The following is a 115343-nucleotide window of genomic DNA, read 5'->3' as shown; positions in this document are numbered from 1 at the left end:
TCTAACTCAAATTTTGAAACATCAAACTGATTTAGAAATTGATTATAAATGAAAGCAAAAACGAAATAGAATAAAACGAACTTTATTAAAAAAGTAAAAAAGGGTTTGTATTGAATAAATATGTTTTTCAAGTTGCTTTTTTTTCAAAAATATACATTTTAATTGAATGTAAATAACTTTTAAAACATTCAATACATTTATAAAATATAGTTAAAATAAAATCAATAAGTTTTTTGATGTGAATTCTATTAAATACTTTTGTAAAAAAAGAAAATGAACTTTGAAGCTTTAAAACCATCTATTGTCGAATTCGTTGAAAACGACTCCTTAACAAAAGATGAAAAATTAAAAAATATTTGCCAATACTTACAAGACAACATATCCTATTATAATTGGGTTGGCTTTTATTTTGCAAATCATGATACTAAAACCTTACATCTTGGACCTTATGTTGGTGCAGAAACAGATCATACTGTAATTCCTTTTGGGAAAGGAATCTGTGGACAAGTAGCTGAATCTAACGCTAATTTTGTAGTACCGGATGTTGCAGCTCAAGATAATTATATAGCTTGTAGTTTTACTGTAAAATCAGAAATTGTTGTTCCATTATTTGTTGACGGAAAAAACATTGGACAAATTGATATTGATTCACATGTAATTGACCCTTTCACAGAAGCAGACGAGCGTTTTTTAGAGTTTGTAAATGAGGAAGTTGCAAAATTATTTTAAAGCAACGAAAATAATTCATAACTCATAATTCATAATTCATAATTATGTTTATCTTTGCACCCGAATTACTACCATATAATTCATACATAATAATCATTTAAAGCAATATTAGCATGTACTTAACTAAAGAAGTAAAAGCAGAAATCTTCGCTAAACACGGAGGAAAAGCAGAAAACACAGGATCTGCAGAAGGACAAATCGCGTTATTCACACACAGAATTTCACATTTAACAGAACACTTGAAAAAAAATCGTCATGATTATAACACAGAGCGTTCACTAGTTCTTTTGGTAGGAAAAAGAAGAAGTCTTCTTGATTACTTAATTAAGAAAGACATTTTGAGATATCGTGAGATTATCAAAGAATTAAACATCAGAAAATAAATTATACTAGGGGCTTTGTGCCCCTTTTATTTTACGTTTTATATTAGAAAAAGTTTGGTTTTTCATTGGGTTTCATACAACTACACACACAACTACAACACAACTTACCCATTGTTTAATTAAGAATTAAAAAATTATGATTCCACAATTATTTGTAGAAACTATCGATTTAGGTGATGGAAGAAACATCACAATCGAAACAGGACGTTTAGCTAAACAAGCTGACGGTTCTGTAGTAATTAGAATTGGAAAAACTGTTATTTTAGGTACAGTTGTTTCTTCTAGAAAAGCAAGCCCAGGCATTGACTTTTTACCTTTAACAGTAGATTATCGCGAGAAATTTGCTGCTGCAGGTCGTTTTCCTGGAGGTTTCTTTAAAAGAGAAGCAAGACCAAGTGATAGCGAAGTATTAACAATGAGATTAGTTGACCGTGTTTTACGTCCACTTTTCCCAGATGATTACCATGCAGAAGTGCAAGTTATGATTCAGTTAATGTCTTACGATGAAGACGTTATGCCAGATGCATTAGCAGGTTTAGCAGCATCAGCAGCTCTTGCTTTATCTGACATTCCTTTTGAAACTTTAATTTCTGAAGCTAGAGTTGGAAGAATTGATGGTAAATTCATCATCAATCCAAGTCGTGCACAATTAGAATTATCAGATATTGATATGATGATTGGAGCTTCTATGGATTCTATCGCAATGGTAGAAGGAGAAATGAAAGAAATTTCAGAAGCTGAAATGCTTGAAGCAATTAAATTTGCTCATGAGCACATCAAAAACCAAATTTCTGCTCAACTACGTTTACAAGCTGCTTTTGGAAAAAAAGAAGTTCGTACATACGAAGGAGAAAGAGAAGACGAAGCTATTTACGCTAAAGTAAAAGAAGCATCTTACGATAAAATTTACGCCATTGCAAGTAAAGGTTCTGCAAAACATGAACGTTCGGTTGCATTTGACGAGGTTAAAGAAGAAGTTAAAGCTTTATTCACAGAAGAAGAATTGGCAGAAAATGGAGATTTAGTTTCTAAATATTTCAAAAAAACCAATAAAGAAGCTGTTCGTAATGTAACTTTAGATTTAGGAACACGTTTAGACGGAAGAAAAACTACAGAAATCAGACCAATTTGGTGTGAAGTAGATTACTTACCTTCTGTTCATGGTTCTGCATTGTTTACACGTGGAGAAACGCAAGCTTTGGCAACTGCAACTTTAGGAACTTCTAGAGAGGCAAACCAAATTGATTCGCCTTCACAACAAGGAGAAGAAAAATTCTATTTACATTATAATTTCCCACCATTTTCAACTGGAGAAGCTCGTCCTTTAAGAGGAACTTCAAGAAGAGAAGTTGGTCACGGAAACTTAGCACAACGTGCTTTAAAAAATATGATTCCTGCTGATTGTCCTTACACAATACGTGTTGTTTCAGAAGTTTTAGAATCTAACGGTTCTTCTTCTATGGCAACAGTTTGTGCTGGAACATTATCATTAATGGATGCTGGAGTTCAAATGATTCGTCCTGTTTCTGGTATTGCAATGGGATTAATTACTGATGGAGATCGTTATGCTGTTTTATCTGATATTTTAGGTGATGAAGATCATTTAGGAGATATGGATTTCAAAGTAACTGGAACTTCAGAAGGAATTACAGCATGTCAAATGGACATCAAAATTGACGGATTAAAATACGAAATCATGGAAGCTGCATTAGCTCAAGCTCGTGACGGACGTTTACATATCTTAGGAAAATTAACGGAAACATTATCTCAACCAAGAGTAGATGTGAAAGCGCATTCTCCAAAAATTATTACAAGAAGAATTCCTAATGCTTTTATTGGAGCATTAATTGGACCTGGTGGAAAAGTGATTCAAGAATTACAAAAAACTACGGGTTGTACAATTGTTATCAATGAAGACCCACTTACGGAAGAAGGAATTGTTGAAATTTTAGGAACTGACCCAGCTGGAATTGCTGCTGTTATGGCGAAGATTGATTCAATCATCTTCAAACCAACAGTTGGAGAAGCTTATGAAGTAAAAGTAATTAAAATGTTAGATTTTGGAGCAGTTGTAGAATATACTGACGCACCAGGAAACGAAGTTTTATTACACGTATCTGAATTAGCTTGGGAAAGAACTGAAAACGTTACTGATGTAGTAAACATGGGTGATGTATTCATGGTAAAATACTTCGGTGTTGATCCAAAAACAAGAAAAGAGAAAGTTTCAAGAAAAGCTTTATTACCTAGACCTCCTAGAGAAGAAAGACCAATTGAGAAAAAAGAATAACAAGCCTCAAGGTTAGTTTTATTATTTAATTCATAAAAAAATCCCGTTTCATTAATTTGAAATGGGATTTTTTTGCGTTTTCGGTAAAATCTTACATTAAATGTTTGTTATGTAAATATTTTTCATACATTTATAAAAAGTTAATTTCATGAAATCTATACAATTAGTCTTATTATTCAGCAGTTTATTTTTAACCTCTTTTTTCGGCTTATTTGCACAAGAAAAAGAAGATTATTTAATAACATATGACAGCATTATAGGCAAAGAAAACTTAGCCATAACAAATGGTTTATTTCATTATAACAATTATAGAGTTAACGACAATAAAGATATTTATTTTATTAATGAAAAATATGTTACTGGCTCATTAAATTACTTAGGGCAAGCATATTATAATTTATCCTTAAAATACGACTCTTACAATGACGAAATAGTTTATAGGTCTTCTGGAAATTCAGAAAAAACAGGAATAAATTTAATAAAATCGAATGTAAATTCTTTTAAAATTCATGGATTAAATTTTGTTAATTTAGATAAGTTAGATAGCGAGAAAAATGACTTTATTAAAGGATTTTATGAAGAAAAAATAAAAAACAACACCTTATCATTTTACATAAAACATTCCAAAAGCAAAAGAGAAGTATTTACAGGTAAAAGTATTTTTGTGGAATTTAGTGATGAAGCTGAGTTTGTTTTACAGAAAGATCAAAAGTTCAACAAAATAAACTCTAAAAAAAGTATTATTAATGTGTTTCCTGATAAAAAGAAAAGCATTAATGAGTATTACAAAAAAAATTCAGAATTAAAAAAGAAAGATAAAACTCTGTTCTTTAATAATTTACTTCAAAATATTAGCCAATAATTTTTATTAAAAATATGAAAAAAATATTAATCCTTTTCTTTTTTGTTCTATCGCAAGTTGTTTTTTCTCAAGTAGAAAAGCCAACTTTCACTGTTGAATTTAAAGATTCTAAAATTTCAGATGTAATTAAATATATTGAATCAGAAACAAAATATAAGTTTTTCTATAACGACGAATGGATTACTGAAAATAACATAATTATATCTAAAAATTATGCAGGTGCTAGTTTAGATGAAATTATAAAAGACACCTTTAGAGAAACAAATTTAAACTTTTTCATAGACAGTAATAAAATCATTCTTACCAAAAACAGCATCATTTATGATAAAATTCCTGAAACAATTACTACTACAACTACAGTAAAAACTGAAACAATTAGCAACAATAATGACCCAGTATTTTATCAACAATATCAAAATAAAAAAAGTAGTTCTATTGTACTGATTGGTAAGGAATCAAAAAATAGTTCCCAAAGTTCGTATGTCTTGTCTGGAATAATAAAAAATGAAAAAACAGGAGAACCAATATCTAATATTGTTGTAAGAACTTCTGACAAATTAAAAAATGCTGTTACTGATGATAATGGAAAATATTCCATTAGCGTACCTGCTGGTTTAAATGAAATAGAAATTGTTTCTTTAAATTATTTAGGCGAATTTAAAAAAGTAATGATGTATAACCATGGAAATTTGAATTTTTCAGTAACCGAAAAAATCAACCAACTTGATGAAATTGTACTGACTGGAAAAGAAAAACAAAACATCAACAGTGTAACTAGTGGTGTTACAACCATTACATCTGAAGAAATCAAAAATGTTCCAATGGTTCTTGGTGAAAGAGACATCTTAAAAGTTGCTACAATAATTCCAGGAATTAAAAGTGTTGGAGAAGGTTCTTCTGGATTTAATGTACGTGGAGGAAAAGAAGATCAGAATTTATTTTTATTAGACGATGCTGTTTTATACAATCCAGCTCACTTTTTTGGTTTTTTCTCATCAATAAATGCATACACTATAAAAAGTGCAGACATTTACAAAGGAAGTATTCCATCTCAATTTGGAGGAAGATTATCTTCTGTATTTGATATTTCGACAAAAAATGGAAATTTAGAAAAACTTACTGGAGAAGGTGGAATTGGCCCAGTAACATCTAACATAACCGTAAGTACACCAGTAGTTAAAAACAAATCTAGCCTTTTAGTTGGTGGAAGAGCAACCTATTCAGGCTGGATATTGCGTTCATTAAAAGATTCTCAACTACAAAACAGCAAAGCTTCTTTTTATGATGGAATTGCAAAATACAATCATATAATAGATGATAAAAACGAACTTGAAACTACTCTTTATTATAGTGATGATGAATTTAGCATATCATCAGATTCAATTTATCATTACAATAATACTTTAGCAACTGTTAAATGGAAGCACAAAGTAAATGATAAAACAAATTTTACGGCAAATCTTTCAAATAGTCAGTACAAATTTGACATTGATTATAATAATGGTTTGTCAAACTCTTTTAAATACGGTTATAAAATTAATGACTCACAATTGCAATTAAAATTCAACACAAACTTAAGTGAAACCCATAAATTTAATTACGGAATTTCAACCAAACATTACAAGTTAGATCCAGGAGAAATTAGACCCTTAGGAGATCAGTCTTTAATAATAGCTAAAAGAGTAGATAGAGAAAAAGCATTAGAATCTGGCATTTTTATTAATGATCAAATTAAAGTTAATGACCGATTTACTGTTAATGTTGGAGCAAGATATTCTTATTTTGTATCTTTAGGTGAATCTAGTCAAAATGTTTATGAAAATGGCCTTCCAATTAGTGAAGCTACAATTGTAGAAACAAAGACATATAAAAACAATGAAACCATAAAAACTTATGGTGGATTTGAGCCACGTATTTCTGCTCGCTTCAAACTTACAGAAGACATGTCTATTAAAGGTGGTTATGACAAAACATACCAATATTTACATCTTTTATCTAGCAACACAACACAATCTCCTTTAGACACTTGGAAAACCTCTGATTTAAATGTAAAACCACAATCAGCATCTCAATATTCACTAGGATTTTATAAAAATTTTAAAGACAATATATATGAAGTAAGTGTTGAAGGGTATTATAAAAAACTAAACAATATTCTAGATTACAAAGTTGGTGCAGAATTAGTATTAAACACAAATGTAGAAACAGAATTATTACAAGGAAAAGGAAAGGCTTATGGTGTAGAGTTTTTGCTTAAAAAACAATCTGGAAGGCTAAACGGATGGATTGGTTATACGTATTCTAGAACTTTTATAAAACTAGACGGACAATTTAATGAGCAAAAAGTAAACAATGGTGAATATTTTGCTGCTAATTATGACAAACCTCATGATTTTAGTGCCATTTTAAACTATAGATTTACTAAACGTTATAGTTTTTCTGCTAATTTTATTTATCAAACAGGTAGACCAATTACATATCCTGTTGGAACATACCAATATGGAAACGCAAATTATACTTTGTATAGTGATAGAAATAAATTTAGAATTCCAGATTATTATAGAATGGATATTGGTTTAAATATTGAAGGAAATCATAAATTAAAAAAATTAGCCCATAGTTTTTGGAACATATCTATTTATAATGTTTTAGGAAGGAACAATCCGTATTCTGTCTTTTTTGTAACGGATGAAGGAAAAATCAAAGCATACAAAACATCTATATTCGCAATTCCAATTCCAACTATTACTTATAATTTTAAATTTTAAGAAATGAAGAAATTTGTAGCTTACATAACATTAGGTCTTTTTACAATTTTTATAAGTTGTACAGAACCTTATGCCATTCAAAATAATACTTTTGAGGATGTATTAGTTATAGAAGCTACTGTTACAAACGAATTAAAAAAACAAGAAATAAAAATTACTCGAACTTTTCAATTAGAAGAAAAAGATCCAATTTTTGAAACTAATGCAACGGTCTATATTACAGACGATTTAGGAAATCAATTTAATTTTGAAGAAGAAGACGGAAAATATATTTCTGAATTTGAATTTCATGCAATTCCAAGTAGACAATATCAATTATTTGTAAATACGAGTAATGGAAAAGAATATACATCGACTAGAGAAAAATTAACCACTGAATCTAATCCAATTAGTATAGCTGCAAATTTAAAAACACAATTTGGTGTAGATGGTGTTGAAATAACTGTAAATTCATTTGACCCAACACACAGCTCAAATTATTATAGATTTACTTATGAAGAAACCTATAAAATAGTAACCCCATATTGGACAACCGATCAATTAAATTTATATTACAACACAATGACTTATAATGTAACTGATTGGATAACACAAAAGAGTTTTGATAGTTCCGTTTGCTATAATACTGAATATTCTAAAGAGATAATTCAAGAAAACACATCAGGTATTTCTGAAGACAAAATCACAAACAAACCCATTAGATTTATTCCTAAAAACAACTCTATTATAGCTTATCGATATAGTATTTTAGTAAAACAATACATTCAAAGTTTAGAGGCTTACACTTTTTACAAAAAATTAAATGACTTGTCTAGCACAAATAGTACGTTATCTCCAGTTCAAACTGGTTATATTAATGGCAACATCAAAAACACAGCTATTAACTCAGAAAGAGTAATGGGCTTCTTTGAAGTTTCAAATGTATCTAGTAAAAGAATATTTTTTAACTATAATGACTTCTTTGAAGGAGAATCTGAACAAAATTATCCTTTTGAATGTCCAACTACTTTATATTATAAATTTTATTCAATAACAAATTGCGAACCAGACCCTCCTGAAAAAGTTACACACCCTTATTGTGAATTTGGAAAATATAAGCTATACAAAGATTATCAGTATAACTCAGTAATATTTTATACCTTTTTAGAAGGGTATTATTACACAACCCGTCCCATTTGCGGAGAATGCAATAGATTGTGGTCAACAGAAGTACCAACTTTCTGGGAGTAAAACATAAATTATGAAAAAAACACTATATATACTAGTCATCTTAGTTACAACTTTAAGTTGTACAGAACCTTATGCCATTCAAAATAATACTTTTGAAGATGTATTAGTTATTGAAGCAACGGTAACAAACGAACTTAAAAAACAAGAAATAAAAATTACTCGAACTTTTCAATTAGAAGAAAAAGAGCCAACTTTTGAAACTAACGCAACAGTTTATATTACAGACGATTTAGGAAATCAATATAATTTTGAAGAAGAAAACGGAAAATATATTTCTGAATTCGAATTTCAGGCTTTTCCAGAAAGACAATACCAACTTTTTGTTAATACAAGTAATGGTAAACAATATAATTCAACACGAGAAAAACTTACTACTCATTCTCCAATAACAGAAATAAATGCTAATCGAGTAAACTTATTTGGAGTTGAAGGAATTGAAATAACAACTAATTCTTTTGACCCTACAAAAACGTCAAATTATTATCGTTTTGAATATGAAGAAACCTATAAGATTGTTACTCCATATTGGACATCTGATAGTTTAAATTTTAATTATAACACAACTACATTTGATGTTGCTATTACTACTACAACAAAAAGCTATGATAGTTCTATTTGTTATAACACAGTAAATTCTAATGAAATTCTCCTTAAAAACAATACAGCAGTTTCTGAAGATAGAATTGAAAATTTTCCGGTCCGATTCATTCCTCAAAAAAACACAATAATTGCCTATCGCTACAGTATATTGGTTAAACAATATATTCAAAACTTAGAAGCCTATACTTTTTATAAAACATTAAAAGATTTTTCTGGAACAAATAGTGTCTTATCACCAAATCAACCCGGATTTATAAATGGTAATATTAAAAATAGTGACAACAATGCTGAAAGAGTAATTGGTTTTTTTGATATCTCTACTATTTCAAGCAAAAGATTATTTTTTAATTATAATGATTTCTTTGATGGAGAAGCAGAACCAAATTATCCCTTTGACTGTCCAATTGAACAGTATTATGCTTTTTATCCAGTTGTAGACTGCGAAAAAACACCTCCTCCAAAAACTACACCACCATATTGCAGATGGGGAAAATATGCTTTATTTAAACATTATCAGTATAATTTACAAATTTATTTTGAATTTTTAGACGGCAATTATTTAACAACAAGACCAATTTGCGGAGAATGCAATAGATTATGGTCAACAGAAGTCCCTCCTTTTTGGGAATAAAATTTAAATTATGAAAAAAATAGTATTACTATTACTAGTTATTACAGCTGTAAGTTGCACAGAACCTTATGCCCTTCAAACAAATACATTTGAGGATGTAATTGTTATTGAAGCAACTATTACTAACGAACTAAAAAAACAAGAAATAAAAATAAGCAGAACCTTTCAATTAGAAGAAAAGGAACCTCAACTTGAAACAAATGCAACTGTTTACATTACTGATGATTTAGGAAATCAATACAACTTTAATGAAACAAACGGAAAATATATTTCTGAATTTGAATTTCAAGCAATTTCTGAAAGGCAATACCAACTTTTCGTAAAAACAAGTAATGGTAAACAATACATCTCAACTAGAGAAAAACTTACAACAATAAACAACTTAAGTTCAGTTGAGGCTACTGTTAAGAATAAGTTTGGCGTTAATGGTGTTGACATAACAGCCAATAGTTATGATCCAACTGGGACTTCTAAATACTATAGATATGAATATGAAGAAACTTATAAAATTATCGTTCCATATTGGTCTGCAGATAGTTTGAAAGTCATTCAAACCTTTTCTGGGAATACTTTTGCTCAAACGCTAAGAAATGGTGAATCTAAAACATGTTTCAAAACTGAATTGTCTAATGAAATAACACTAGTAAACACAACTCTTTTAGCTGAGGACAAAATAGAAGATTACTCCATTCGATTTATTAATCAAGAAAACTATAGTATCGCAAACAGATATAGCATACTAGTGAGACAGTATGTTCAAAATTTATCATCTTATACTTTTTATAATACTTTAAAAAAGATTTCAGCTTCAGGAAATGTTTTATCACCCAGTCAGCCGGGTTTCGTTAATGGAAATATTATAGAGAACGGAAACCCTAATGAAAAAATTATTGGCTTTTTCGATGTTTCTTCTGTTTCTGAAAAAAGAATATTTTTTAATTATGAAGACCTTTTTCCTGGAGAACCAAAGCCAAATTACCCATATGATTGTGAAGTCCTAACATATGACAAAACAAAGCTTGGAACAGTTTCTGAAACCCCAATTGATGGATATAAATACCTCCTATTATTAACACAAAGTGGACAAATCATACTTTATCAAAATGAAGACCCTATATTCAAGATGGTTTTACCTGAATGCGGTGATTGCAGAACTTTAGGCTCTAATGTAGTTCCAAGTTTTTGGCAATAAAATTTAAATTATGAAAAAAATAGTGTTTTTATTTTTCTTTATGATTGCGACAATTAGTTGTACAGAACCTTATGCCCTGCAGACAAACACGTTTGAAGACGTTATTGTTATTGAAGCAACTATTACAAATGAACTAAAAAAACAAGAAATAAAAATCACTAGAACATTTCAATATGAAGAGAGAGAACCGAGCATTGAAACTAACGCGACTGTTTATGTAATTGACGATTTAGGCAATCAATTCAATTTTACAGAAACTAATGGAAAATACATATCAGAATTTGATTTTCAAGCTTTTTCTGATAGAGAATATCAACTTTTCATAATTACTAGCAATGGAAAACAATATACTTCAACAAGAGAAAAACTTACAACAGTTAATAATTTAACTTCAATAGAAGCAACTGTTAAAAACAAATTTGGAGTAAATGGTGTAGACATTACGGCTAATAGTTTTGACCCAACTAATTCATCAAAATATTACAGATATGAATATGAAGAAACATATCGTTTTTCAGTTCCATATTGGGCATCAGATAGTTTAATTATTAATACAGATCCAGAAGTACCGTTAGAGTTCTTTAAAGCGTCAAGAAGTAGTCCCTCTAAAACTTGTTTTAAAACCGATAAGTCGACTGAAATAATATTAGAAAACACAACTGTTTATGGAGAAGATATAGTCAATGATTTTTCTGTACGATTCATAAGTCAAGATAATTTTATAATTGCGGATAGATATAGTATTTTAATTAAACAATATGTTCAAAATTTAGCTTCTCATACTTTTTACAATACATTAAAAAAAACATCGTCAAGTGGTAGTGTATTAACACCAACTCAGCCAGGATTTTTTAGTGGGAATATCTCTTCTATCGAAAACAAAAATGAAAAAGTAATTGGTTTTTTTGATGTTTCAACAATATCTGAAAAAAGAATATTTTTTAACTTTGATGATCTGTTTCCTGGAGCAAAAAAACCGGACTATTTTATTGATTGTGAGAGTATATTGTTTGACACAAGTCCAACTAATATTGCATGGAATAATTTGGATAGAATGAAGGATAGAATGTCACCAAATAAGATAATAATATTGTACATAGACGACGACCCTCTTTATTACATGGTAAAACCAGAATGTGGAGATTGTAGAGAAGTTGGTTCAAATGTAGCACCTGCTTTTTGGCAATAAAAAAAATAAAAAAAATATAAATGAAAAAAATAATTCTTCTTGCTTTACTTTCTATTTGTTCTGTAAATAGCTGGACACAAACGAACATAAACTCAAAAGATGCAAATACTTTTGATTCTTCGGTAAATGAATCAATTTATTTACATATAAACAATCCAACTATACTTGTTGGTGAATCAATATTTTACAAGCTATACTGTTTAAATTCTATTAATCATACTTATAGTACAATAAGCAAAATTGCCTACGTAGAAATTTTTGACGCTACCGGAACTAGTATTTCTAAACAAAAACTTCTTTTAAAAGATGGTGTTGCCCAAGGTGATATTTTCATTGCAACTTCTGCAAATTCTGGAGCATACAAACTAATTGCATACACAAATTGGATGATGAATTTTTCAAAATCTAATATGTTTGAAACTGATATTACTATCATAAATCCATTTCAAAGTAAGATTTTAATTCCTCAATTTAGCACTACTCCATTAGTTAAAAACGAAAACAATCTTCAAATCAATTTAAATAAGAAAAATTATAACTTAAGAGAAGAAGTAAAATTATCCGTAACTTCTAAAATCAACAAAGGAGATTACTCCATATCAGTTAGAAAAGTAAATGATTCTACTGAAAAGACGACAATTAGTTCTGTAAAATTTTTGTCTACTATAAAAGATACTAAAAGTTTAAATCTAAATGTTAATTCATTACCAGAAGTAAGAGGTGAAGTAATTTCTGGAAAAATAACTTCGGTTGATGCTAATAATACCATTGAAAACAAAACCATCTCATTATCAATTCCTGGAAAATCATTTGAATTCAAACTAACAAACACAAATAATAAGGGAGAATTTATATTTATTTTAGATGAATTACCCAACAGAGCAAAAGTTATACTTCAAGTTGTTGATGACAGTAGAAAAAATTATACTATTGAAGTAACAAATCAAGTAATAGATTATTCAAAATTCCAATTCCAGCCAACGCAAGAAGCTTCAAGTGAATTAAAAAAAACAATTGAAAAACGTTCAATAGCGAATCAAATTGAAAATGCTTACTTTTCTATAAAAAAAGACACAATAAAAGACGAACCAAGTAACAAGCCTTTTTATTTTCCGCTTGAAAAAACAATTTCATTAGATGATTATACTAGATTTTCTAGTCTAAAAGAAACAATTGTAGAAATACTTCCTAATACATTTTATAAAGAAAAAGATGGAATCTACACCATAAACTTGAGAGATAAATTATCAAATGGTGTTGATAGTGGATATACTTTAATTTTAGTTGATGGTTTATTAATACAAGATGTAAAAGAGCTTTTTGAATATAACACAAAAAACATCGACAAGGTAGATTACATCACTGAAAAATACGTTTATGGCTCAAAGATTTATAATGGTCTTATTAATTTTATAACCAAAGAATTTGACTATGACTTAAAAGAAACTGGAGATTTTATTTTAAAAACCGAAATACAAAGACCTTTAATTACAAAATACTATTACAAACAAAATTATTCAGATGTTTCAAAATTTGAAAGAGTTCCAGATTATAGATATCAATTACTTTGGAATCCAAGTATAGATTTGGAAAATGACAAAGAAATATCTTTTTTTACTTCTGATATAAAAGGAACGTTTGAAGTAAATATTGAAGGTTTTTCAGAAAATGGCAAACCAGTTTCTAGTTTAGAATATTTTGAAGTAAAATAAAAACTTCTTCATTAATAGAAAAGGTCAATTTCAAATAAAAGAAATTGACCTTTTTATTTTTATTTTAATTACTTTTATCAAAATTGTTACTTTCGATCAAAATCTTATACTTCACAGAACATAAATTATACTATGCAAAAAAACCTACAAAACTTAAAAGCCAATTTTGGAACTTTACCCGTTTTTTTAACAGCTATTTCTACAATACTTGGAGCAGTTATGTTCTTACGTTTTGGTTATGCCGTTGGAGAAGTTGGATTTGCAGGTACTCTGTTAATTATATTTGTTGCTCACATGGTAACTATACCAACAGCCATGGCTTTGGCAGAAATTGCCACCAACCAAAAAGTTGAAGGTGGTGGTGAATATTTTATTATCTCACGTTCATTTGGTGTAAACATTGGAGCTTCTATCGGTATTGCATTATACCTTTCTCAAGCTATTAGTGTAGCCTTCTACATCATTGCATTTGCCGAATCTTTTGAAGCAATTAAGCCTTGGGTAGAATCTGAATTTGGATATACAATTTATGATAATAGATTATTTAGTGTTCCTGCTTTATTATTATTAATCGGTCTTATGGTTACAAAAGGTGCTGATTTAGGTATGAAAGCATTATATGTTGTTGTAGCTATATTATTTGTTTCATTAGTAATGTTCTTTTTCGGAACTACAGATTACTCAACCACATTCGACAGTTCGTTATTATTCAAAAATGTAGATTCAAAAGTTGGAATATTTGCTGTTTTTGCTATTATATTTCCAGCTTTTACAGGTATGACAGCTGGTGTAGGTTTATCCGGAGATTTAAAAGACCCAAAAAAATCTATTCCAATGGGTACTTTAGCAGCAACTATTATTGGAATGGTAATTTATGTTTTTATCGCTTTAAAACTTTCTTACTCTGCTTCACCAGACGATTTAATCAACGACCAATTAGTAATGAGTAAAATTGCTTATTGGGGACCAATTATTCCTTTAGGATTAGCTGCAGCAACGATTTCGTCTGCACTAGGATCATTCATGGTTGCTCCAAGAACTTTACAAGCTATTGGTAGCGATGATGTTTTTCCAAGAGATTCTGTAAACAAATGGGTTGCCAAAGGAACACCAAATAAGAACGAACCAAGAAACGCTACAATTCTAACCAGTGTAATTGCATTGATTTTTGTTATGATGGGTGATGTAAATGCCGTTGCCGAAGTAATTTCGATGTTTTTTATGGTAACATACGGTTCTTTATGCTTAATATCATTTATGCAACATTTTGCAGCGGATCCAGCTTATCGTCCTTCGTTTAAATCGAAATGGTACTTGTCTTTAATGGGTGCGATTTTGTGTGTATACTTAATGTTTAAAATCAATACGGTTTATGCTATTGCCTCTATTTTATTGATGGTTGGAATTTACTTCTACATCACACACAAAAATGAATCAAAAAAAGGAATGGCTAATATATTTCAAGGAGTAATTCATCAATTTAGTAGAAACTTGCAAGTATTTCTTCAAAAAACGGACAAAGAAAAATCTGATGATTATTGGCGTCCAGGTGTTTTATGTTTATCTAAAGATTCTTTTGAACGATTGACAGCCTTTGAAATGATGAAATGGATTTCTGACCGATATGGTTTTGGAACTTATATTCATTATGAAAAAGATTATTTTTCTAAACATTCTAAAGAAGTGGCTGATGAAAAATTAGAAAAACTAATTAAAATAGCGAACAATACTAATTCAAATGTATTTTTAGAAACAATAATTTCTCCTTCTAATACAAATGCAATTGTTCAAGCTATTCAACAACCGGGAATTTCTGGACATTCAAACAATATGATGATGTTCGAATTTAAAAAAGGAACAACGGAATGGTTAGAAGATGTAATTGACAACTATAAACTTATACAAAGTGCAAATTATGATTTATGCATTTTGGCTAGTTCTGATAAAGGATTTGGGTATAAAAACGAGATTCATGTTTGGATTAAGAAAGAAGATTACGAAAATGCCAATTTAATGATTCTTCTTTCTTACATAATTTTAGGCCACAAAGACTGGAAAGGTGCTGAAATTAAAATATTCGCAGCCGTAAACAAAGAAAATATTGACGAAGAAAAAGCAAATTTAATAGAATTAACATCTTCTGGAAGATTGCCAATTTCTTCTAAAAACATAATTGTTATTCCAATTGACGAAACAGTAGACAAAATTGAATTAATAAATGAAACTTCAAAATATGCTGATTTGACTATTTTAGGTTTTCACGAAAGTTCTATCAAATCAAAAGGAATTGAAGCTTTTAATTTATACGATAAACTTGGAACTATTTTATTTGTCAATACTTTAAAAGGAAAACAGATTAAATAATAAATCAGTTAGTATTGAATTGAAATAAAAAAAGCCTCATTCGTTAAAATGAGGCTTTTTTAACAGAGTAAAATTACTACTCTTCTTCGTCTTCTGTAAGCTGACATTCTCCTTCAAATTCTGAAGCTACTAATTCATCTTTATCTAACCAATATTCAGAAGTTATGAATGTAAAATTATGAGCGTCTTTTTTATTTAATTCCCATAAAATATCTTCAGCTTGTTCAAAGGATTCTTCTGTATTCATTTGATCAGAAAACAATCTTTTGATTACATTTCTATCTGAAATTCCGTTGTTAAAAGATTTTAAAACGATCTCTTTTGTAATCTCATCTTCAAAACCATCTAAAGAAGTAATTGAAAAATCTACAACTGTTGCTTTACAATTCAAGAATTTTCCGTTGTAAGCTTTAAACAACAACTGATTAACGCTATATAAATGATAATGCAAATCTATTTCTGGATATTCTTCACACACTTTATCAATCAACATATCATTTGATATTTGTGCAATTTGACCTTCGTTTAAATTTTCAGAAAGTTTGTAGGCTAAAACAATTTCTGCAGCTTCATTAGGTTCAAAATCTGCAATGGCCATAAAAAGCATTTCTCTTAAATTTTCAGGCTTAATAGTGTTTGCATCTGGAAAATTAAATAACTGTAAAAGATTAACATAATCTTGATTTGTCCAGTAATTTTCAATTTCTTCAACTGTTGTTGCTTTATTTAATATAATATTGAATTTCATTTTTTTTGTTTTATTTTAAGGGTTTTTATTCTTTAAATTTAGGATAATATAACGATTTATATTTAACTTAAAAACCGCAGTTTGCAAAATTAACACAGAATTAACTGCAAAAACTTTATAAAATGCGGTGAAATAAAATTAAACTTTGAAGTAATTCTAATTATTTTTTTTAATTGAGTCTTTTACAATTGTTGCTTTTTGAATGGTTTTATCAACTTTTGCTGTATCACTTTTAATAATTTCCGTAGTAACGTTACCAGTTTCTGTATCAAGAGTTACTTTTCTAGTTATCTTAACAGGTTCTATGTTTTGTTTTTCAATTGTTGTCTTTTTAGTTGAAGTAGTATTTTTTTCTAGCAACTTTTTTTCTAAGATTTCTATTCTTTTATTCAATAACTCTATTTCGTTAGAACTACTTTTTTCTTTTGAAAGTGGATCAGTTTTATCTAAAATTTTGTCAATAAGCATTTCTAATTCTTCTGGAGACATTTTTATTAACTCTTTAGGCTGACTTGCATCAACTTTAGTAGCTTTGACTTCTTTTATAATTACTTTTTGAACTTCTAAAGTATCTTTTACATCAGTAACTACTACTGTTGTTTTTGAAATATTTTCTACTTTTTTAATTTCTTCAATAGCGTTAACCGTTTCCTTTTTCTGTTTTAAAACTTCAACAGCTTTTGCAACATCATTATTGGCTTTTGCAATTTCTAATTCTATCTGCAAAGAATCTAGTTTAGTTTGATAACCTTTCTTTAATTCGGTTAACAATTTATCATTTTCCTCTTTTTGAAGAGCTGTTTTTTTAGTATATTTTTTTTGACTTTCTTCATCTTGTATTACTAAAGCATCATTAACTTGATCGTTATAAACATCATTCGGGCTTTTAGATTTTTTACCAAAAGTCAATTTTAAACCTGCATTATACATAATATGCGTTTGTAATTTATCTGGAGAAGACAAATCTTCTACATTACTACCAGAAGTAACCATTCCTCTTGCACCACCAGTAATCAAAATATTTTTACTCAACGGAATATTTAATCCTAAACCAGCAGAAGCAAATTCTTGACTATCAAAGTTAAATCCGTTTTTACCTTCATAATCTTTAAGTGTATTTAAATATCCACCACCTAAAATTAAATAAGGTGTAACACCGTTTCCATCATTTAATCTTGCTCTAAACTCTAATCCGTACATAGAAAATCTATCTAAATTAATAGAAATTTGATCATCTTGAGTAGGTCTAAAGAAAAAAGCCCTAACTCCAGTATATTGATTAAAATCTAAACCAACATAACCTCCAATTAAATAAGTATCTCTAAAATTAGATTTATCATCAAAAGCAATATAGTTTATACTTGGTTCAAAAATTATTTGTAACCCTTTAAAACCACCTTTAAACTTGTTAAGGTATGCTTTGTCTAGTTCTGTTAACGTTCCAGGTTTCCTTCCTCCTAAGTATAACTGTAACCCAGCATTTGCTGACCAATTATACAATCTTTCCGTTGAAAAATCACTGTCAGAAACTCCTAACGCAGTTTTATTTCCATCAGTTAATAAATTTTTTCCAGAATTAAAGTTAAAAGCGGTGTTTTTACCTTCTAGTGTAAATACAATTCTATCAGTTATCTTGGTTTTAATTCCGATTGCTGCATTAGCATAAACTTGATCAAAATCTGTATTGTTATCTAATTCAATATTCTGAATTCCAGTTCCAATTGTAATATAGGGACTTAATCTTCCATTTCCAATATTAGCTTTAATTTCTCCACCCCAACGTGTTAACTTTAAATCTTGTGCTACAAACATATCTTCTGAAAAACCTGCAATTCCAAAATCATTAAAATTTGTTTTTAAATTTAAAGATTGAGCATAAATAGCTCTTAATTCAATGTATTCACCAAAACCAAAACCAAGCTTTCCTCCTACTAAAGCTCCATCATTTAATCCTGATTTATTATCCCAGAAAGTGTAGTCTGCAAATGGTGACACTGTAAAACTTATGTCTTTTACTTGTGAATTTGCGACATTGCAAAAGATTAATAAATATAATAAAGTTAACTTGATTTTCATTTTTTGTTTTTATTTAATTAATATGTAATTACTTTTCTTGAATCATCAATAACAGCATTAATAATTGCAGCATTTATTGAGTAATAAGTTTTAAATTATTTATTACAATAGCTGCATTTAGAATTCTAAGTTGTTGAATAAGATTAGGATTTTTAATTTCTTTATGTTCTTCTGAAAAAAAAAATACAATTCTATTTAAAATTTGAAATCATTGGCATAGTAAGAAATAATCGTAAGCCAAAATCTACTTTAGAATTAAACAATTCCGTTCTGATAAGATACAAAAAAACATTGACAATTAGTAAACAGTATTAAAAAAAATTATTTTATTATATTTTTTTGATTATATTGTTGGAATACGAATTATTAAAAAAATCAAAGTTTATTTTAATAAAACAGCACTTTTTTAATTACAATGTGTCTAAAAATTATTTATTATGAAATTTAAAAATATAATCAGCTTAATAATTCTTTTTTGTTCTTTTTTGGGAAATAGTCAATCAAAAGTAACAGAAGGAGAAATACTAATTTCAGAAGAAAATCTAATTAATTTAATTCAGAAAATCAGAGACAAGAGAGATGCTAATTACTTGTTATCGCAAAAAACTAATATTGTAACTACTATAAAATCGGAAGTAGATTTAACGGAAGTAAATTCAAAACTTATAGCTTTGGAATCTGAATTAAAGTATTTAACAAAAATACTTGAATCAAAAAGCATTTCTAAAGAAACAAGTACAGAATTTTATATTATTGAAAATCCAGAAAAAGAAATTCAAATTAAGGAAAAAATAGTTAACAGAACTGATACTGTTTATAGACCTTCTGAAACTATCTACAAGACGCAAGAAGTTTACAAAAATCCAACTGAAATTTATAAATCTGAAAAGGCCCTTGTTGTAAGAGACAACGATAAAAGTCCTAAAATAGCTAAAAATAAAGAACCAATAAATACTAAAACTACAATTGCACCTGTAGTTGCAAATAGTAGCGACTCAAAAGATTCTTATGTTAAAGCGATAGAACGATTAGAAAGAAAAATAGACTCGCTATTTGCAACAAATAAAGCTATTAAGGAAATAGTTTATGTAAACAACAATCAAAAACCTAATGAGCTAAACACTAAAACAGATACGGTTTATATAATGAAAAATAATATTTCTAATTACGATCTATTGAAAAGCAAATTTAGTGATTTTCAAGAAAAAGTATATTTTAATAACAATTCAAGTAAGATAGAAATATTTGAAAATATTGATTCAATAATTTCATTATTAAATTCTAATGAAAATTTAGATTTATACTTAAAAGGCTTTGCAAGCAATAGAGGAAATGCAACATATAATCAGGCATTATCATTTAAAAGAACAGAAGTAATAAAGCGTTATTTGATTTCAAAGGGAATTCATCCTAGCAGGATTTTATCGCAATTTCACGGCATTGATTATGAAAGTATAAACGAAAAAGAAGCTAGACGTGTAGAGTTAAGTTTTATTATTAGAAAATAACCTTGCTTTGCCTTCTAAAATTCTGTTAAACATGCCTTCTATATTATTGAACCTAATTTCAGCTCCTACTTAATACTTTTTCATCACAACAAAATAGAAAATTTTATTCTTAATTAAAAAAAAATATCTTTTTTGTAACTTTTTTGAAACACTTGCGTATAACTACTGTACACAAATAAAAAAGTACTGTAAAAAGAATGAGACAACTAAAAATCACCAAGCAGGTAACGAATCGTGAAACTGCTTCCTTAGACAAATATTTACAAGAAATTGGAAAAGTTGACCTAATTACTGCTGATGAAGAAGTAGAATTAGCACAACGTATAAAAGCTGGTGACCAACGTGCACTAGAAAAACTTACAAAAGCAAATTTACGTTTCGTAGTATCTGTTGCTAAACAATATCAAAACCAAGGATTAACATTACCCGATTTAATTAACGAAGGAAACTTAGGTTTAATTAAAGCAGCTCAACGTTTCGATGAAACGCGTGGATTTAAATTTATATCATATGCGGTTTGGTGGATTCGTCAATCGATCTTACAAGCTTTGGCAGAACAATCTCGTATTGTACGTTTGCCTTTAAATAAAATTGGTTCTATCAACAAAATCAACAAAATGTATGCTTTGTTAGAGCAATCTAATGAAAGACCACCTTCTGCTGAAGAAATTGCAAAAGAACTAGACATGACCGTTAATGATGTAAAAGAGTCAATGAAAAACTCGGGTCGTCATTTATCAATGGATGCACCTCTTGTAGAAGGAGAAGATTCTAACCTTTATGACGTTTTACGTTCAGGTGAATCTCCAAATCCAGATAGAGAATTAATTCACGAATCATTACAAACAGAAATAGAAAGAGCTTTAGAAACATTAACACCAAGAGAAGCTGATGTGGTTCGTTTATATTTTGGTTTAAGCGACCAACACCCAATGACTCTTGAAGAAATTGGTGAGACTTTTGACTTAACGCGTGAGCGTGTTCGTCAAATTAAAGAAAAAGCTATTAGAAGATTAAAACACACTTCAAGAAGTAAAATATTAAAAACTTATTTAGGATAAACCCTAATTACAGCGAACAATAGTCTTAGACTATTCGTTTTTTGATTGATGATTGAAACTCCGGCTGATTACCGGAGTTTTATTTTTTAAGAATAAAACTCCAGTCGATTCGCTAAAGCTCGGGTTTCCGGAGTTTTATTTTTTAGGAATAAACCAGTACAACTTCGGTCTATTCACAAAGTCTTAATGAAAATAAAACAATAATTTAATTCTAGAATATTGAAAATTAGTATCTTTAATTTTTAAAATATCATAAAAATGAAAAAAATTATCGTATTAATTTCTTTGCTTTCTATTATCGCTTGTAAAAAAGAGGAAGCGAATAGCGAACCAGGAATAATGGACGCTATTGAGGGAGTTCAAAATCTTAACAAAGCAACTGATGCTATGAAAGATTATGAAAAAAAGATAGAAGAACTAAAAAAACTAGAGCCCGTTTCAAATGAAGTTTATAAACAAACTTTAAATGAAAGTTTAGGCGATCTAAAGAGAACAAGTTTCAGTGCAGGAAACACTGCAGCAATGGGCTTAAGTTCTGGTGAAGCAGCTTATAGCGATGAATCGGGTAAAACAGTTAAAGTCTCTATTTTTGATGGTGCTGGAGAAATGGGAAGTGCTGTGGTACAAATGACCTATTTAACATTATCAATGGAATCAGAATCCATTCAAAACACAACTACAAAAAAAACAGAAACAGTTGACGGTATAAAATGCTTAACAGAGGATGATACAAATCCTAACAACAAACATTCAAGCATTACGTTTATACACAAAGATCGGTTTAACGTAACTTTAGAAGGTAGTCAAATGGGATTAGACGAATTAAAATCATACATGAAAAAAATTGATTTATCTAAATTAGAATAACTCTTTTTAAAATTAAACAGAATCTACTAAAGCTTCTTTGTTCAATTGCAAAGAAGCTTTTTGTTTTAATTAAACACCGACAAACTTCTAACCTCAAAACTTTTAACCCCATAACCTTTCACCCTTTTAAACTAAAAACTATCTTTGCACAAACAACAACACAACAATGAAATCGTAGATTCACGAATTCTAAAAAAACAACAACTACTAATGAGTAAAAACACTTTAATTGCTCCTTCAGTTCTAGCGGCTGATTTTGCTAACTTACAACGAGACATTGAAATGATAAACAACAGTGAAGCTGATTGGTTTCATATTGATATTATGGACGGTGTTTTTGTACCAAACATTTCCTTTGGAATGCCTGTTTTAGGAGCTATTGCTAAACATGCAAAAAAAACTATCGATGTTCATTTAATGATTGTTGATCCTGATAGATATATCTCAACGTTTAAAAAACTAGGCGCAGATATTTTAACGGTACATTATGAAGCTTGTCCACATTTACACAGAACGCTTCAAGCCATTAAAGCAGAAGGCATGCAGGCTGGAGTTGCTCTAAATCCTCACACTAATGTTTCGTTATTAGAAGATATCATAAAAGACATTGACTTAGTTTGTATCATGAGTGTAAACCCAGGATTTGGAGGACAATCATTTATTGAAAATACCTATAAAAAAATAAAACAATTAAAAGAATTAATCACAAGAAATAACGCTTCAACAAAAATTGAAATTGACGGTGGTGTTACTGATAAAAATGCTAAAAAATTAGTTGACGCTGGAGCTGATGTATTAGTGGCTGGAAGTTATGTTTTTAGTGCTGAAAACCCAACAGCAACAATAGCAGATTTGAAGAAAATCACTCAATAACAAAAAACAAAAAAACGCACAAAAATTAATTTGTGCGCTTTTTATATCAAAATTTAAAATTATTTCTTAATAATTTTTGACTTATATAATACATTTTTTGATTCATCTAATACGGAAACAAAATAGACACCAGAAGCCAAATCTGAAATAGTATAACTATCTGAAACTTTAGAAGATTTTACTTCTTGTCCTTGTAAACTATAAATAGTGATATTTTTTGCCAAACTAATCATGTCATTAGGGATTGTGATAACAAAATCAGATTGAACAGGATTTGGTGAAATTTTAAATTCGTTAGCATCTGCAAATTTATCATTACTTAAAACCACAGAATACTGCACATTAAATGCCAAATCTTGAGGAAAATCTGGAGCTGTAGCAGGATTTCCTGCATCAATTAAACTTGACCAAGTATTAGTTGTAGCAACATTTTGTTTTGCATTCCATCCGGCAATCCCACGAACTCCAGAAATTGTTACAGGTGGAAAAAACAAAGTACCATCGTTTGTTGGATGACCTTGATAAACAACCCAATAAGTTCCTGAAGGTAGAGATGCTGTTAAACTTGCTCTAACTTTCCATAATTTTCTTGTAGTTCCTGTTGCAGTAACTGCTGGAACAGCCGAATTAAAAATTCTATACATTAAAGCGTCATTACTATTAGCCGCATCATAAACATTAGTAGCAGCAGTACCCGCAACAATATTAGATGTTAAAATTGAAGGGTCGTTGTCATAAACAAGCACACGTAATCCGTCAATAGGTGGTGTAGTTCCGGCATAACCCGTTTGATAACAATAGAAATCAAATCCAGTTACATTCCATGACTGTCCAGTTGGAACTGTAAAGTCATCTGCTAATTGAAAACTAGTAGTTCCTGCTGTATTGTAATTACCACTAAACCCAGAATTAGTATTTGACTCTGTAGTATTACCTGTCTCATTTTGACACTCACTCCAAGTATAACCTGTTGGAGCAGCGACTGCACTATTAGAAGTGCTTCCTGTTGATAAAGCACCATTAATATAAGGCTGTGCAATTAACAATTGCAAAGTTGTAGCAAAAAAACCGGCCACAACAAAAAGAGTAGTTTTTTTATTCATAATTATATTTTTAAATTTTAATAAAATTATGAATAAAAACAATACAAAATTCAAAAAATTAACGTTTTGAAGAATAATTTAATATTGTTCAATTAAATACTTTATCAAATCCGTTGTTGTAACGATACCAACCAGTAAATCTCCTTCACAAACAGGTAATGCATGAAACTCTTTGTTCGATAAAATTTCTGCAGCTTCTTTTATAGTGGTTTCTGGAGAAATAGTTACTAGATTTTTAGCCATAACTTGTTCAACAGTAAACATATTATAAACAGTTGCATCAATTACTTCATCTTCATCAACGGCATCAACAAAAGAAATCCTTAACAAATCGGTATAACTCAACATTCCAATTATTTTGCTACCATTAACTACAGGAATATGTCTTATTTTGTTTTTCTTAAATAAAGATTCAGCTTTGGTTAAATCATCTTGCAGATTTAATTTCACTACGTTTTTGGTCATTAAGGTTGACACTTGCACTCTTTGTTTCATAACATTCACATTTTAAAGGATTAATAAAATAAAGTTACCTTTAAATTTACGAAATAAACATGACAATTGTTAGCTTTAAACTTTAAAATCTATTCAGAAAAATTAATCATCGAACGCACTTTTTCATAAAGTTCAGGAAATTCTCTTTTAAATTGAGTGGGAGTTTCAAAAAAATGTTCTAGAATTACAGCAATAAATTCAAACTTATTGGTGTAAGCATAAATTCTAAAATAATTAGACTCAATTAAACGTTTATAATTATTAGGTCTTTTTATTTGCTCCATTATTTCTTGATACGTTACAGCAAAAATGGTTGCCGAAGTATCTTTCTTTAAACTTCCTTGAAAGTGCAACACATGCGAAAATTCATGTAAACCTAAATTAAGGTTGTCATTAGTAATTTCAAAGCCTTGTAAAAAATGGTTCCAAGAAAAAACTATAGCTTTCATTCTTGGATTAAATTCTCCTTTATGGTAATTATCATTACTTTTTGAATAATAAATATCTGGATAAACGATAATCTTATCAATAATAGTAAAGAGATAAGTCCGCATTCCAAAGGTCAACATTATTGCTGTAGAAGCTATTAATATTTTTACTTGATCCGTAATTACTAAACCATCTCTTCCATAAAAAGGATATACTTCAATAAAAGAAGCTACACGGTGTTCAAAATATTTTTTTAATCTTGGACTAAGTTTTTGGTAAAAATCAAACTCACTTTCAAGAATCTTCAATTGTGGTTTGGTCAATTTTTTAGGATAAGGATAAAAGTGAACATAAATAGGCTTTCTAAAGAAAAAAGCATAAGCAGGTTCTACGATTGAACGAAACAAAACAAAGCTTACATACAGCACTAAAAGAAATGTGAAAAAATAAATCAAAGACAATGTTTTTAAAGTAAAACGAATATAGAAAATTGTATAATAATAATCCAACTTATTCATTTTAAAATTTAGTCCTTTTTATTTTTTACATACTTATCTATTATATATGGTGTAACTTCTTTTAAAACTTGCTCTGTTTCTGGATGTTTACCCAGTTGATTAAAAAATTCAGGCTTACCATTTACTTTACAATAAAAAACTATTGGCTTTTTGCCTTTAAAGAAAATAAAATTAGAATCAACTTCTATTTTTTTTAATTTAAATTGATGTTCATCTATTGGGACAACATAATTAAAACTTACAATTCCTTTAACATCACAATCCACTTGCTCATAATGATCCACTTGCCATTGCATACATTGTTTTGTTGGCGAAACTATTTCTTTAGCTGTATAACCAACAGAAAATAATCCTACCGCAGATAATATAGCAATTCCTATTTTCTTCTTTAAACTTGAATTAGATTTATTCACCAAATTTATTGTTTCCTTTTCTAATACAATTATCTCATTTTCATTAAAGTCAATACTATCAGTTTCTAAGTCAGATTTATTAAACTTCAAATAAGGTCTGGGTTGATAATCTACTAAGATTGCAGCAAGATTTATTCCTTCTGTACTTGATAAATCTGTTTCTCCTTTTAAAAAAGTTTCAATAGGCCTAAACTTATCTGTATTTGCCTTTAACTTATTTAAAGCTACATGTTCAAATTCAAATCCAAAAAAAAGTGCAAAAGTCTTTAAATCTTCTTTTGAAGAATTGTTTTTCATACGTTGAATACACAAATCTCTCAATAAAGCTCTAGAAGGATTTAATAAAAAACTGGCAAATTCACCTTTTCTTTCAACTTTGAATTTTTGCTTAACCCCTTCTTTATAATTTAATAAACTGTCTTTTTTTCGATACATATTCGGAATTTTAGGAACTATTAGGAATACTAGGAATCTTAGGAATTCCTTATAAACACTGACACAAAAACCCCATTCCTTTGTCTCAGAATTAGTTCTTGTTCTATTTCGCGATAAGAACAAATGTACAAAACTACTTCTAAAGAAGTGATGCTAATCAGATTAGAATTTTTATTCGGGAAGTATAATTTGACTTTTCTGTTTTAGCGCACTACTTCCCAAAACACATTTTTTTAACAGCATAGCTGAATAACTAAGTATTCGAAAAAGCTCGAACAGCTATGTCTTTGTTTAACCTCAAAATTTTAATAATATGAAAAAATTATATGTATTAGTAGCAATTATATTTACGTCTGTTTTAGGTGTTTCTTGTACGGCAGAAAGTGTAACTGAAGAAATACCAACACAGTATGCAGAAGGAGATACAGGTGGGCAAAATGGAAATCTTCCAACACCTCCACCTCCACCTCCAACAAATCCTTAATTTAAATTGATAATTTAAATAAATTTAATAATTTCGGGAAATGAAATTCACTATGAACCATTTCCCGCTTTTATTTATAATTTTTATTTTAAGTTCTTGTGAAAAAGAAACTAAAACAAATGCACCGAATAGCTTAACTTATACTGACTATATAGAAAAAGCTAATAATAAAGTTTCAACTTTAGAATTAGACAGTGCTTACTTTTACTTCAACCAAGCAAAATTATCTTGTAAGGATAATGAAAAAGAAATGAAAATATATGCCTTACTTGGTATGGCAAATATTCAAAAAACCAATTGTGACTTTGTTGGTTTAGAAGAAACAGCTACAGAAGCCTTTGGTATTGATAACGAAACAAATTATAAAGAATATCTAAATAACTTTTTAGGTATTGCTTATAATGAACAAGCCGATTATGAAAATGCTTTACTTTATTATAATAAAACGCTCGATAATTCAAAAAATGAAACTAATCGACTTACTATTAAAAACAACATTGCGGTAAATTATTTAGATCAAAAAGAATATGTAAAATCAATTGATGTTTTAGAAAAGTTACTAAAAAATGATTCTTTAAAAATTTATCCAAGTGAATACGCTAGAGTAACAGATAATCTTGGATTTGCTTATTTTAAAATCAAAAAAGACTCCTTAGCAAAAGAATATCTTTATGCTAGTTTAAACAAAAGAGACAGTATCAATGATGATTACGATAAAATTGCGTCTTATATACACCTATCAAATTTTTACGAAGAAAACAATCCAGTTTTATCAAAAGAGTTTGCAAATAAAGCGCTGCAATCAGCCACAATTGTCAATAGTCCAGATGACAAGTTAGAAGCACTTGATTTGTTAATAAAAAACGCTACAAACAAAAAGGCCGTTAAACATTTTGCTACTTATTCACACATTAATGATAGCATTACAAAAATAAGACAATCAGCCAAAAACCAATATTCAAAAATAAAATACGATTCTAAAATTACTTTAGAGAAAAACGAGAAATTGAAAGTTGAGAAAGAATTTATTATCTATTTATTTATCGGATTTGGAATTATCGCCCTTTTAATTTATTTCTTAATTCGTTTTAAAAACAAAAACAAACTTCAAAAATCTACTTATGAAGCGGAAACTCGAATTTCAAAAAAGCTTCATGATGAACTAGCCAACGATGTTTACAACACCATGACTTTTGCCGAAACACAAGATTTGTCTGATTTAAACAAAAAGGAACATTTCTTAAATCAAATTGAAAATATTTACAACCGTACAAGAAATATTTCTTTAGAAAATAGTGAAATCGATACGAGCGAAAACTTTAAAGAAAACTTATCCTTATTACTTTCAGGTTTTAATAGTGAAGATACAAACGTAATCATCAAAAATTTTGAAGCCATAAATTGGGCGAAGACTAAAAAAATAACCAAGATTACAGTTTATAGAGTTCTTCAAGAACTGTTGGTTAACATGAAAAAACATAGCCAGAGCAATTTGGTTTTAATTGGTTTTGAAGACAAAGGCAAAACATACGAGATTAATTATTCGGATAATGGTATAGGAAGCAGTAAATCATTAAAATTTAAAAATGGTTTGCAGAATGTGGAAAACCGTATAAAAAACATAAATGGAAGCTTTACTTTTGAAACAGAATCCCAAAAAGGATTTAAAGCTAAAATTGTTTTTCCAAAATAAAACCGTTTATCTATGTTTTCAAAAGTATTAGTAGCAGAAGATTTAGACAGCATTAACATTGCTGTTGCGACAACTTTAGACGAATTGAATATCGTTGAAGTAGACAGTGTAAAATATTGTGATGATGCCTTATTAAAAATCAAAAAAGCGCTAAATGACAACGAACCTTATCAACTATTGATAACCGATTTGTCCTTCATAGAAGACTTTAGACCCAACCAATTAAATTCGGGCGAAGAACTAATAACAGCCGTAAAAAAAATACAACCCAACATAAAAGTGATTGTTTTTTCAGTAGAAGAGAAACCAGTGCGCATCAAATCTCTTTTTGAAAACCAAAACATCAACGCCTTTGTTTTAAAGGGAAGAAACAGTTTACCCGAACTAAAAAAAGCTCTGAAAAAAGTTTTTGAAAGCGACGAAAAATACATTGCCGCAAACCTAGCCTACATTTTTCAAGATAAAATCACACACCAAATTGACGATTACGACATCCAATTAATACAACACTTAGCTTTAGGTGTAGCACAAGATAAAATGGACATTACGTTTAAAAAACTAGGCATTGAACCTAATAGTAAATCTACTATTGAAAAAAGAATAGGCAAATTAAAAGACTATTTTAAAGCAAATAATACAGTACACTTAATTGCAATTGCAAAAGACCTAGGTTTAATATAAACCTTTTACCCATTACCAATTACCTATTACAAAAAAAACGCTCCTTTACGGTTTCCCGTAAAATCAAACGTTTTTGTTGTCTTAAATTTGTCAAAGAATTCAAAAGGGAACATTATGAAACGTTATTACCTAGATCTTATTCCAAAAACAAATCAAGATCATGAACTGCACAATGAATTTTGTCTTTACATGCCCGTTATTATAAATGCACAATATATTGGAGATTTTTCTGAGGACAAAAAAGCCTTAGAAGAAGCTTTAAAGAGTTATCCAAATGCCAATGGATGCAAATATTGTTGCTCTGCAGCTCATATTCATTATGAAGTAGAGTAACTAATACTTAATTGATGGTTTGTTAATTAGGTTGGATTGCAAAAAACTCTAAAGTGACAGGAAGCTTTGGAGTTTTGCAATCCTTTTTTTATTCAAAAAAAATCAACTACAAAAAATTAGCTTAAACTTCAATTACCTAAAACCAATACAACAAACTATTGTTTATGAAAAAAATAGTCAGATTTCTGAGCATCTGTTTTTACCATAGGTTTATCACCATAAAAAACTGTGATGAAGCTAAAAAAAGAAACCTTAAATTCAGTCACAATAATAATCAAAACACAACAAAGACAAATAAAACCATCAGTTTTTGGCACGATGAATATGGCATCCAATATACAATCAATGAACATTATAATACTAAAAGTATTTAAGCGGATAAATAATCTTTTAACGAACTTACGGTTTCCCGTAAGGAATTGAATTTAAAATGGTCAAAGTTTGAAAAGTAATTTAATTACAACAATACGTTTAAACGTCAACAAGAACTTCATGATAACAATTGTCATTTTACTATTCTTACTTGCAATTTACATTGAAAGTTATTATTGTCATGTTTGACTATATTATAAAGAGTTCATCACAAGTATAATTATTCTAGACCTGTAAAAGAAAAAAAAACATTAAAGATTTAAAGAAACAATAAAAAAGAGTTTTATTAAACTTGCACTTTAAATATTTTTTCAACCACTCATTATAATAGCATTTGGAAGAACAATTTGTAATATTGTTGATGGTATTGGTTTACTTTTATCATTAATTAAAATCAATAACAAATGAAATCACTAATAACCTTACTATTCCTAATCAGCATAAACTTTCAAAGCTATGTTGCTACAGATGTTTACATTTGTGATTCAAAAGGGGCTAAAAAATACCACTATTCTAAAACCTGTAGAGGTTTATCTACTTGTAAACATGAGATAGTTAAAACAAGTAAATCTGCCGCTCAAAATCTTGGACTTACTCTTTGTGGATGGGAAGATTAAAAGTATTTTAGCCTAATGAAGAAAATATTTGTCCTCTTTTTCCTGATTATTTATACTAGCCTATTTTCACAAATAAAAGTAATCTCTTGGAATGTTGAAAATTTAGGCAAATCTAAATCAGATTCCACAATAACTTACATTGCTACTACTTTAAAAGATTTTGATGTTGTGGCTTTACAAGAAGTTGTTGCGGGTTATGGTGGCGGACAAGCTGTAGCCAAACTAGCAGACGAACTAAACCGAAAAGGTTCAAAATGGGACTATGTTATAAGTGATCCAACAACTAGTAGTGCTTACAAAACTGAACGATATGCTTTCTTATGGAAAACCAGCAAGGTCAAAAAAATTGGTGAAGCTTGGTTAGAAAAAAAGTACAGTCAAGAAATAGACAGAGAGCCTTATTATTGCACTTTTAAATATAACGAAAAGGCAGTAACCTTAGTTAATTTTCACGCCATTACAAAAAGCAAACAACCAGAAACTGAAATCAAATACTTCAAATTTTTACCTTCAGAATATCCCTTATTAAATTTATTATTTATAGGTGATTTCAATTGTCCACAATCGCATACAGTTTTCAACCCTTTAAAGAAAATGGGATTTGCTTCAGCATTTATAAATCAAAAGACAACTTTAAAAAAAGAATGTAAAAAAGAGATTTGCTTAGCTTCAGAATTTGATAATATTTGGTACAACACAGCCAAAATAAAAGTCACCAAATTTGATGTTATTCATTTTTACAAAGACTTTGAAAGTTTGAAACTAGCTGGAGAAATTTCAGACCACATTCCAATTTGGGTAGAAATTAATTTAAACTAAAAACTGCTTCCAAAACATGAAAGCAGTTCTTAATTTATTTAAAGTTCTTGCAATTATTTCCATCCACCACCTAAAGCGTGATAAATATTTACAACAGCACTCATTTGTTGCATTTTAGTTTCAATTAAGTCAAATTTTGACTCTAAAGCATCACGTTGTGTTAACAATACTTCCATATAATCCGCTCTAGCAGATCTAAAAAGATCGTTAGAAATATCAACAGACATATTTAATGCATCCACTTGTTTTGATTTAAAATCATAGGTTTTAGCCATATTATCAATTTTAGACAATTGGTTAGCAACTTCTATATATGCATTCAAAATAGTTTTTTCATAATTATAAACCGCTTGAATTTGTTTCGCATTAGCAGTATAATAAGTCGCTTTTATGGCATTTCTATTAATAAGTGGTGCTATTAAATCTCCAGTTAAAGAATACAATAAAGATTCAGGAGTTTTAAATAAATACTTAGAATTAAAAGCTTGAAGACCAATTCCAGCTGAAACCCCTAACGAAGGATAAAATCTGGCTTTAGCCACTTTAATATCTAGCTTAGCCGCAACTAATTCCATTTCAGCTTGTTTTACGTCAGGTCTATTATCTAACAATTGTGATGGAATTCCAGCATTAATAAGCATCGGAATAATATCATTAAACGTTTGAGAACTTCTTGCAACATGTTGCGGAAATCTACCTATTAAGAAATTAATTCTGTTTTCAGCTTCCACAATTTGTTGCTGAATACTAAACTGCATACTTTTAGTATTAAACACTTGTGCTTCAAATCTTTTTACAGCAAGTTCAGTAACTCTAGCAGATTCTTTCTGTAGTTTCACAACTTTAAGAGCGTTATTTTGAATTTCAATATTCTGTTTAACAATCTCAAGTTGACTATCTAAGGCTAACAACTCATAATAAGAATGAGCTACTTCCGAAACTAAATTAGTAACTAAGAAATTCTTCCCTTCTACAGAAGCTAAATATCTACTAACTGCTGATTTCTTAGCATTGTGTAATTTGTTCCAGATATCTAATTCCCATGTAGCATAAGCACCAATCATGTAATCTTGCAAAGGCTCGGGAAATTCAACACCAGGTTTAATTTCTGTATTAGCATCATTTGCACCTTGACTAGTATATCGACCTACTTTTTCAACTCCTGCTCCACTTCTAACTCCTAAAAAAGGCAAATATTCTCCTTTTCTAGCTCGAACTTCATTTCTTGAAATTTCTATTTCTTGCAAAGTAATATTCAATTCCTGATTGTTTTGCAGAGCTGTTGTAATTAAAGTATCTAAATATTTATCCGTAAAATAATCTTTCCACTTTAATTGCACAGAATTAAGCGTATCCTTTAAGTCGTTAAAACTCAAAGGAACTTCTTTGCTTTCTGTACGTTGCATTAGATTAGGTGTCTTACAGCCTGTAAAAGTCAAGCCAATAAAGACAAAAGCTATGTATATATATTTATGTTTATTCATGATTATTTTCTTGTTCTTCATTATGTGAAAAGTGATCTATTTGATGTACAAATTCTTCTGTTAAAGAACTATCGTCTTCATCTTTAATTAATTTTCTTCCGTCAGCTAATGAACCAAATATAAAGTATAGACCAGGCACGATTATTACACCGAATATTGTTCCAAACAACATTCCTCCTAATGCTGCAGAACCTAAAGTTCTATTACCAATTGCTCCAGCTCCAGTCGCCAACATTAAAGGAATTAATCCAGCAATAAAAGCAAATGAAGTCATTAAAATAGGTCTAAAACGCACCCTAGCACCTTCAATAGCTGCGTCTAAAATTGACAATCCTTCATGATGTTTTTGAACGGCAAATTCGACAATCAATACAGCATTCTTACCGAGTAATCCGACTAACATTATCAGTCCAATTTGAGCATAAATATCATTTTGAAGTCCCATTAATTTTAACAACAAAAATGATCCAAATACTCCAACAGGTAAAGAAAGAACAACCGCTAAAGGAATAATAAAACTCTCGTATTGCGCTGCTAAAACGAAGTAAACAAATGCTAATACAATCAAGAAAATATAAATAGATTCATTTCCTCTACTCGCTTCATCATAAGAAAGTCCTTCCCAAGCAATATCATATCCTTTTGGCAAAGTTTCTTTAGCCACTTGTTGAACAGCTGCAATAGCTTCTGCAGTAGTATATCCTTTAGCAGGAAGGCCTTGAATAGCTGCAGAATTATACATGTTAAAACGAGTAATTTCATTTGGTCCTTGCGTCTTTTTCAATTTCATAAACGCTGAATAAGGAACCATTTCATCTCTATCGTTTTTGATGTATAGATTCAAAACATCTGAAGGCAACCTTCTAAATTTAGGATCTGACTGAACATATACTTTAAAGAAACGTTCAAACTTAATGAAACCTTGTTCGTATGTACTTCCAATTAAAATATCAAGATTTTCCATGGCTTTCCCGATAGAAACCCCTTTTTGCATAGCTAATTCATTGTCAATTTCTAATTCATATTGAGGATAATTAGCTGCGAAGAAAGAGAACAATCCAGATAATTCTTTACGTTTTTCTAAATTCTCCATGAAGCTTTTGTTGATTTTATCAAAATCTTTGTAATCAACTGTAGTACTTTTATCTAACAAACGCATAGAAAAACCTCCTGAAGATCCAAATCCTGGAATTGCTGGTGGTTCAAAAAATTCAATTTTAGCACCTAAATTTTTGGATTTTTCTTCTAATTCTTCCATGATTTCAGTCACTTTATGCTCTCTATCTGACCATGGTTTTAGGTTGATAAGACAAGTTCCTGCATTTGAACCACGACCTTCCGTCATAATTTCATATCCTGCTAAAGAAGAAACCGATTCCACACCATCTACATCTTCACAAATCTTTTGAAGTCTTTGCGAAACTTGGTTGGTTGTTTCTAAAGTAGAACCCGGTGGCGTTTGAATAATTGCATAAATTGTCCCTTGATCTTCACCAGGAATAAATCCAGAAGGAAGAGTTTTGTTTACTAAAAAGGTTCCTGCACAAAACGCTAATAATATAAAAAATGTTAACCATCTTCTGCTTACTATAGATTTTAATAGCGTAACATATTTGCCTGTAACTTTATCAAATACGCGATTAAAACCATCTAAAGATTTAGTCAATATATTTTGTTTCTTAGGTTTTCCATGATTGTTTTTAAGCAACATAGCACATAAAACAGGTGTCAATGTAAGAGCAATAATTGCAGAAATCACAATAGAACTTGCCATAGTAATAGAGAACTGACGATAAAAAGTTCCTACGGGTCCTGACATAAATGAAATAGGTACGAAAACTGAAACCATTACTGCAGTAATAGCGATAATAGCACCACTAATTTCACTTAAAACTTTCTTAACAGCCATATATGGTGTTATATGTGGAAATTCTTCGAACTTGGCATGCACTGCCTCGACGACGACAATTGCATCATCGACAACAATACCAATGGCTAAAACAAGAGCAAATAGTGTTACAATATTTATTGTAATTCCAAAAAACTGAATCACGAAGAAAGCACCAATCAACGAAACAGGTACAGCCAAAATCGGAATTAAAGTAGAACGCCAATCACCAAGGAAAATAAACACTACTAAAGCTACCAATAAAAAGGCATCTCGTAAAGTATCAATTACTTGTTCAATAGAAGCGTCTAAGAATTTAGAAACGTCATAACTAATTTTATAATCTAATCCTGGAGGAAAGGTTTCTTTCATTTCCTCTAATTTTTCTTTTACCTTATCAATTACTTCATTGGCATTACTTCCATAATTTTGTTTTAATACAATTGAAGCCGAAGGATGACCGTCTAGATTAGAATAAATATCAAAAAACTCACTTCCTAATTCTGCTCGTCCAATATCTTTTAAACGTATACTTTCTCCATTTGAGTTAGCACGAATTATTACATTCTCATATTGTTCAGGCTCACTAAACCTACCTTTATAAGTCAAAACATACTCTAAAGATTGCGCTTGAATTCCCGAACTTTGTCCTAAACGACCAGGTCGCCCCACAATACTTTGTTCTTTTAAAGCATCCATTACTTCTTCCGTAGAAACATTGTAAGCTCTCATTCTATCTGGATTTAACCAAACACGCATGGCATAGGTTCTACTACCTAATATTTGTGATCTTGCTACTCCTTTGATCCTATTAATTTCAGGAAGCATTTTTACGTTAGCATAGTTGTACAGAAATTTTTCATCCATGTCTTTACCTTTAGCGTATAAGTTGACATACATCAACATACTTGGCTGAATAGGTGTGATTACAACTCCTTCACGCTGTACTAATTCGGGCAAAAGTGGCATAACCTGATCGACTCTAGTTTTCACCCTTACTACAGCTTGATTAGGGTCTGTTCCTGGTTCAAAAATAATCCTAAGTGTTGCTTCTCCAGCACTAGTTGCATCAGTGGCCATGTAACGCATATCTTGCACACCATTAATCGCGTTTTCTAAGGTAATAAGCGTTGATTTCACTAATACATCAGCACTTGCTCCAGGATAAGCAATAAATATATTAACAGTTGTTGGTGCAATATCAGGAAACTGCGATGTAGGCAATTTCATGATGGAAAGCGAACCCATAAAAACAATAACAATCGAAATTACTATTGCAAAAACGGGTCTATGTATAAATTTACTAAACATGTTTTATCTTTTTTAAATTATTCAATTATTCTGCATAAAGCTCTAAATGAGACAAAACGGATTCAGGTTTCTCTAACTTGTAGTTTATTTTTTGATTCTCTTTCACAAGACGTAATCCTTCAAGAAGTATTTTATCAGATGTCTTTAAACCACTTTTTATGATGAAAAGATGTTCTAATTCAGCAGCAAGAACAATCTCTCTAGATTTAATCTCATTGTTCTTATCAATTACATAAACATATTTTTTATCAAGTACTTCAAAAGTTGCTTTTTGAGGAATTAACATTGCATTTTCATAAGGTAATGTTACATGAATATTACCCGTTTCACCATGTCTTAAAAGTGCTTTTGGATTTGGAAAAGTAGCTCTAAAAGAAATATTTCCTGTTTCATTATTGAAATCAGCTTCAATAGTTTCTACTATTCCTGGATAATCAAAATATTTATTATTAGCCATTAACAGGCTAACATTTGTTTTAGTTTTATCCGTTTGTTTTGCTTTGAAGTCTAAATATTCTGCTTCAGGTACATTATAATACACCCACATTTTACTATTGTCTGAAAGGTTGGTAAGCAAATCACCTTCATCTACCAAACTTCCTAATTTTACTTGAAATCTATCGATAATTCCATCAAAAGGAGCTCTAATTTCTGTAAATTGCAAATGAACTGAAGCCAATGATAATTCTGCATTAGCCTTATCTAATTTCGCTTTAGCCATGGCTAATTCATTTGGCGCAACAACATCACTATCGGCAAGTCTTTTGGTGTTTTTGTATTCAATTTGTGCAAAATCAGCTTCAGCCTTTGCTTTTTGCATTTCTGCTTTATAAAGGTTTGGCATAATTTGAAACAAGATTTGTCCTTGCTTAACAAATTGACCTTCGTCTACATAAATTTTCTGTAAATATCCTTTTTCAAGAGCTCTTAGTTCAATGTGACGAATTGACTGAATTTGTGCAACATAATCTTTTGTAACAACAGTGTCTTTTACAATTGGGTTTGTTACTAAAAACTCTGTTTTTTCTTCTTTTTCTTTTTCTTCTTTTTTGCAGCTTGTATGCAACAACAATGCACAAACACTCATAAGCATGAGAATTCTTTTCATAGTAAATTTGTTTTAAAACGGTCTGTTTTTTTGATATATAATAAGAAAGTGTATAACAAATGCACGCAAAGAAATATCCATGGGAATTCAACCAATGTGATTAGGAGCATTTTTAAACTATTGAAATAGTAATTTGGTAATTATACTTTACCTAAAGGAAAAGATATCATATTCTAAAGACACAAAATACGATTTGAAACTTATTAGAAAGTTTATTTTCAAAAAACTGATTATGAAAAACACGTTTTTTGATGTTGTTACACAAGTAACCTAATTGTTCTGCATAAAGCACTGAACTAAAAAAAGTACTACTTACAATTTCTCTTTTTTCAGAAATTGATTCTTCTTCTTCAGTTAATTCATTATCCGTTGCGCGGATTTTATTATTTTCTTTTTCAAATGCTGCATGAACTGTTTGAAAGTTTAAAAATAAATTATCATTGCTTATTTCAGAAGTATTCTTTTCAGTTGGATTAAGGTCGTTGTTAGCATCTTTACTATTGGCAAATAAAGAACTCGTCCCTATAAAAAGGATTATATAAAATGAAAATAGATATTTCATAACATTCTTAATCATGCGACAAAATTAAAGCATTCTTTTCATTTAGCCATTTAATATTTGTTTAATAAAGTGTTAAAATTAATGTTGAATTATTTACAGTTGAAACTATTGAACTCCTTTCCAACAAGTAGAAGTTATAAAAAAGGTGTTTTGAAAGTTTTAGAAGGTTTTTAAAAAGAAAATCCAATCAATTAGTATATTTGATTGGATTTATTTCAAGTGACCTCGGCAGGGTTCGAACCTGCAACCAACGGAGCCGAAATCCGTCATTCTATCCAGTTGAACTACGAAGCCTTTTTTTTAGAAAATAAATGAAAGAGAAAAGATTACTCTAATCTCTTTATTCTCAATTAAACTAAAAGTTTTTTAACTACAGTTGAAATTGTTTTTCCATCTGAGTTTCCACCTAATTGTTTTGAAGCCATTCCCATTACTTGACCCATTGATGCCATTCCTGAGAAATTACCATCTGCAATGATTTTAGCTACAGCTGCTTCAACTTCTGCTTCTGACATTTGTGCTGGCAAGAATTTTTCAATTACAGCTATTTGAGCTAATTCTGGTTCAGCTAAATCGTTTCTGTTTTGTTCTGCAAAAATAGCAGCACTGTCTTTACGTTGCTTTACTAATTTTTGTAAAATTTTTATTTCATCTTCTTCGGATAATCCTTCTGCTGAACCTGAAGTTTGTGCTAATAATATTTCTGATTTTACAGCTCTTAATGCTTCTAATGCAACAGTATCTTTTGCTCTCATAGCATCTTTCATACTGTCCATAATTTTTGTTGATAAACTCATTGTGTTTGTTTTTATTTGTTGTAAGTTATATGTTGTTTGTTGTCAGAAAATCTAATATCTGAAAATCCGACATTTAAAAATACCCCAGATTGCAATGAAAAGCCTTTTTGTGGCTTGTTTGATTTTTTCTTGTGAAAAAAGAGCGACTTTATGAAGCTCCTTTTTTTGCTTAGAAAAAACAAATAAGTGCAAAAAGCTTGTAATGAAAAGCTGGAAATAGGTTCTAATTAAAAACTAGAACAAAGGTAATTAAAAAACCCGTATTGTTATTGAAAACGATACGGGTTTTTAGGTTAAGTTTACGGAGCATTAGTCTACGTTGTCATGCAAGAAGGAATTGTTAGAACGCAATTGGGGATCGTCGTTACTATCATTTCCTAGAGACATTCTAGACTTATTATTGTTTAATTCTGGTGACTCTAAATCAACTCCCATTCTTTTGTAGGCAGGTTGTCTTTCGATTTCATCTATACGAGAATTTGTATTGAATTTATAATTGAATTCTTTCATTTTACGTTTGCGTTCTTCTGTACGTAGACGTAAAGTTTCTTCAATAGTTAACTCTGTTAAATCTCTATTTTCTAGACTTGAAATTGACTCTTCTGTTTCTTTAGCTTCAACAGTATTTATTTTAATATCTAATTCTGGATTTATTGGTTCTGAAACCTGTGTTGGTTTAGCAGTCAATAATTCGTTTTCTTTTTCTAAATATTCTTCTAATGAATGTTTAATGATTCCGTTTTTTTCTACTTCTGTAACAGGAATAAATTCAACGTGCTCATTTACTACAATTTCTTTTGCATCATCCGTAAGATTGAAAATAATTTGATTATCATTTACTTCTTTTTTATCTTCAAACATATCTAAAGAAAAAAGTAAATCATCTTCTTTTGCTTTTACAAATTCTGGCTCAACCACTTCGATTTCTCTGATTGGTTTTGGCATTGATGTAATTTCGAAAACTGGTTCTTCTTTAGTTTGTGGAGAAATAATTTCGAAGGTAACTCCAATGTTTTTTATAGCTTCGGTTGTAGCAATTAATTCATTTTCTTGAGCTACAATTGCATTGAATTCTTCTTTAGCTTCTTCTAAAGTGAAAACAATTTTCTCTTCAGCTTCTTCATAAACTACAGTTTCTTCTTGTGACGTTATTGATGAAGTTGACTCAGTTTTAATTGGATTAACAACTTCTGCTTCAACTTCTATATTAAAATTTGTCTTATCAAGTAAATTTTTAACGACTTTTTGTTCGTCATCTAATGAATGGATAATTCTATTTGGTTCTGTGTTTACAATTCCGTGTTGTTGTTCTGCATTGAAACCAGTTGCAATAATTGTTACAGAAACTGCATCTTCTAATGAATCATCTTCACCAACTCCCATAATAATATTAGCGTTGAAACCTGCTTCAGTTTGAATGAAGTCATTGATTTCTCCGATTTCATCAATTGTAATTTCTTGCGAACCTGAAACAATTAGCAGCAATACATTTTTGGCACCTGTAATTTTATTATCATTTAACAATGGCGAATCTAATGCGCTTTTAATAGCGATTTTCGCTCTATCATCTCCAGAAGCTACAGCAGAACCCATAATAGCTGTACCACTATTAGAAAGAACTGTTTTAGCATCTTTAAGGTCAATATTTTGGGTGTAGTGATGTGTAATTACCTCTGCAATTCCTCTTGAAGCAGTTGCTAAAACTTCATCTGCTTTTGAGAATCCAGCTTTGAAACCTAAATTACCATATACTTCTCTTAATTTATTGTTGTTGATTACGATAAGTGAATCCACTTGTTTACGCAATCTTTCGACTCCTTGCAAAGCTTGTTCTTGTCGTACCTTTCCTTCAAATTGAAAAGGAATTGTTACGATACCAACTGTAAGAATATCTCTTTCTTTTGCCAATTGAGCGATAACTGGTGCAGCACCTGTTCCGGTTCCTCCACCCATACCAGCTGTGATGAAAATCATTTTTGTGTTAGTATCTAACATTTTTTCGATTTCATCAATACTTTCAATAGCAGATTGTTGTCCTACTTCTGGATTAGCTCCAGCACCAAGACCTTCTGTAAGGTTTACACCTAATTGTATTTTATTCGGCACAGGACTATTTGCGAGTGCTTGAGAATCTGTATTACAGATAATAAAGTCAACTCCTTTTATGCCTTGCTTAAACATGTGGTTGATTGCGTTGCTTCCACCGCCACCAACACCTATTACCTTAATTACGTTCGATTGATTTTTAGGTAAATCAAATGAAATGTTTCCAAATTCTGATTCGTTGCTCATATTTTTGGGTTTTAATTTTTTCTTATTTTATTCTTTTGCACCAATTTTCATCAAATACTGCAAAATTTCTACTCAGCGTTATCTAAAAATTCTTTAATTTTTTCAATATATTTATCAAAGAATGATCTTTTAACTTTTCCCTCTGTACTCTCTGTGTCGTTATTTGATGTCACCATTTCATTGTCAACAATCTCTTCTTCGACAATTACTTCTGTTTGTTTAACAACTTCTGCTTTTTTCATTTCTACTAATGGTGTAGCGCTTTTAGTATTATTTCTAATACTATTCATTACTAAACCAACAGCTGTTGCGTATAATGGACTAGATATTTCTTCGTCAGAATCTCCAGCTAAATGCTCATTTGGATAACCAATACGAGTGTCCATTCCTGTTATATATTCTACTAATTGTTTGATGTGCTTTAATTCGGCACCACCACCCGTTAAAACTATACCAGCGATCAATTTTTTCTTATTGTCTTCGTGACCATATTCTTTAATCTCAGCATAAACTTGCTCAATAATTTCCACAACTCTAGCGTGAATAATTTTTGATAAATTTTTAAGTGAAATCTCTTTCGGTTCACGTCCTCTTAATCCAGGAATAGAAACAATTTCGTTGTCTTTATTTTCTCCAGGCCAAGCTGAACCAAATTTTACTTTTAGTAATTCTGCCTGTTTTTCGATGATTGAACAACCTTCTTTGATATCTTCCGTAATAACATTTCCTCCGAAAGGAATTACGGCAGTATGACGAATAATTCCGTCTTTAAAAATCGCTAAATCTGTTGTTCCACCACCTATATCTATTAAAGCTACACCAGCTTCTTTTTCTTCTTGACTTAAAACCGCGTCAGCCGAAGCTAATGGCTCTAGGGTTAATCCTGACAAATCTAGTCCAGCACTTTTGATGCATCTTCCTACATTTCTAATTGAAGCAGCTTGACCAACAACCACGTGAAAACTAGATTCAACTCTTGAACCGTACATTCCAACTGGTTCTTTTATTTCGGCTTGACCGTCTATTCTGAATTCTTGAGGCAAAACATGGATAATTTCTTCTCCAGGCAACATGGCCAATTTATGTACTTGACCAATTAATTGATCTATATCTGCATCACCAATTACTTCTTCAGCATTTGGCCTACTGATGTAATCGCTGTGTTGAATACTACGAATATGTTGACCTGCAATTCCAACCACAACATCGTTAATTTTATAGTCTGAATTTGCTTCTGCTTCTTGAACGGCTTGTTGGATAGACTGAATAGTTTGCGTGATATTATTCACCACACCACGATGTACACCCAAACTTTTTGATTTTCCTATTCCTAGAATCTCAAGTTTACCGTATTCGTTTTGGCGACCAATCATTGCAACAATTTTTGTTGTTCCGATGTCTAATCCTACTGCTATGTTATCTTTTCCCATACCCAAATTATTTAGCACAAATTACCTGTTCTGTAAAAATCAAATTGATTGACTTATACCTTTTAATCAATGTATCTTTTGTTGCGTGTTGTAAAAACGCTTTGTAATTTTTGAATTTGGTTTCCATGTTGGCTTCTGTTCCAAAAATCACTTTATAGTCATAATTCCTTACAGAAAAAATAATATTCCCTTTCTGTGTTTTTTTTATATCAACTATATTATGTTTTAGCATTTCGTCATTTTCAATAAAATTAAAAAGACTAACTAGCTGTTTTACTTCCTTAGCACTAATTACACCATAATATACAGGTACTCTTGGTGTGAAATTTTCTGACAAAGGAACTTTATTTCCTTTATCATCTAAATAGTAAGAACCATTTTCGTTAAAAACTCTAATTATAGGTTTTTTCTGTTTTATTTTTGCATTAAGAAATCCATCAATCGAACAAAAAACCTCAGAATTATCTACGTATTTATTGGCATTCAACAAACTTTCTAGCTTGTTCAAATCTACCCTTTCTTTTTTTACTTTGGAAGTACCTTGAAAATTTTGTATTAACAAGTTATTAACCATCGTTTCATTTAAAAACGGATAATCATCTGCATTGAAAGCAATATTTATCTTCTGTATTTTTCGCTCTTGGTTTTTGGTTCCAGAGAAAGAATACAAGAAAATCATTAGCACTACAATGAGAACTAAACGTATATTATTCCAATTCAATTTTTTCACTTAAAGTCATTTTTATTTCTGAAACCATTTCCCCTAAATCACCAGCACCAATAGTTACAAAAACTGTTGCGTTTGATTTAGTTAATTGATCCTTTATTTCTTCTTTTTGAACTAATTTTTTATTGTTATTCTCTATTTTATTTAATAACCAAGTTGAAGTTATGCCTTCTATTGGCAACTCACGAGCTGGATAAATTTCCATTAACAGAACTTCATCAAACTTTGACAAGCTTTTTGCAAAATCATCTGCAAAATCTTTTGTTCTACTAAATAAATGTGGTTGAAAAACGGCACAAACTTTTTGGTTTGGAAACAATTCGCGAACTGCTTGATGCACTGCATTTATTTCTGTTGGGTGATGTGCATAATCGTCTATGTATGTTAATTTCTCTTCCCTAATTTGAAAAGAAAAACGCCTTCTTATTCCTTTAAAAGAAGCTAATGCTTTTTTAATTTTATCCGTTTCAACACCATATCTTTTTGCCATTGACAAAGCCATAAGCGCGTTAGATAAATTATGATGTCCGGGCAATCCAAATTGGATATTTTCGATTAATTCATTTTCAAATTTGGCATCAAATACATAATATCCATTTTCAATTTTTATGTTTTTTGCTATTATTTTAGCATCATCGTCTATTCCGACTGAAACACCATCAAGAACCAAACCATTTGCATAAAACAAATTGGATTTATCTTCAACTTTAGCTGCAAATTCTCTAAAACTTTCTTCAATAGCAGAAGCATCACCATAAATATCTAAATGATCAGCATCCATCGAAGTAATACAAGCAATATTTGGATGAAGATGTAAAAACGAACGGTCAAATTCATCAGCTTCCACTACTGTTATTGTTTTTCCGTTTCCGACAAGATTTGAGTTGTAATTTTCTACAATTCCACCTAAAAATGAGGTTACATCTAAACCACTATCAAATAAAATATGCGCCAAAATACTTGATGTTGTAGTTTTTCCATGCGTTCCTGCAACTGCGAAACAAAAAGTGTCTTTTGTAATTAACCCAAGTACTTCTGCACGTTTTTTAACCGTGTAATTTCTTTCGTTGAAATAATTCCATTCAGAATGTAAAACCGGAACAGCTGGTGTAATAACGACCAACGTATTTTCTACATAATAATCTTTTGGAATTAAATCGATGTTATCTTCAAAATGAACTTCAATACCTTCTTGTTGTAATTCTTTTGTTAGTTGCGTTTGTGTTTTATCATAGCCACTTACATTTTTTCCAATATTTTTAAAATAGCGAGCCAAAGCACTCATTCCGATGCCTCCGATGCCTATGAAATAGATGTTATGTATTTGGTTTATGTTCATATTTTGTTATTCTTTCGTTGGCTAAAACCAAACGGCAATGATTTATAATATAGCCTAATTTAATAGCTTTTCAATCTCCTTAACAATATCTTTTGTAGCGTTTGGTAAGGCTAGCTTTTTTATATTTTGACTTAAAGTCTTTTGTTTTTCTTCATCTGAAATCATTTCTTTAAAAATAGTTTCAAAATCATTATCTAGATTTGATTCTTTGATTAAAATCGCACCGTTTTTATCACAAATTGCATTTGCATTTTTGGTTTGATGATCTTCAGCTACATTTGGTGAAGGAATGAAAATTGTTGGTTTTCCTATGATACATAATTCAGAAACTGATGATGCACCAGAACGTGAAATTATAAAATCTGCTGCTGCATAAACCAAATCCATTCTATCAATAAACGAAACTACTTGAACATTTGCAGCACTAAGATTATGATATTGATCGTGATATAGCTTTCCACATTGCCAAATTACTTGAACATCACACTTTAAAAAAAATTCTAATTCTTGCGCTATTAATTGGTTGATTCTTCTAGCTCCTAAACTTCCACCTAGAACCAATACTGTTTTTTTAGTTTTATCTAAATTGAAATAAGCTATGGCTTCCGTTCTATTTTTGTCAACCGAAATTAAATCTTGACGAACAGGATTGCCGGTTAATTTGGTCTTCTCTTTTGGAAAAAAACGCTCTAAATTTTCATAAGCCACGCAAATTGAACTTGCTTTTTTAGCCAACAACTTATTTGTAATTCCAGGATAAGAATTCTGTTCTTGAACTAATGTTGGAATATTTAAAACAGTAGCCATTTTTAGTACAGCACCAGATGCAAAACCTCCAGTTCCGATTACCACATCTGGTTTAAATTTTTTTAAAATTAAGAATGACTTCCATAAACTAGAACTTAGTTTAAATGGAAACAGTGCGTTTTTTAACGTCAATTTTCGTTGTAAACCTGCAATCCAAAGACCTTTTATTTTATAGCCTGCTTGAGGCACTTTCTGCATTTCCATTTTGTCTTTTGCCCCTACAAACAGGAATTCAGCATCTGGAAATTTATTTTTTAATTCATCGGCAATAGCGATTGCAGGATAGATATGTCCACCTGTCCCACCGCCACTTATTATGAATTTTTTGACACTCATTATTATTGATTTAATATGGGTTCTAAAGGATTTTTACTTGATTCTTTCTTTAACTCTTTTTGTTCATCTTCCCTTTCGTCTTCTAGCTCAATTTCTTTATCTATTATTCTTTGTAAAGCTTCATTTCGTTTTTCAGATTCTTGCAAATCAGCTGCAACTTCTTCGTCCTTTTTACTCACACTTAAGATAACTCCAATGGCTGCACAAGTCATCCAAATAGAAGTTCCCCCACTACTTATTAAAGGCAATGTTTGTCCGGTTACAGGCAACAACTCAACTGCAACACCCATATTGATTAAAGCTTGGAATATAATTGGAAACCCCAAACCTATAATTAACAATTTACCATAAAATGATGAAGCTTTATGTGCACAAACGATAAATCTAAAGAACAACAACATATAAACGAACAATATGCCTAGTCCGCCAATAAGTCCGTATTCTTCTACAATAATTGCATAAATAAAATCAGAAGATGATTGAGGCAAAAAGTTTTTCTGAACACTTTTCCCTGGACCAAGTCCATAAATTCTTCCTGAAGCAATTGCAATTTTTGCTTTATCAATTTGGTAATTATCTTCATCCGTTTTATTGCTTGAGAAACGTTCGATACGACTTTCCCAAGTTTTAACTCGATTTGGCATTGCATCCGGAAATGCTTTTGCCATTACTATAAACAAAGTCAACATCACTATTCCAGCACCAATAATTGCCGCTAGGTATTTTATAGGATATTGTCCAATAAAAACCAACATACAAACCATTGCGAAAATTAAGGCTGTGGTTGAAAAATTAGCTGGTAAAATTAAAATCAAGACCAAAAAAACAGGCATCCATAATTCAATCAATGAAGATTTGAAAGTGAATTCTTTTTCTTTGATTTTTGCTAAATATTTGGCTACATATACCATTAAAACAATAAATGCTAATGAAGAAGTTTGAAAACTCAATCCAACAAAAGGAATACTTATCCAACGGCTTGCATTTGCACCACCAATGGTTGTTCCTTGAAACATAGTATAAATCAACAAAACAACAACTAAAGGCATCAACAACATTGACAAGGCTTTAGTGTAATGATAGGGCATTTTATGCACAAAATAAATGATACAAAACCCTAAAAACAAATGACCCAAATGTTTTACTAGATAACCCAATGTAGAGCCTTTACCTATTACATAGACAAGATTTGTACTTGCACTATATACAGGCATAAATGAAATAAGAGCTAGTAAAAAAACTAATGCCCAAATTCCTTTGTCTCCTTTTAAGTTATTAATAAATTCGTTCATTATAATCCTCTTACAGCGCTTTTAAATTTATTTCCTCTGTCTTCATAATTTTCAAACAAATCAAAACTTGCACAAGCAGGTGACAATAAAACTGTATCTCCTCTTTCTGCAATTTTTTGAGCTACTTTTACAGCTTGTTCCATAGAATTCGTTTCAACCATAATATCAACAATATTATTGAAAGAATCGATAATTTTTTTGTTATCAACACCTAAACAAATGATAGCTTTCACTTTTTCATTTACTAAAGCTGTTAACTCAGAATAGTCGTTTCCTTTATCAACTCCACCGACAATCCATACAGTTGGAGTTTCCATACTTTCTAGGGCAAAAAAGGTGGCATTAACGTTGGTCGCTTTTGAATCGTTGATGTATTGAACATTTTCAATCTTTAGCACTTTTTCTAAACGATGTTCTACTCCTTGGAAGTTTGACAAACTCTCTCTGATTGTTTGTTTTCTAATGTTCATTAACTGTGCAATAGTTGTAGCAGCCATTGCGTTCTTGACATTATGCATTCCGTCTAGTGATAAATTTGTTGTTGACATATTGATTTGTTTGTTGTTTGTGATATTATAAAGGGTTTTGTTTTCTAAATAGCTTCCTTCTTCGACTTTGTGTTTTAATGAAAAAGGTAATTTTTTTGCTTTTATTTTATTATTCTTTAGCCATATTGAAATAGCTTCATCGTCATCATCATATATTAAATAATCGTCTTCTGTTTGGTTTAAAGTCACTCTAAATTTTGACTCAATGTATAATCCATAATCATAATTATATCTGTCTAAATGATCTGGACTTATGTTTGTTATAACTGCAATATGTGGTTTGTAAGTAACAATTCCGTCTAACTGAAAACTGCTTAATTCTAATACATATACATCTACTTTATCTTCTGCTACTTGCCAAGCAAAACTCTTTCCAATATTTCCTGCTAAACCGACATTTAAACCCCCTTGTTTTAATAAGTGATAAGTCAATAATGTTGTTGTTGTTTTTCCATTACTTCCTGTAATACCAATTGTAATAGCATCTGTATATTGATAGGCAAATTCAATTTCTGAAATAACTGGAATACCTTTTTCTATTAGCTTTTTAACTATTGGTGCTTTTTCAGGAATACCTGGACTTTTCATAACGATGTCTGCATTCAGAATTAATTCTTCTGTATGCTTTTCATCTTCCCAATTAATTTTATTTAGGCCAAGAACTTCTTTATAGTTACTTTTTATTTTTCCGAAATCGGATACAAAAACATCATATCCTTTTTTCTTTCCAAGAATTGCTGTTCCTACACCACTTTCTCCACCACCAAGTATTACAAGTCTTTTCATGTTATCTTAGTTTTAAGGTTACAATAGCTAGAATTGAAAGCATAATGGCAACAATCCAAAATCGCGTTACAATTTTACTTTCGTGATATCCTTTTTTTTGATAATGATGATGTAATGGTGACATGAGAAAAACTCTTCTACCTTCACCAAATCGTTTTTTAGTGTATTTGAAATAACTAACCTGTATGATTACTGATAAATTTTCAGCAAAAAAGATGGCACATAAAATAGGAAGCAATAATTCTTTTCTAACAGAAATAGCTAAAACCGCAATGATTCCACCAATAGTTAGACTTCCTGTATCACCCATAAAAACTGATGCTGGATAGGAGTTGTACCATAAAAAACCGATTAAAGCTCCAATAAATGAAGCTATATAAACAGTCATTTCACCCGAATTTGGGATATACATTATATTTAGATAATCTGATAAAATGATATTACCCGAAACGAATGTAAAAATACCAAGTGCTATTACTGAGATGGCTGAAGTTCCCGCAGCTAGACCATCGATTCCGTCTGTAAGATTTGCTCCATTTGAAACGGCAGTGATAATAAAAATAACAACTGGAATAAAGATTATCCAAGCCCAATTCTCGTAACCATCACCCATGAAGCTTAATACTTCTGCATAATCAAACTCATTGTTTTTGAAAAATGGTATAGTTGTAGCCGTAGACTTTTCTTCCAGCATTGATTTTAAAGCTGTGTTTGAAGCAGTGATTCTAGTTTCAGCTGTATCTTTTCGAACCGTAACACCTTCATTGAAATACAAAACACTTCCCACAATTAATCCTAAACCAACTTGACCAATAACTTTGAAAATTCCTTTTAAACCTTGTTTGTCTTTTTTGAAAATTTTGATGTAATCATCTATGAAACCAATAGTTCCCATCCAAAGAGTTGTAACAATTAGTAAAATCACATAAATATTATCCAATTTAGCTAGTAATAGAACCGGTACAAGTGTTGCTATAATTATAATAATTCCACCCATTGTTGGTGTACCTGCTTTTTCTTTTTGACCTTCTAAACCTAACTCTCTTACTGTTTCTCCAACTTGTTGATTGCGTAAAAAATTGATGATTCTTTTACCAAAAACTGTAGAGATTAACAATGACAAAATAATAGCCAATGCAGATCGAAAAGTGATAAACTGAAACAGACCTGCTCCTGGAACATCAAAATTATTTTCTAAATAATGGAAAAGATAATATAGCATCTATTATTTGTTTAGTTGGGTTAATAACTCGGTTACTATTTTTAAATCATCAAAATCTTGTCTAACACCATTTATTTCTTGGTAGTTTTCGTGACCTTTTCCTGCAATTAGGATTATATCGTTTTCATTTGCCATAATACAAGCGGTTTTTATAGCTTGCTTTCTATCCACAATTGAAACTGTTTTCTTAAAATTCTGAGGTTCAACCCCTTTTTCCATGTCTTCGATAATAGCTTCAGGAACTTCTGTTCTTGGATTATCTGAAGTCAAAATAGCTTTATCGCTCATTCTAGAAGCGACTTCTGCCATTATGGGTCGTTTTGTTTTATCTCTATCTCCACCGCAACCTACAACTGTAATTAATTGTTCGTTTTTAGTTCTGATTTCTGAAATGGTCTGCAAAACATTTTCAAGTGCATCAGGTGTGTGAGCATAATCGACTATGGCTGTGATTTTTGATTTTGAAATGATAAATTGAAATCTTCCAGCTACACTTACTAATTCACTTAACAAGCGTAATGCTTCAATTTTTTCTATTCCCAATTCAATAGCTACTCCATAAATAGCTAACATATTATAGGCATTGAAGTTTCCGATAAGTTTTACCCAAACTTCGTTGTCATTAATTTTTAACAACAAACCTGTTAATTGACTTTCTAATATTTGTGCTTTATAATCTGCATAAGACTTTAAAGCATAAGACAATTTTCTAGCTTTTGTATTTTGAAGCATTACACTTCCGTTTTTATCATCAACATTCGTTAAAGCAAAGGCACTTTTAGACAAACCATCAAAAAAAGCTTTTTTTACATCTCTATATTCAGCAAATGAGCTATGATAATCTAAATGATCGTGAGATAAATTGGTAAAAACTCCACCTTCAAACTTCAACCCTTCTGTACGTTTTTGGTGAATTCCATGTGAGCTTACTTCCATAAAACAAAATTCACAACCCTCATTAACCATTTCGTTTAAGTAATGATTGATTGTTAGCGAATCTGGAGTTGTATGAGTTGCCTTATATTCATGTTCATCTACAAGGATTTTTACGGTTGAAAGTAATCCAACTTTGTAACCAGCTTTTTTAAATAATTGATATAGTAATGAAGCAACTGTTGTTTTTCCGTTTGTTCCTGTAATTCCGACTAATCTTAACTGTGAAGAAGGATTTTCGTAAAAATTGTTTGCTAAAAAGGCTAAAGCTTCGTTGGTGTTTTTTACTTGAATGTAAGTCACACCATTGATTATTCTTTCAGGAAATTCTTCACATACTACTGCGATTGCTCCTTGATTTACTGCTTTTTCAATATAATTATGTCCATCAGAAACCGAACCTCTTATAGCTACAAATACATCATTCAATGAGATTTTTCTTGAATCAAAATCTATTGAATTTATAGCTACATCTGTTGAACCTTTTACGGCTTCAATGGCTACTTTGTATAATATGTCTTTTAAAATTTTCACGATAATTCTAATGTTATAACTTGATTTTTATTGAATCTTTGCCCTTTGTCTACTGATTGTCTTACAACTTTTCCACTTCCAATTACTTTTACTTTTAACCCAAGATTTTCCAAAAGAACAATAGCATCCATAACGGGCATTCCTTTTACATTTGGCATTATATTCTCACTTGTTTTTACATCATATAATTTAGCATATGATTTTTCTTGGCTTGGAATTTTATTATCTAGTTGCTTAACCTCATTTGTCGAAGGAGCATCGGTATATATTTTTTGTGCAATACGTTTAAAAACTGGTCCAGCAACATCAGCACCATAATAACCTGATTCTACATTTGGTTTATGCACAACTACAATGCAAGAATATTTTGGCTCGTCAGCAGGAAAATACCCAACAAAAGAAGAAGCGTAATAAAGTTTAGATTTATCTCTATAATTCATTTGAACGGTTCCTGTTTTTCCGGCCATCGAAAAATTTGGCGAATACAATTTTGAACCCGTTCCTTTTTTAACCACATTCGACAAAATTGCTCTTACCTTTTTTAGGGTTTCATCAGAACATATTTTTTCATTGATTACTTCTGTTTCAAATTTTTGAATTGATTTATTCCATTCTTTAATTTCCTTTACAAAAAAGGGCTTAATCATTTTTCCATCGTTAGCTATAGCATTGTAAAGTGATAAAGTTTGCAACGGAGTTACTGACACATTATAGCCATATGCCATCCAAGGCAAAGTTGTTCCACTCCAACCTTTCTTTCCTGGTTGTGGGATAAATGGCTTTCCTTCTCCAATAAATTGCAATCCCAAAGGCTTATTTAGACCATAACTATTAATTCTATTTACAAATTCGCTTGGATTATCTTTATAATTGTCATAAACTGCTTGCACTAGAACGGTATTTGACGAAAGTTCAAATCCTCTAGCTAAAGAAATTTTTCCATAACCTCCTTTATGAGAATCACGAACTGATTTTCCATAATACTTCACAACTCCACCTTGCGTATCGTATACCTTGCTAGTATCTACTTTTTTATCATCCAATAAAGCAATTAAATCTACCAACTTGAAGGTAGAGCCCGGTTCTGTTGATTCAGCTACAGCATAATTTTGAGTTTCGTAATAAGTTCCGTCTTCATCTCTTCCTAGATTTGAAATTGCTTTTACTTCACCCGTTTTTGTTTCCATTACTACTACACAACCGTGATCTGCTTGGTAATATTCTAATTGTTTTAACAAAGCATGATGGGCTATATCTTGGATATAAACATCTATTGTTGAAATAATATCATAACCATCTTGAGGCTCCAATTCATTAACATCACTAATTGGTTTCCATTGGTTTTTTGCGATTTTCTGCATCATTCTATGGCCATTACTTCCGTCTAGATATTTTTTAAAGGCATATTCAATTCCTTTCCCATTTGTTGATCCGTCAGCATTTAATCTTTCATAACCAATAGTTCTTTCAGCAATTTTTCCGATTGGATGCTCGCGAACGGTTTTCTGTTCCGTAATGATTCCTCCTTTATAAGTCCCTTTGTTAAACAATGGAAATCCTTTAATCTTCATATACTCGGTATAGCTTAATTTTCTAGCTATTAATAAGTATCTATTTTGTGAAGCTCTTGCTCTTCTTAATTCTGTTAAAATTTGACCTGCCGGTTTTTGTAAAAGAATAGATAATGAATCTGCAAGCATGCTTACGTTTTCTTCAAAATCCTCCTTTTTTGGAGCTATTGCATCAAAACGAACTGTATATTCTGGAATTGATGTGGCTAATAAACTTCCGTCAGAAGAATAAATATTTCCTTTGTTCGAAGGAATCTGAAAATTTTTAACCGTTAAATCTTTAGCCAATTGACGGTAATAGGGCCCATCAACCCATTGAATATTGGTTAACTTAATAACAACGAGAACAGCTATCACAAACATGATACCTGCAACCAAATACATTCTTAATGAATTATTTTTTTCCTCTATTGCCATATTTTATCAACTATACTTTTTTCTTCTGTTTTTAAAACTTTTATTTTTTGGGGCGAAACTTCAGAAGGTCTTATGCCTCTAGCTTCCATTTTTGTTGTAATTGTAGATTCCATTTTAAGCTTCATTAAATCAGAACGAGTGTCTACAAATTTTGATCGCAGTTCTTTAACTTCGTTGGTCAACTCAGTAATTCTATAATTCTTAGCGTCATATCTATGATTATTTGCAATCATTATCATGGCTAAAACAATTAGAAACACAATAAACTTCCAGTTCTTTAACGAGTCATCACTCACCAAAAATTTTGCTTTTAACAAACTGTAAATATTTGCTTTCATGTATGTAAAAGTTTATTTTTTATAGATATGATATCGCTTTTTATTCTTGAAGGTTTTCTTTACAAAAACTTGTTATTTATTGCGAAAACATATTGTTATTTTTTTTCGGCTACTCTTAATTTTGCACTTCTTGCTCTATTATTAATCGCAATCTCTTCTTTAGACGGAATTATTAACTTTTCGATTGTTTTGAAGGGCACTTCAAAATTTCCGAAGAAATCTTTTTCAGGTTCTCCTTCAAACATTCCATTTTTTACAAATCGCTTTACAAGCCTATCTTCTAAAGAATGATATGAAATCACACTTAATCTTCCACCTGGTTTAAGAATTTCTAGAGATTGAGTTAAAAATTCTTTTAAAGCTTCCATTTCTTGATTTACTTCTATTCGAATTGCTTGATAAATTTGAGCTAATATTTTATTGCTTTTATGACCTGGCAAAAAGCGGCTTAAAATTTCTTTTAATTGTTCAGAATTTTTAATTGGAGTTTCTTTTCTTGCATTTACAATAACATTTGCCATTGCTCCAGCATTTTTTAATTCCCCGAATTCTAACAAAACACTTTTTAAAGCAGCTTCTTCATATTCGTTAATAACGTGATATGCTGAAAGCTCTCCTTTCTGATTCATTCGCATATCTAATTCCGCTTCAAAACGAGTTGAAAATCCTCTTTCTGCTACATCAAATTGATGTGATGAAACGCCTAAATCAGCTAAAATTCCATCTACTTGTTTTATTCCGTGAAAACGCAAGAACCTTTTTATAAATCTAAAATTTTCATTTATTAATTTGAATCTGTTATCATCAAGCGCATTTTCCAAAGCATCTAAATCTTGATCGAAAGCAAATAATTTCCCATTTACTCCTAGTCTTGAAATCATTTCTCTTGAATGACCACCACCTCCAAAAGTAACATCAACATATACCCCATCTGGATGAATATTTAATCCATCAACCGTCTCCTTCAATAATACTGGATTATGATATTCCATCTTCGTTTTCATTTTGGCCACCCATTACCTCTTCTGCTAAATCAGCAAAATCGTCAGTAGCATTTTCAATTGCGTTTTCATATAAAGTTTTATCCCAAATTTCAATAATATTCACAGCTGAAGACAACACCAAATCTTTTTCAATTTGACCAAAAACAATTAAGTCTTTTGGAATCAACAACCTTCCAGTAGCATCAATTTCCACAACTTTTACACCTGCAGTAAATCTTCTAATGAAATCATTGTTCTTTTTTACAAATCGATTCAACTTGTTGATCTTAGCCATCATTATATTCCACTCACTCATTGGAAACAATTCTAAACAAGGCTGAAAAACAGAACGCTTCAATACAAAACCATCCTCTAAAGAAGTAAACTGTTTCTTTAGTGACGCTGGTATCATAAGCCTTCCTTTGGCATCTACCTTACATTCATATGTTCCAATTAGTGTATTCACAATGGGATTTTGACTTTAATAATGACAAAAATAGAAATTTTTTACCACTATTTACCACTATCTACCACTTTGTTGATAAGTTTATAGTTGTTTTGACTAAAAAATGGGATGAAATGAAAATTTGAAAAATTTGAAAAACTTGACAACTCGACCAAATACTTAGCTTCTACGATTATTAAATAAAAGTTAAAACCTATACTTTGAAGTTATGAACCAAATTTTCAATTTGTTAATAAGCTAACTATTAAATATTTGTCATTAAATTTTGTAGGAAAATAACAAATATTTCTAACTATTATTTTTTTGTTTAACTGTTTTTAAAAGTCTTATATTTGCACATATTTCTAATACGAAATTTTTTTATGTTAAAAAAAGAAAAAAAATATACCTACTATGAAGTTGGTGAAGGAACACCAGTAATAGTGCTTCATGGCTTAATGGGCGGCTTGAGTAACTTTGATGGTGTAACCAATTTTTTACCCTCAAAAGGCTATAAAGTAATTATTCCTTTATTGCCTATTTACAGTCAAAGTATCTTAAAAACCAATGTAAAAGCATTTTCAAAATTTGTTCATGATTTTATTATTCACAAAAAACTAGATAAAGTTATATTATTGGGAAATTCACTTGGTGGCCATATCGCTTTATATCATACAAAAATGTATCCTGAATTAATGAAAGGCTTAGTGATTACAGGAAGTTCTGGATTATATGAAAGTGCAATGGGAGAAAGTTATCCTAAACGTGGAGATTATGAATACATTAAGAAGAAAGCTGAAGATGTTTTTTATGATCCAAAAATTGCCACAAAAGAAATAATTGATGAAGTATTTGCAACTGTTAATGATAGAATTAAATTAATTAAAACATTAACTATTGCTAAAAGTGCCATTCGCCATAATATGGCAGCAGATTTGCCTAAAATGGAAACTCCAACTTGTATTATTTGGGGAAAAAACGATAAAGTGACACCTCCAAATGTAGCCGAAGAATTTGATAAATTATTGCCAAATTCTGAATTATTTTGGATTGACAAATGTGGCCATGCAGCCATGATGGAAAGACCAGAAGAATTTAATGACATTTTATTAAACTGGCTACAAAAACACAACTTATAACATTATTCCCCTTTAATTGGGGAATTTTATTTTACATACAATGAAAATCAATACAGCCGAATTTATAATAAGTAACTCAGAAGTTATTAAATGTCCGAATGAACCTTTACCAGAATATGCGTTCATTGGTCGTTCTAATGTTGGGAAATCATCTTTGATAAACATGTTGACAGAGCGAAAAAAATTGGCAAAAACTTCTGCTAGACCAGGAAAAACTCAGCTAATCAACCATTTTAAAATCAATAATAATTGGTATTTAGTTGATTTACCAGGTTATGGTTATGCTAAGGTGTCAAAGAAAACCAAAGCTGTTTTTCAACAGTTTATTACAGATTATTTTGAAAAAAGAGAGCAATTAGTATGTGCTTTTGTTTTGATTGATATTCGTTTAGAAGCACAAAAAATAGATTTGGAATTCATTACTTATTTAGGAGAAACCGAAGTTCCTTTTTGTATCATTTTTACTAAAGCTGATAAAATTGGGAAAACTAAAGTCGATTCACATATTGCCGCTTATAAAAAGAAATTATTAGCCAATAACTGGGCTGAAATGCCTCAATATTTTACAACTTCATCTACAGAAGGACTTGGTAGAGAAGGTGTTTTAGAGTTTATTGATGATGTAAATCAGGATATGTTTAAAAACATGAATGAATTTTAATTTATGAAAAAAATAATATTACTTCTATTTGCTTTTATGTTCATTCAAAAAAGTATTGCTCAAGACACTATTGCTAGTGTTGAAAAGTCAAATTTTGGAATTCAAACTGGACTTATTGGATTATGGGGTCATAATGAATACAAATTAAGTAATCCAATTAGTTTAAGAAGTGAAATTGGAATTCAATTAGGTTTTTCCACTGGTTATGACAAAACATATACTACCATATTTCCATCATTGAGTATTGAACCTCGTTGGTATTATAACCTAAACAAAAGATTACGCAAAGGAAAAAACATTAAAAAAAATAGTGGTAATTATTTTTCCATCTATTCTATTTACAACTCAAATCAAACTTTATATTCAAGCAACGAAAACATAGATTACGTATCTACATTTGCCATTCTTCCAAAATGGGGAATTAAAAGAACCTACAACAACCATTTAACTTTTGAAACAAGTTTTGGTTTAGGCCCAAATTTCTACCCTAAAGACTTTAATGGAAAAAGGCAAGATATTTATGTAGATTTGAGTTTAAGAATAGGTTATACTTTTTAAGTTTTATTTAGTCAACTCTAATTTTTCTGCAAAATAATCGCAAAAATCTTTCATTGTTGCTGTCATTTTTTCGTCTGCTGTTGCTCTATTATAAGTGTCGGCCATAGCGACTAATGTTTGGTGAAAAAATTGTTTCATTTCATCTACCGGCATATCTTTTGTCCATAAATCGATTCTTAAAGATTCTTTGGCTTTATTATCCCAAATAGCCAACATAATTGCTTTCGTTTCTTCTAATTCAACACCACCATCTTGTGCTGTCCATCTTAATTTTTCTGGAATTTTATTTTCGTCTAATTCTACTAAGAATTTTATTTCTGATTTTTTATTTGCCATTACTTTTTTGGTTTGTATTTTGATTCTTCAAATATTTTTTTTGCATCCATTGCCAGTAATTCTTGTAATTTAACATCTGGATGATTTTCTGCATAACTTCTAACGATTTGCCAACCAACCCAAGCACCAACTCTTCCTGGTGATTCATTGTCGATTTCTAAATAAAATTTAGAGAATGGAGCTTCGTTCATAAAACGCTGTTCATTTTTTGGGTTTGTGTCATACAATAATTTATTCTCAATAAAATTACTCCATATTTCAGACTCATTCTCTTGACACCATCTATATTTATCTTCTGTGTAAGCAATTTTATCAAAATCAGATACATCTGGAATTAATAAATCTTTCATATACAATTCCTTTCCTTTATAAATCATCAAAGAAAGTAATGTTCTATTTTTTGGTGGAGCAATTTTACCATAAGAAAAACTACTAACAATGTCTGGTAAAATTTGAGATTCTTCAAATTCAATTCTTTTGTATTCTGGAAATGTTTCATAAAAACGATGTTCATTTCCTAAATAACAATCTAACGAAATAAATAAATAATCATCTACAAAAATAGCTTTAGCATCTACGTCAACTTCAGTAATGACAGTAATTACTCTAGGTATTTTCTTTTCGGGAAAATAATATTTAACATGTTTTAATAAATCTTCAATTTGAGGCTCCAATTTCTCCAATGAAACATATTTTTTTTGCACCTCATTAAATAATTCTCTTGAAATTGGATCTTTCATTTTATTTATCCAAACAGTATCTGCATATATTTCTGGGAACAAAAATGGATATTCAGCTTTAAGTTTTGGCAAATCTTGAGGCTCAGAAGTATAAAATTTTTGATCAAAACGTTCAATTTTAAAACTCACAGGAATTGCTGAAACATCAACTTCTTGTTTTGTTTCTTTTTTACACGAAACAATTGTTAAAGCTAATATAAATAGAAAGAAATACTTCTTCATAGTAAAAAAATTTATATTTTTATGGAAAATAAATCAAGTTGCAAATATACGTTTAATAGTATAAATTATTCTTAAAAATCATGATAGATTCAACACAATTTCAAGCAGAAAAAATTAACAATCATATAGTGAAATGGTTACTTGACTATGCTACTAACGCAAAAGTCAAGGGTTTTGTTGTTGGAATATCAGGAGGAATTGATAGTGCACTAACTTCTACCCTATGTGCGCAAACAGGTCTACCAACATTATGCGTAGAAATGCCCATACATCAAGCAGAAAGCCATGTTAATCGAGCAAATGAGCATATTAATCAATTAAAAAAACGATTTCCAAATGCAACCAATTCAAGAGTTGACTTAACGCCAACTTTTGAAACCTTTAAAAACGATGTACCAACCTCGGATAACGAAGCGGCTTATAATTTATCTTTAGCTAACACAAGAGCTAGATTGCGAATGACTACATTATATTATTTAGCCGGAATTCATGGCTATTTAGTAGCTGGAACTGGTAATAAGGTAGAAGATTTTGGTGTTGGGTTTTACACAAAATATGGTGATGGAGGCGTTGATTTGAGTCCGATTGCTGATTTACTTAAAAGTGAAGTTCGACAATTAGCTAAATACGTTAAAGTTCCAGATAGTATTTTAGTGGCAAAACCCACTGATGGGCTTTTTGGAGACGACAGAAGTGATGAAGATCAAATTGGTGCAAGTTACGATGAATTGGAATGGGCTATGGAACAAATTGAAAGTGGCAAAACCGAAAACGACTTTACAGACAGAAAATTAAAAGTTTTTACGATTTTTAAAAGATTGAATTTTCTTAACCAACACAAGATGAGACCTATTCCTGTATGTAAAATCCCACAGGACTTAAAATAACAGTGTGTTAACTTGTTAATTATTATTATAATTTCATATCTTTACTTACACATATAATAAATAAAATGATTAAAATCTGCGTCGCTGATAAGAATCCTGTAATCTATCAAGGCATAAAATCATATCTAAAAGATTCTGTTGATTTTGATGTTATAGGAAATGTGTCTTCTTTAGAAGACTTACACGAACTATTGGACAATAAAGTTGTTCATTTAGTTATAATGGATATTGAACTAACTGGCCTTTCTAGTATTAGGGATGTCAAAATTTTAGTCAAAGATTATTCTACCACAAAATTCTTTATTTTCTCAAATGTTTCTGAAACTCTTTATGCTAACAATGCATTAAAAGTTGGTGTAAGAGGATATTTAGAAAAAAACACAAGCATGAAGGATTTTGCAGCTGCTATAAAATCAGTAGATATGGGAAATATTTACACTAGTGAAGCTGTAAAAAAATTAAACCAAAACGAATCTAAAAATAGCGAACGATTACACAAAAAGTTATCTGCTAGAGAGATCGAGGTTTTAAAATATTTAGCTGACGGTAAAAAGAATAAAGAAATTGCTAAAACTTTAGGGTTAGACGAAAAAACCATTAGTACATACAAACTGCGTTTATTACATAAATTAAATGTTACTAATTTAATTGACTTGATAAATAAAGCAAAAATATTTCAATTGGTTTAATGATGTCTACTCATTACCCGTCCTAGTTTTTTAGAAAACACGTTGGTTAGTCCTAAATAATCTCTTACCATAGATAAAATTTCGGTATTATCATCTTGTTTCTTTTCAACTATGTCAGATTTGAGTTCGTCAATAATTTTATTTACTAAATACCATCTTAAGGTTAAAATTGTTTCTGTTACGAATTGAGGAACGGTCTGCTCTTTGAGTTTCACAACTATTTGCTGACCTTCCCAATTATGGATAACTTCTCTTTCTTCATTCATTAAGATTGATGTGACTTCTTGCGCAATTTCTTCTGGAATTTGTTGCAAATAATGTTCTATGTCAAACTTTTCAATTCTGTTGTAATAAGCTATTATATCGTTATAAATAGCACTAAATATTGGATTTGCTAATTTAACCTCATCTTCTTGTAAACTCAGATAAATGCGTTGATATACTTTGTATTTATTAATTTCTTTGTGCTCATATAATTCACCTTCTTCGTCAGCCTGATGAGTAATGTCTTCAAAATCTTCTTCAAGATCACCGTACAGTAACAAAATTTGAATAATTTGATGTTCTAATACATATTGAATATCAACTTTGGTAGTTTGTGCAGCTGTATCATTTTTAACAACGTCGAAAGCTTTTTGATCAGATTTATATTGTTTGTTGGCATTAGAAACATCTTTTTTAACTAATTGTGCCAAAGTATTAAACAAAACATCTTCAGAAATATCCATTATTCGAGCACATTCTTGAATATAGATTTCTCGTTTAATTCTATCTGGAATTTTTGAAATACTTACAACCATATCACGAATCAAATCGGCTTTCTTGATAGGATCATTTTTTGCATCCAACATCAATAAGGAAGCTTTAAACTGAATGAAGTCTTTAGCATTCTCTTCTAAATAAAGTACTAAATCATCATAAGAAGTTTTTTTGGCAAAACTATCTGGATCTTCACCATCAGGAAACGTACAAACCTTTACGTTCATTCCAGCTTCCAAAATTAAATCAATTCCACGAACAGAAGCACGCAAACCCGCAGCATCACCATCAAAAAGAACAGTAATGTTTGGCGTTAAACGATTTATCAATCGAATTTGATCTGGAGTTAAAGCTGTTCCAGAAGAAGAAACTACATTCTCAATTCCGGTTTGATTGAATTGAATAACATCGGTATAACCTTCTACTAAATAACAGTTATTTTGTTTTGCAATAGCTTGTTTAGCGTGATAAATTCCGTAAAGGACTTTACTTTTATGGTAAATATCACTTTCGGGTGAATTTAAATACTTGGCTGCTTTTTTATCATTCGTTAAAATTCGACCACCAAATCCTAATACCCTTCCACTCATACTCTGAATAGGAAACATCACACGACCTTTAAATCGGTCAAATTGCTTATCTTCTTTAACTATTGAAAGTCCGGTTTTGTCTAAATAATCTAATTTATAACCTTTACCTAAAGCTTCTTTTGTAAAAGCGTCCCAACTTTCTGGAGAATATCCTAAATTGAATTTTTTTATAGTATCAGAAGTGAAACCCCTTTCTTTGAAATAACTTAAACCAATTGCTTTTCCTTCATCATTATTCCATAAAATATCCTGAAAATATTTACTGGCAAATTCAGAAACCAAATACATACTTTCTTTTTCATTAGCAATAGCCAAATCATCATCTGTCTGAACGGTTTCTTCTAATTCAATATTATATTTTTTGGCTAAATAACGAATGGCTTCTGGATAAGTAAAATGTTCGTGTTCCATTAAGAATGAAACTACATTTCCACCTTTTCCACTGGAGAAATCCTTCCATATTTGCTTTACTGGAGAAACCATAAACGAAGGAGATTTTTCATCTACAAAAGGACTTAATCCTTTTAGATTACTTCCTGCGCGTTTAAGATTTACGAAATCACCAATTACCTCCTCTACTCGAGCAGTTTCAAAAACAGTTTCTATGGAAGCTTGTGCAATCAATTTTTTTTAGTTTGAAAGTCTCAAAGGTACAAAGATTCTAAGTTTTATTATTTTATTTATGCATATAAGTTATAAAACAAAAAACCTACAAGATTATAAAAACCTTGTAGGAAAGTATAAAACTAAACTCAAATTTAATTAAAATCGAAACGAAGTCCTAATGAAATGTTGTTTTGATCAAGTGCGTTATTTTTGAATAATGGATTGATATCGTATTTTACATATAAACTAGTTTCTTTATACCCTAAATATGCACTTAATCCATAAATAAAATTAGAAGCATTGAAATCGTCTTTTGTTTTTTGTTTTACTTCTTTATTATCCACATCATATTTGACTATTTGCTTTGTTTTTACTCTAAAACCACCATAACCTCCAATTCCTAATCTTAATGATTGATGTGTCTTAAAATACGTTTTATCATTTTTTGTGGAACTTCCAGATAAATCAAACTCTAAATGCAAAGGAGCAACTAAATATACATTTCTTAAACGAGAGTCTTTAATAGAAATGCTATTTTGAGCAGGGTCAATTGTATTGCTCATTAAAACAGTTTGCTCTCCTTCTTTTTCAAAAAATCTATTTTCTGTTGGACGAAGATTATTATACATAACTGAAAAACCATACTTAAAATGCAACAAATTATTTTCTTTTAATATTCTTGTATTGTAGGTTATTCCCCATTCATAAAAATGTGAGCCCCAAAATCTGTAGTCTGAATTTTCTAAATCTTGTCCTTTGGTAATTAAATTATTTAATCCTAATGCAAAGACAAATTGAGAAGTTGTTCTTCGCTCTTTGTATTCTTTATACTTATTTTTAATAGTGTCATTTTCATATTTAAGAACTAATCTTTTCCCAATCCTTACAGATGTTGTATCAGTTTCATACATGATTTTTCCATCTACCTTATCCTGAACCAATTGATTTAGTTTTTCTTCTTCAATTGCTACTTTTGTTTCAATATTTGAAGCACGTTCTTCTGCTATTTTTAATTTTAATTCGTCCGCTTTTTCTTTGGTGATCTTTCCTTCAATAATTTGTTTATCTAAAGCTTCAATTTCGACTTTTAGTGCCTTTTTTTCTTCTTTGGTAATTATTTCTATTTGATTTCCAATTTCTTTGGCTCGTTCTTCAAAGGTTTTTTCTTGTGCGAATGTCTTTCCCACAAATGAAACTAACATAATAATAGTGTAAAAAATAATTTTTTGCATGATTTTCGTTTTTTGATTAATGATTGATTTTTGATGATTATTATAATTCGTCTTCATAATTTCTATTTGCTAAAACTGTTTTTATAGCATTATAATTTTTATTTAGACGCTCTAAAGCGTTTTCTCTAAATGATTGGTAAATTTCTGTTTCTGCGTTTGACAATAATGAATTTGGGTTTACAGAAATTCTTTTTTTAATGTTTTTAATTTCTTTAGCTGAACTTTTAGTTTCATATTTTGTGTTACTAACTTCTGCTAATAATTTTTCGGCTGAAGTGTATTTATTTTCACTTGTCACTGGTTGATCATTTGTTCCAGTAAAAGAAACCTTATTGTTATTGTTTTCTTTTGATTGATTGATGACTGAAACCTCTTGATTATTGATTGCTAATTCCTGAATATTAATTTTTGAAGTATTTGAAAGCTTATGTATTTGATTCGAATTACTATTATTACTAACTAAAACTTCTTGTCTAACTTCTCTATTTTCTATTTTATCTTTTCCAGTTTCTGTTTTCTCTTGATTATTTTCTGAATGCTGAATTCTGAATTCTGAATTTTCTTCAACAATTATTGAATCTTCTTTGGAAGGAATCAGAACTTCACTTTGATTATAAAAATAATATCCAATTGAAGCAAGCACAATAAATGATGCTGCAATATTTATCCAAAAAAATCCCTTTTTCTTTGGTTTTTCTTCAACACTTAACATAGCATCGAGTCTATCCCAAGAATTTAAACTGGGTTTTATCTCGCGATTGCTTATTTTTTGTTGAACTTGTTTTTCAAAATTATTTAGTCCCATTTTGATTATTCTTTAGTTTGTTAATTTGCTCTTGCAATAATTTGCGTGCGTGAGCTAATTGTGATTTTGATGTTCCTTCATTAATCTTTAACATCTTTGCTATTTCGTTGTGTTTATATCCTTCCATTATATAAAGATTGAAAACCATTTTGCAACCTTCTGGCAAATTATCAATCAACAATTGAATATCGTCTGTTGAAAAATCTTGCTCTTCTGAAAAATCATTCGGTAAAACTGTTTCTTCTATATTCTGATGATTAAAATTGTTCTTCTTGACTCGCAAATAATCAATACATTCATTCACCATGATTCTTCTTATCCAACCTTCAAAACTTCCATTATGCTCAAACTTTTTAATGTTGGTAAATACTTTCATAAAAGCAGTTATCATAACATCTTCAGCATGATGCACATCTTTAATATATTGTCGGCAAACACTTAACATCTTAGGTGAAAAATTAGCATACAACTGGTGTTGTGCTTGTCGGTTATTTTCGACAGCCAATTGAATTAAGTTTTTTTCTTTTTGATGTAATTGTATTACTTTCATTTTTTGAATTTAGAATTCAGAAATTAGAAGTTTGAATACCTTCTATTAACATAGACGAGAATGAATTTGAAATGGTTGTAAATGAAAAATAAAATCCAATATTTAAAATTCTAAATTCCAATGTGTTTCTTATTAAAGTTCAATTGTTATTCGTTAATCTTTTGGAATTTGGAATTTATTTTTTGGAATTTTTAAAATCTATTTCTTTCTCTCAATAACGTAGTTAACCATTAAAACTAAAGAAGCTTTATAATCTGATTCGGGAAAATCTTGTAGTAGTTGAAGTGCTTCTAGTTGAAATTGCACCATTTTTTGCTCCGCGTAAACCAATCCGTTTTTGTCTTTAACAAATTGGATTACTTCTTTGACTCTTGTTTTGTCTTTATTATGATTTTTGACTGAATTAATTACCCATTTTTTTTCTTTTGAAGAACAATTATTCAAAGCATAAATTAAAGGCAAAGTCATTTTTTGTTCTTTGATGTCAATACCTGTTGGTTTTCCAATGGCATCATCTGTGTAATCGAATAAATCATCTTTAATTTGAAAAGCCATTCCGATTAATTCACCAAATTTTCGCATTTTTTCGACAACTTCAGTATTTTCTGGAGCAACAGAACAAGCTCCTAATGAACAACAGGCAGCAATAAGTGTAGCTGTTTTTTGTCGAATAATTTCGTAGTAAATGTCTTCAGTAATATCTAATCTTCGTGCTTTTTCAATCTGAAGCAATTCACCTTCACTCATTTCGCGAACTGCAACCGAAATTATTTTTAATAAATCAAAATCGTTATTATCAATAGAAAGTAATAATCCTTTTGAAAGCAAATAATCTCCCACTAAAACCGCAATTTTATTTTTCCAAAGTGCATTAATAGAGAAAAAACCTCTTCGTTTGTTGCTATCATCCACTACATCATCATGAACAAGAGTTGCAGTATGAATTAATTCAATAACTGAAGCACCGCGATAAGTCCGTTCGTTTACTTGACCTTGAGAAACCATTTTAGCGGTTAAGAAAACAAACATAGGTCGCATTTGTTTTCCTTTTCGATTTACAATATAATAAGTAATTCTGTTTAATAAAGCGACTTTTGAAGACATTGATTCGTGAAACTTCTTTTCAAAAAGTTTCATTTCTCTAGTAATAGGTTGCTTTATCTGTTCGACTATTTTCATATTAAGAACAAAAATAGACTATTTGATTGAAGCTAAAAAGGAAATTAATATACTTCACTTAAATTTATGATTTGTTAGCTAATTGTCCGCAAGCTGCATCAATATCTTTTCCACGACTTCTTCTGACTTTTACAGTAATCTTATTTTTTTCTAATGCAACAATATAATCATTTGTTGCTTGCTCAGAAGCTTGTTGAAATTCTCCATCATCAATTGGGTTATATTCTATCAAATTGACTTTACAAGGAACGTATTTACAGAATTTCACTAAGGCATCGATAGAGGCTTTATCATCGTTAATTCCTTTCCAAACGACATATTCGTAAGTAATAGCACTTTTTGTTTTTTTGTACCAATATTCTAAGGCTTCACGCAATTCGGTTAAAGGAAAGTTTTTGGTAAAAGGCATGATTTTATTTCGAATCTCTTCTATTCCTGAATGAAGTGAAACAGCTAATTTGACTTTTGTTTCGTCATCAGCCATTTTTTTTATCATTTTTGAAACTCCAGAAGTAGAAATTGTTATTCTTTTTGGTGACATTCCTAACCCTTCTTTTGAAGTAATCATTTCTATAGACTTCATTACGTTAGGGTAATTCATCAAAGGTTCACCCATTCCCATAAAAACAATGTTTGATAAAGGTCTGTCAAAATACAAACGACTTTCATTATCTATTGCAGCGACTTGATCATAAATCTCATCTGGTTGTAAATTACGCATGCGTTTTAAACGAGCCGTTGCACAAAAATTACAATCCAAACTACAACCCACTTGACTTGACACACAAGCAGTAGTTCTAGTTTTAGTTGGAATAAGAACACTTTCAACAACTAAATCATCATGCAAACGAACAGCATTTTTAACCGTTCCGTCTTCACTACGCTGAATAGTATCAACTTTTATATGATTAATTACGAAATTTGCTTCTAACATAGCACGTGTTTCTTTTGAAACATTGGTCATGTCTTCAAAAGTATGAGCTCGTTTGCTCCACAACCATTCGTAAACTTGATTTCCTCGAAAAGCCTTATCTCCGTTTTTTTCGAAAAACTCACGAAGTTGTTCTTTTGTTAAAGCTCTAATATCCTTTTTTTTCGTTTGCATGGTGCAAAGTTAGGAATTTTGAAATTAGAATTCAGAAATTAGAAGTAGAAGTGTTGGAATTTGTATTTTTGCACCTAACTATTTTTTTAATTATGCACTTTATATCAGAAAATTTAGAAAATTACGTAGCTAATCACAGTCAAAATGAACCTCAACTTTTGAAAGAATTAGATATTGAAACGCATCAAAAAATTATGCAACCGAGAATGCTTAGTGGTCATTTTCAAGGAAGAGTTTTGAGTATGTTGTCTAAAATTATTCATCCAAAACATATTTTAGAAATTGGAACTTACACTGGTTATGCTGCTTTATGTTTAGCCGAAGGTTTGCAAAAAGAAGGAACATTAGATACTATTGATATTAATGAAGAATTAGTTGAAATTCAGGAAAAATATTTTGGCTTATCTGATTTCAAAAATCAAATTATTTCACATTTAGGAGATGCTATGGAAATTATTCCGGCTTTAAATAAAAAATTTGATTTGGTTTTTATTGATGCTGATAAAGAAAACTACATCAATTATTACCACATGATTGTCCCAATGATGAATATAGGTGGAATTATCTTATCTGATAACGTTTTATGGAGCGGAAAAGTCTTGGAAGAGTTAAATCCAAAAGACACAAGTACAAAAGTTTTAATTGAATACAATAAACTGATCAATGAAGACCCAAGAGTTGAAACCGTTTTATTGCCCATTCGCGATGGACTAACCGTTACAAGAGTACTATAGCTTATTTATAAAAAAATTTATTCATAAATAAAGTATATAATTTATAAAAGATAATTGCATTTATAATTCCAAAGGCATAACCTGTTAGTATATCCAATGGAAAGTGCAATCCTAAGTAAATTCTACTGTAAGCAAAAATTAAAGGAAATAAAAATAACAGATAAGTATGCTTATAATATTTTCTAATAATTAAGAAAATAAAAAGTGTTGCGCCCATTGAGTTTGAAGCATGACCTGAGAAGAAACTAAATGAATTTCTATGAATAACAACTCTAATTATATCTTTAATTTCAGGATCATTGCAAGGTCTTAAACGCTCAAATCCACTTTTAAACAAATTAGTAATCTGATCTGTAAAAGTGATAAAAAGAGCCAAGAAAACGATTATAATTCCGAAGTTTTTCCAGCCAACTTTCTTTTGAATTAAATAGAAAATTCCAACAAACAAAGGTGACCAATAAATTTGTTTTGTGATTATACTCCAAAAATCATCATAAGGAGCACTTCCTAAACCGTTTAAAAAAACAAAGAGTTCTTTATCTAATTTTAATAATTCTTCCAAAGTTATAGTTGTCTTTTTATAGGTCCAGATAAATTCTCAATATCTTCTTTTACTTTTTCTATTGGAGTCGTAATGTCAGACGCTATATTTTCCATAGGATTTACTGCTTTAGCGATTCCTTCTTTTGCTTTTTTAATTTCGTCAGAAATTCCTCCCGTAAGTGAATTTACATCAACTCCGCTTTCTGTTGCACTTCTTTGTATTTCACTTTTAATTTCATTAGATGCATTTTTTAGTTGTGCCATTGTTTTTCCCAAAAATCGAGCGACATCTGGAATTCCTTTGGAACCAAAAATCATAATTGAAATTAATATAATGAAGAAAAGTTCTCCTCCTCCTATTCCAAACATGGTATTGAATTTTATTTACTGTGCAAAGTTACAAAGAAAAAAAGAACCTTTGCCAAAGTTTGAAATTTTGACAAAGGTTTAACTTATTTTGTTGAAGAATTATACTTATTTCTTTTCTAATTCATCAAATTTAGATTTTGCTGCTTCTTTAGGCCATGTGTTGTTTTCCACATCAATATCAGCCGTCTCTAATTTTGGATCTAATTGAATTTTTACAATTTTTTTATCTGTTGCAAAAACACGTTTAGCAGCATCATTATTCATTCTCCAAATTTGAGCTGGGAATTTTTGAGTTTCTGTAGTTCCGTCTTCAAATTGTAATTCAACAATAATCGGCATAATCATTCCTCCTGGTTTTTCGAATTCAACTTCATAGAAAAATTTAGGAGATTTTAATTCGCGTTTTTCGTCTGCTGTATAATGCTCATTAACATAATCAGCTAACATTTTGACATCTTTAATTTCAAATGCTTTTTTATTCTTAGCGTTAAATTCCTTGTGATTTGCATCAACAAGATAAATAAATGGTCCTTCATTATAAGTAAAACGTCCAGTTCTCATTTTATAATCCTTCATTTCTGAAGTTGGTTCCATAGAAACATAATATTCTTTTACTTCTTTAATTCCTAAATCAACATAATCTGTTGAATAGAACCATCCTCTAAAAAACCAATCTAAATCTACTGCAGAAGCATCTTCCATTGTTCTAAAGAAATCTTCTGGAGTTGGATGTTTAAATTTCCAACGTTGCGCGTAAGTTTTGAAGGCATGATCAAATAATTCATGTCCCATAACTGTTTCACGAAGAATATTTAAACCTGTTGCTGGTTTTCCGTATGCGTTCGAACCAAATTGAAAAATATTTTCAGAGTTAGACATAATTGGAGCAATGAATTTTTGATTTCCTTTCATGTAAGGTACAATTTTAGCTGCTGGACCTCTATCTGTTGGGAAATTTGCATCAAACTCTAATTCTGTTAAATATTCTAAGAAAGTATTCAAACCTTCATCCATCCAAGTCCATTGTCTTTCATCTGAATTAACAATCATTGGAAAATAGTTATGACCAACTTCGTGAATAATTACACCTAACATTCCGTATTTAGTTCTGTCTGTATAAGTTCCGTCTTTTTCTGGACGACCAAAATTCCAACAAATCATTGGGTATTCCATTCCTTGATCTTGTGCTGAAACTGAAACAGCTTTTGGATAAGGATAATCAAACGTATGTTTTGAGTAAGTAACTAAAGTTTGAGCTACAGCTTTAGTTGAAAAATCACCCCAAAGTGGATTCGATTCTTTTGGATAAATTGAGATTGCCATTGGTTTAACCGTTTCTAATTGAACAGCCATTGCATCTAACATAAATTTACGTGAAGTAGAGAATCCAAAATCACGCACATTTTTTGCTTTAAAGTGCCAAGTTTTCTTTTTGTCTGAAAAACCTTTTTCTGCTGCTTCTGCTTCTGCTTGAGTAACAATGATTACTGGTTTATCAAAAGTGTTTTCTGCTTTTTCCCATCTTTTGATTTGTTCTGCAGAATAAACATCTTTTCTATTTTGAAGTTCTCCAGTTGCTTCCATTTTATGATCAGCAGGAACTGTTATGCTAACATCATAATCTCCAAAAACAAGAGCGAATTCACCTCTTCCCCAAAACTGCATATTTTGCCAACCTTCTACATCGTTATAAACAGCCATTCTTGGAAAGAATTGCGCCATTACATATAAGCGATTTCCATCTTCAAATTCTTCATAACCAGAACGACCACCATCAACTCTATAATTATTAATATTGTACCACCATTTAATTGAAAAAGTTACTTTTTCTTTATTTTTTAATGGTTTGTCTAAATCAATACGCATCATTGTGTTATTGATTATATATTTCATTGGATTTCCTTTAGCATCTTTTACATATTCTAAATTATGTCCTCCATCAAAACCTTTCTCCATAAATTCTTTAGCAAATTTATCTTCTGTTAAAGCTGGACTTATTCTTTCGTTACCAACTAAAGGAGTTTGAGAAGTACGAGAACGCATGTTTTGATCTAACTGAATCCACAAATAATCTAATGATTCTGGAGCATTATTTGTATAAGTTATAGTTTCTGTTCCGTATAATTTTGCATTTTTATCATCTACCTCAACATTGATTTTATAATCCGCTTGTTGTTGATAGTAAGCTGGTCCAGGTGCACCAGAAGCTGTTCTAAACATATTAGGCGTTGCTAATAAGTCATACATTTGACGAAATTTATTTTCGTTGTAATGTCCTTGTTCTTTCTTTTTGTCTTCTTGTTTTTCTTGGGCGTTAATTGTCCCAAAAAAGGTAAGAAAAGCACAAAAAATTAAAGTTAATTTAGTTTTCATTAGGTTAGTTATAGTTAGTAATTAAAATTCTATTTCTTCTTTTGTATTGCTATTAGTAAACAAAAAACTTTTTTTGTTACTGTTTATGTTAATATGAAGCAAATTTTGTTGCTCAGAAAACTGCTCTATTAAGATTGAATTATAAATATTTAAAGATTTTATTTTTCCTGAATAGCTTATTTTATGATAGCAAATAAGCACATCATCTTCATATTCTTTTGCTAAAAGAACCATTTCTTGAGGCTTATTGTTTACTGAGATTTTAAATTTCTCTTTAAAATAAGCAACAATTAAAGCTTCAGATTCTTTATTTTCTTTAGATGTTGCTAAATTAAGCTTTTTCTTAAATTTAGTTTCTAAAGCCTTTTCTACGTCATCAATAAAAACTCTTGATGTAATTTGAAACTCTTTCTTATCTTGTTTGTAATCCACTTGATAAACTCCAATATAGAACTTGTGCGTTGAAAATGAAGTAAACGACAATGATAAAAAAAGCAAAACAGTTATAATAATAAACCTTTTCATTTAGCAAATATAAAATTTTATTCTTCTTTTTGTTGTTTTTTAAAAGCTTCTGCTTTAGAAATTAAATATTCTATTAATTTTAAATGGTTTTCTGGTTTTAAAAACTCGACCAATTCACTTGCTGAAGTTTCTGAAAAAGCTAAAAACATTGGAATATCTTCATTTTTAATTTTTAATTGATTGACAAAAAAATGATTCGAAAATTGTTCTTTCATGTGCTCGCCAAAAGGTTTTGATGCTACGTCTTTTAGTCGTCTTTCATTAAAAGCTTTTTCAGAAGCCGATATTTTTTTCTTATCACTTCCCACTAATTCTTTGATTCCTTTGCCGATAAAACCAAAAATTGCTAAAAAATTTACTGGCGTTTGAGCTAAAGTTGTTGGCATCGCTGTATTAATCACTCGAGTATCCCTTATATCATTAGGTTTTAATTTTTTTAAATCTCCCATTGAAATTGCAAAACCATACGTTTTTATTTTATCTGTATCTACTTCTAAAACTCCAGTTAAAGTGTAAGGAGAAACTTCAACTTCATTAAGCTCATTAATTTTTGTTCTTAAATATATTTCTAAAACCTCTTTGTCTAAATCTGTTTTTTGAACTATATACTTTGTGGACAAGTAAGCTAAACCTTGAATTACTAAAGTGTCTTTTTCTCTAATCTTTATTGAAAACTTTCCATCTACATCTGTTATTGATCCAATATTAGAAGAAACGTTAAAAATTGTGATATTTTCAACTTCAAGAGAATCAGATTTTATTTTCCCAACTATTAAATCTCTTTCTTTAACTTGAGAAAATGAAATAAATGAAACCAATAAAAAGGTATAAAGTAGTTTATTTTTCATCTTTGTCTTCTTTAATTTGTTGGGATAGATTTTCTTTTCTGTCTTCAACTTTTAACGGAATCTCTTTTAAATTTAAAAAATCAACAGCCAATTGGTGTAATAAAAAAGTAGCTCGTGTTTTATTTTTAGCTTTCATTGCATTTGAAAAAGGAACATCTTCAACAACATAATAAATAAATCCATCTACATATTCTTCAGGGATATGTAAGGTTTTAATCAAATATTCATTATCAAAGTAATCTAATGTTTTCTCTTGTAGAATTTCTTTTCTTTCGATAATAAGCTCCTTTTTAAGCATGTTGGTTCTTCCACTAACTTGATTGATTAAACCATCAACGCTCATTCCTCCAAGTGGAATTAACAATGGACTATACCATTTTAGGGTTCCCGCTGCCTTAAGATTTCTTTCCGCTTTTGTGTAGGTTTTGGGTGCTTTCTGAAGAATTCCCAAGGAAACTGCATTTATATCAGGATATTCGGTTAAAACAACTTCTTTAAGATATTCGGTTGATGGTGCAATTGGAATTAAAACCAACTTTTCAGTAATTTCTTCTTTTGTCACAACATGCTTTTTCTTTTCTAAAAAAACCGCACTAAATAATAATGTATCTGAAACTTTTGCTTTAATCGTAAAATAACCTTGATTATCTGAAACTGTTCCAGCAATATTGGAAATATTTATAATATGAACACCGCCTAAATCTTTAATTTCGGACACAATTTTACCTTTAATTATAGAATCATTTTGAGCTATAATTAATAAAGGAAAAATTAAAATAAATAGAAGTAGTTTTTTATGCATAAATTTTGATTAATTTCTTTGGTAAATATAATTGATTGAAATCATAACAAAATCTAAAAGGATTATAAACTTATGTTAAGGCAAAAATGTAAATTTGTAATTATATGACAGATTTAATTCAATTATAAATGAAAAAAATAATTATTGCAAGCACATCGACTCTTCACAATGGTGGATATTTAGATTATTTACTTCCAACACTAAAACTACATTTTGAAGAAGTGAAAAATTTACTTTTCGTTCCTTATGCAAGACCAAGCGGCTTATCTCATAGTGAATATACTGAAAAAGTAAGTGAGACTTTTGCGAAAATCAACATAAATGTAAAAGGTATTCATGAATTTAAAAATCCAATTGAGGCTATTGAAAATGCAGAAGCTATTTTTGTAGGCGGTGGAAATACGTTTGTCCTAGTAAATGAGCTATACAAAAACAATATTTTAGATAGTATAGAAAAAGTAGTTAAAAACGGAACACCCTATTTAGGAACAAGCGCTGGAAGCAATATTTGTGGACTAACCATGGGAACAACAAATGATATGCCTGTAACTTATCCACCAAGTTTTAGAACATTAGGTTTGGTTTCATTTAACATCAATCCCCATTATCTAGATCCAGATACAAATTCGACTCATATGGGTGAAACTCGTGAAACTCGAATCAAAGAATTTCATTTTTATAATCCACAATCAGTTTTAGGATTGAGAGAAGGAAGTTGGTTAGAAGTGAATGGAGATTCAATAAAACTTAAAGGGAGTTTAACAGCCCGTTTATTTAAACCAAATGAAAAACCAATTGAAATTGAAACAGAAACAGAATTAAGTAATTTAAAATAAGAAAAATAATTTTAAACCATTTAGAAGTTTAGAAATATTAAGCTTTTCATGTTTAAATGAATCTTAATACCTAAATGGTTTAAAAGAAAAAAAGTCTAACCTTGTGAGATTAGACTTTTAATAAAGAGCGAAAGACGAGGCTTCCCGAAAAAATCGGGATAAACTTCTTGACTCTTTTTTGCATAAAAAAACCTCAAACACTTGTTTGAGGTTTTTTTGGAGCGAAAGACGAGGCTCGAACTCGCGACAACCAGCTTGGAAGGCTGGAGCTCTACCAACTGAGCTACTTTCGCATTACCATGGTGCAAATATACAGCAAATCTTTTTTTATTTGCAAACTTTTAATGAAATATTTTACTGTTTTTTTATCTTAAATTTACATTAATTTAATTTTTCAACTTAACCAATTAATAAACAAAACTTTAGAAATTGATAACGATTAAAGAAATTGACAAAAAAAACACATATCCTGTTAGACATTTAGTATTAAGAAAGGGAAAACCTATTGAAACTTGTTATTTTGAAGATGATGAAAAAGATTCAACAAGGCATTTTGGCCTTATTATAGATGAAAAAGTAGTCGGAGTTGTTTCACTATTCGAACAAAAAAATGAAAATTTTAATGAAATCAAACAATATCAAATTAGAGGAATGGCTGTTTTAGATGAATATCAACAAAAAGGATATGGAAAATTATTAATTCAAAAAGTTGAAACATATTGTTTAAACATAAATGCAAGCCTAATTTGGTTTAACGCAAGAGAAAAGGCAAAAGACTTCTATCAAAAATTGAATTACACAACAAATGGCAAACCTTTTGATATAAAAAACATCGGATTACATTATATTATGTTTAAGAAATTGATATAGCATTTTTTAATCTTTAGAAATAAAACTATATTTGAGATATATGAGTAAAAAATACTTCCTTTTTATACTTTTAACGATTGTTTGTTTACTAAGCTGTAAAGAAAAAAAAACGCCTATAAAAGAGTCAAATTTCATTGTGGATCAAGATTCTATTAACCATATTATCAAGCCTGAATTTTTAGAAAAAGAGAATGATTTCATCAACGAGCTTTATGCTTCTTTTGGTAATAAAATAATTTGGAATGATGATAAAAACAGAAAAACATTAATTGCCTTTATAAAAAATAGTGAACAAGACGGATTATTCCCTGAAGATTATCATTTAAAAGAAATAGATTATTTTGAGAAAAACAGAACTAAAATAAATTATAGTGATTATCAAACTTTTGATTTATTACTGTCAAACGGATTTAAAAACCTAGCTGATCATTTGCATAAAGGAAAATTGAATCCAAGAGATTTGTACAATGATTGGGACTTACCTTATAAAAGTCCAATTAAAATTGAAAAAATAATAGAAGCTATCCAAAAGAATGAAATCAATGATTTATTAATTGATGTTACTGTAAAGAACAAACTATACCTAGACTTAAAAGAAGGATTGAAGTCTATACTAAAGAAATCAGACTACAATTTTCCGAAAACAATTGTTGAAACTAAAATTGTACCGAATGATTCATCAAAAACGATTCAAGTTATTAAACAAAAATTAGTTTATTGGGATGATTTAGCTTCCAACAACGGAACTTCTATTTATGATGCTGAAACCATAAAAGCTGTGAAAAAATTTCAACAGCGTAATAGTTTATCCGCAGATGGAGTAATAGGAAAAGGAACTGTCGAAGCATTAAATTATTCAAAAGAAAAACGAATTGAACAACTAAAAGCTAACTTAGAACGATGGAAATGGTTTCCAGAAGATTTCGGAGAAAATTATATTTCGATAAATATTCCAGAATACAAACTTCATTTTGTGTTTGAAAATGATACTATAGAAACTAAGCGAATTGTAGTTGGAAAACCATCTAGAAAAACACCTATATTAACTTCAAAAATTAACAATTTAGTTTTTAATCCAACATGGACTGTTCCTCCAACTATTTTAAAAGAAGATTTGGTTCCTTCAGCTTCGAAAAATCTTAGTTATTTTACTCGTAATCGAATTACAATATTAAATAATAAAAAAGACACTATTAAACCAAAAGATTGGGATTATGAAAATTACAAACGATACAGATATGTTCAAAGGCCTGGCTACAATAACTCGCTTGGTTTAGTTAAATTTAATTTTCCAAATAAGTATATGGTGTATTTGCATGATACTAATCATAGGGAATATTTTTCACGTTCAAACAGAGCTTTAAGTTCAGGTTGTGTTCGTATTGAAGAACCTTTACCTTTTGCAAAGATAATGTTGATGAAAGATGATGAAGAATTTTGGAAAGAATCTGAAATTGACACTATAATCAAAAAAGCAAAAACCAAAGTTGTTCCAATAAAGATTAATGTGAAAGTATTTCAACTATATTATACATGCTGGGTTGATAAAAAAGAAATTATTTTTTGTCCAGATGTTTATAAATTAGATGAAGAACTTTACGAAAAATTAAGATACAAATCCCTTGACAAGACCTGATTTTCTTGAAGGATGATAAATAAATAAAACCGATTTATTCTTAATTTTAGAAATAATTTTGCTTGTTAAATTATTTGGCAAAGCTGGACAACCCTGACTTCTTCCTAATCTACCATTATTTCTTGCAAAAGTTTCACTTACATAATCAGCACCGTGAATTACGATTGCTCTTTCCCTAGCGTTGTCGTTTACACCTTTTTCGATTCCATCCAGTTTTAAAGAAGATCCGTGTTTTCCTGTATAAATTTCAGCAGTTAAATAAAAACCAAGACTACTTTGATGAGATTCTGATTTATTTGAAAAGTTTGTTGCAAATTCTTGACCAGAATTCATTCCGTGAGCAACTAGTGTGTGAAATAAAACTTCATTAGAATCCATATCTATAACCCACAATCTTTTTTGGTTTGAAGACAAACTAAAGTCAATTATAGTTAGAATACTATTCTCTAATTTATTTTGAGATTTTAAATTTTCATAGCCTTCAAAAGCTACTTCAAAACTTTCAAGCGAAGGTACTGTTGTGGAGTTTTCTTCTATCAAAGAAAATTTTTTTTCTGTTTTTGAAAGTGTTTTGTTTTCAGCTAAGTGCAAAACAACTTCATGCGTAGTGGAATTTATTGCTTTATCTTTAGTAGGTTTAATTGAAAAAAAACAGAAAAAAACAATAATATAAATTTTGTAAATCATTGATAACTAGTAATTAATATTTGTATTGGGGATGGCAAATGTATAATTTTTTTTAAATAATCCAAACTAAATGTAATAAATTATGAAAACCTTAATTCATTTTGTCGGTAAAACACGTCATTATAACGGATTTTTATTTACTTTAGTATAAATTTATTAACTTTTATTTATCATTGTAGCCCCAACTCTATACTAATGCCTCAAAGACTTATTTATTTTTATGTACTTCTTTTTAGTACATATATACTTAATGCACAAACTTCTACTAAAAAAGTCGCCAAAACTCATAGAGTTAATAGCCATATTTCTATTGATGGAAAACTAAATGAAGAGGAATGGAAAAACGCAATACCTTCAACAGATTTTATAATGTTTTATCCTGACAATGGTAAAGAAGAAAATCCTACTAAAAAAACTGAAGTTAAAATAATCTATGATGACGATGCTATTTATGTTGGAGCAATCATGTATGACAATCCAGAAAACATACTACAAGAAATAAAACTTAGAGATGAATTTGGAACTTCAGATCATTTTGGAGTGTTTTTCAATGGCTTTAATGACAATCAATTAGAGTATCGCTTTTTTATTAGTGCCGCTGGTGTTCAATTAGATGCAATTGCAACTTCTGCCGGAGAAGATTATTCTTGGGATGCTATTTGGGATTGTAAAGTAAAAATCACAGAAAACAGTTGGATTGCTGAATTTAAAATACCCTACGCTGCTTTGCGTTTCTCGGAAAGCGAAAAACAAACTTGGGGTTTAAACATGTATCGCGATATTAAAAAAGAGAACACAAGTTATTGCTGGAATTTTATTGACATTAAATTAAACAATGAAGTTGTTCAAGCTGGAATTCTTGAAGGAATTGAAAACATAAAACCTCCAACTCGATTATTCTTTATTCCTTATACTTCTTATTATCATAACAATAATGATAGCGGATCTGACAATAAATTCAAAATTGGTATGGATATAAAGTATGGAATAAATGACTCCTTTACATTAGATGCTATTCTCGTACCTGATTTTGGCCAGACAACTTTCGACAATGTCAATCTAGTTTTAGGTCCCTTTGAACAACAATTTAATGAAAACAGACCTTTTTTTACAGAAGGAACAGATTTGTTTAATAAAGGGGATTTGTTTTATTCACGAAGAATTGGTGGAACTCCAACTTTAGAACCAACTCTTACTTCTAATGAAGAAATTACAGAATATCCAACTACAACCAACCTATTAAATGCCACAAAAATATCTGGAAGAACATCTAAAGGTTTAGGTATTGGATTTTTAAACGCAATTACTGAAAATACTTATGCTACAATATTTAATACTCCAGCAAATCAAACTAGAAAAGAACTAGTTGAACCTATTACAAACTTCAATGTTTTTGTTTTAGACCAACGATTTAGAAAAAATTCTTCAGTTTCATTTATCAACACTAGCGTTGTTAGAAATGGTGAAGGAAGAGATGCAAATGTTTCTGGATTAGTCTTTGATTTAAATACTGAAACAAATAGCTACAAATTATCAGGTGATAGTAAGTTTAGTTATGTAAACAATATAGATGAAATTAAAAGAGGGACAAATTCATCCATATTTATAGGTGATACTAAAGGAAAATACCAATATGGTTTTGGTTCTGGATATATTTCAAAAGACTATGACCACAATGATCTTGGCATTATTTTTAGAAATAATTACTACTCATTCAATGCAAATGCAAGTTATCGAGCTTTAAAAAGAACAAAAACATTTAATAACATAAGACTTAAAACAGATTTAAATTCAGAGTTTGAAAACTCTACTGGAAAACTACAAATCGGAACAATAAGCGTTTCTTCTCTTTTATATAATTTAAGAAATGATATTTTTCAGTTTACTATAGAAGGTAGTCCTTTTGAAACTTTTGACTTTTATTTTCCAGGGATTGATGGAAGGTTTAATTACAATCCAAAATACATTGACTTTACTTCTATAATTTCATCCAATAAAAATAGAAAATATTCTTTTGACTTAACGAGTAACTTTATTAAGCACGATCAACCTGGTCGCAAAAGCTACACACTTACTTTAGGGCAAGAATATCGTTTTAGTGATAAATTTTATATTCGTTATACAGCGAGAGGCATAAAGAATAGGAACGACATAGGACTAGTGGATTATGATAATAATGATATTATCTACGCAAGGAGAAACGTCAACACATTAGAACAGCAATTTACTAGTAAATACTCAATTAATAATGTGATGAACTTTAATTTAAAAGTCAGATATTATTGGGCTTATGCTATAAACAACAAGTTTCTTACTTTGAGAGAAGACGGTTATTTTGATGACAACTTAACTTATAACTTAAACAAAAATATTAATAGAAACATTTGGAATTTTGATTTTTCTTATACTTGGTGGTTTGCTCCTGGTAGTTTGGTTTCGGTTTTATACAGAAATAATTCAAGTTTAGGAGAAAGAACTTTTAACACTAATCTGGGAGATAACTTTAAAAATGTTTTATCTAATAACCCTAACAACACAATTTCAATTAGTTTTAGATATTATATTGATTATAATCAAGCTAAAAATGTTTTCAAACACAGTGAATAAAATCTTAATCTTTTCTTAAAAGAAGTTCAAAAAAAAAAATAAAAGTATTTTTGCAAAAATCTTCTTTCATGAAATCACAAATCATTGTTTTATTATTAATCTTTTCTAATTTTTCTATTGGACAAGAAAATAAAGTAATACCAAAAAAACAACTTCAAGCTGCTTATGTTTCTAGTTCTATTTCTATTGATGGTGAATTAAATGAAGAAGATTGGAAAAATGCATCTATTGCAAGTGATTTTATTTCATTTGAACCCAAGAATGGAACACCAATACCACAAGAATTAAAATCTGAAGTTAAGGTGATTTATGATAATGATGCAGTTTACATAGGAGCTATTCTTTATGACAGTGAACCAACAAAAATTTTAAAAGAAATTACGGAAAGAGATAATTTTGGAACAAGTGACATATTTGGTGTTTTTATAAATGGTTATAATGATGGACAGCAAGATTTTCAGTTCTATGTTTCTGCTGCAAATGGTCAAGCTGATTGTAATTTTACATCACAAGATGGAGAAGACTACTCATGGAATGCAATTTGGGACAGTAAAGTAAAAATAACAGATGATGGCTGGGTTGTTGAAATTAAGATTCCTTATGCTGCACTTCGATTTCCAAGTACAAATATTCAAACTTGGGGAATAAATTTTTTTAGAGAAGTAAGACGAAGCAGGCAAAAATACACTTGGAATCACATCGATAATGAAATTGGTGCTTTTTCTCAACAAGCTGGAGTATTAAATGGTATTCAAAAAATAACTCCACCTACTCGATTATTCTTAATTCCATATGCGTCTTCCTATATAAACTCAACTAAAGACGGAACTACTTTTACTCAAAAAGGTGGTTTAGATGTAAAATACGGATTAAATGATGCTTTTACTTTAGATGCTATTTTAGTACCCGATTTTGGACAAACAAAATTTGATAATGTTGTTTTAAACCTTGGTCCTTTTGAACAACAGTTTAATGAAAATAGACCTTTTTTTACGGAAGGAACAGATATGTTTAGCAAAGGTGGCTTGCTATATTCTAGAAGAATTGGAGCATCTCCTGAATTTTATCCTGATTTAGCAGACAATGAAACAATAGATGAATATCCGAGTGCTGTAAACTTATTAAATGCTGTAAAAATATCTGGCAGAAATAATGATGGGCTTGGTATTGGTTTTTTAAATGCAATTACTAAAAAAACAGTTGTAAATGTTAGAAACATAGATGATAACACTTCGCGTGAAGCTATTGTTTCTCCTTTGACCAATTACAATGTAACTGTTTTTGACCAACGTTTTAATCAAAACTCATCAGTAACTTTTATTAATACAAATGTTACAAGAGATGGTGATTTTAGAGATGCAAATGTTTCTGGATTACTCTTTGATTTAAATACAAAAGCAAACACTTATAATTTAGCAGGAAAAATAACAATGAGTAGTGTTTATGATTTAAAAAACACTAGTGGTATTAGTTCTTCCATTTATGTAGCCGAAACTGCTGGAAAAATTAGGTATAGTTTAGGTGCTGATTATGTTTCAAAAGAATTTGACAACAACGATTTAGGTATTAATTTTTTGACTAATTATTATGATGTGTTTTCAAGTGCTAGTTATCGTATTTTAAATCCAACTAAAATTTTTAATTCTTTTAGAGTTAATCTGAACAGCTATTTAGAATTCAACAATACTTCTAATTATATTCAAGACAATAATTTTAATGTTAATATTAACTCATCAACAAAGAAAAACCACTATTTTGGATTTGGTTTTAACGCAAGACCATTTAAAAGTTATGATTACTATGAAGCACGAATCAACAATCGTTATTTTATAATTCCAGAATACTATGGTAGTTGGTTTAATATTTCAACTAACTATAATAACAAATTTGCTTTAGATTTAAATGTAGAATATAACAAACTAAATGAACCTGGCAGAGAAAATTATAACTTTTATGTTAGTCCAAGATATAGGTTTAGTGACAAGTTTTCATTAATTTATGCTATTAGTCCGAGTTTTCAAAAAAATAATATTGGATGGGTTGACTATTTATCATCCACAGAGGACATCATTTTAGCTAGGAGAGACAGAAATACAGTAAACAATACACTTACTGGAAAATACTCAGTAAATAGTCAAATGAATTTTAGTTTATCCGTTCGTCATTATTGGTCCTTTGCAGAAAATAACAAATTTTACAACTTGCAAGAGAATGGTCTATTACTTGAAAACTATACTTATAACGCCAATAAAAACTCTAATTTTAATACTTGGAATTTAGATTTATCTTATTCTTGGTGGTTTGCACCTGGCAGTCAAGCAACAGTTTTATATCGAAACAACGCTGCTGATTTTAATCGAGTTATTGACAAAAGTTACGGTAGTAATTTAAACAATGTGTTTGCAGATAATTTAAATCACACTTTTTCTGTAAGTATTCGTTATTTTATTGACTACAATCAAGCTAAAAATTGGCTGTAATTTCTTATTTAACTAAAACGATTTCGAATATTATTTGATTTTTTCAAACCTCAAGGCCTTCAATTTCTTATATTTGTAGAAACAACTAAGGCAATGAATAAAAAAGTAATCTTAATGATTTTAGATGGTTGGGGAAAATCTCCTGACCCAAAAGTTTCTGCAATAGACAACGCAAATACTCCTTTTATAGATAGTTTATATACAAAATACCCTAATGCTCAATTGAGGACAGATGGTTTAAACGTGGGTTTACCTGAAGGTCAAATGGGAAATTCAGAAGTAGGTCACATGAATCTTGGAGCAGGAAGAATTGTATATCAAGATTTAGCTAAAATAAATTTAGCTGTAGCTAATCACACTCTAAACCAAGAAAAAGTATTACAAGATGCATTTCAATATGCTAAAGCCAATAACAAAGCGGTTCATTTATTGGGCTTGCTTTCAGATGGTGGTGTTCATTCCCACACTTCTCATCTTCGAGGGATAATTGATGCTACAGAAGATTTTGGATTAGAAAAGGTTTTTATTCATGCATTTACAGATGGTCGTGATGTTGACCCAAAATCTGGAGCATTGTATCTTGAAGATTTATACAATTATATTGACACTAAAAAAGCTAAATTAGCTTCAGTAATAGGTCGCTATTATGCAATGGATAGAGATAAACGTTGGGAAAGAGTCAAATTAGCATATGATTTATTAGTAAACGGAAAAGGAAAACGCACGAAAGATGCAGCTTTAGCTATTTTAGAAAGTTATAAAAATAAAATAACCGATGAATTTGTTGAGCCAATGGTAATGGTAGACGAAAAAAACGAGCCTATTGCTACAATAAAAGATGAAGATGTCGTAATTTTCTTTAATTTTAGAACTGATAGAGGACGTGAATTAACCGAAGCTTTATCCCAAAAAGACTTTCACGAACAAAACATGCATAAATTGAATCTGTATTATGTTACAATGACCAATTATGATGATACCTATTCCAATGTTCATGTAATTTATGATAAAGACAATATCACCGAAACGCTTGGTGAAGTTTTAGAAAAAGCCAATAAAAAACAAATTCGAATTGCTGAAACAGAAAAATATCCACACGTTACTTTCTTCTTTTCTGGTGGACGTGAAAAGCCTTTTGTGGGTGAAACTAGAATATTAAAAAACTCACCAAAAGTAGCTACATACGATTTGCAACCAGAAATGAGTGCCTTTGAATTAAAAGACGCTTTAATTCCGGAACTTAAAAAAGGTGATGCTGATTTTGTATGTCTAAACTTTGCTAATGGCGATATGGTTGGACACACTGGAGTTATGGAAGCTGCAATTAAAGCTTGTGAAGCAGTTGATATTTGTGTAAAAGAAGTAGTAGAAACTGCTCTAGAAAATAATTACACCACAATTATTATTGCAGATCATGGAAATTGTGAAACCATGATTAATCCAGATGGAAGTCCAAATACTGCTCACACAACTAATCCAGTACCAATTATTTTGGTTGACAAAGAATTAAAAAATATTAACAACGGTGTCTTAGGTGACCTAGCTCCAACAATATTAGAATTGATGGGAATACAAAAACCAGAAGCTATGACCTGTAAATCTTTACTATAATGAAAAAAATAATCCTACTTATATTACCTTTCTTATTTATTAATTGTAGTCCAACCGGAAAAATCATAACAAGTAACAATGAAAAAATGTTAATCGGAAAAGCTACAAAAATCGATTTAGAAAAGGCTCCATTTGATTCATGGTACACTTCAGGGTTTAACGAGTACAAACCAAAAGAAGAAGTTACAAATCAATTAAAAGATAAAGTAACCAATATTACAATAACTATATTTATGGGAACTTGGTGTGAAGACAGTCAAAATCAAGTTCCAGATTTCTATAAAGTTCTAGAAGCATGTCAATTTAAGGAAAGAGGCATCACTTTAATTGCAATGGACAGAAACAAAACAACTCCAGAAAATCTTGAAAGTGGTTTAAACATTACAAATGTTCCTACTTTTATTTTTTATGAAAAAGGAGTAGAAATTAATAGAATTGTAGAATCTCCAAAAGTGAGTTTAGAACAAGATATGTTAGATATTCTCTCTGGAAAAGACTACAAACCTAATTACTCTGAATAATTACAAAACAAAAAAAGCCATAAAATCCTGATAAACTCAGGATTTTTTTTTGAACAATTCTTAATCAAAAGTTAAACTTTTACATAGCAATAGTAATACTATTATATTTGCAGAGTAAAACTTATAATTATGAAAAAGAATATAGCTTTTAAATTGGTACTCTTTATTTTGATGTTCTCTATTAACGGATATTCTCAAACAGAAACCATCAAGGACAGCCTTACAGAAAACAATATAGAGAACGCATTGCTTCATCCTGAAGAAGTAATAAGATTAAATTTATCTAATCAAGATATTGATTTTAATAAAATTGACTTTTCTAAATTTGTTAATCTTGAATATTTAAATTTAGAGAATGACCATCTATCTGAGATTCCGAATGGTATAATTTTATTAAAAAAAATAAAAACATTAAATCTAAGTGGTAATGATTTTAAAAACTTACCTATTTCATTTGAAAACTTAACTACACTTGAAGAATTATATTTAAATAATGAAGTTAATTTTAAGTTTGAAAGAAATATTGAAGTATTATCAAAATTACCAAATTTAAAGAAATTACATTTAGAAAATGATAAATTGAGCAAACTGCCAGCTAAAATAACGCTTTTAAAAAACTTAGAATATTTATATATAAATGACAATCAGTTTAAAAAATTTCCGCTAGAAATACAAGGATTACAAAATTTACAATATCTAGATTTGAAAAAAAACTTTATCAAACAAGAAGATATTGATATATTAGAATTAAATTTCGGTTTTCAAATTAAACTATAATTCACTTCTGATTCAATTTTTAAAAAAAAATAATAAAATGCAAAATTTATTCAGTAATTTCAAAATTACAATTAATGATAAATTATACGTCAAAGATCCTGAAACATCAGATTTAGGCAAACGAATTATACAAAACAGTATCTTGTTAATTGAGGAAATTGGGTTTGAATCTTTTACATTTAAAAAATTAGGAGATAAAATTCAATCTAATGAGAGCTCAATATATCGTTATTTTGAAAACAAGCACAAACTACTCGTTTATCTATCTTGTTGGTATTGGTCATGGGTTGAGTATAACCTGGTTTTTGCTACCAATAACATTTCAAATCCTATTGAAAAACTAGTTAAAGGCATCAAATTAATCACTCAAAAAATTGAAGACGACCAAAAAACACCACATATTGATGAATCAATTCTAAATAAAATCATAATTTCAGAATTCACCAAAACACTTTTAACCAAAGAAGTTGATGAAGATAACAAAGAAGGTTTCTTTTTGGTTTATAAAAGAGTAATTTACAGAATTATTGAAATGATTGAAGAAGCAAATCCAAAATATCCTTATGCAAAGAGTTTAGCCTCAACAATCGTAGAAGGAACTTTACATCAGAATTATTTAAAAGAACATTTTAAGACAATTACAAATCTATCTGATGAAGATTGTATCACAGAATTTTATTTAGACATCATAAAAAAAGTATTGTAAATGAAGCCCATTGAAAGATTTAAAAGCTTAATAAAAGCTGATAAAAAAGATGTATATCAATTGTTAATATATTCAATTATTGGTGGATTGATAAGTTTATCGATTCCGTTAGGAATACAAGCCATTATAAATTTTATACAAGCAGGAAAAGTTAGTACTTCTTGGATCGTATTGGTAATTATAGTTGTAACTGGTGTAGCCTTTGTTGGTATTCTAAAAATTATGCAATTTAGAATAACAGAAAACATACAACAAAAGATTTTTGTTCGATCTTCATTTGAGTTTGCTTTTCGTTTTCCGAAAATAAAATTCGAACAACTTTATAATTTTTCACCACCAGAATTAGCGAATCGTTTTTTTGACACTATAAATGTTCAAAAAGGATTTTCAAAATTAATTTTGGAGGTTTCTACAGCTGCTTTACAAATTATTTTTGGAATCTTGTTACTGTCATTATATCATCCCTTCTTTATCTTTTTTGGAATAATATTATTGATATTACTTTACATGATTTTTAGAATTAATTTTGATTCAGGTTTAAAAACAAGTTTAAAAGAATCTAAATATAAGTACAAAGTTGCACACTGGTTGCAAGAAATTGCCCGTAATAATTTGAGTTTTAAAAATGGTAAATTATTTGAATTCTCGCTTAACAAAAATGATTACTTAGTAAACGAATATTTACAATATAGAGAAAGTCACTTTAGAGTACTAAGAAGACAATTTATACAACTAACCGGTTTTAAAGTATTAATTTCTGCAGGATTATTAATAATTGGTGGAATATTAGTATTAAGTCAACAAATGAATATTGGTCAATTTGTAGCAGCAGAAATTGTTATCATTACAATAATTGCAGCTGTTGAAAAACTATTTTATGGCTTAGAATTATTTTATGATGTCATAACTTCTTTAGAAAAATTAGGTACAGTTGTAGATTTAGAATTAGAAAAAGAAAAAATCACAACCAATTACACTTTAGACATTGATGAAATTAACATTAGCACAGAGCAATTAACCTTTCAATTTCCTGATGCAGATTTACCTGTTTTAAAAGACATAAATCTGACAATAAATCATGGAGATCGAATATTAATTCAAGGAGAAAATGGTTCAGGAAAAACGACTTTAATTCGATTACTATCAAGATTAATTGAACCATCGACTGGAACCATCTTTATAAACAACACTAACTACAAAAAGTTTTCATTTGAAGAATATAGATCAAAAACAGGAGTTATTACGCTAAACGATTCTACATTTGAAGGGACAATTTATGAAAACATAACTTGTAGTTGTCCAACAGTATCAATGAATGATGTTAACGAAATTTTAGAAAAATTAGAATTAACAAACTTAATTAAATCATTGCCTTTAGGTTTAGAAACAACTTTACTTTCAGAAGGAAAACAAATAAATTCATCAGCTGTTCAAAAAATATTACTAGCGAGAGTGTTAATCACAAAACCTAAAATTTTATTTTTAGAAGAACCAGTTGATAAACTAGATAAATTAACTGCAGGAAAAGTAATCGATATGCTTACTGACAAATCTAATCCTTGGACACTTGTAGTAATTTCAAAAAGCAAATATTGGAAAGAAAAATGCAACAAAATAATAACACTAGACAAAGGTCAAATTAAATCTATTAAATAATTTATTATGTTAAATATAACCAAGAACAGAATAGATGAATGGGTTGATTTGAGTAAATACAAATCAACCAAAGTACTTAAAGACAATAATGGGTATTTAATGATTAAAAGAACCATCTGGGCATGTGTCATTTGCCTACTTATATTTCTTTTTCTTCCTTGGACACAAAACGTTTCTGGAACAGGTGAAGTTACTACTTTAAAACCCAATCAAAGACCACAAACTATTCAAACTGGTATTGCTGGTAGGATTGAAAAATGGTATGTTAATGAAGGTGATTATGTAAACAAAGGAGATACAATTTTATTTATATCAGAAATCAAAGAAGATTACCTAGATCCGAATTTAGTTGAAAATACAGGAAACCAAGTTACAGCTAAACAAGGTGCTGCCAATTCTTATGCTTCAAAGGTTCAAGCTCTTGAAAGTCAAATTGGAGCAATTGGAAGCGAAAGAGCTTTAAAATACAAACAAGCTCAAAACAAGTTAAAACAATCTTTTTTAAAAGTACAAAGTGATAGTATTGATCTAGAAGCTGTAAAAACGCAATTAATTATTGCTAAAACACAATTTAATCGTGCTATAAATCTTAACAAAGAAGGTTTAAAACCTTTAACTGATGTGGAAGAAAAACGTGTAAAATTACAAGATACAGAAGCAAAAATAATTACACAAGAAAACAAATACATTACAGCTCAAAATGAAGTTCTTAATGCAAGGATGGAACTAAATAGAATTTTAGCCGAATATTCAGAAAAAACAGCAAAAGCTCAGAGTGATAAGCAAACCGCTTTAAGCTCACAATTTGACACAGAAGCACAGGTTAATAAATTAAAAAATCAATACACTAATTACCAAATTAGAAATGGAATGTACTATATTCTTGCCCCTCAGAACGGATATATCAACAGAGCTTTACAATCTGGTTTAGGAGAAACTGTTAAAGAAGGAACACCAGTTGTTAGTATAATGCCTTCGAATTTCGATATTGCTGTTGAAACTTATATTTCACCGGTAGATTTTCCATTAATCAATAAAGGTGAAAAAGTCAGAGTTTGGTTTGACGGCTGGCCCTCAATCGTATTTAGTGGTTGGCCTGGTGCTTCATACGGAACATTTGGTGGTGTAATTGTAGCTAAAGAAAATTTCATAAGTGAAAATGGAAAATACAGAGTACTAATCGCTCCTGATCCTTCAGAAAAAGAATGGCCTAAAAAATTAAGTATTGGTGCCGGAACACAAACTATTGCTTTATTAGATTCTGTTCCAATTTGGTTTGAGATTTGGAGAACTCTAAATGGTTTTCCTCCAAATTATTATACAACAGAAAAATCAGTTACAGAAAAAAAATAACAATGAACAAAAAAATTATTTACCTATTGCTGTTCTTTGCTGCTTCTTTATTTGCACAGGAAAAGAACTTAAAAGAGTTTTCATACAATGAATACTTAGGATATGTAAAAAAGTTTCATCCTTTAGTAAAACAAGCTAATTTAAAACTAAACGAAGCTCAAGCTTTACTAATGCAATCACGCGGTGCTTTTGATCCAAAATTAGAAGCTGAATATACAAAAAAACAATTTTCTGACAAAAATTACTATTCTATTTTTAATGGAAGTTTTAAAATACCAACTTGGTACGGTATAGAAATTAAAGCAGCTTTTGATAATAATGAAGGTATTTACGTTAATCCAGATATGACTTTACCTAATAGTGGTTTAACTTCATTAGGAATAACTGTTCCAATAGGCCAAGGTTTATTTATAAACCAAAGAATGGCTGATTTAAAAAATGCCAAATTGCAACAAACCGTAAATGAAGCTGAAAGAAATATAGAAGCCACTGATGTTTTACATAAAGCATCTTTGGCCTATTTTGAATGGAAGAAAAATTTTAGCGAAGTAGTACTTTATCAAGATTATTTAAAAAATGCTACAACACGTTACAAAGGTGTTTTAAAATTAATTGAGCAAGGAGACAAACCGGCTATTGACAGTACTGAAGCTGGAATAACAGTAAAATCTAGAAGATTAAATTTAGAAAGTTCAAAATTAAAATTGCAAAAATCTCGATTAGAATTGTCTAATTATTTGTGGTTAGAAAATAATGTTCCAATTGAGTTAGATGAAAATCTACTTCCAGAAATGACACTTTCAAATACAATTAAGGAAACTTTAGAAATTAATAATTTAATTAATTTTGAAATTAATAACCATCCAAAAATAAATTCCTTATCTACTAAAATTGATATTTTAAAAACGGAACAAAAATTAAGTGCAAACATGTTATTGCCTAAATTAGACTTGAGCTACAATTACATTTCTGAACCTAGCGCTTTTGATAATTATAGATTTGAAGATTATAAGGTTGGTGTAAATTTTTCATTCCCAATCTTTTTACGAAAGGAAAGGGCAAAACTAAAATTAGCTAAATTAAAAGTCCAAGATTCTGAATTTATGCTTGCATCTGAACGTGTTAGTTTGAAAAATAAAATTGAAGCACAACAAGTTGAAATTACTTCTTTAGAAAAACAAATAAGTATAAATACAGAATTAGTTGAAAGCTATAACACTATGCTTTCTGGAGAAGAACGTCTATTTACTTTAGGTGAAAGCTCGATATTTTTAATAAATTCTAGAGAAAATAGCTTAGTTAGCTCACAAATTAACGTCTTAAAATTAGAAAACGAATTCTATAATTCGATTGTTAATTTGTATAAAACGATTGCAAATCCTAATTTATAGAATTAAAAAATAAAAGCACTTCGACAAGCTCAGTGTGACAATTGTTTAATTAATTGATAATACGTAAATATGAATCTATTATTTTTAAATTTAAAAAGTTGCCAATTCAAATCCGAGATGTCAGTCTGAGCCTTTCAAAGACATTTTTAAGCAAAAAAAAATCCCGAAATACATCGGGATTTTTCTTTGTTTTTAAAAGAAATATTAAAAACGACCTCCACCTCTATTGTTGTCTCTGTCGTTATAACCACCTCTTCCACCACCACCTGTGTTTCCACCGCGGTTATTGTTAAAGCTTCTTCTTTCTCCTTCTGGTTTTGGCTCTGATTTGTTAACTACAATAGTTCTTCCATCAATTGAACCTCCGTTTAACTCATCAATTGCTTTTTGAGCTTCTTCATCATTTGGCATCTCTACGAAACCAAATCCTTTACTTCTACCTGTGAATTTATCAGAAATGATTTTTACTGAATCAACAGCACCATACTCTTCAAAATAACCTCTTAAATCTGCTTCCTCAATACTGAATGGAAGACTTCCTACGAAAATGTTCATCTAAAAATTGTTTTATTGGTACAAAGATAATCTTTTAAATAATACAAAAATCATTTATACTACTTTATTTTTTAAAATATTAATATGCATATTTTTATTTATTCATTTGTAATCATTTGAATTACATACAATTTACCGTTTCATAATATTCCTTTTCTATCCTTTCTTGATGTGTTGGATGCGCAATTCTAACCAACTCTTTTATTCTTTGTTTTAATGATTTTCCATATAAATCTGCAATTCCGTTTTCTGTTATGATAAACTGAACATGCGAACGCGTTGTCACAACTCCAGCTCCTTGTTTTAAAAACGGAACAATTCTACTTTCACCTCTTTTTGTAATTGATGGTAATGCAATAATAGCTTTTCCTCCTTCACTTAATGAGGCACCGCGAATAAAATCCATTTGACCACCAACACCAGAATACATTGTACTACCAATAGAATCGGCACAAACCTGACCCGTTAAATCAACTTCAATTGCAGAATTAATAGCTACCATATTATGATTCTTTCTAATTCTTGCTGTATCATTAACAATTGAAGACTCTTTCATTTCTATAAATGGATTGTCGTCTACAAAATCATACAATCTTTTAGAACCCATTAAAAACGTAGCCAAAGCTCTTCCTCTAAATGATCCTTTATAATTACAATTGATAACGTCTTTTTCAATTAAGTCTATTACTCCATCAGAAAACATTTCTGTATGTAACCCTAAATCTTTATGATTTGTCAATTTACTTAATGCAGCGTTTGGAATAGAACCAATTCCCATTTGAAGCGTACTTTTATTTTCAATTAAAGACGCAATATAAGAGCCTATTTTTTCTTCTACAGCTGAAAACGGTTTGACATCATGTCCATAAATTGGAACATTAACATCTACTAAATAATCTATTTCAGATTCGTGAAGAATTCCGTCACCAAAAGTTCTTGGCATTTGTGGATTTACTTGTGCAATAACTATTCTAGCATTTTCTATAGCAGCAATTGATGCTTCTACTGAAACTCCAAGAGAACAATAGCCATGTTTATCTGGTGGTGAAACATGAATAAAGGCTACATCCAAAGGCAAAACGTTTTTTCTAAACAATCTTGGTAATTCACTTAAAAAAACTGGAGTATATGAACCATTTCCTGCTTTTAGGGTGTGACGAACATTAGCTCCTATAAAAAAAGAATTAACGTGAAAACTTTCTGCGAATTCTGGATTTGCATAACGTGCTTCTCCTTCTGTATGAAGATGACATATCTCTACGTTTCTTAATTCTGATGCTCTTTCTGTTAAAGCATTTGCTAATATGGTTGGAGTTGCAGCTGCTGCTTGTAAATAAACTCTATCTCCAGATTTTACTACTTTTACAGCTTCTGCTGCTGTGACATATTTTGACATACCTAATAATTTTGCACAAAGATAAGGTTGAAAAAGTAGTTAGAAAATGACATTTCTCATCTTTAACGATTAGTTATTAAATGTTTATAGTCCTAGCCCAGATGAGAACGACATCCTTTTTTGCCTCGTTCTTAAAACGAGGCAAAAAAGATATAGTGGACAGCTGGAAATAGCTTCTAAAAAAGTAAAAAATAAATTGAATAGAAAATTGTACTTTTGCATTTCTGAAATAGTCATGATTTTCAATATATAATTATAAATCTATATTCACTCATGACATTCAATAAGACTTTTACAAACAATAAATAGCTACATATTAAATTTAGAATATGATAATTATAAAAACCCTTGAAGAAATAGAAATAATGCGCGAAAGTGCATTAATTGTTTCGAAAACTCTTGGTCTAATTGCCAAAGAGATTAAACCCGGAGTAACCACTTTATATTTAGATAAATTAGCCGAAGAATTTATACGTGATCATGGTGCTGAACCAGCATTTTTAGGAATGTATGGTTTTCCGAATAGTTTATGTATGAGCCCAAACACGCAAGTAGTTCATGGTATTCCAAATGACACTCCGTTGGTTGATGGTGATATTATTTCGGTAGATTGTGGTGCTTTAAAAAACGGCTTTTATGGTGATCATGCATATACATTTGAAGTAGGTGAAGTTGATGAAGCGACGAAAAAATTATTACAAATCACTAAAGAATCATTATACGAAGGCATTAGAGCTACTAAAGTCGGAAATCGCGTAGAAGATATCGGAAATGCAGTTCAAGTTTATTGTGAAGCGCATGGTTATGGTGTAGTTCGTGAATTATGCGGACATGGTTTAGGAAGAAAAATGCACGAAGACCCAGAAGTTCCAAATTACGGAAAACGTGGTCGTGGGAAAAAATTAGTCAACGGAATGGTAATTGCGATCGAACCTATGATTAATTTAGGCACAAAAAACATCAAACAACATAAAGACGGTTGGACAATTACAACTGCAGATAATAAACCTAGTGCTCATTTTGAACATGATGTTGCTATTGTTGACGGAAAACCTGAATTACTTTCTACGTTTGCATATATTTATGAAGCTTTAGGAATTGTTAGTAATGAAGAAGATGGCTTGCGTCAGAAAGCTTTAGTATTATAAGTTACTTTTTAATTTAAACCATAAAGTATAAAAAATAGATTTCCGTTTTCACGGAAAATAAATATGAAAAAAATATTCAAATTCATTCTTAATACAATTCCAAGACCAATCTTAATTCGACTGAGTATAGTGGTTCGACCAATTTTAGCTTTTTTACTGAGAGGAAATCGTTTCACCGATCCAATCGACGGAAAAAGTTTTAGTATGTTTTTACCCTATGGTTATGGAACACAACGAAATAATGTATTATCACCAAGTACACTTTCTTTGGAAAGACATCGTTTACTATGGTTGTATTTACAGAATGAAACTAATTTTTTTACTTCGGAAACCAAACTTAAGGTCTTGCATTTTGCTCCGGAACAAGAATTTTATAAGCGTTTTAAAAAGCAATCAAATATAGAATATACTACAACTGATTTACTTTCACCTTTGGCTGATGTAAAAGCAGATATATGTAATTTACCTTTTGAAGACAATCACTATGATATTGTTTTATGCAATCATGTTTTGGAACATATTCCAGATGACACTAAAGCGATGCAAGAATTATATCGCGTTCTAAAACCAAGTGGAATGGGGATTTTTCAGATTCCTCAAGATTTATCTCGTGCTGTTACTTTTTCTGATGATTCTATTACTGACCAAAAAGAACGTTCCAAAATATTTGGACAATATGATCACGTACGTGTTTACGGAAGAGATTATTTTGACAAATTAAGAAGCATTGGTTTTAAGGTTGAAGAAGTAGATTATACAAATACCATTTCACCTGAATTAGTTGAGAAATATTGTTTAGCCAAAGGAGAAATTATTCCAGTTTGTTATAAGTAATTTATTGGACTAAACTCTTGAAATTTTCTGTTTTGAATTGTTGTACTTTATTATTTTCATCTATGTATATCAATAATACAAATAGATCTTTGTGTTTTTGGACAAATTCAATTCCTTGCTTGATGTCATAAACCATAAAAGCAGTTGCATAACCATCAGCCATCATACAAGTTGGTGCTAAAACGGTTGCACTTAAAACATTTCCTTTTTGAGGCTTTCCTGTTTTTGGATTTATAGTATGAACAAATTTTTCACCTGTAATCGAATCTGTTACAACTTTTCTATAATTTCCTGAAGTTGCCATTCCAAGATTTTCGATTTTGACTTTTGCTATTAAAGTTCTTTCTTCTGGACTTTGTAACGGATCATCAATTCCGATTATCCAATTTTTGTTATCAATTATGTTTTTTCCGAAACCTATTAATTCACCACCAATTTCTACAATTCCGTTTTCAATACCTTTTGACTTTAAGAAATCTGCAACCACATCGACTGAATAACCTTGAGCAATTGCATTAAAGTCGAAATAGGTTTCTTTGTGAAGTTTTGAAATAGTTTTGTTTGCATTTAATTTCACTTTATCAAATCCTACAAAATTCAATAAACTATCAACTTGTGTCTGATTTAAATCTTTTCTTTGATGACTTGGCCCAAAACCATAAGCATTCACTAAAACGCCAATTGTTGGGTCAAAAAGTCCGTTTGTTTCTTTAAAAATTTGATTGGAAGCTTTGAATGTTTCCACAAAAAAATCGTCTACAATTACAGTTGAATCACCAGCATTAATTTTAGAAATCTTTGAGTCATCACGATAAGTCGAAAGAGACATATCAAAAGCTAACAATATAGAATCAATTTGTGCTTTTGACACTACTTCTTCATTTGCAATATATTTTATATTGTAAGTACTTCCTTGAGCTTCTCCTTGCAGGATTTGAAATATTGGTTCACTTTTTTTACAAGAAGCAAACAAAATTATTATTCCGATAAAACTAACTAAGTTCTTTATATCCATTATAATTGATTATGTAATCTGTTGATGTGTAAATTGGTTTTTCAAAGTCTTCTGCATTTGCTATTCCAACTCCAGCAAATAAAACTTTAGCATTTTTCTTTTTGGCATGATTTAGAAATGTATCTATAAAAAGCTCATTTGGTTCGTCTGGATTTATTGGATACGGAACTGCTTGAACCATTACAAAATGTAATGTATTTTGCGTATCAACACAAACAAATTGAGGATGTTTTTTTAGTTGACTATTGATTGCGATGAATTCAAACCCTTTTTTTTCAAGGTCTCTGCCAACATGATTCATTGCAATTTGGTGTAATTCTTGTTCTGAAAGCTCTTCCATAAAGCAAAGATAATAAAATTGAAAATGTAAAATTTAGAACAAATCATAAAATAAAAAAAACCGACTCATTTCTGAATCGGTTTTGTGTTTTTTAGATTATCCTCCAAAGTCATCAAATCTAATATTATCCGGATCTAAACCAAAGTCTTCACCCATTTTTTGAACAGCTTGGTTCATCATTGGTGGCCCACAAAAATATAATTCAATATCTTCTGGTTCTTCATGTTTAGATAAATAATTATCAATTACTACATTATGAATGAAACCAACAAAACCGTCACCTTCACCATCAATAGATTCTTTAATTTTCCAGTTATCTTCTGGAGCTGGTTCAGAAAGGGCTAAATAGAATTTAAAGTTAGGGAAATCTTTCTCTAAGGCTCTAAAGTGTTCTGTATAGAATAACTCTCTTTTAGAACGTCCACCATACCAATAAGTAACTTTTCTTCCTGTTTTTACAGTACGGAATAAGTGATATAAATGAGAACGCATTGGAGCCATACCGGCACCACCACCTACGTATAACATTTCTGCTTCTGATTCATTGATAAAGAATTCTCCATAAGGACCTGAAACAACTACAGGATCACCAGATTTCATTGAGAAAATATAAGATGAAGCAACTCCTGGATTTACTTTTGCCCAACCATTTGCATTTCTATCCCAAGGTGGAGTAGCAATACGAACGTTTAACATAATTTTTCTTCCTTCAGCTGGATAAGAAGCCATTGAATAAGCTCTTTCAACCAATTCATCGTTTTTCATTACCAATGGCCATAAATTAAATTTATCCCATTCAGCTTTAAATTTTTCAGGGTCACCAGGATGTTCTTCTGGATGAGCTGTTATATCAATATCAGCATATTTTATTTCACATTCTGGAATTTCAATTTGAATATATCCACCTGCTTCATAATGCATATCATCTGGTAATTCAACGATGAATTCTTTAATAAATGAGGCTACATTATAGTTTGAATATACTTTTGCTTCGAATTTTTTAATTCCAAATACTTCTTCTGGAACTTCAATAACCATATCATTCTTAACTTTAACTTGACAACCAAGTCTCCAACCATCTGCAAGTTCTTTTCTAGAAAAATGTGGCACCTCTGTTGGCAAAGCTTCTCCACCACCTTCAGTTACAATACATTTACATTGAATACAAGTTCCACCACCACCACAAGCTGATGGTAAGAAGATTTTATTGTTTCCTAATGTAGACAACAAAGTACTTCCTGATTCAACTTCAATATCACTTTCGCCATTAATTTTAATATGAACTGGCCCTGATGGTAATAATTTTGCTTTTGCACCCAATAACATTCCCACTAAAAGGAATACTATCGTTAAAAAAACTAATACACTTAATACTATTTCCATAATCTTTTCTTTTTCTGATTATATTTTAATACCCATAAAACTCATAAAACCAAGTGCCATTAATCCAGTGATTATGAAAGTAATTCCTAATCCTTTTAATGGAGCTGGTACGTTTGAATAAGTTATTTTTTCTCTAATAGCAGCAATTGCAACAATAGCTAAAAGCCATCCAATTCCTGACCCAAAACCATAAGTTACTGCTTGTGATATTCCTGTAAATGCTTTTTGTTGCATAAATAATGAACCTCCTAAGATAGCACAGTTCACAGCGATTAATGGTAAGAAAATACCTAAAGCACTATATAAAGCTGGGGCAAATTTCTCTACTACCATTTCTACTAACTGAACCATAGAAGCGATTACAGCAATAAACATAATAAAACTTAAGAAACTTAAATCTATTGAAGCATAATCACTTCCCAACCATGCTAATGCTCCTGGTTTTAAAAGATAATTATCTAACAAATAGTTAATTGGAACTGTAATTGCTAATACAAACACTACAGCAACTCCTAAACCAACGGCTGTCTTAACAGTTTTTGATACTGCTAAGTAAGAACACATTCCAAGAAAATACGCGAAAATCATATTTTCAATGAAGATACTTTTTACAAATAAACTTGCTAATTCTTGCATTTTTATATTTTTTTAATAGCTAAGCTATATTAGTTTTCTATTAATTTACGGTTTCTTGCACGTTGAGCCCAGATGATTAGTCCTACAACAATTAAAGCCATTGGAGACAACAACATTAATCCGTTGTTTTCATAACCATGAGCATATAAACCAGTAGAATCTGCAAGTGTTGCACCTTTGTGACCTAAAACTTCTATTCCTAATAATTTACCAGAGCCTAACAACTCTCTAAAGAAAGCCACTAATATCAAGATCAGCCCATATCCTAAACCGTTTCCGATTCCATCAACAAAAGATTTACCGGGAGGATTTGCTAAAGCGAAAGCCTCTAAACGTCCCATAACAATACAGTTTGTAATAATTAATCCTACGAATACGGATAATTCTTTACTAACATCATATGCGTAAGCTTTCAATACTTGATCTACTAAAATTACTAAAGCAGCAACAACAACCAACTGAACGATAATACGAATACGATTTGGTATTAAGTTTCTCATTAAAGAAACTATTAAGTTACTAAAACCCGTAACAACCATTACAGACAATGCCATTACAATAGCTGGCTTTAATTGAACTGTAATTGCAAGTGCAGAACAAATACCCAATACTTGAACTGTAATTGGATTATTGTCGTCTAATGGATCAACCAATAATGATTTAATACTATTTTTTTCTGCCATGACTTATTTTTTTAATTTATCAAAATAACTTTGGTAATGTGCTAATCGCTCTGCAATCATTTCTGAAACACCATTACTAGTAATAGTAGCTCCAGATATTGCATCAACATCATTTGGAGTAGCATTTGCTTTTACAACTTCAACACCAACAATTTTACCTGATTCATTTCTAATTTTTTTACCTACAAAACGATCTTGAAACCATTTTTGAGTAATTTCTGCCCCAAGACCCGGAGTTTCACCTTTATGATCAAACACAGTACCCTTTACAGTATTCATGTCAGAATCTAAAGCTACATAACCCCAAATTGCATCCCATAAACCAGCACCTCTTAAAGGGATGATGTAGAAACTTTTTCCGTCTTGTTCTGCAACATATAAAGGATAAGTTTGTTTATCTACAGGTTTTGCTAATTCTTCTTTTAAGTCTACTTTAAAAGCATTAACATCTGACTTTTCTGAACCATCTTCACTTAATGAAAGTTGTTGTTTAACAACTTCACCAAACTTAGCAGTTGCAGCTTCTCTATCTACATCAACTCCTACCGAGGCAAGAATATTTTGCATTTTTTCTTTCTTTACATTTTCATCTTGTGCTGGTTTTAAGGAAGTCGCGGTAAAAGCTAATAAAGCTCCAACAACAATAACCATAATTCCGGCAAACAAAAATGTATATCCATTACTATTTCTATCCATGATTAAGCGGTTTTAAGTTGGTTAACATTTGCTCTTTTCTTTCTTCTGTTAACATTAGATTGAATTACGTAATGATCTATAGTAGGAGCAAAAACATTTAACAATAATATTGCTAACATTATTCCTTCTGGATAAGCAGGATTAAAGACTCTAATTAGTATTCCAAAAACACCAATTAAAAACCCATAAATTAGTTTTCCTGTATTAGTCTGAGCTCCAGAAACTGGATCTGTTGCCATAAAAACAACACCAAAGGCTAATCCACCAACAACTAAATGATTAAGACCAAAGCTCATAAGAGCATTTGCTCCCCAAGCTTCAAATCCAAGTGCCATAATTGCTGCTCCGATAAATCCACTAACTATAATTCTCCAACTAGCTACTCCAGTAATGATTAAAATTGCAGCTCCAACAAGAATCCATAAAGTTGACGTTTCTGCAACAGAACCTGGAATATAACCTCCAAACATATCCATTGTATTGTAACCAACTTCTTTACCTGCTGCTAATTTACCTAAGATAGTTTCTCCTGAAATTCCATCGACAGTAGTCGCATCGGCAACCCAAACTTTATCACCTGACATAAATGTAGGATAAGCAAAGAATGCAAATGCTCTTGCTACAAGCGCAGGATTCAAGATATTCATTCCTGTACCACCAAAAGCCTCTTTACCAATTACAACTGCGAACACTACAGAAAGTGCTAACATCCACAAAGGTAAATCAATTGGCATAATCATCGGAATCAACAAACCAGTTACTAAGTAACCTTCATTAACTTCATGACCTCTATATATTGCAAATACGAATTCGATCGCTAAACCAACTCCGTAAGAAACAATAATCATTGGTAATATTTTCCATAATCCAAATAAGAATAATGGCATAAATGTCATATCCGAACCTTCGATTTGAGAAAAATGTTGTAATCCTGCATTATACATTCCAAAAATCAAAGCTGGAACTAATGCTAAAATCACAGTAATCATTGTTCTCTTCAAATCTACCGCATCACGAATATGAGCACCTTTGTGCGTAGTGTGATTAGGTACATATAAAAATGTATCTAATGCATTAATAGCTGGTGCAAATTTTTCAAACTTCTCACCTTTACCAAAAGGCTTTTTAATTTGATCTATTTTATCTCTTAAAAATTTCATATCTATCCTACTTCTTTTATCATTAAATTTAAAGCTTTACGAATAATCACTTGAGCTTCTAATTTAGATGTGTTAGTATAATCAATCAATGCAAAATCTTCTGGGGCTACTTCGTATATCCCAAGATTTTCCATTTTATCTATGTCATTTGCAATACAAGCTTTCAATAACTGCATTGGATAAATATCCAATGGCATTACATTTTCCATTTCACCTGTAACAACTAAAGCTCTTTCCTCACCATTTAAATTAGTATTAGGAGCATATTTTTTTCCCGGCATTAACCACGACAACCCTGTACGTTGAGCACTATGAATACTTGGACTTGCAAATGGCATCCATCCAAACATTCTATATTCATTACCTTCAGGAATAACCGTTACAGTGTTGCTGTAAAAACCTAGAAATCCATTTTGAGTAACTTTATTACCAGTAAAAATATCTCCAGAAATAATTCTAACATTATCACCTTTAATTTTTCCTGCAACTAAATCGCTTATCTGAGCACCTGAAATAAGAGTGTAATATTGGGCATCTTTAACTTCTGAACCCGAAAGCGCAATAGTTTTCGTTGCATTGAATTTTCCGGTTAAGAAAAACTCTCCAATAGTTGCAACATCCTGAGGAGCTACAGTCCAAACTCGATCACCAGCATTAATTGGGTCAATTTTAGAAATCTGAACACCAACATTACCTGCTGGATGTGGTCCAAATACTTTATGTATTGAAACGCCACTAATGTTTTCTAGAGCCGATTTCTCTTTGCCTTTTAAAGATAGATGGACTTTTCCAGAAGTCAATTTTGCTAATGCATCGATTCCTGCCTGAAATGCTTCTGTTTTATTTTCTAAAACAAAATCTACATCTGCAGTTAAAGGTGCTGAAGCATAAGCTGAAACAAAAATTGCTTTTGGGGTGTCTGCTGAATTAGCAATAACATCATAAGGACGTTGATTGATAAATGGCCAACAACCTGAAGCCAACAATTGTTCTTTTACTTCTTGTGAAGATAAATCTTTTAGGTTTTTTTTGCTATGCTCTAAGTGAATGTCTTGAGAATCTGCTGTGATAAGAATTTGTAAAATAACTCTTTTTTCACCGCGTTTGATTTCTTGGATTGTTCCACTAACTGGAGAAACAAATTTTACTGACTCATCATTTTTTGAGTAGAAAATTATTTCACCTGCTTTAACTTTTGCCCCCTCTTTAACAACCATTTTTGGTGTCACTCCGTTAAAATCAGAAGGATTAATAGCATAGACTTTCGAGCGAGAAACTACAGAAACTACTTTTTCTGCATCTCCCTTCAATTTAAGGTCTAAACCTTTTTTAATTCGAATGTCTTTTGACATGTGTATTGAAGATATGGTTAGTACTATTTTATAAAACGTGCAAATTTAATCATTTACCAATATGCTTACCAAATATTTAGCCATGTGATTTTACTATTTAAAATAATTCTAAATAATCGTTTTTTAGGATTCAAGCATAATTATTGCAAAGTTATTTTTAGATTTACTAAATTTACAGAATACTATACATAGTTTTATGACAAAATTACTTCCCTTACTGCTGATTATAACTGGTTTTACATCCGTTTTTTCTCAATCGCCAATTGAACAAGAAATTTCTCCACCTTATAACATCAAAGCCGTTTCATTTCATCAAAGAGACTCAGTTGCTATTCCGTTCTTTAGATTAGGTGATGGTTTTGAGCTTCAATTTGATGACTTATTTGGGAATGAAGCTGACTATTACTACACAATAACCCAATATAGTTACGATTGGAAACCAACTAACTTAGCTAAAGTTGAATATTTACAAGGAATGGACAACCAACGTATAATTACATACGAAAATTCATTCAATACTTTGCAATTATATTCTCACTACGTTCAAAAATTCCCAAATCGTTTTAATCAAATTACAAAAAGCGGTAATTACATTGTTAAAATATTTAATGATGACAAAGAAATTGTTTTTTCAAGAAAATTCATCATTTATGAAGACATCGTTTCAGCTCCAGCTGTTGTTAGAAAATCAAGGAACATTCAAACTGTTCAAGAAAAACAAAACTTAGACTTCACCATAAATTTAGGAGAAACAATTTATCAAAATCCGAAGCAAAATATTAAAATAAGTATTTTTCAAAATGCCAAATGGGACACAGCAAAACACAACATCGCTCCACAATATACAATTGGCAATGAGTTGGTTTACAGATATAATGAAGAAACCCAATTTTGGGGTGGAAATGAATTTTGGAATTATGAAAACAGCACTATAAGAGCAACAAGTAACTCTGTCTTAAAATATACTGCTGGAGACATATACAACACTCATCTTTACGTAAATCATGAAAGAAAAAACAAGATTTACACCTATTTTCCAGACATAAACGGAAGGTTTTTAGTTTATAATAGAGGAGCGGAAAACTCAGCCATTCAAGCTGATTACACATGGGTTTATTTTACATTAGACGCAGCCACCACCTTTACAAATAACAACATTTACGTTGGCGGAATGTTTAACAACTATGCTAAAATAGATGAATACAAAATGGAATACAACAAAGAAAGTGGTTTCTATGAAAAAGCAATTTTAGTAAAACAAGGTTTTGTAAATTTCGAATATACTTTAACTGACAAAAACGGAAAAGTTGATAGTGAAAACGCCATTGACGGAAACTTCTTTCAAACAGAAAACCAATACAACATCATAGTCTACTATAGAGGTAATAATGACAGATATGACAGAGTGATTGGAAACGGATCAACTACATCAAAAGTTATTAAGAATTAATGTCCAAAAGAAAATCAAGACAATATAGAGGAAAAAGTTGTTTGAATTGTGAGACAGCATTAGACATTAGCGAAAAATATTGCCATCAATGTGGACAATTAAATTCGACCAAAAAATTAACAATTAAAGATTTTTTTGAAGAATTTCTTTCGAACTTTTATGCTTATGATTCTCGTTTAAGGAATTCTATAGTCTCTCTTTTTACGAAACCAGGAAATTTAGCCAAAGAATTTAATGAAGGAAAACGTCAAAAATACGCAAATCCTTTTCGGTTGTTTTTGAGTGTTTCGATCGTGTTGTTTATCGTAATTAATTTCAATAATTCTAAAGAGGATGCATTACAAGGCTGGGATGATCAAAAATTTGAAGAAAACACTGTAACAGAAAAACAAACAGATAGTTTAAAATATGATTTATTAGGAACTGATTTAAATCTTAATATCACTAGTAAAAAGCATCAAATTAAATTTCACAAAGACTCTATCTACACAAAAAAACAATTAGAGAATGACAAAAGTCATATAGAATACACTATTACATCATTTAGAAATTTTCATTTAAAATATCCTGAAAAATCTACAGAAAAAAGTTTAATTGAACTTGGCTTTGAAAACGACTTTTATAATCGCTTTTTATTTGACAAAACAAAGTTTTTTAAATCCAATGAAATAGGCTCTGAAGTTTTAGACTATTTTTTTCAAAAACTACCATTATTAATTTTTGTTTCATTACCAATTTTAACTTTAATGTTTTGGCTAGTATTTTATTCAAAATCTAAAAACTACACTGAACATTTAGTATTTACATATACTTTCTATACTTTTTTATTTTTAGGGTTAATTGTATTTAATTTAACTGATTATATTTCTTCAAGATCTGCTCGTTTTTTGCAAACTATATCATTTTCAATACTTTTCCCGTTTTATTTATATAAATCTTTAAGAAACTTTTATCAAAATAGTCGTTGGAAAACTATTTTTAAATTTGTACTTTTGAATATCTTATTTATTCCGTTTGCAATATTTTGCTTACTATTTATTTTATTTTTAGGAATGCTATTTTTTTAAACATGGTAACACAAATAACAAGAGGTATTAAAATTTCGGTTTTGACTAGTTTTGAAGGTACTTACTTCAAAAACTATAAGTTGCATTTTGCCTTTTCTTATGAGATTACTATTGAAAACCAAAGTAAAGATTCTGTACAACTAAACTCACGTCATTGGGAGATTTTTGACTCTTTGAACAAAAAAGAAACTGTAGATGGCGAAGGTGTTGTTGGAAAAAAACCAGTTCTAAAACCAGGTGAATCTCATGTTTACTCTTCAGGTTGTTTATTAACTTCTCCAATTGGAGCCATGAAAGGTCATTTTAATATGATTAATTTCACTACAACAAGAAGTTTTAAAGTTGAAATTCCCACTTTTAAACTAAGTGCAACTTTTGCATTAAATTAGTTGAGATTCGATCTCAAAATAATTTGTATCTTTTCTAACATACTTTTTAAAAAATCATTTGTATTTTTGCATTCAATTAAATTTTCTACAAAAAAAGTAGCAAAATTTCATAAAAGTTTAATAATCTAATAATTATATTATGCCAAAAGGATTCTTTCATGTCCCAAAAGCGGTTAACGAACCCGTAAAATCTTACGCTCCAAATTCTCCAGAAAAAGCAGCTGTTTTAGCAGCTTATAAGAAAATGTGGAACGAAACTATAGATGTTCCTATGTATATTGGTTCTGAAGAAGTTCGAACTAACAATACAAAAACAATGTCAGCTCCTCACGATCACCAACATATTGTAGGGAAATATCATTTAGCTGAAAAATCTCATGTAGACAAAGCTATCGCATCTGCATTAGAAGCTAGAAAAAAATGGTCTCAAATGCCATGGGAACACAGAGCAGCCATCTTTTTAAAAGCAGCTGAATTAATTGCTGGTCCATACAGAGCTAGAATTAATGCTGCAACAATGATTGCACAATCAAAAAATATTTTTCAAGCAGAAATTGATGCTTCTTGTGAGTTGATTGACTTTTTACGTTACAACGTAGAATTCATGACACAAATTTATAACGACCAACCAACATCAAATTCTGAAGTTTGGAATAAAGTTGAATATCGTCCTTTAGAAGGATTTGTATATGCAATTACACCTTTTAACTTTACTGCAATAGCTGCAAATTTACCTGCAAGTGCTGCTTTAATGGGAAATACTGTAGTTTGGAAACCAAGTGATAGTCAAGTTTTCTCTGCAAAAATCATTATTGATATTTTCAAAGAAGCTGGAGTTCCTGATGGAGTTATCAATGTAGTTTTTGGAGATCCAGTTATGATTTCAGATACTATTTTTGATCATCCAGATTTTGCTGGAGTTCATTACACTGGTTCAACTTATGTTTTCAAAGAAATTTACAAAAAAATTGGAAACAACATTCATACATATAAAACTTATCCAAGAATTGTTGGAGAAACAGGTGGAAAAGATTTCATCGTAGCTCATGCATCAGCAAATCCAAAACAAGTTACAACTGGAATTGTTCGTGGAGCTTTTGAATTTCAAGGACAAAAATGTTCAGCAGCTTCTAGAGCTTACATTCCTCAAAGTATGTGGCCAGCAGTTAAAGAGCAATTAGTTAGTGATGTAAATTCAATGAAAATGGGTTCTCCAGAAGATTTTGGAAACTTTATTACTGCTGTTATTCACGAAGGTTCATTTGATAAATTAGCTAGTTTTATTGACCAAGCTAAAAAAGATTCAGATGCTGAAATTTTAGTAGGTGGAAATTACGATAAATCTAAAGGATATTTTATTGAGCCAACAGTTATTGTAACAACAAATCCAAAGTATGCAACAATGGAAACAGAACTTTTTGGACCAGTAATTACAATTTATGTATATGAAGATGCAAAATGGTCAGAAACTTTAAAATTAGTAGACGAAACATCAGAATATGCTTTAACTGGAGCTATTTTTAGTCAAGATAGATATGCAACTGTAGAAGCAACAAATGCTTTAGAAAATGCAGCTGGAAATTTCTACATAAACGACAAGCCAACCGGAGCAGTTGTTGGAATGCAACCATTTGGTGGAGCAAGAGCTTCAGGAACCAATGACAAAGCTGGTTCTATGCAAAACTTATTGCGTTGGGTTTCTCCAAGAACTATTAAAGAAACTTTCGTTACACCAGAAGATTATAGATATCCGTTTTTGGGAGAATAGTTTTTTAAGCAAGAAGTTTGAAATATAAAAAAGAGATTGTAAAATTACAATCTCTTTTTTATATTTTGTGTATGATAAAATTTAATAAAAAAACCTAAAATGAAAAAAACGATACTTTTATTTTTAATTCTATTTTGCAATACAATTTTTTCACAAGAAAAAGAAGCAGAAAAAAAGTTTGTTTATCCAAATAGATCATCTTTGCAAAAAATAATTGACTCGCATAAAGGGAGTGTTATATATTTAGACTTTTGGGCAAGTTGGTGTAAGCCTTGTCGAAAAGAAATTAAAAAAATGCCAGGAATTAAAGAATTTTTCAAAGATAAATCTGTTTCATTTATTTATATTTCAATAGAAGGTGAAAAAATAAAATGTGCAGAAGCTATTGAAAAAGACGGTGTCATTGAAGAAAATTATTTAATGTACGAATTATTGAATGACACAGGCAATATTGAATTAGACAAAATAAATGCAATTCCACATTATTTCATCTTTAATAAAAAAGGGGAAATGGTAAATTCAAATGCACCAAGCCCTTCTCAGGAAAGCAAATTAATTAAAGAATTAAACAAATATTTAGATGAATAATGTTAAAATTTCGTGCCTTTTACGCTTTAAACTTCAAAGGCAAATGAACCACTTTCTTAGTTTCAAAAAAATCTTCTTTAAAATAATCTGATAAATTATATTCAGTTGCTTTTGGAAAGTCTTTTAATTCTTCAGTTAAATCACCTCCTTTTAAATATAAAATTCCGTTTTTGAGTTCGTGTTTGTTCTGTTTTTTGATTTTATCTTTAATCCAATTTACAAAATCAGGCATATTCGTTACGGCTCGACTTACGATAAAATCGAAATCACCTTTTACGTTTTCAGCACGCATTTGTTCCGCTTTTACGTTTTTTAAGTCTAAAGTATTTGCCACTTCATTAACCACTTTTATTTTTTTGGCAATAACATCAATCAAATAAAAACGCGTTTCTGGAAACATAATTGCTAATGGAATTCCAGGAAAACCACCACCAGTTCCAACATCTAAAATATAAGTTCCTTTTTCAAACTGCTGAACTTTAGCTATTCCAAGAGAATGTAGAATATGTCTAGTATACAGTTCGTCTATATCTTTTCTAGAAATCACATTTATTTTAGAGTTCCAATCTTCATATAAGGCTTGTAGTTTTTCAAATTGTTCGATTTGAATTGGAGTTAAGTTTGGAAACTGACGAATTATTTCTTCCATTTTTTAAATTTTTAACAAAAATACCTATTTTAGTGAACAAAATAACAAATGTTTAGTAATCAATACAAAATTTAATAATTATCTTTGTATAAAATTAGAACACACGTTAGTCTGTAAACTTAAATAATTTAGAATCAGATTACAAAAAATAAATTAATACAAAATAAATGAATACAAATTCACCAACATTTTCAAATAACGACTCTATGAAGTTCTTTAGAACTTTAAACAAGAGAGTTAATGAATATTTCAAAGAAAATAAAATACAAAAAACTGGAAACTGGAAGTTACATTTAAAAACAATTGTAATGTTTACCATTTTCTTAGCACCTTATTTTTTCTTATTGACGATGCAAATGCCAATTTGGGCTTATCTTTTAGTAAACATCGTTATTGGAGTTGGAATGGCTGGTGTTGGAATGAACGTAATGCACGATGGAAACCACGGTTCATATTCCTCAAAAGGCTGGTTAAACAAGATTATGGGTGGAAGTATCTATATTTTAGCCGGAAATGTATACAACTGGCAAGTACAACACAATGTTTTACATCATACTTACACTAATATTCATGGACACGATGAAGACTTAGATGCTGGTAGAGTAATGCGTTTTACAAAACAAGCCGATTGGAAATACTTCCATAAATTCCAACATATTTACTCTGTATTTTTATATGGATTGTTGACTTTCAATTGGGCAATTACTACAGATTTTCTTCAAATGAAACGTTATTTAAAAAGAAAATTATCATATGGAGAATTCAAAAAACCTTCAGTAAGATGGACAACTTTAGTGATTACAAAAGTGATTTACTTTTCAATCTGGTTAGTAATTCCAATGGTAATCGGAATTGTTTGGTGGAAAGTTTTATTAGGATTTGTAGTAATGCATTACACAGCTGGAGTTATTTTAAGTGTAGTTTTTCAATTAGCACACGTTGTTGAAGATACAATTACACCTTCCCCAAGCGAAGACATGACAATGGAAAACACTTGGGCAATTCACCAATTATTTACCACAGCTAATTTTGCACCTAAAAACTGGTTAGTAAATTATTATACTGGTGGACTAAACCATCAAATTGAACACCATATTTTTCCGCACATCAGTCATATTCATTATGATAAGATTGCGAAAATTGTGAAAGAAACCGCGCAAGAATATGATTTGCCTTATTATGAATTCAAAACCATGAGAGCTGCACTTTATTCACACTTTAAACATCTAAAAGAATTAGGTCAAAAACCTCAACTAGTATAAAAATTCAAGACGCGATTAATTTCGCGTCTCTTTATTTAACATCAACAACACAATGAACAATCCACTTTCAGACAGAATTAACAAATTATCGACCTCTCAAACTTTAGCTATGGCAGCTTTAGCAAGAGAATTAAAATCACAAGGTAAAGACATCATCAGTTTAAGTCTAGGTGAACCAGATTTCAACACACCTGATTTTATAAAAGAAGCTGCAAAAAAAGCAATTGATGAAAATTATTCTACTTATTCTCCAGTTGATGGTTATATGGATTTAAAAGAAGCAATTTGCAGAAAATTCAAAAGAGACAACGATTTAGAGTATAAACCTTCTAATGTTGTAGTTTCTACAGGTGCAAAACAATCGTTATATAACATTGCGCAAGTTATGCTAAACGATGGTGATGAAGTAATTTTACCAGCTCCTTATTGGGTTTCTTATTATGAAATCGTAAAGATGGCTGGAGGAATTCCTGTTGAAGTGCCAACAACTATCGAAAGTGATTTTAAAATCACACCAGAACAATTAGAAAAAGCAATTACACCAAAAACAAAAATGATTTGGTATAGTTCACCTTGTAATCCAAGTGGTTCCGTTTTTAATCGTGAGGAATTAACAGCTTTATCGAACGTAATTCTAAAACAAAAACAAGATATTTACGTAGTTTCAGATGAAATTTACGAACACATTAATTTTTCAGGTACATTTTGCAGTATAGCATCTATTCCAGGCATGTTTGAAAGAACAATTACCGTAAACGGAGTAGCAAAAGCATTCGCAATGACAGGTTGGAGAATTGGTTATATTGGAGCCTCAGAAATCATCGCAAAAGCTTGTACAAAAATGCAAGGACAAGTAACTTCTGGAGCCAATTCAATTGCACAAAGAGCTACAATTGCAGCTGTTGATGCAGATCCAAAAGTATTAAACGAAATGGTTTCAGCTTTCAAAAGCAGAAGAAATTTAGTAGTCGGATTAATTCAAGAAATTCCAGGATTAAAAATAAATTCACCAGAAGGAGCATTTTATGTTTTCCCAGATGTATCTCATTATTTCGGAAAAACCTTAAAAGGAACAGAAATCAAAGATGCAAACGATTTTGCCATGTATTTACTTTCAGAAGCAAACGTAGCAACAGTAACCGGAGAAGCTTTTGGAAACCCAAACTGCATTCGATTCTCTTACGCAACAAGCGAAGAATTATTAACAGAAGCAATGCGAAGAATTAAAGACGCATTAGCATAAACCTTTTTGCCTCAAGGAAACTTGGGGCTTTTTTTATAAAATAATTTGGGCGTTACCTTTCAGGTCAGGCTTTCGGCACTCGCTTTTTTCATTGTATTTACATACAATAAAAAAGACCTCAAACAAAGCCTCTATCCTTAACGCAAACCCGTTTTCAAAATTCAACATTCGTTAATCGAACTTCAAACTTCAAAAAATGAACAAAAAAATACTACTATTAGGTTCTGGTGAACTAGGAAAAGAATTTGTAATTGCCGCACAAAGGATCGGTCAAACCGTAATTGCCGTTGATAGTTACGAAAACGCTCCAGCGATGCAAGTCGCACATGGTTTTGAGGTCATCAACATGCTTGATGGTTCAGAATTAGACAGAATTGTAGCCAAACACCAACCCGATTTTATTGTTCCAGAAATTGAAGCTATTCGCACTGAACGTTTTTATGATTATGAAAAACAAGGAATAACTGTTGTGCCTTCTGCAAAAGCGGCAAATTTCACTATGAATCGAAAAGCAATTCGCGATTTAGCAGCCAAAGAATTAGGATTAAAAACTGCTACTTATCGTTACGCAACAACTGCTTCTGAATTACAAAAAGCTGTTGAAGAAGTTGGAATGCCTTGTGTTGTAAAACCATTAATGAGTTCGTCTGGAAAAGGACAATCCACTATAAAAACCAACGAAGACATTGAAAAAGCTTGGAATTACGCTATAGAAGGTTCTCGTGGTGATGTTGTAGAAATAATTGTAGAAGCATTTGTAAATTTTCATTCAGAAATAACATTATTAACTGTTACTCAAAATAATAATACAACATTGTTTTGTGCTCCAATTGGTCACAGACAAGAACGCGGTGATTATCAAGAAAGTTGGCAACCTGCAAGAGTTTCAGACAAAGATTTATTAGAAGCTCAAGATATGGCTAAAAAAGTCACAGAAGCACTTGGTGGCGCTGGACTTTTCGGTGTAGAGTTTTTCTTAACCAACGAAGGAGTTTACTTTTCTGAATTATCTCCAAGACCACACGATACTGGAATGGTGACTTTAGCTAACACACAAAATTTCAATGAATTTGAATTACATCTTCGTGCAATTTTAAGCTTACCAATCGCGGAAATTACTTTAGAAAAAAACGGAGCAAGTGCTGTAATTTTAGCTTCAGAAAATTCAAATAATCCAACATTTACTGGAGTTGAAAACGTGGCTTGTTTACCAAAAACCGATTTTAGATTGTTTGGAAAACCAACATCAAGACCTTACAGAAGAATGGGAGTTGTTTTATCCTATGATACTTTAGAAACTCCAATGGAAGACATTGTGGAACGAGCAAAAGAAACAGCAAAATTAGTAACTGTGAATAAATAGAAAAATTTATACGTTTTCTTGATTCAACTTTTTAATCACTTTTGCAGGATTTCCAACAGCCATTGAATTATCAGGAATATCTTTTGTTACCACAGAACCAGCACCAATAACGCATCCATTTCCGATCTTCACACCTGGACATATGGTTGCGTTTCCTCCTATCCAACAATCATTACCTATTGAAACTGGTTTTGAAATTTCCTTCAGTCTACGTTCTTTTGCATTTAATGGATGTGTCGCTGTATAAATATGGACACCTGGACCAATTAGGACATTGTCTCCAATTTTAACAATCATTTCATCTAGAACTACACAATTCACATTAAAATAAACGTTTTCTCCACAATGAATGTTATAACCATAATCACAAATAAATGGTGGTTCAATATATAGTCGTTTGTGTGAGTTCGGCATCAAAACATGAAGAATATTTCTTGCATTACCATTCATAACATATTCTGTTACATTCAAACGATGAAGAAGTTTTTTTGCACGTAAACGTTCAGCGACAAGTTCTTTATCATCTGCCAAATAGCTTTCACCTGCTAACATTTTCTCTTTTTCTGTTTTCATGAATCAAATATACCATTTCTATAAATTATATAGTACTTTTGACTTAATGGAATTAATTATACAAAATATAGAAAAAATAGTCTCACTTTCTGAACAAGAAAAAGAATTGATTTTGTCAAAAATTGAAATCAGAAAGTATAAAGCCAAAACTGTTTTATTAAATGATGGTGAAGTTTCCAAATATTCCTATTTTGTAAATTCAGGCATTTTAAGAAGCTTCAATATCAATGATAATATTGCAGAACATGTTTTACACTTTGCTTGCGAAGGCTGGTGGATTGGTGACATGTACAGCTTGCTTTCTCAAAAACCAGGAAATCTATTTATTGAAGTTAATGAAGAGGCAGAAGTCGTTTTACTTTCTAAAGAAAATCAAGAAGAATTATATTTAAGAATTCCAAAATTAGAACGCTTTTTTAGAATTCTGACCGAAAATTCACTTGTAGCGCATCAAGAACGTTTAATGGATAATTTAAGTTTATCAGCCGAGGAGCGTTTTGAAAAATTTTGTTCAAAATATCCAACATTAATTCAACGTGTTCCTCAAAAACAAATTGCTTCCTATATTGGTGTTACACCTGAATTTTTCAGCAAAATGAAAGCTAAAATGTTGAAGAAATAATTTCTTAATCTAGGTTAAGTGCTCTTACTTTACTCATGATGTAAATTTGTATCATAATAATTACTAAATTTATATCATTATGAAAAATACAGTTTTACATAAAGCAAATACACGTGGAAATGCCAATCACGGTTGGTTAAATGCTTTTCATAGTTTCAGTTTTGGAAGTTGGTATAATCCAGAAAGAGTACAATTTGGAACATTGAGAGTTTTAAATGACGACACAATTGCAGCCGGAATGGGTTTTGGAGAACATCCTCATGATAATATGGAAATCATCACTATTCCATTAGAAGGTGATTTAGCTCATAAAGATAGTATGGGAAATGCAGAAACAATTAAAACAGGTGACATACAAGTAATGAGTGCTGGAACAGGAGTTCGACATTCTGAATTTAACCCAAATGCTGATTTACAAACTAAATTATTTCAAATTTGGTTGTTTCCCAATAAGCAAAATGTAACGCCACGTTACCAACAAATCACTTTAGACAAATCCTTACAAAAAAATAATTTTGCACAAATTTTATCCCCAAATGAAAGTGACGAAGGTGTATGGATACATCAAGATGCTTGGTTTTATTTAAGTGATTTTGACAAGGATTTTTCTAAAAATCTTTCGCTAAAAAAAGAAGGAAACGGATTTTACGTCATGAATATTGAAGGTGAAATTGAAGTAAATGGTGAAAAACTAGCACAAAGAGATGCAATTGGAATTTGGGAAACTTCTGAATTAGAAATAAAAGCAAATACAAAAGCAAAATTTTTAATAATGGAAATTCCAATGGAAGTTTAAGAATGTGCTCAGTGTTCAGTTAGGAGTATTCACTCGTAGTTTAAATTAAAAAAAATGGAAGTACAATTAAATACAAACGAAAAAAATGGTTTTTTCTATATAGAAGTAAATGGAAAAACAGAAGCTAAAATGACTTTTGTATTTGCAGGTGAAGATAAAATCATAATTGACCACACAGAAGTAAACGACGGGAATAATGGAAAAGGTTTTGGTAAAATGATGGTTGCAAAAGCTGTTGAATTTGCTAGAGAAAAGAATTTAAAAATACTTCCGCTTTGTCCGTTTGTAAAAAGTGTGATTGAAAAAACACCTGAATTTCAGGATACTTTATAACTTAAATATAGTAGCTATGAATCCAAAAGACATTACAAAAGAATATACAAACGGTGAAGTTACTGTTGTATGGCAATCTGGAAAATGTACACATTCTGGAAATTGCGTAAAAAACAATCCTGATGTATTTAAGCCCAAAGAAAAACCTTGGATTAAAATTGATGCCTCGACTTCAGAAAAAATAATTGAAACAGTTAAAAAATGTCCTTCTGGAGCTTTATCATACTATAAAAACAAAACCAATGACTAAAAAAATAATTGCCTTTGGAGGATCATCCAGTAAAAATTCGATCAATAAAAAATTTGCAACATATACGGCAAACTTATTTCAAAATACAACTGCAGAAATTATAGATTTGAATGATTTTGAAATGCCCTTATATTCTGTTGATATAGAAGAAAATGGTTTTCCAGAGGAAGCCCAAAATTTTTTAGATAAAATTAATGAAGCCGATTTACTGGTAGTTTCTTTAGCCGAACACAATGGAGCTTACACAGTTGCTTTCAAAAATATTTTAGATTGGTGTTCAAGAATTGATGGTAAAGTATTTCAAAACAAAAAAATGCTCTTGATGGCAACTTCACCTGGAGCTCGTGGTGGAGGTTTTGTTTTAGATATGGCTAAAACTAGATTTCCAATACATAAAGCAGATCTAGTGGGCACATTTTCTTTTCCAAGTTTCTACGATAATTTTGATGATAAAAAAGGGATTACCGATGAAACTTTAAAAAACGACTTATTAAAAATTGTTAAATCTATTAATTTCTAGTGCGTTCTTAATCTAGGTTAAGTGATGAGTTACTAATCTGATTGTAAGTTTGTAGTGTTATTAAAAATTAATTAAAAACATACATATTATGGCAATTACAAAATGGGCAATTGACCCAACACATTCAGAAATTGGTTTTAAAGTAAAGCACATGATGTTTACTAATGTTTCAGGTAAATTTGATACTTACGAAGGAGCTATCGAAACAGAAGAAAATGATTTTTCAACAGCAAAAATTTCTTTTTCAGCTGCTATTGATTCTGTTGACACAAGAAATACTGACAGAGATAACCATTTAAAAAGCGGTGATTTTTTTGATGCAGAAAACCATCCTAAACTAACTTTCACAGGAAAATCGTTTGCTAAGGTGAATGAGAATAAATATAATTTAACTGGAGATTTAACTATTAAAGGTGTTACAAAAGAAATTAATCTTCCAGTAGAGTTTAGTGGATTAATGCAAGATCCATGGGGTAACACTAAAGTTGGATTAAACATTGAAGGAAAAATAAACAGAAAAGAATGGGGTTTAAACTGGAATGCAGCTTTAGAAACTGGTGGGGTTTTAGTAGGTGAAGAAGTAAAACTTATCATTGATTTACAATTGGCAAAAGCTTAATTTTTTTTCAAAAAAGATATAACCTTACAGATTTTACTATTTGTAAGGTTTTTTTATGCTTAAAAATGTTTAATTTTGCTTAGGTTTAATTTTTCAATCTTTAAATCATTCAATCTTTAAATTAAAAACATGAAAGCATACATATTTCCTGGTCAAGGAGCACAATTCTCAGGAATGGGTAAAGACTTATACGAAAATTCGGCCTTAGCCAAAGAATTATTTGAAAAAGCAAACGATATTCTAGGTTTCAGAATCACAGACATCATGTTTGAAGGAACAGCGGAAGAATTAAAAGAAACCAAAGTTACACAACCAGCCGTTTTTTTACATTCAGTTATCTTAGCAAAAACCTTAGAAGACTTCAAACCAGAAATGGTTGCTGGACATTCCTTGGGTGAATTTTCAGCATTAGTAGCAAACGGTGCTTTATCGTTTGAAGATGGTCTAAAATTAGTTTCTCAACGTGCTTTAGCTATGCAAAAAGCTTGTGAAATTAAACCTTCAACAATGGCAGCAGTTTTGAACTTAGATGACAAAATCGTAGAAGACATTTGTGCTTCTATTGATGGAGTTGTTGTGGCTGCAAACTATAACTGTCCAGGTCAGTTAGTGATTTCCGGAGAATACAAAGCTGTTGAAGAAGCT

The 115343-nt window shown here is 30.2% G+C and carries 109 protein-coding genes and 2 tRNA genes (2 of these 111 cut by a window edge); 57 read left to right on the top strand and 54 right to left on the bottom strand.

All coding sequences use genetic code 11. The features are described 5' to 3' along the window. Window positions 1-131 carry the beginning of an exosortase family protein XrtF gene (xrtF, locus tag G507_RS0115385; RefSeq protein WP_026718334.1) on the bottom strand. The gene continues 412 nt to the left of window position 1, outside the view, so only the first 131 of its 543 coding nucleotides appear in the window; the start codon lies at window positions 129-131; its stop codon lies beyond the left edge, outside the window. Between the two features lie 142 nt (window positions 132-273). Here xrtF and G507_RS0115380 point away from each other — a divergent pair, with 142 nt between their 5' ends. From G507_RS0115380 to G507_RS0115330, 11 genes are all read left to right on the top strand, one after another. After that, entirely contained in the window at window positions 274-729 is a 456-nt protein-coding gene (locus tag G507_RS0115380; RefSeq protein ID WP_026718333.1) for a GAF domain-containing protein, read from the top strand. Window positions 730-842: 113 nt separating this feature from the next. Beyond that, entirely contained in the window at window positions 843-1112 is a 270-nt protein-coding gene (rpsO, locus tag G507_RS0115375; protein WP_026718332.1) for a 30S ribosomal protein S15, read from the top strand. Window positions 1113-1248: 136 nt separating this feature from the next. Then, window positions 1249-3402 carry a polyribonucleotide nucleotidyltransferase gene (locus tag G507_RS0115370; RefSeq protein ID WP_026718331.1) on the top strand — a complete coding sequence of 718 codons (2154 nt, stop codon included), beginning with the start codon at window positions 1249-1251 and terminating at the stop codon, window positions 3400-3402. Window positions 3403-3550: 148 nt separating this feature from the next. Beyond that, entirely contained in the window at window positions 3551-4264 is a 714-nt protein-coding gene (locus tag G507_RS0115365) for a hypothetical protein (RefSeq protein WP_026718330.1), read from the top strand. 14 nt (window positions 4265-4278) lie between these two features. Next, entirely contained in the window at window positions 4279-7032 is a 2754-nt protein-coding gene (locus tag G507_RS0115360; protein ID WP_026718329.1) for a TonB-dependent receptor, read from the top strand. A 3-nt stretch (window positions 7033-7035) separates the two neighbouring features. Beyond that, window positions 7036-8262: a DUF4249 domain-containing protein gene (locus G507_RS17085; protein ID WP_051191746.1), complete on the top strand. Its 1227-nt coding sequence runs from the start codon at window positions 7036-7038 to the stop codon at window positions 8260-8262. Between the two features lie 10 nt (window positions 8263-8272). After that, window positions 8273-9493 (top strand): DUF4249 domain-containing protein, encoded by a 1221-nt coding sequence (locus G507_RS0115350; RefSeq protein WP_026718328.1) that lies wholly within the window; start codon window positions 8273-8275, stop codon window positions 9491-9493. Between the two features lie 10 nt (window positions 9494-9503). Beyond that, on the top strand, window positions 9504-10685 hold the full coding sequence (locus G507_RS0115345) for a DUF4249 domain-containing protein (RefSeq protein ID WP_026718327.1): 1182 nt from the start codon (window positions 9504-9506) through the stop codon (window positions 10683-10685). Between the two features lie 10 nt (window positions 10686-10695). Further along, complete coding sequence (locus G507_RS0115340) at window positions 10696-11874, top strand: DUF4249 domain-containing protein (protein WP_026718326.1); 1179 nt, start codon at window positions 10696-10698, stop codon at window positions 11872-11874. 20 nt (window positions 11875-11894) lie between these two features. After that, on the top strand, window positions 11895-13586 hold the full coding sequence (locus G507_RS0115335) for a hypothetical protein (RefSeq protein ID WP_026718325.1): 1692 nt from the start codon (window positions 11895-11897) through the stop codon (window positions 13584-13586). A gap of 132 nt (window positions 13587-13718) precedes the next feature. Beyond that, the gene (locus G507_RS0115330; protein ID WP_026718324.1) at window positions 13719-15950 is read left to right on the top strand and encodes an APC family permease; all 2232 of its coding nucleotides are present in this window, start codon (window positions 13719-13721) and stop codon (window positions 15948-15950) included. Window positions 15951-16026: 76 nt separating this feature from the next. On the opposite strand, the gene G507_RS0115325 is transcribed toward G507_RS0115330, so the two are convergent. Both G507_RS0115325 and G507_RS0115320 read right to left on the bottom strand, forming a co-directional pair. Then, window positions 16027-16698, bottom strand: a complete 672-nt coding sequence (locus G507_RS0115325) for a hypothetical protein (RefSeq protein ID WP_026718323.1) — start codon at window positions 16696-16698, stop codon at window positions 16027-16029. A 156-nt stretch (window positions 16699-16854) separates the two neighbouring features. Beyond that, a complete protein-coding gene (locus G507_RS0115320) occupies window positions 16855-18774 on the bottom strand; it encodes a TonB-dependent receptor (RefSeq protein ID WP_026718322.1) in 1920 nt (639 codons plus the stop codon). Between the two features lie 437 nt (window positions 18775-19211). On the opposite strand from G507_RS0115320, the gene G507_RS0115315 reads away from it, so the two are divergent. The 4 genes from G507_RS0115315 to rpe all read left to right on the top strand — a co-directional run bounded on the left by G507_RS0115315 (window position 19212) and on the right by rpe (window position 23083). After that, window positions 19212-20282, top strand: coding sequence for an OmpA family protein (locus tag G507_RS0115315; RefSeq protein WP_026718321.1), 1071 nt, complete (start codon window positions 19212-19214; stop codon window positions 20280-20282). A gap of 197 nt (window positions 20283-20479) precedes the next feature. After that, a complete protein-coding gene (locus tag G507_RS0115310; protein WP_026718320.1) occupies window positions 20480-21343 on the top strand; it encodes a sigma-70 family RNA polymerase sigma factor in 864 nt (287 codons plus the stop codon). Window positions 21344-21601: 258 nt separating this feature from the next. After that, entirely contained in the window at window positions 21602-22210 is a 609-nt protein-coding gene (locus G507_RS0115305; protein WP_026718319.1) for a hypothetical protein, read from the top strand. Window positions 22211-22420: 210 nt separating this feature from the next. After that, window positions 22421-23083 carry a ribulose-phosphate 3-epimerase gene (gene rpe / locus G507_RS0115300; RefSeq protein WP_026718318.1) on the top strand — a complete coding sequence of 221 codons (663 nt, stop codon included), beginning with the start codon at window positions 22421-22423 and terminating at the stop codon, window positions 23081-23083. A gap of 59 nt (window positions 23084-23142) precedes the next feature. Here rpe and G507_RS0115295 read toward each other — a convergent pair whose 3' ends face one another. The 4 genes from G507_RS0115295 to G507_RS17425 form a co-directional block, all read right to left on the bottom strand. Continuing rightward, complete coding sequence (locus G507_RS0115295; RefSeq protein ID WP_026718317.1) at window positions 23143-24186, bottom strand: T9SS type A sorting domain-containing protein; 1044 nt, start codon at window positions 24184-24186, stop codon at window positions 23143-23145. Window positions 24187-24264: 78 nt separating this feature from the next. Further along, window positions 24265-24681 carry a CBS domain-containing protein gene (locus tag G507_RS0115290; RefSeq protein WP_026718316.1) on the bottom strand — a complete coding sequence of 139 codons (417 nt, stop codon included), beginning with the start codon at window positions 24679-24681 and terminating at the stop codon, window positions 24265-24267. 89 nt (window positions 24682-24770) lie between these two features. Then, window positions 24771-25517 (bottom strand): zinc-dependent peptidase, encoded by a 747-nt coding sequence (locus G507_RS0115285; protein ID WP_169627300.1) that lies wholly within the window; start codon window positions 25515-25517, stop codon window positions 24771-24773. A gap of 119 nt (window positions 25518-25636) precedes the next feature. Next, window positions 25637-26476, bottom strand: coding sequence for a hypothetical protein (locus G507_RS17425; RefSeq protein ID WP_051191743.1), 840 nt, complete (start codon window positions 26474-26476; stop codon window positions 25637-25639). Between the two features lie 313 nt (window positions 26477-26789). Here G507_RS17425 and G507_RS17695 point away from each other — a divergent pair, with 313 nt between their 5' ends. The 7 genes from G507_RS17695 (at window position 26790) to G507_RS0115245 (ending at window position 31475) form a co-directional block, all read left to right on the top strand. Continuing rightward, the gene (locus G507_RS17695) at window positions 26790-26960 is read left to right on the top strand and encodes a hypothetical protein (RefSeq protein ID WP_157496633.1); all 171 of its coding nucleotides are present in this window, start codon (window positions 26790-26792) and stop codon (window positions 26958-26960) included. 40 nt (window positions 26961-27000) lie between these two features. Beyond that, window positions 27001-28653, top strand: coding sequence for a tetratricopeptide repeat-containing sensor histidine kinase (locus G507_RS0115270; protein ID WP_157496631.1), 1653 nt, complete (start codon window positions 27001-27003; stop codon window positions 28651-28653). Window positions 28654-28665: 12 nt separating this feature from the next. Beyond that, on the top strand, window positions 28666-29334 hold the full coding sequence (locus G507_RS0115265) for a response regulator transcription factor (RefSeq protein WP_026718313.1): 669 nt from the start codon (window positions 28666-28668) through the stop codon (window positions 29332-29334). 114 nt (window positions 29335-29448) lie between these two features. Next, complete coding sequence (locus G507_RS0115260; protein WP_026718312.1) at window positions 29449-29667, top strand: hypothetical protein; 219 nt, start codon at window positions 29449-29451, stop codon at window positions 29665-29667. 164 nt (window positions 29668-29831) lie between these two features. After that, the gene (locus G507_RS17690) at window positions 29832-30041 is read left to right on the top strand and encodes a hypothetical protein (protein WP_157496629.1); all 210 of its coding nucleotides are present in this window, start codon (window positions 29832-29834) and stop codon (window positions 30039-30041) included. A gap of 402 nt (window positions 30042-30443) precedes the next feature. Continuing rightward, entirely contained in the window at window positions 30444-30656 is a 213-nt protein-coding gene (locus G507_RS0115250; RefSeq protein WP_026718310.1) for a hypothetical protein, read from the top strand. A 15-nt stretch (window positions 30657-30671) separates the two neighbouring features. Next, a complete protein-coding gene (locus G507_RS0115245; protein WP_026718309.1) occupies window positions 30672-31475 on the top strand; it encodes an endonuclease/exonuclease/phosphatase family protein in 804 nt (267 codons plus the stop codon). Window positions 31476-31528: 53 nt separating this feature from the next. Here the strand turns inward: G507_RS0115245 and G507_RS0115240 are convergent, their stop codons facing one another. From G507_RS0115240 to mraZ, 19 genes are all read right to left on the bottom strand, one after another. Then, window positions 31529-32959 carry a TolC family protein gene (locus G507_RS0115240; protein ID WP_026718308.1) on the bottom strand — a complete coding sequence of 477 codons (1431 nt, stop codon included), beginning with the start codon at window positions 32957-32959 and terminating at the stop codon, window positions 31529-31531. Further along, entirely contained in the window at window positions 32952-36158 is a 3207-nt protein-coding gene (locus tag G507_RS0115235) for an efflux RND transporter permease subunit (RefSeq protein ID WP_026718307.1), read from the bottom strand. Before G507_RS0115235 ends, G507_RS0115240 begins: the two co-directional genes overlap by 8 nt. Window positions 36159-36183: 25 nt before the next feature. Further along, window positions 36184-37266: an efflux RND transporter periplasmic adaptor subunit gene (locus tag G507_RS0115230; protein ID WP_026718306.1), complete on the bottom strand. Its 1083-nt coding sequence runs from the start codon at window positions 37264-37266 to the stop codon at window positions 36184-36186. A gap of 166 nt (window positions 37267-37432) precedes the next feature. Then, complete coding sequence (locus G507_RS0115225; protein WP_157496627.1) at window positions 37433-37843, bottom strand: hypothetical protein; 411 nt, start codon at window positions 37841-37843, stop codon at window positions 37433-37435. A gap of 205 nt (window positions 37844-38048) precedes the next feature. Next, window positions 38049-38122: transfer RNA gene (locus tag G507_RS0115220), tRNA-Arg, on the bottom strand. Between the two features lie 56 nt (window positions 38123-38178). Next, entirely contained in the window at window positions 38179-38625 is a 447-nt protein-coding gene (locus tag G507_RS0115215; RefSeq protein ID WP_026718304.1) for a GatB/YqeY domain-containing protein, read from the bottom strand. Window positions 38626-38934: 309 nt separating this feature from the next. Then, on the bottom strand, window positions 38935-40917 hold the full coding sequence (gene ftsZ / locus G507_RS0115210) for a cell division protein FtsZ (RefSeq protein WP_026718303.1): 1983 nt from the start codon (window positions 40915-40917) through the stop codon (window positions 38935-38937). 68 nt (window positions 40918-40985) lie between these two features. Beyond that, window positions 40986-42347: a cell division protein FtsA gene (gene ftsA / locus G507_RS0115205; protein WP_026718302.1), complete on the bottom strand. Its 1362-nt coding sequence runs from the start codon at window positions 42345-42347 to the stop codon at window positions 40986-40988. Window positions 42348-42354: 7 nt separating this feature from the next. Beyond that, a complete protein-coding gene (locus G507_RS0115200) occupies window positions 42355-43077 on the bottom strand; it encodes a cell division protein FtsQ/DivIB (protein WP_026718301.1) in 723 nt (240 codons plus the stop codon). Further along, a complete protein-coding gene (murC, locus tag G507_RS0115195; RefSeq protein WP_026718300.1) occupies window positions 43055-44413 on the bottom strand; it encodes a UDP-N-acetylmuramate--L-alanine ligase in 1359 nt (452 codons plus the stop codon). Before murC ends, G507_RS0115200 begins: the two co-directional genes overlap by 23 nt. 54 nt (window positions 44414-44467) lie before the next feature. Continuing rightward, complete coding sequence (gene murG, locus G507_RS0115190; RefSeq protein ID WP_026718299.1) at window positions 44468-45556, bottom strand: undecaprenyldiphospho-muramoylpentapeptide beta-N-acetylglucosaminyltransferase; 1089 nt, start codon at window positions 45554-45556, stop codon at window positions 44468-44470. 2 nt (window positions 45557-45558) lie between these two features. Continuing rightward, complete coding sequence (locus G507_RS0115185) at window positions 45559-46848, bottom strand: FtsW/RodA/SpoVE family cell cycle protein (RefSeq protein ID WP_026718298.1); 1290 nt, start codon at window positions 46846-46848, stop codon at window positions 45559-45561. Then, window positions 46848-48182 (bottom strand): UDP-N-acetylmuramoyl-L-alanine--D-glutamate ligase, encoded by a 1335-nt coding sequence (gene murD / locus G507_RS0115180; RefSeq protein ID WP_026718297.1) that lies wholly within the window; start codon window positions 48180-48182, stop codon window positions 46848-46850. The genes G507_RS0115185 and murD overlap by 1 nt, the downstream gene beginning before the upstream one ends. Before the next feature lies 1 nt (window position 48183). Continuing rightward, entirely contained in the window at window positions 48184-49404 is a 1221-nt protein-coding gene (gene mraY / locus G507_RS0115175; RefSeq protein ID WP_026718296.1) for a phospho-N-acetylmuramoyl-pentapeptide-transferase, read from the bottom strand. 3 nt (window positions 49405-49407) lie between these two features. After that, window positions 49408-50871 (bottom strand): UDP-N-acetylmuramoyl-L-alanyl-D-glutamate--2,6-diaminopimelate ligase, encoded by a 1464-nt coding sequence (locus tag G507_RS0115170; protein ID WP_026718295.1) that lies wholly within the window; start codon window positions 50869-50871, stop codon window positions 49408-49410. Then, window positions 50868-52859: a penicillin-binding protein gene (locus tag G507_RS0115165; RefSeq protein ID WP_026718294.1), complete on the bottom strand. Its 1992-nt coding sequence runs from the start codon at window positions 52857-52859 to the stop codon at window positions 50868-50870. Before G507_RS0115165 ends, G507_RS0115170 begins: the two co-directional genes overlap by 4 nt. Then, window positions 52850-53197: an FtsL-like putative cell division protein gene (locus tag G507_RS0115160; protein ID WP_026718293.1), complete on the bottom strand. Its 348-nt coding sequence runs from the start codon at window positions 53195-53197 to the stop codon at window positions 52850-52852. Before G507_RS0115160 ends, G507_RS0115165 begins: the two co-directional genes overlap by 10 nt. 95 nt (window positions 53198-53292) lie before the next feature. Next, window positions 53293-54201 (bottom strand): 16S rRNA (cytosine(1402)-N(4))-methyltransferase RsmH, encoded by a 909-nt coding sequence (gene rsmH, locus G507_RS0115155; RefSeq protein WP_211218987.1) that lies wholly within the window; start codon window positions 54199-54201, stop codon window positions 53293-53295. Beyond that, on the bottom strand, window positions 54176-54646 hold the full coding sequence (gene mraZ, locus G507_RS0115150) for a division/cell wall cluster transcriptional repressor MraZ (RefSeq protein WP_026718291.1): 471 nt from the start codon (window positions 54644-54646) through the stop codon (window positions 54176-54178). Before mraZ ends, rsmH begins: the two co-directional genes overlap by 26 nt. Window positions 54647-55008: 362 nt before the next feature. Here mraZ and G507_RS0115145 point away from each other — a divergent pair, with 362 nt between their 5' ends. The 3 genes from G507_RS0115145 to G507_RS0115135 are packed head-to-tail and all read left to right on the top strand — an operon-like array spanning window position 55009 to window position 56983. Continuing rightward, window positions 55009-55764, top strand: coding sequence for an alpha/beta fold hydrolase (locus tag G507_RS0115145; protein WP_026718290.1), 756 nt, complete (start codon window positions 55009-55011; stop codon window positions 55762-55764). 40 nt (window positions 55765-55804) lie between these two features. Beyond that, the gene (gene yihA / locus G507_RS0115140) at window positions 55805-56425 is read left to right on the top strand and encodes a ribosome biogenesis GTP-binding protein YihA/YsxC (RefSeq protein WP_026718289.1); all 621 of its coding nucleotides are present in this window, start codon (window positions 55805-55807) and stop codon (window positions 56423-56425) included. Window positions 56426-56428: 3 nt separating this feature from the next. Continuing rightward, a complete protein-coding gene (locus tag G507_RS0115135) occupies window positions 56429-56983 on the top strand; it encodes a hypothetical protein (protein ID WP_026718288.1) in 555 nt (184 codons plus the stop codon). A gap of 3 nt (window positions 56984-56986) precedes the next feature. Here the strand turns inward: G507_RS0115135 and gldC are convergent, their stop codons facing one another. Together gldC and gldB are read right to left on the bottom strand one after the other, a co-directional pair. Beyond that, window positions 56987-57319 (bottom strand): gliding motility protein GldC, encoded by a 333-nt coding sequence (gene gldC, locus G507_RS0115130; RefSeq protein ID WP_026718287.1) that lies wholly within the window; start codon window positions 57317-57319, stop codon window positions 56987-56989. Then, a complete protein-coding gene (gldB, locus tag G507_RS0115125; RefSeq protein ID WP_026718286.1) occupies window positions 57319-58281 on the bottom strand; it encodes a gliding motility lipoprotein GldB in 963 nt (320 codons plus the stop codon). The genes gldC and gldB overlap by 1 nt, the downstream gene beginning before the upstream one ends. An 80-nt stretch (window positions 58282-58361) precedes the next feature. On the opposite strand from gldB, the gene nadE reads away from it, so the two are divergent. Both nadE and G507_RS0115115 read left to right on the top strand, forming a co-directional pair. Further along, window positions 58362-59168, top strand: a complete 807-nt coding sequence (nadE, locus tag G507_RS0115120) for an NAD(+) synthase (RefSeq protein ID WP_026718285.1) — start codon at window positions 58362-58364, stop codon at window positions 59166-59168. 65 nt (window positions 59169-59233) lie between these two features. Continuing rightward, window positions 59234-59857, top strand: a complete 624-nt coding sequence (locus G507_RS0115115) for a response regulator transcription factor (RefSeq protein WP_026718284.1) — start codon at window positions 59234-59236, stop codon at window positions 59855-59857. Here G507_RS0115115 and dnaG read toward each other — a convergent pair. From dnaG to rlmN, 6 genes are all read right to left on the bottom strand, one after another. Further along, complete coding sequence (gene dnaG, locus G507_RS0115110; RefSeq protein ID WP_026718283.1) at window positions 59854-61830, bottom strand: DNA primase; 1977 nt, start codon at window positions 61828-61830, stop codon at window positions 59854-59856. The two genes, G507_RS0115115 and dnaG, sit on opposite strands and share 4 nt — an antisense overlap. Before the next feature lie 134 nt (window positions 61831-61964). Next, window positions 61965-63044, bottom strand: a complete 1080-nt coding sequence (locus tag G507_RS0115105) for a hypothetical protein (protein WP_026718282.1) — start codon at window positions 63042-63044, stop codon at window positions 61965-61967. Between the two features lie 40 nt (window positions 63045-63084). Beyond that, a complete protein-coding gene (locus G507_RS0115100) occupies window positions 63085-63849 on the bottom strand; it encodes a hypothetical protein (protein ID WP_026718281.1) in 765 nt (254 codons plus the stop codon). Then, on the bottom strand, window positions 63836-64399 hold the full coding sequence (locus tag G507_RS0115095) for an RNA polymerase sigma factor (RefSeq protein ID WP_026718280.1): 564 nt from the start codon (window positions 64397-64399) through the stop codon (window positions 63836-63838). The genes G507_RS0115100 and G507_RS0115095 overlap by 14 nt, the downstream gene beginning before the upstream one ends. A gap of 198 nt (window positions 64400-64597) precedes the next feature. Continuing rightward, a complete protein-coding gene (locus tag G507_RS0115090) occupies window positions 64598-65578 on the bottom strand; it encodes a polyprenyl synthetase family protein (RefSeq protein WP_026718279.1) in 981 nt (326 codons plus the stop codon). 64 nt (window positions 65579-65642) lie between these two features. Beyond that, window positions 65643-66683 carry a dual-specificity RNA methyltransferase RlmN gene (rlmN, locus tag G507_RS0115085; RefSeq protein ID WP_026718278.1) on the bottom strand — a complete coding sequence of 347 codons (1041 nt, stop codon included), beginning with the start codon at window positions 66681-66683 and terminating at the stop codon, window positions 65643-65645. 92 nt (window positions 66684-66775) lie between these two features. Between rlmN and G507_RS0115080 the strand changes: the two genes are divergently transcribed. Beyond that, complete coding sequence (locus G507_RS0115080; protein WP_026718277.1) at window positions 66776-67417, top strand: O-methyltransferase; 642 nt, start codon at window positions 66776-66778, stop codon at window positions 67415-67417. A 1-nt stretch (window position 67418) separates the two neighbouring features. Here G507_RS0115080 and G507_RS0115075 read toward each other — a convergent pair whose 3' ends face one another. The 6 genes from G507_RS0115075 to G507_RS0115050 all read right to left on the bottom strand — a co-directional run bounded on the left by G507_RS0115075 (window position 67419) and on the right by G507_RS0115050 (window position 72877). Further along, the gene (locus G507_RS0115075; RefSeq protein WP_026718276.1) at window positions 67419-67979 is read right to left on the bottom strand and encodes a phosphatase PAP2 family protein; all 561 of its coding nucleotides are present in this window, start codon (window positions 67977-67979) and stop codon (window positions 67419-67421) included. 2 nt (window positions 67980-67981) lie between these two features. Next, window positions 67982-68329: a Sec-independent protein translocase subunit TatA/TatB gene (locus G507_RS0115070; RefSeq protein WP_026718275.1), complete on the bottom strand. Its 348-nt coding sequence runs from the start codon at window positions 68327-68329 to the stop codon at window positions 67982-67984. A gap of 105 nt (window positions 68330-68434) precedes the next feature. Next, window positions 68435-70702 carry a M1 family metallopeptidase gene (locus tag G507_RS0115065; RefSeq protein ID WP_026718274.1) on the bottom strand — a complete coding sequence of 756 codons (2268 nt, stop codon included), beginning with the start codon at window positions 70700-70702 and terminating at the stop codon, window positions 68435-68437. 21 nt (window positions 70703-70723) lie between these two features. Further along, window positions 70724-71227, bottom strand: a complete 504-nt coding sequence (locus G507_RS0115060) for a DUF6702 family protein (RefSeq protein ID WP_026718273.1) — start codon at window positions 71225-71227, stop codon at window positions 70724-70726. 17 nt (window positions 71228-71244) lie between these two features. Further along, the gene (locus tag G507_RS0115055) at window positions 71245-72075 is read right to left on the bottom strand and encodes a carboxypeptidase-like regulatory domain-containing protein (RefSeq protein WP_026718272.1); all 831 of its coding nucleotides are present in this window, start codon (window positions 72073-72075) and stop codon (window positions 71245-71247) included. Then, window positions 72065-72877, bottom strand: coding sequence for a peptidase associated/transthyretin-like domain-containing protein (locus tag G507_RS0115050; RefSeq protein ID WP_026718271.1), 813 nt, complete (start codon window positions 72875-72877; stop codon window positions 72065-72067). Before G507_RS0115050 ends, G507_RS0115055 begins: the two co-directional genes overlap by 11 nt. Window positions 72878-73005: 128 nt before the next feature. Here G507_RS0115050 and pepE point away from each other — a divergent pair, with 128 nt between their 5' ends. After that, the gene (gene pepE, locus G507_RS0115045) at window positions 73006-73713 is read left to right on the top strand and encodes a dipeptidase PepE (RefSeq protein WP_026718270.1); all 708 of its coding nucleotides are present in this window, start codon (window positions 73006-73008) and stop codon (window positions 73711-73713) included. A 217-nt stretch (window positions 73714-73930) separates the two neighbouring features. Here the strand turns inward: pepE and G507_RS0115040 are convergent. Then, window positions 73931-74006 (bottom strand) — tRNA-Gly (locus G507_RS0115040). A gap of 136 nt (window positions 74007-74142) precedes the next feature. On the opposite strand from G507_RS0115040, the gene G507_RS0115035 reads away from it, so the two are divergent. Further along, the gene (locus G507_RS0115035) at window positions 74143-74583 is read left to right on the top strand and encodes a GNAT family N-acetyltransferase (protein WP_026718269.1); all 441 of its coding nucleotides are present in this window, start codon (window positions 74143-74145) and stop codon (window positions 74581-74583) included. 40 nt (window positions 74584-74623) lie between these two features. Next, complete coding sequence (locus G507_RS0115030; RefSeq protein WP_026718268.1) at window positions 74624-76219, top strand: L,D-transpeptidase family protein; 1596 nt, start codon at window positions 74624-74626, stop codon at window positions 76217-76219. Here the strand turns inward: G507_RS0115030 and G507_RS0115025 are convergent. Next, window positions 76190-76759 (bottom strand): murein L,D-transpeptidase catalytic domain family protein, encoded by a 570-nt coding sequence (locus G507_RS0115025; protein ID WP_245575628.1) that lies wholly within the window; start codon window positions 76757-76759, stop codon window positions 76190-76192. The genes G507_RS0115030 and G507_RS0115025 overlap by 30 nt on opposite strands. Window positions 76760-77101: 342 nt before the next feature. Here G507_RS0115025 and G507_RS0115020 point away from each other — a divergent pair, with 342 nt between their 5' ends. The 9 genes from G507_RS0115020 (at window position 77102) to G507_RS0114980 (ending at window position 90008) form a co-directional block, all read left to right on the top strand. Next, complete coding sequence (locus tag G507_RS0115020) at window positions 77102-79513, top strand: DUF5916 domain-containing protein (RefSeq protein WP_026718266.1); 2412 nt, start codon at window positions 77102-77104, stop codon at window positions 79511-79513. Between the two features lie 68 nt (window positions 79514-79581). Then, window positions 79582-81993, top strand: coding sequence for a DUF5916 domain-containing protein (locus tag G507_RS0115015; protein WP_026718265.1), 2412 nt, complete (start codon window positions 79582-79584; stop codon window positions 81991-81993). Window positions 81994-82086: 93 nt separating this feature from the next. Beyond that, on the top strand, window positions 82087-83604 hold the full coding sequence (gpmI, locus tag G507_RS0115010; RefSeq protein ID WP_026718264.1) for a 2,3-bisphosphoglycerate-independent phosphoglycerate mutase: 1518 nt from the start codon (window positions 82087-82089) through the stop codon (window positions 83602-83604). Further along, window positions 83604-84125 carry a thioredoxin family protein gene (locus tag G507_RS0115005; protein WP_035666401.1) on the top strand — a complete coding sequence of 174 codons (522 nt, stop codon included), beginning with the start codon at window positions 83604-83606 and terminating at the stop codon, window positions 84123-84125. Before gpmI ends, G507_RS0115005 begins: the two co-directional genes overlap by 1 nt. Window positions 84126-84254: 129 nt before the next feature. After that, window positions 84255-84902: a leucine-rich repeat domain-containing protein gene (locus tag G507_RS0115000; RefSeq protein ID WP_026718262.1), complete on the top strand. Its 648-nt coding sequence runs from the start codon at window positions 84255-84257 to the stop codon at window positions 84900-84902. Window positions 84903-84939: 37 nt separating this feature from the next. Further along, entirely contained in the window at window positions 84940-85608 is a 669-nt protein-coding gene (locus G507_RS0114995) for a TetR/AcrR family transcriptional regulator (RefSeq protein WP_026718261.1), read from the top strand. Then, entirely contained in the window at window positions 85609-87264 is a 1656-nt protein-coding gene (locus G507_RS0114990) for a peptidase domain-containing ABC transporter (RefSeq protein WP_026718260.1), read from the top strand. 6 nt (window positions 87265-87270) lie between these two features. Then, on the top strand, window positions 87271-88617 hold the full coding sequence (locus G507_RS0114985; RefSeq protein ID WP_026718259.1) for an HlyD family secretion protein: 1347 nt from the start codon (window positions 87271-87273) through the stop codon (window positions 88615-88617). 2 nt (window positions 88618-88619) lie between these two features. Next, window positions 88620-90008, top strand: a complete 1389-nt coding sequence (locus G507_RS0114980; RefSeq protein ID WP_026718258.1) for a TolC family protein — start codon at window positions 88620-88622, stop codon at window positions 90006-90008. 204 nt (window positions 90009-90212) lie between these two features. Here G507_RS0114980 and G507_RS0114975 read toward each other — a convergent pair whose 3' ends face one another. Together G507_RS0114975 and G507_RS0114970 are read right to left on the bottom strand one after the other, a co-directional pair. Next, window positions 90213-90563 carry an RNA recognition motif domain-containing protein gene (locus G507_RS0114975; RefSeq protein ID WP_026718257.1) on the bottom strand — a complete coding sequence of 117 codons (351 nt, stop codon included), beginning with the start codon at window positions 90561-90563 and terminating at the stop codon, window positions 90213-90215. 121 nt (window positions 90564-90684) lie between these two features. Next, window positions 90685-91959 carry an acetyl-CoA hydrolase/transferase family protein gene (locus tag G507_RS0114970; RefSeq protein ID WP_026718256.1) on the bottom strand — a complete coding sequence of 425 codons (1275 nt, stop codon included), beginning with the start codon at window positions 91957-91959 and terminating at the stop codon, window positions 90685-90687. Window positions 91960-92288: 329 nt separating this feature from the next. Here G507_RS0114970 and map point away from each other — a divergent pair, with 329 nt between their 5' ends. After that, window positions 92289-93107 carry a type I methionyl aminopeptidase gene (map, locus tag G507_RS0114965; RefSeq protein ID WP_026718255.1) on the top strand — a complete coding sequence of 273 codons (819 nt, stop codon included), beginning with the start codon at window positions 92289-92291 and terminating at the stop codon, window positions 93105-93107. A 63-nt stretch (window positions 93108-93170) separates the two neighbouring features. After that, window positions 93171-93941, top strand: a complete 771-nt coding sequence (locus tag G507_RS0114960) for a class I SAM-dependent methyltransferase (RefSeq protein WP_026718254.1) — start codon at window positions 93171-93173, stop codon at window positions 93939-93941. Window position 93942: 1 nt separating this feature from the next. Here the strand turns inward: G507_RS0114960 and G507_RS0114955 are convergent, their stop codons facing one another. From G507_RS0114955 to G507_RS0114920, 8 genes are all read right to left on the bottom strand, one after another. After that, the gene (locus G507_RS0114955; RefSeq protein WP_157496625.1) at window positions 93943-94956 is read right to left on the bottom strand and encodes an FAD:protein FMN transferase; all 1014 of its coding nucleotides are present in this window, start codon (window positions 94954-94956) and stop codon (window positions 93943-93945) included. Continuing rightward, the gene (locus tag G507_RS0114950; RefSeq protein WP_026718252.1) at window positions 94934-95296 is read right to left on the bottom strand and encodes a hypothetical protein; all 363 of its coding nucleotides are present in this window, start codon (window positions 95294-95296) and stop codon (window positions 94934-94936) included. The genes G507_RS0114955 and G507_RS0114950 overlap by 23 nt, the downstream gene beginning before the upstream one ends. A gap of 96 nt (window positions 95297-95392) precedes the next feature. Next, on the bottom strand, window positions 95393-96679 hold the full coding sequence (gene nqrF, locus G507_RS0114945) for an NADH:ubiquinone reductase (Na(+)-transporting) subunit F (RefSeq protein ID WP_026718251.1): 1287 nt from the start codon (window positions 96677-96679) through the stop codon (window positions 95393-95395). An 18-nt stretch (window positions 96680-96697) separates the two neighbouring features. Beyond that, complete coding sequence (gene nqrE / locus G507_RS0114940) at window positions 96698-97315, bottom strand: NADH:ubiquinone reductase (Na(+)-transporting) subunit E (RefSeq protein ID WP_026718250.1); 618 nt, start codon at window positions 97313-97315, stop codon at window positions 96698-96700. A gap of 29 nt (window positions 97316-97344) precedes the next feature. After that, window positions 97345-97998: an NADH:ubiquinone reductase (Na(+)-transporting) subunit D gene (locus G507_RS0114935; protein WP_026718249.1), complete on the bottom strand. Its 654-nt coding sequence runs from the start codon at window positions 97996-97998 to the stop codon at window positions 97345-97347. A 3-nt stretch (window positions 97999-98001) separates the two neighbouring features. Then, window positions 98002-98694: an NADH:ubiquinone reductase (Na(+)-transporting) subunit C gene (gene nqrC, locus G507_RS0114930; RefSeq protein WP_035666398.1), complete on the bottom strand. Its 693-nt coding sequence runs from the start codon at window positions 98692-98694 to the stop codon at window positions 98002-98004. 2 nt (window positions 98695-98696) lie between these two features. Further along, window positions 98697-99854 carry an NADH:ubiquinone reductase (Na(+)-transporting) subunit B gene (locus G507_RS0114925; RefSeq protein ID WP_026718247.1) on the bottom strand — a complete coding sequence of 386 codons (1158 nt, stop codon included), beginning with the start codon at window positions 99852-99854 and terminating at the stop codon, window positions 98697-98699. A 2-nt stretch (window positions 99855-99856) separates the two neighbouring features. After that, complete coding sequence (locus G507_RS0114920) at window positions 99857-101206, bottom strand: Na(+)-translocating NADH-quinone reductase subunit A (RefSeq protein ID WP_026718246.1); 1350 nt, start codon at window positions 101204-101206, stop codon at window positions 99857-99859. Window positions 101207-101402: 196 nt separating this feature from the next. On the opposite strand from G507_RS0114920, the gene G507_RS0114915 reads away from it, so the two are divergent. The 5 genes from G507_RS0114915 (at window position 101403) to G507_RS0114895 (ending at window position 106468) form a co-directional block, all read left to right on the top strand. Beyond that, window positions 101403-102656, top strand: coding sequence for a type IX secretion system plug protein (locus G507_RS0114915; protein WP_026718245.1), 1254 nt, complete (start codon window positions 101403-101405; stop codon window positions 102654-102656). Beyond that, entirely contained in the window at window positions 102656-103723 is a 1068-nt protein-coding gene (locus tag G507_RS17420; protein ID WP_026718244.1) for a DUF3667 domain-containing protein, read from the top strand. Before G507_RS0114915 ends, G507_RS17420 begins: the two co-directional genes overlap by 1 nt. 2 nt (window positions 103724-103725) lie before the next feature. Continuing rightward, a complete protein-coding gene (gene apaG / locus G507_RS0114905) occupies window positions 103726-104112 on the top strand; it encodes a Co2+/Mg2+ efflux protein ApaG (RefSeq protein WP_026718243.1) in 387 nt (128 codons plus the stop codon). Window positions 104113-104251: 139 nt separating this feature from the next. After that, window positions 104252-105880 carry an L-glutamate gamma-semialdehyde dehydrogenase gene (gene pruA, locus G507_RS0114900; RefSeq protein WP_026718242.1) on the top strand — a complete coding sequence of 543 codons (1629 nt, stop codon included), beginning with the start codon at window positions 104252-104254 and terminating at the stop codon, window positions 105878-105880. A 99-nt stretch (window positions 105881-105979) separates the two neighbouring features. Beyond that, window positions 105980-106468 carry a TlpA family protein disulfide reductase gene (locus G507_RS0114895; RefSeq protein ID WP_026718241.1) on the top strand — a complete coding sequence of 163 codons (489 nt, stop codon included), beginning with the start codon at window positions 105980-105982 and terminating at the stop codon, window positions 106466-106468. A 19-nt stretch (window positions 106469-106487) separates the two neighbouring features. On the opposite strand, the gene rsmG is transcribed toward G507_RS0114895, so the two are convergent. After that, on the bottom strand, window positions 106488-107117 hold the full coding sequence (rsmG, locus tag G507_RS0114890; protein ID WP_026718240.1) for a 16S rRNA (guanine(527)-N(7))-methyltransferase RsmG: 630 nt from the start codon (window positions 107115-107117) through the stop codon (window positions 106488-106490). Window positions 107118-107284: 167 nt separating this feature from the next. Between rsmG and G507_RS0114885 the strand changes: the two genes are divergently transcribed. The 3 genes from G507_RS0114885 to purT all read left to right on the top strand — a co-directional run bounded on the left by G507_RS0114885 (window position 107285) and on the right by purT (window position 110985). Further along, a complete protein-coding gene (locus G507_RS0114885) occupies window positions 107285-108379 on the top strand; it encodes a fatty acid desaturase family protein (protein WP_026718239.1) in 1095 nt (364 codons plus the stop codon). A 52-nt stretch (window positions 108380-108431) separates the two neighbouring features. After that, window positions 108432-109622 carry a pyridoxal phosphate-dependent aminotransferase gene (locus G507_RS0114880; RefSeq protein WP_026718238.1) on the top strand — a complete coding sequence of 397 codons (1191 nt, stop codon included), beginning with the start codon at window positions 108432-108434 and terminating at the stop codon, window positions 109620-109622. Window positions 109623-109818: 196 nt separating this feature from the next. After that, window positions 109819-110985 carry a formate-dependent phosphoribosylglycinamide formyltransferase gene (gene purT / locus G507_RS0114875; protein ID WP_026718237.1) on the top strand — a complete coding sequence of 389 codons (1167 nt, stop codon included), beginning with the start codon at window positions 109819-109821 and terminating at the stop codon, window positions 110983-110985. Between the two features lie 6 nt (window positions 110986-110991). Here purT and G507_RS0114870 read toward each other — a convergent pair whose 3' ends face one another. Continuing rightward, entirely contained in the window at window positions 110992-111558 is a 567-nt protein-coding gene (locus G507_RS0114870; protein WP_026718236.1) for a sugar O-acetyltransferase, read from the bottom strand. Window positions 111559-111604: 46 nt separating this feature from the next. Here G507_RS0114870 and G507_RS0114865 point away from each other — a divergent pair, with 46 nt between their 5' ends. The 7 genes from G507_RS0114865 to fabD form a co-directional block, all read left to right on the top strand. Beyond that, entirely contained in the window at window positions 111605-112180 is a 576-nt protein-coding gene (locus tag G507_RS0114865) for a Crp/Fnr family transcriptional regulator (RefSeq protein ID WP_026718235.1), read from the top strand. Window positions 112181-112259: 79 nt separating this feature from the next. Next, window positions 112260-112976 carry a pirin family protein gene (locus G507_RS0114860; RefSeq protein ID WP_026718234.1) on the top strand — a complete coding sequence of 239 codons (717 nt, stop codon included), beginning with the start codon at window positions 112260-112262 and terminating at the stop codon, window positions 112974-112976. Window positions 112977-113030: 54 nt separating this feature from the next. Next, the gene (locus G507_RS0114855; protein ID WP_026718233.1) at window positions 113031-113309 is read left to right on the top strand and encodes a GNAT family N-acetyltransferase; all 279 of its coding nucleotides are present in this window, start codon (window positions 113031-113033) and stop codon (window positions 113307-113309) included. Window positions 113310-113325: 16 nt separating this feature from the next. Then, window positions 113326-113559 carry a (4Fe-4S)-binding protein gene (locus G507_RS0114850; protein ID WP_026718232.1) on the top strand — a complete coding sequence of 78 codons (234 nt, stop codon included), beginning with the start codon at window positions 113326-113328 and terminating at the stop codon, window positions 113557-113559. Continuing rightward, window positions 113552-114079, top strand: coding sequence for an NADPH-dependent FMN reductase (locus G507_RS0114845; protein ID WP_035666396.1), 528 nt, complete (start codon window positions 113552-113554; stop codon window positions 114077-114079). The genes G507_RS0114850 and G507_RS0114845 overlap by 8 nt, the downstream gene beginning before the upstream one ends. An 88-nt stretch (window positions 114080-114167) precedes the next feature. Continuing rightward, window positions 114168-114698 carry a YceI family protein gene (locus G507_RS0114840; protein ID WP_026718230.1) on the top strand — a complete coding sequence of 177 codons (531 nt, stop codon included), beginning with the start codon at window positions 114168-114170 and terminating at the stop codon, window positions 114696-114698. A 129-nt stretch (window positions 114699-114827) separates the two neighbouring features. Further along, window positions 114828-115343: the 5' portion of an ACP S-malonyltransferase gene (fabD, locus tag G507_RS0114835; protein WP_026718229.1), read on the top strand. The gene runs 357 nt beyond the window's last position; 516 of the gene's 873 nt are visible here — the first part of the coding sequence; it begins with the start codon at window positions 114828-114830; its stop codon lies beyond the right edge, outside the window.

The organism is Flavobacterium gelidilacus DSM 15343 (assembly GCF_000422685.1).
Classification (GTDB): Bacteria; Bacteroidota; Bacteroidia; order Flavobacteriales; family Flavobacteriaceae; genus Flavobacterium; species Flavobacterium gelidilacus.
Note: the sequence above shows the minus strand (reverse complement) of the source record. Positions and strands in the feature narration are given on the sequence as shown.

Coding starts and splice junctions, on each gene's coding strand:
- G507_RS0115245 (WP_026718309.1), top strand. CDS start 30,672: ATGAAGAAAATATTTGTCCTCTTTTTCCTGATTATTTATACTAGCCTA.
- G507_RS0115365 (WP_026718330.1), top strand. CDS start 3,551: ATGAAATCTATACAATTAGTCTTATTATTCAGCAGTTTATTTTTAACC.
- G507_RS0114840 (WP_026718230.1), top strand. CDS start 114,168: ATGGCAATTACAAAATGGGCAATTGACCCAACACATTCAGAAATTGGT.
- G507_RS0114970 (WP_026718256.1), bottom strand. CDS start 91,959: ATGTCAAAATATGTCACAGCAGCAGAAGCTGTAAAAGTAGTAAAATCT.
- G507_RS0114915 (WP_026718245.1), top strand. CDS start 101,403: ATGACAAAATTACTTCCCTTACTGCTGATTATAACTGGTTTTACATCC.
- G507_RS0115225 (WP_157496627.1), bottom strand. CDS start 37,843: ATGATTAAGAATGTTATGAAATATCTATTTTCATTTTATATAATCCTT.
- G507_RS0114955 (WP_157496625.1), bottom strand. CDS start 94,956: ATGGATATAAAGAACTTAGTTAGTTTTATCGGAATAATAATTTTGTTT.
- apaG (WP_026718243.1), top strand. CDS start 103,726: ATGGTAACACAAATAACAAGAGGTATTAAAATTTCGGTTTTGACTAGT.
- G507_RS0115020 (WP_026718266.1), top strand. CDS start 77,102: ATGCCTCAAAGACTTATTTATTTTTATGTACTTCTTTTTAGTACATAT.
- rpe (WP_026718318.1), top strand. CDS start 22,421: ATGAGTAAAAACACTTTAATTGCTCCTTCAGTTCTAGCGGCTGATTTT.
- rsmH (WP_211218987.1), bottom strand. CDS start 54,201: ATGAAAACGAAGATGGAATATCATAATCCAGTATTATTGAAGGAGACG.
- G507_RS0115145 (WP_026718290.1), top strand. CDS start 55,009: ATGTTAAAAAAAGAAAAAAAATATACCTACTATGAAGTTGGTGAAGGA.
- G507_RS0115165 (WP_026718294.1), bottom strand. CDS start 52,859: ATGGCAATAGAGGAAAAAAATAATTCATTAAGAATGTATTTGGTTGCA.
- G507_RS0115115 (WP_026718284.1), top strand. CDS start 59,234: ATGATTAAAATCTGCGTCGCTGATAAGAATCCTGTAATCTATCAAGGC.
- G507_RS0114985 (WP_026718259.1), top strand. CDS start 87,271: ATGTTAAATATAACCAAGAACAGAATAGATGAATGGGTTGATTTGAGT.
- rlmN (WP_026718278.1), bottom strand. CDS start 66,683: ATGCAAACGAAAAAAAAGGATATTAGAGCTTTAACAAAAGAACAACTT.
- murG (WP_026718299.1), bottom strand. CDS start 45,556: ATGAGTGTCAAAAAATTCATAATAAGTGGCGGTGGGACAGGTGGACAT.
- G507_RS0115230 (WP_026718306.1), bottom strand. CDS start 37,266: ATGAAAAGAATTCTCATGCTTATGAGTGTTTGTGCATTGTTGTTGCAT.
- G507_RS0114850 (WP_026718232.1), top strand. CDS start 113,326: ATGAATCCAAAAGACATTACAAAAGAATATACAAACGGTGAAGTTACT.
- G507_RS0114995 (WP_026718261.1), top strand. CDS start 84,940: ATGCAAAATTTATTCAGTAATTTCAAAATTACAATTAATGATAAATTA.
- G507_RS17425 (WP_051191743.1), bottom strand. CDS start 26,476: ATGTATCGAAAAAAAGACAGTTTATTAAATTATAAAGAAGGGGTTAAG.
- G507_RS0115290 (WP_026718316.1), bottom strand. CDS start 24,681: ATGAAACAAAGAGTGCAAGTGTCAACCTTAATGACCAAAAACGTAGTG.
- G507_RS0115320 (WP_026718322.1), bottom strand. CDS start 18,774: ATGAAAATCAAGTTAACTTTATTATATTTATTAATCTTTTGCAATGTC.
- G507_RS0115250 (WP_026718310.1), top strand. CDS start 30,444: ATGAAATCACTAATAACCTTACTATTCCTAATCAGCATAAACTTTCAA.
- G507_RS0115340 (WP_026718326.1), top strand. CDS start 10,696: ATGAAAAAAATAGTGTTTTTATTTTTCTTTATGATTGCGACAATTAGT.
- G507_RS0115315 (WP_026718321.1), top strand. CDS start 19,212: ATGAAATTTAAAAATATAATCAGCTTAATAATTCTTTTTTGTTCTTTT.
- G507_RS0114845 (WP_035666396.1), top strand. CDS start 113,552: ATGACTAAAAAAATAATTGCCTTTGGAGGATCATCCAGTAAAAATTCG.
- nqrF (WP_026718251.1), bottom strand. CDS start 96,679: ATGGAAATAGTATTAAGTGTATTAGTTTTTTTAACGATAGTATTCCTT.
- G507_RS0114885 (WP_026718239.1), top strand. CDS start 107,285: ATGAATACAAATTCACCAACATTTTCAAATAACGACTCTATGAAGTTC.
- nqrC (WP_035666398.1), bottom strand. CDS start 98,694: ATGGATAGAAATAGTAATGGATATACATTTTTGTTTGCCGGAATTATG.
- G507_RS0115030 (WP_026718268.1), top strand. CDS start 74,624: ATGAGTAAAAAATACTTCCTTTTTATACTTTTAACGATTGTTTGTTTA.
- G507_RS0115095 (WP_026718280.1), bottom strand. CDS start 64,399: ATGAAAGTAATACAATTACATCAAAAAGAAAAAAACTTAATTCAATTG.
- G507_RS0115350 (WP_026718328.1), top strand. CDS start 8,273: ATGAAAAAAACACTATATATACTAGTCATCTTAGTTACAACTTTAAGT.
- G507_RS17085 (WP_051191746.1), top strand. CDS start 7,036: ATGAAGAAATTTGTAGCTTACATAACATTAGGTCTTTTTACAATTTTT.
- G507_RS0115270 (WP_157496631.1), top strand. CDS start 27,001: ATGAAATTCACTATGAACCATTTCCCGCTTTTATTTATAATTTTTATT.
- G507_RS0114990 (WP_026718260.1), top strand. CDS start 85,609: ATGAAGCCCATTGAAAGATTTAAAAGCTTAATAAAAGCTGATAAAAAA.
- G507_RS0115235 (WP_026718307.1), bottom strand. CDS start 36,158: ATGTTTAGTAAATTTATACATAGACCCGTTTTTGCAATAGTAATTTCG.
- G507_RS0115055 (WP_026718272.1), bottom strand. CDS start 72,075: ATGAAAAATAAACTACTTTATACCTTTTTATTGGTTTCATTTATTTCA.
- murC (WP_026718300.1), bottom strand. CDS start 44,413: ATGAACATAAACCAAATACATAACATCTATTTCATAGGCATCGGAGGC.
- pruA (WP_026718242.1), top strand. CDS start 104,252: ATGCCAAAAGGATTCTTTCATGTCCCAAAAGCGGTTAACGAACCCGTA.
- G507_RS0115240 (WP_026718308.1), bottom strand. CDS start 32,959: ATGAATAAACATAAATATATATACATAGCTTTTGTCTTTATTGGCTTG.
- G507_RS0115090 (WP_026718279.1), bottom strand. CDS start 65,578: ATGAAAATAGTCGAACAGATAAAGCAACCTATTACTAGAGAAATGAAA.
- G507_RS0114975 (WP_026718257.1), bottom strand. CDS start 90,563: ATGAACATTTTCGTAGGAAGTCTTCCATTCAGTATTGAGGAAGCAGAT.
- G507_RS17690 (WP_157496629.1), top strand. CDS start 29,832: ATGAAAAAAATAGTCAGATTTCTGAGCATCTGTTTTTACCATAGGTTT.
- yihA (WP_026718289.1), top strand. CDS start 55,805: ATGAAAATCAATACAGCCGAATTTATAATAAGTAACTCAGAAGTTATT.
- G507_RS0115070 (WP_026718275.1), bottom strand. CDS start 68,329: ATGTTTGGAATAGGAGGAGGAGAACTTTTCTTCATTATATTAATTTCA.
- G507_RS0115000 (WP_026718262.1), top strand. CDS start 84,255: ATGAAAAAGAATATAGCTTTTAAATTGGTACTCTTTATTTTGATGTTC.
- G507_RS0114920 (WP_026718246.1), bottom strand. CDS start 101,206: ATGTCAAAAGACATTCGAATTAAAAAAGGTTTAGACCTTAAATTGAAG.
- G507_RS0115100 (WP_026718281.1), bottom strand. CDS start 63,849: ATGGGACTAAATAATTTTGAAAAACAAGTTCAACAAAAAATAAGCAAT.
- G507_RS0115330 (WP_026718324.1), top strand. CDS start 13,719: ATGCAAAAAAACCTACAAAACTTAAAAGCCAATTTTGGAACTTTACCC.
- G507_RS0115265 (WP_026718313.1), top strand. CDS start 28,666: ATGTTTTCAAAAGTATTAGTAGCAGAAGATTTAGACAGCATTAACATT.
- G507_RS0115345 (WP_026718327.1), top strand. CDS start 9,504: ATGAAAAAAATAGTATTACTATTACTAGTTATTACAGCTGTAAGTTGC.
- G507_RS0115310 (WP_026718320.1), top strand. CDS start 20,480: ATGAGACAACTAAAAATCACCAAGCAGGTAACGAATCGTGAAACTGCT.
- G507_RS0114935 (WP_026718249.1), bottom strand. CDS start 97,998: ATGGCAGAAAAAAATAGTATTAAATCATTATTGGTTGATCCATTAGAC.
- murD (WP_026718297.1), bottom strand. CDS start 48,182: ATGAAAAGACTTGTAATACTTGGTGGTGGAGAAAGTGGTGTAGGAACA.
- G507_RS0115005 (WP_035666401.1), top strand. CDS start 83,604: ATGAAAAAAATAATCCTACTTATATTACCTTTCTTATTTATTAATTGT.
- G507_RS0114980 (WP_026718258.1), top strand. CDS start 88,620: ATGAACAAAAAAATTATTTACCTATTGCTGTTCTTTGCTGCTTCTTTA.
- G507_RS0115295 (WP_026718317.1), bottom strand. CDS start 24,186: ATGAATAAAAAAACTACTCTTTTTGTTGTGGCCGGTTTTTTTGCTACA.
- nqrE (WP_026718250.1), bottom strand. CDS start 97,315: ATGCAAGAATTAGCAAGTTTATTTGTAAAAAGTATCTTCATTGAAAAT.
- G507_RS0114855 (WP_026718233.1), top strand. CDS start 113,031: ATGGAAGTACAATTAAATACAAACGAAAAAAATGGTTTTTTCTATATA.
- G507_RS0114865 (WP_026718235.1), top strand. CDS start 111,605: ATGGAATTAATTATACAAAATATAGAAAAAATAGTCTCACTTTCTGAA.
- gldC (WP_026718287.1), bottom strand. CDS start 57,319: ATGGCAAATAAAAAATCAGAAATAAAATTCTTAGTAGAATTAGACGAA.
- pepE (WP_026718270.1), top strand. CDS start 73,006: ATGAAAAAAATAATTATTGCAAGCACATCGACTCTTCACAATGGTGGA.
- G507_RS0115215 (WP_026718304.1), bottom strand. CDS start 38,625: ATGAGTTTATCAACAAAAATTATGGACAGTATGAAAGATGCTATGAGA.
- gldB (WP_026718286.1), bottom strand. CDS start 58,281: ATGAAGAAGTATTTCTTTCTATTTATATTAGCTTTAACAATTGTTTCG.
- rpsO (WP_026718332.1), top strand. CDS start 843: ATGTACTTAACTAAAGAAGTAAAAGCAGAAATCTTCGCTAAACACGGA.
- G507_RS0115260 (WP_026718312.1), top strand. CDS start 29,449: ATGAAACGTTATTACCTAGATCTTATTCCAAAAACAAATCAAGATCAT.
- purT (WP_026718237.1), top strand. CDS start 109,819: ATGAACAAAAAAATACTACTATTAGGTTCTGGTGAACTAGGAAAAGAA.
- G507_RS0115105 (WP_026718282.1), bottom strand. CDS start 63,044: ATGCAAAAAATTATTTTTTACACTATTATTATGTTAGTTTCATTTGTG.
- ftsA (WP_026718302.1), bottom strand. CDS start 42,347: ATGGGAAAAGATAACATAGCAGTAGGATTAGACATCGGAACAACAAAA.
- G507_RS0115015 (WP_026718265.1), top strand. CDS start 79,582: ATGAAATCACAAATCATTGTTTTATTATTAATCTTTTCTAATTTTTCT.
- G507_RS0114925 (WP_026718247.1), bottom strand. CDS start 99,854: ATGAAATTTTTAAGAGATAAAATAGATCAAATTAAAAAGCCTTTTGGT.
- G507_RS0114880 (WP_026718238.1), top strand. CDS start 108,432: ATGAACAATCCACTTTCAGACAGAATTAACAAATTATCGACCTCTCAA.
- G507_RS0115380 (WP_026718333.1), top strand. CDS start 274: ATGAACTTTGAAGCTTTAAAACCATCTATTGTCGAATTCGTTGAAAAC.
- G507_RS0115325 (WP_026718323.1), bottom strand. CDS start 16,698: ATGAAATTCAATATTATATTAAATAAAGCAACAACAGTTGAAGAAATT.
- G507_RS0115065 (WP_026718274.1), bottom strand. CDS start 70,702: ATGAAAACTAAATTAACTTTAATTTTTTGTGCTTTTCTTACCTTTTTT.
- G507_RS0115305 (WP_026718319.1), top strand. CDS start 21,602: ATGAAAAAAATTATCGTATTAATTTCTTTGCTTTCTATTATCGCTTGT.
- G507_RS0114960 (WP_026718254.1), top strand. CDS start 93,171: ATGAAAAAAATATTCAAATTCATTCTTAATACAATTCCAAGACCAATC.
- G507_RS0115050 (WP_026718271.1), bottom strand. CDS start 72,877: ATGCATAAAAAACTACTTCTATTTATTTTAATTTTTCCTTTATTAATT.
- G507_RS0114895 (WP_026718241.1), top strand. CDS start 105,980: ATGAAAAAAACGATACTTTTATTTTTAATTCTATTTTGCAATACAATT.
- map (WP_026718255.1), top strand. CDS start 92,289: ATGATAATTATAAAAACCCTTGAAGAAATAGAAATAATGCGCGAAAGT.
- G507_RS0115185 (WP_026718298.1), bottom strand. CDS start 46,848: ATGAACGAATTTATTAATAACTTAAAAGGAGACAAAGGAATTTGGGCA.
- nadE (WP_026718285.1), top strand. CDS start 58,362: ATGATAGATTCAACACAATTTCAAGCAGAAAAAATTAACAATCATATA.
- G507_RS0115060 (WP_026718273.1), bottom strand. CDS start 71,227: ATGAAAAGGTTTATTATTATAACTGTTTTGCTTTTTTTATCATTGTCG.
- G507_RS0115335 (WP_026718325.1), top strand. CDS start 11,895: ATGAAAAAAATAATTCTTCTTGCTTTACTTTCTATTTGTTCTGTAAAT.
- G507_RS0114860 (WP_026718234.1), top strand. CDS start 112,260: ATGAAAAATACAGTTTTACATAAAGCAAATACACGTGGAAATGCCAAT.
- G507_RS0115135 (WP_026718288.1), top strand. CDS start 56,429: ATGAAAAAAATAATATTACTTCTATTTGCTTTTATGTTCATTCAAAAA.
- mraY (WP_026718296.1), bottom strand. CDS start 49,404: ATGCTATATTATCTTTTCCATTATTTAGAAAATAATTTTGATGTTCCA.
- rsmG (WP_026718240.1), bottom strand. CDS start 107,117: ATGGAAGAAATAATTCGTCAGTTTCCAAACTTAACTCCAATTCAAATC.
- G507_RS0114870 (WP_026718236.1), bottom strand. CDS start 111,558: ATGAAAACAGAAAAAGAGAAAATGTTAGCAGGTGAAAGCTATTTGGCA.
- G507_RS17695 (WP_157496633.1), top strand. CDS start 26,790: ATGAAAAAATTATATGTATTAGTAGCAATTATATTTACGTCTGTTTTA.
- G507_RS0115360 (WP_026718329.1), top strand. CDS start 4,279: ATGAAAAAAATATTAATCCTTTTCTTTTTTGTTCTATCGCAAGTTGTT.
- G507_RS0114950 (WP_026718252.1), bottom strand. CDS start 95,296: ATGGAAGAGCTTTCAGAACAAGAATTACACCAAATTGCAATGAATCAT.
- G507_RS0115370 (WP_026718331.1), top strand. CDS start 1,249: ATGATTCCACAATTATTTGTAGAAACTATCGATTTAGGTGATGGAAGA.
- G507_RS17420 (WP_026718244.1), top strand. CDS start 102,656: ATGTCCAAAAGAAAATCAAGACAATATAGAGGAAAAAGTTGTTTGAAT.
- G507_RS0115080 (WP_026718277.1), top strand. CDS start 66,776: ATGCACTTTATATCAGAAAATTTAGAAAATTACGTAGCTAATCACAGT.
- gpmI (WP_026718264.1), top strand. CDS start 82,087: ATGAATAAAAAAGTAATCTTAATGATTTTAGATGGTTGGGGAAAATCT.
- ftsZ (WP_026718303.1), bottom strand. CDS start 40,917: ATGAGCAACGAATCAGAATTTGGAAACATTTCATTTGATTTACCTAAA.
- G507_RS0115160 (WP_026718293.1), bottom strand. CDS start 53,197: ATGAAAGCAAATATTTACAGTTTGTTAAAAGCAAAATTTTTGGTGAGT.